We start from the raw sequence: 114961 nt of genomic DNA on the forward strand, positions 1-114961 counted from the left end.
GCGGTGATCGCGAGGACCGCATGACGACGACCTCCCAGCTGACGGCGCGGGCCCCGCGATGAGGCTCGCCCGCTCGGATGCCATGACGCGACTCGTCGCTCACGACCACGGCGTGCTCTGCACCCTCCACGCCACCCGCGGCGTCGACGCCGTGCCGTGTGTCTACGCAGTCGACGAGGACGGCTTCGTCGGGGTGCCGATCGACCGCGTCAAACCCAAGTCGCTGTCCCGGCTCCAGCGCGAGCACAACCTCGAGTCCGACTCGCGCGCAACGCTGCTCGTCGAGCAGTGGGATCGCGACGACTGGTCGCGGCTCTGGTGGGTGCGCGCCTCGCTGGAGTGGGACGCGACGCCGTCGGCCGAACGCACGGACGGTCTCGCGGCGTTGCTCGCCGACCGCTACGCGCAGTACCGGGACCGCCCCTTCGACCGCGTCCTCGTCCTGCGCATCGTCGACGTCACCGGCTGGGCCGCGAGCTGACCCGACCGGCCACCCTGCCGCCACCCGGTTCGAGCCACTCCCTCCGCCGGTGCACGAGCCACAGGAGAGCTGACCGCCCCGACCACCGCGTGTCGGCGGGGCTGGCTAGGGTCTCCGGCATGGTGGTCCACCAGCTCACGAGCGAGCAGGCCCGTCGCATCGCGGTGCACGCGCAGCTGCTCGACCTGCCGCGCCCGACCGACCTCGTGCAGACGGTCGAGCGGCTGACGTTCCTCCAGATCGACCCGACCGCAGCCATCGCTCCGAGCGCCGACCTCGTCCTGTGGAGCCGGCTCGGCAGGACCTACGACCCCGCCGACCTCACGAAGGCCATCGAGCACGACCGCACCCTCGTCGAGACCGTCGCCTACGTCCGCAGCCCGCACGACGTGCCGGCCGTGATCGCCGAGGTCCGCGACGCCGAGCCCTACCCGTTCATGGCCGACTGGCTCGCCGCCAACGACTCGTTCCGCCGCGACATCATCACCACGCTGGAAGCCGACGGACCCCTCCTCTCACGCGACATCCCCGACACGAGCGTCGTCCCGTGGCCCTCGACCGGCTGGACCAACAACCGCAACATCACCAAGATGCTCGAGGCCATGGCCCTGAGAGGCGAAGTCGCGATCGCCGGGCGCAAGGGCCGCCAGCGCTACTTCGACGTCCCCGAGCGTGTCTATCCGCCCGACCTCGCGTCGCTCAGCCTCGACGAGGCGATCGCACACCGCAACGAGCGTCGCCTGGCCTCCCTCGGCATCGCCCGGGCCAGCGGCACCGTCATGCCGGGCGAGGGCAACTACGTCGGCGACGCCGGCGAGCCCGCCGAGGTCGAGGGCGTGCCAGGGACGTGGCGCGTCCACCCGGCATACCTCGACGTCGCCGACAGCTTCAGGGGACGCACCGCCCTCCTCAGCCCGTTCGACCGGCTCGTCCACGACCGCGTGCGCGCCGAGCAGCTCTGGGGTTTCGAGTACATCCTCGAGATGTACAAGCCGAAAGGCCAACGCCGGTGGGGCTACTTTGCGCTGCCGATCCTCCACCACGACCGGCTCGTCGGGAAGCTCGACGCCCAAGCCGACCGCAAGGCCGGCACGCTCGTCGTCAATGCGATCCACGAGGACGTCCGCTTCACCAAGGCCATCACGACCGCCGTCCACCGCGAGATCACCGACCTCGCCGTCTGGCTCAACCTCACCCCCAGCGGCCCCGCAGCCCCGTAGCCCCACCACCAGGAGACCGCCGTGCGCCGGATCGTGCTCTACACCATCACCTCGCTCGACGGCTCCGTCGACGACCCCACGCGCTGCTTCCCGCCCGACGTCGACCCCGACAAGCCCCAGCCGCCGACGTTCGACGACGTCCTCATCGAGCGCGAGACGGCCCTCATCGAGCGGCAGGACGCCGTGCTCCTCGGCCGCCACATGTACGACGAGTGGTCGCGCTACTGGCCGACCTCCGACGAGCAGCCCTTCGCCGACTTCATCAACGGCGTCAAGAAGTACGTCGTCACGTCCAGCCCGCTCACGACGCAGTGGGGTGACGCCGAGGTCGTCCAGGGCCCCCTCGCCGACGTCGTCCGCGACGTGAAAGCCTTGCCCGGCAACGACATCGGCGTCCACGGCAGCATCGAGCTCGCCCGGTCACTGCTCGCCGAGGGCCTCGTCGACGAGCTCCACCTCGCCGTCGCGCCCGTCCTCGACCCCGAGGGTCGCCGCCTCTTCGACTGCCTGGCCGAGCTCCAGCGCCTCACCCTGGTCAGCGCCACCCCGACCCCGACCGGCGCACTCTGGCTCGTCTACCGCCCGGCCGGCTCGACCGCCGAGGACCGTCCCCGACCCGGCGTCCCGTTGACCCGGTAGCCGCGCACCGCCCGCTTCGACTGCGCCGACAGGACCGACCCGTCGCTCTGGTGCGAGAGCACCGACAGTCGCGACATGTTCGACAGCAGCGAGAGCGCGCTCATCGACGACCCGATCGACAGGAACGACGCGAACGAGCCGACACTGCCGATCGAGAGCACCGACCCTGCGCTCCCGATCGAGAGCACCGATCCCGTCGACCCGATCGACAGGAACGAGTCCCGCGACGCGATCGACCACTTCCCCGCGCGTGATGTCGCCATGACCGCAGCCTAGGCACGTCGGCGCGACCGAGGGCGTATGCCGTGCGGCCGGCCGCGGGACAAAGTGCACTCCGCTGCGGTCCCGCCCCACGCATACGCACCGTTCCCACGGACACCCCCACCGCAGCGGCGCCCCTCAGGTATCACCCGTTTCATAACGAATTGTATTGGTACGCAAGAGTTGTGGGCATTTCGGTGATACGGCTGCGGCTCGAAACAGGCCGGGGCAACACTGAAAGGTCGCTCAGTCCAACCAACGGGGAAGGAACGGACATGACAGCGCATCTCATCCCGCGCGTGCTGGCGGTCACTCTGATGGCGGCATCGCTGCCGATGACCTCCGCACTGGCCATCACTTCGAGCCAGGGCACGGTGATGCAGAGCGGCAGAGAACCGGGGCCCTACGTCAGCCAACCCTTCGCGGCCGGGAGGACCACGACGCCGCTCAAGAAGCTGAGCCACCACCCCAGCGCGACGCGCGTCGACCCGGGCGAGGGCCTCGGGCGCGGGCACGCGAGCGCCACCACGAAGACACCGGGCGCCAAGGACCCCGTCCTCCAGACGAGCAAGACCCTCGCCTCCGCGACGACCAAGGCGGCCCCGTCCTTCGACGCCGGCCAGGAGCTCACCGCGCCGCTCGTGTCCTTCGCCGGACAGACGAGCCCGTTCACCCCGCCCGACCCCAACGGTGACGTGGGGCCCAACCACTACGTCCAGATGGTCAACTCCCAGATCCAGATCTGGAACAAGCAGGGCACCTCGCTCGCCGGCCCCACCAACATCAACGTGCTCTGGCAGAACGGCACGACGGCCGGCACCGGCTTCGACCAGTGCCGCAACCAGAACGCCGGCGACCCGATCGTCCTCTACGACCAGGAGGCCGACCGGTTCATGATCAGCCAGTTCACCAACCCGAACTCGGCGACCGGTCCCGGCGGCACGTTCCCGATGTGCATCGCCTACTCGCAGACACCCGACCCGACGCAGAACTGGTTCCTCTACCAGTTCAACCTGCCGCGGTCGCACGACTACATGAAGTACGGCATCTGGCCCGACGGGCTCTACATGTCGACGTACGAGGGTGGCGCGGTCGGCGCGTACGCCTTCGACCGTGGGCAGATGCTCTCCGGCTCGCCCGCGACCTTCCAGTCCTTCAGCGTCGGCGTCGGCGGCGGCGTCGACGGCCGCGAGCGCCGCATCGTCCCGGCCGACTGGGACGGCGCCAACCCGCCGCCCGCAGGTGCGCCGAACCCGTTCGCGATGTCGTTCGACGGCGCCTTCGACGGCGGCAACGACCGCATCGAGATCCGGTCGTTCCACGTCGACTGGGCCACCCCGGCCAACACGACGTTCACGCTGACCGACACGGTCAACACGGCGGCCTTCGACACCGACCTCAGCTGCACACCGACCTTCCGCGACTGCATCCCGCAGCCCGGGACGACGCAGAAGGTCGACGGCATCACCAACCGCCTCATGGCGCGCCTGCAGTACCGCAACTTCGCCGACCACCAGGCCATGGTCATCAACCAGACCGTGGACGCCGACGGCGCCAACCGCGCCGGGGTGCGGTGGTACGAGCTGCGCAACACCGGGGCCGGCTGGTCGATCTTCCAGCAGGGGACGTACGCGCCGGTCGACGGCGTGCACCGCTGGATGGCGGCCGCGGCGATGGACGGCCGGGGCGACATCGCCCTCGGCTACTCGGCATCCGACGGCACGACGACCTTCCCGTCGCTGGCCTACACGGCCCGCAGCGTCAACGACCCGCTCGGGTCCATGCCGCAGGGTGAGCAGACGATGACCGCGGGCACGGCCTTCCAGGCGGGATCGAACCGCTGGGGCGACTACGCCGGCCTCAACGTCGACCCGGTCGACGACTGCACCTACTGGCTCACGGGCATGCACGACAACGGGCTGACGACCATCGGCTCGTTCCGGATGCCGTCGTGCCTCCAGAGCGACCTGCGGATCACGAAGACCGACTCGCCCGACCCGGTCGTCGCCGGTCAGGACCTCACGTACACGCTGACCGCGACCAACGACGGTCCGGCGACGGCGCAGGCCGTCACCGTCACCGACGTGCTGCCGGCCGGTGTGAGCCTCGTCAGCGCACCCGGCTGCACCAACGCCGCCGGCACCCTGACCTGTGCCGTCGGGACCCTCCTGCCGGCCCAGTCGGTCGTCATCGGGATCCAGGTCCACGTGCCGTCGAACTTCCTCGGCACCAACGCGTCCGGGCTGATCACCAACACCGCCTCGGTCGCGGCGGCCAACCAGACCGACCCGACACCCGGCAACAACACGGCGACCGCGACGACGACGGTGCTGGCCAAGGCCGACCTCGCCGTCACGAAGGTCTGCAAGCCGGACACCACGGCACCCGCGGGCACCGAGGCCTTCTGTGACATCCACGTCGACAACCTCGGACCCTCCGACGCCGTCACCGTGACGCTCACCGACGTCCTCACCTCGAGCACGCCGTTCTCGGTCACCGGGGTCACCGTGACCCCGTCCGGCACGTGCGCACCGACGGCCGCCGGCCCGGCTACCGCGATCACGATCACGTGCGACCTCGGCACCGAGCCGGCGGGGGGGCGCACCACGGTGCGCGTCCTCGTCACCGCAGCCGACGTCGCCGAGGTCAACGACGTCGCCACCGTGTCGAGCCCGACGCCCGACCCGGTCACGGCCAACAACCAGGCGACGGGCAAGGTGGTCTTCACCGGCTCCGCCGACCTCCAGGTGACGAAGACCGGGCCGGCCTCGGTCGTCGCCGGCACCCCGATCCAGTACGTCGTCACGGTGACGAACAACGGTCCGTCGCGGGCCGTCGGCACCGTCGTGACCGACCGGCTCCCCACCGGAGTGACCTTCGTGTCGGTGTCGACGACCGTCGGCACGTGCACGTACGGCCAGCCCACCGGGCACGACCTGACGTGCAACCTCGGCAACCTCAATGCCGGGGCGAGCGCCGTCGTCACGGTCAACGGCACCGTCGCACCGGACGTCACGCCCGGCACGATCCTCGTCAACGAGGCCGTCGTGTCGAGCACCACGGCCGACCCGGACAACGCCAACAACCGGGTCAGCGTCCCGACGGGCGTCACGGCCTCGGCCGACCTCCGGGTCACCAAGACCGACTCGCCCGACCCGGTCATCGCCGGCGGCCTCCTGACGTGGACCATCACGGCCACCAACGGCGGTCCGTCGACGGCGACCTCGGTCCTGCTGACCGACACCCTGCCGGCCGGCGTGACGTTCGTGTCCGGCGTCGACAACAACGGCCAGACGGTGTGCACGCTCGTGCAGACCGCGAGCGTCGAGTGCGCCGTCGGCACACTGCAACCGAGCCAGACCGCGACGGTCCAGCTCACGGTGCGCGTCGACCCGTCGCTCGACCCGGGCACGGTGCTGACCAACAGCGTCGTGGTGAGCTCTCCGACACCCGACCCGGTGCCGGGCAACAACACCGCGACGGCGGGCACCACCGTCAACACCCGCGCCGACGTCTGGCTCGACAAGCAGGCGAGCAAGCGGTCCGGCAACCCGTCGCCGACGCTCATCTACACCCTCGTCGTGCACAACGACACCGGGTGCGAGACCGACGCCCAGTCGACGCAGACCCCGACGTGCGGCACCGGCGGCCCGTCCGACGCCCGCGACATCGTGGTCACGGACGCGCTCCCGCTGACGAACAAGAAGCTCGTCGTGCAGTACGTCTCGCCGCAGTGCACCTACACCAAGGCCACCCACACGGTCCGGTGCACCTCCGCCAACGTCCCGGCCGGCGCCTCGGTGACCTTCGTCATCGAGTCGCAGGTGTCCGGCAGCGTCGGCACGATCCTCAACACCGCGTCCGTGACGAGCTCGACGCCCGACCTGACGCTCGGCAACAACACCAACGCGGCGTCGATCGTCATGAAGGGGGGCACGGGCAAGTAGCAGAGCGAACGCGAGTCGTCCCTACTGCATGGACGACTCGTAGACGAGGGTGACCGTCGGCATCGGCTCGGTGCCGACGGTCACCGACGTCGGGCGCGGGGTGATGCGCGGCGGTGGCGCAGGCGCGGCGGTCAGCGTGTAGGTCCCGGGAGCGAGGGCCAGCGACACCCGCCCGTCCGCCGCCGTCGTGCCCCGCGCCACCACCGTCCCGTCCGCGCCGGTCGCGACGACCTCGACGGCGCCCACCGGCTCCTCGGGGCACGCCGGCGCCGTTGATGCCCCGGCAGTCGGCCGCGGCTCGGGCCCGCACACGGGCCGGTAGACGGCGACGACCTCGAGCACTCCGGACGTCGCACCACCGGATGCGCTGCTGCTCGACGACACCGGGGGGCCGGCGCTCCCGCCCGTGGCCGACCCGTCGCCGCCCGAGCAGGCCGCCACCGAGAACGCGCAGACGGCCAAGGCCGCCGCGATGCGGAGCATCCTCGATTATCGCCCCGCCCGGCACGGGCGCACGAGCGCTGGGTACGCGTACCCAGTTTCGAGGGCGTATGCCGTCCCGCGCGCTCCCCGAGGTATCACCCCCTCCGGCCGCTCCTCCTCTCCTGCAACGGCGCCGCACCGCGACTCATGAAGCGGCTCCTCCCGAGCCACACGGCATACGCAGACCCCTCAGGAGCACCCCGTGAGCAGCACGTTCGCCTTCACCGTCCACCCGCGGGCCCGCCTCGGCGAGGACCTCGCCCGCGTCTGGTCGCCGCTCGGCCGGGTGCCGGACCCCGTCTACGACACCGCCCTGCGCCGGCTCCCGCTGCGCCCGATCTCGATGGCGGGCATCCACATCGGCGGCTCGCCGGTCGGCCACGTCGTGCTCGTGCCGTTCGGGGCGCGCCACCTGCTCACCTCCCCCAGCGAAGGCCGGGCCCGCGTTCACCGTGCGGTCGACAAGGCCCGCGCCCTCGGCTGCGACGTCGTGGGGCTCGGCGCCCTGACCGCCACGGTGACCGCGGGTGGGGTCTCGCTCCGCGGCCGCACCGACATCGGCGTGACGAACGGCAACGCCTTCACCGCCGCGATCGTCGACGACCAGGCCCGCCGCCTGCTGCGCGACGCCGTCGACCACGCGGCCGACCCGCACGTCGCGATCGTCGGCGCGACGGGCAGCGTCGGCGCCGCGGTCACCCGGCTGCTCGCCCGCGACCGGGCCGTCGCCCGGCTCACCCTCGTCGCCCGCGGGGCCGGACGGCTCGACGCGCTCGCCGCCGAGGTCGGCTGTCAGGTCCCGACGACGACCGCCACGACGATGGACGCCGTCGCCACGGCCGACCTCGTCATCCTCCTCACCGCCTCGGCCGACGCGCTCCTCGGTGCCCAGCACCTCGCGCCCGGAGCCGTCGTGCTCGACGCGACCCAGCCCCGCAACACCTCTCCCTCGCTCGTCGACGAGCGGCCCGACGTCCTCGTCGTCGACGGCGGCGTCGTCGACATCCCGAGCCTGCGCCTCGTCGGCGGCAACATCGGCCTCCCCGACGGCCGCTCCTACGCGTGCTTCGCCGAGACCGCGCTCCTCGCGCTCACCGGCCACCGCGGCCACTTCTCGATCGGCGTCCCGACGCTCGAGCTCGTCGACCGGACCCGCGGGATGGCCGCCGACCTCGCCCACCTCGGCTTCCGTGCCGCGGAGCCGACGACGTTCGGGCGCCCGGTCGCCGTCGGCCGCCCCGCCACCACCACCGCCGTCTCCACGCTGGCGGTGGCGTCGTGACCACGCTCGTCCGCGGCGGCCACCGCGCCCGCTACCGCGTCGTCCTCCTCGGCGGCGGCTACGTCACCCTCCACGCGTATGCCGGCCTGATGCGTCACGCCGGACGCGCGGTCCGCGCGGGCGACGTCCAGGTCGTCGTCATCAGCACCGACGACGCGCACAGCTTCCACGGCTTCACCGGCGAGGTCCTCGCGGGGCTGCTGCCCTACGACCGGACGCGCACGCCGCTCGTCGACGCGATGCCGCACGCGCACGTCGTCCTCGGCCGGGCGACGGCGATCGACGCCGAGCACCGGGTCGTGCGGTACGTGCTGGCCGACGACGAGTGCGATCCCCGGCCTGGTTCGCCCTCCGACACTGGCCACGAGCGCGTCCTCGACTACGACGGCCTGGTCGTCGGCACCGGGGGCCGTGAGCCCGCGACCACCGTGCCGGGCCTCGCCGAGCACGGCTTCACGCTGCGGGCGCCCGGCGACATCGCCGTCCTGACCGACCGCGTCCGCGAGGCAGCGGCGCACCGGGGTCTCCGCCGTCACACCGTCGTCGTCGCCGGTGGCGGGATGGCCGGCGTGGAGATGGCCGCGGCCGTCGCCGACCTCGGCGGTGCGCGCGTCCGCGTCGAGCTCGTCCACTCCGGCGACGCGATCCTCCCCGAGCTGCGCGACGACCAGCCCCGCCTCGCCCGGCGCGCCGACCAGGAGCTGCGTCGCCTCGGCGTCCGGGTGCGCCTCGGGGTGCGCCTCGCCTCGGTGACCGAGGACCACGCCTACCTCTCCGACGGCACGAGCCTCCCGGCGAGCACCGTCATCGCGACCATCGGCCAACGTCCCGTGCAGGTCCCGGGGCTCGACGCGCACCGCGACCCGCGCGGCCGCCTCGTCACCCGGCCCGACCTCTCCGTCGTCGACGGCGTCTGGGCCGCCGGGGACGCCGCGTGTGTCGTCCACCCGACGAGCGGCGAGCCCGTGCCGGCCAACGCGCTGTGGGCGATCAAGGGCGGCGAGCACGTGGGGCGCAACCTCGCGCGGACGTTCCGCGGCCGCCCGACCAAGCCGTTCGCCTACCGCGGGCTCGGCCAGGCGGCCTCCTTCGGCGTCGGCCGCTCGATCTCCGAGCTCTACGGCATCCCCTTCACCGGCTGGGTCGCGTGGGTGCTGCGCCTGACCTTCTTCCTGCGCTTCATGCCGTCGCGGCGCAAGGCGGGCCAGGTCGTGGCCGACTTCGCCCGCCACGCGGCACACGGCCGCAGCACTCCCGTCCCGGAACCCGCCGAGGTCGCGGTCGCCGGCCTCGCGACCGCCCGGACCGCCTAGGCCACACAGCCGACCCGAACCGGGACGGCCGGCTGGCAGCTCGACAGGGGCCGCGCCTTCCCGACGCGCGGCGGGGGCCCTGCTGCCAGCCGGTCGTCCCTCCCGTGCGGGTGCCACCGGAGTGTCGAGATGCGGGCCGGCCGTTCGACGTGGTGGCATGACGACCACTCCAGGAGGACCCATGAGCACCCAGCCCACCGCCGGCCCGGACACCAGTCCCGCCCCCAAGGGACCGGCGTCCTACTTCCCGTCGATCGAGCGGAACCACGGCCGGCCGATCGAGCACTGGATCGGCCTCGTCCGCGAGCAGCACGCCGCCGGCACGGTCAAGCACGGCGAGCTCGTCACGTGGCTCAAGACCGAGCACGGTTTCGGGCACGGACACGCGACCGCCGTCGTCGCGCACACCCTCGGGCTCATCAAGGCCGAGGCGTGACCGAGCCCGTGCACGTGACCGAGACGCGGGCGGCCTACGACACGGTCGCGGCCGACTACGCGAGCCTGCTCGAGGGCGAGCTCGAGCGGAGCCCGCTCGACCGGGCGCTGCTCGGCCACTTCGCCGAGCTCGTCCGGCTCGAGAGCGGCGGACCGGTCGTCGACGTCGGCTGCGGCCCGGGGCGCCTCACCGGGCACCTCGCCGCCCTCGGCCTCGAGGTCAGCGGCATCGACCTGTCGCCGGGCATGGTGGCGGAGGCGCGTCGGCGGCACCCCGACCTCGACTTCCGCACCGGCACCCTCGCCGCGCTCGACCTCGCCGACGCCTCGGTCACCGGCGTTGTCGCGTGGTACTCGGTCATCCACACGCCGGCGGCGCTCCTGCCCGACGTGTTCGCCGAGCTGCACCGCGTCATCCGCCCGAACGGGCTGCTGATGCTCGCCTTCCAGACCGGTGGCTTCTCGGTGCGGCACGAGCAGGCATACGGCCACGCGGTCACCTTCGAGGCTCACCGACATGACGCCGACCGGGTGACCGCGCAGCTCGCCGACGCGGGCTTCCGCGTCACGGTGCGCACCGAGCGGGCCCCGCAGGACTACGAGAAGACCCCGCAGGCGTTCCTCCTCGCCCGCCGAGACTGAGCGTTGCCCCGGCTGAGGCTGTCCAACGTTCGGAAGGATTCGACCCGCCCCGGAGTTGTCGGTGAGGACGTCCCACCCCGGGACGCGAGCGACAAGGAGCTCAGCGTGCGTGCGATCTGGAACGGCAAGGTCATCGCCGAGAGCGACGACACCGTCGTCGTCGAGGGCAACCACTACTTCCCCCGCGAGTCCGTCGACGACAGCGTGCTCGTCGAGAGCAGCACGCTGACCACGTGCCCGTGGAAGGGCGAGGCCTCGTACTTCTCCCTCACCGTCGACGGCGACACCAACCGCGACGCCGCATGGTTCTACCCGACACCCAAGAGCGCGGCCGCGCAGATCCGGGACCGGGTCGCCTTCTGGCGCGGCGTCACGGTCACCGACTGAGGTCGGCGCTCGTGGTCACCCCGAGTGGCGTGCCGCGAGCGCCCGGGCGACCCGCTCGATGAGGTCGTAGGGCACGGGGTCCTTGTAGAAGAACTGCACCGTGTCCTTCTTCGCCCGGTGCGGCGCCACCTCCGCCTCGAGGTCGGGATCCAGCTCCCCCACCGGGTAGAGCCCGACGTGCTTCTTCCACCCCGCGAAGTGGATGCCGTAGCGGCCGCTGAACATGATCGCCGGCATGCCGTAGCGGATCTTCTCCTCGCCGCCGGGCACCGCCCGGCGGAGCGCCGCGGCCACCTGCTCGAGCACCTGGCGCGGCCCGTCCGGAAAGCCTTGGACGTAGGCGTCCACGGTGGTCGGTGCGCTCGTGGCCTGGTCGGTCGGTGTGGTCTCCGGCTCGCTCATCGGTCCCCCTCGTCGTGCTTCGTGACAGGTCCCCCGTCCCCGCCAGTGTGACCGACTGCCGGCCCCACGACCATGGCCGATTCGCCGGACAGGGCGGTGCCGATCACCTACGGTGAGCCGATCAGCAGGGGACCAGGGAGCAGGATGCGCAGCCGCAGGACCAACGGACTCGTCATCGTCGCCGCCCTCGTGGCGCTCGCCGCGATCGGTGGCACCGCGGCGCGAGGCTCCGACGAGAACGCTCTCGCCGGTGCCGTGGCGGAACCCGTCGTGACGGCCACGCACACGCCAGCTCCCACGACCCCGGTCGCGACGGTCGACGCGGATGCCGCCCGGCGCGCCGACGAGGCCCAGGCCGTCGCCGACCAGGCTGCCGCGGACCAGGCTGCCGCCGCGAAGAAGGCCGCCGACGCCAAGGCTGCTGCTGCCCGAGCCGCCGCGGCCAAGGCTGCCGCCGACAGGGCCGCGCAGGCCACGGCCGCGGCCGCGAAGGCGAAGGCGGCTGCAGCCACCTGGGCCGTGACCACGGTCGTCGACGGCGACACGATCTGGGTCTCCCGGGCCGGGGTGTCACGCAAGATCCGCTTCATCGGCATCGACACCCCCGAGACCGGCCAGTGTGGCTTCACCGAGGCCCGCAACGCGCTGCGCGGCATCATCGGTGGCCAGCGCGTGACCCTCACCGCCGGCGCCCAGGACGACGTCGACCGCTACGGCCGACTGCTCCGCTACGTGGACGTGGGTGGGGTCGACGCCGGCCTGCGCCTCGTCAAGCGGGGGTATGCCGTCGCCCGCTACGACTCGGGGGACGGCTACGGGGCCCACACGCGCGAGACGGCGTACGTCCGCGCGGACGCCGCGAGCCCCACGGCCGCGTGCGTCGACCCGAACGTGGGCGCCACCGGTGGAGCGGGTGGCAGCGGCTTCACCGGCTCGTGGCCACAGGCGGGCGACAAGTACCCGTGCCCGCAGTCGCGCCCGGTCAAGGGCAACGAGGACTCGATGATCGCCCACGAGCCGGGCGACCGGTACTACAACGTGACCAAGCCCGAGCAGTGCTTCGCGACGATGAGCGACGCCGAGTCCGCCGGCTTCCGCCCCGCCAAGGTCTGACGTCCTCGCGCGTTGTCGACTTGAGCCTTGTCGTCCCACTCGGCATGCTCGCCCGATGGGTGGTCACGCGGTCGGCGTCCGGATCGGCTTCGCTCAGGCGCCCGCTCGGATGCGGCAGTGGGTCGAGCGGCGACTGGGCGGCGAGGTGGTCGGCGTCGTCGACTGTGTCGGCGGCATGTCGCCGGGACCTGCCGCGCGGGTGCGCACGGCATCAGGGACCGCCGCCTTCGTCAAGGCCTGCGGCACCGCCCTCGACCCGGCGACACCCGAGCTCCTGCGTGCCGAGGCTCGGGTGCTGGCCGCCCTTCCCGACCACGCGTGCCTGCCGCGGCTGCTCGACGTCCACGACGACGGCGACTGGGTCGTCCTCCTCGTCGAGGACCTGCCGGGGTCACCTCCTCCAGCCCCCTGGAGTGGCGCAGACCTCCGGCGCGTCGGCGATGCGCTCCACGAGCTGCGGCCAGTGCTGGACGCGGTCCACCTCGACGGCCTCCCCGCGGCACGGGACTCGTCCCCGATCTTCCTCACCCGGTGGCGCGGGCTGGCCGACCGCCTCGACCTCGTCGACCCGTGGTGGGCCGAGCACCACGACGCGCTCGCCGTGCAGGCCGACCGCGCGGCGGACCTCATCGACGGGGATGCGCTCGTGCACTGGGACATCCGGGCCGACAACATCGTGCTGACGGCTGACCGGACCGTGCTCGTCGACTGGGGACAGGCCAGGCGTGGCGCGGCCTGGATGGACCACGCGCTGCTGGCGCTCGACTGCTCCATGACCGGCAGCGAGGTGTCGACAGCCCAGCTGGCGCGCACCGACCCGGCCCTGCGCGACCGCGACCCCGCAGACCTCCTCGCCCTCGCGGCCGCGGCGTCGATGTCGTTCGTGTCCCGGTCGACCGAGCCGGCCCGGCCGAGCCTGCCGACCCTCCCGGCGACCTGCGCCCGCTGGGCCGATGCCCTGCGCCCCTACCTCGCGGACGCCCTCGCCGAGGTCGGCTGACCGGGGGGCGCCGGAGACGCGCGGCGACGCGAGCTGGTGCGTCAGTGCTGCACCCAGCGCAGCAGTGACGTAGGGCGCTCCCGGTGATGCTGCTCGTGCCTCAGTCGTCGAGCTCGAGGATGCAGGCCGTGCCGACGTCGACGAAGCCGACCCGGCGGTAGATCTCGCCCGCCGCGTCGGACCCGGCGGAGAGGAAGACGACCTCGACGCCCTGCTCGCGGCACGCGGCGACGAGGGTGCTCGTGATCGCCGTGCCGTGACCGCGGCCCCGGTGGCCGGGTGGCACGGCGATGCCCATGAGCTCGGCGACGTCCCCGCGCGGTGCGGCGGACCCGGCGCCGCAGAGACGGTTGCCCTCGAACGAGGCGACGACGAGGAGGTCGCCGCGCTCCATGAGCTCGGGCCGCCTGCCCGGGTCCTTCGGCTCCACCTCGTCGCGCCCCTCGAAACCTGCCGACACCGCGCCCATCGCCAACGACAGGTGCGGCTCGGCCGGGTGCAGGGTCCGTGCCCGCGGGTCCGGCGACACCGGCACCTCCGGCGGCATGACGAGCAGTGGGTAGCGGTGTGGCTCGTGACCGGCTCCACGCACGGCGGGCAGCAGCGTGGGCGTCACCTCGTCGACCCACTCGAGCGCCCGCGGCACCCCGAGGGCCTGCTGGTGCTCGAGCACACGGCATACGTCCTCGGGGGTGAAGACGCCCCGACCGCCCAACCGGGGCCGCGCGTAGAACTGCCACCCGGTGCCTTCGTCGGCGACGAAGAGCGTGAAGGGGCCCACCTCCTCGACCGCCGCGACAGCGCGCGGGACCCGGTCGTAGTAGGCCTCGATGCGGTCCAGCCGCGCGTCGTGAGCTCGCCCCATGGCGCCACCATGACAGCCGGTGACCCGTGCGAGCGACCGGATTACGGCGTCAGCCGCGCTGCGCCGGATAGACGAGGTGCGTGACCCGCTCGCCCTCGACGACGGTCGTCGGGTTTCCGAGCACGACCTGGCCGGCGGCCTCGGTGAAGTAGGGGCGCCCGACGCCGAGGAAGCACGGCACGAGGTCGATCGCCACCTCGTCGAGCAGCCCCTCGGCCACGCACTGGCTCGCGATCTCACCCGCGGCTACACCGACGTCCGCGTCGCCAGCGATCTCGCGGGCCCGCGCCACCGCATCGTGCACGCCGCCCGTCACGAACTCGACCGTGCCGCCGGGGTAGCCCCAGCCGTCCGGCGGCGCGTGGGTCAGCACGACGACCGGGACACCGAGCGGGTGCGTGCCCTTCCAGCCGTCGGTGATGTCGAAGAGGTGCCGGCCGACGACGAGCGCACCGAGCCGTCCGACCCACGACCGCCAGTAGTCCGCGTCGGTCTGCGTCAGGTGGAAGGTCATGTCACCGCCCGCCGACTCCCACGGCACCTCGCCCGCCTCGTACCAGTCGAAGAGCGGCCCGACCTCGTCGTTCGGTCCCGCGACGAAACCGTCCAGCGACATCGATGCCGACGACACGACCTTGCCCATGCTGCTCTCCTGTCCTTCGTGTCCCGCGACTCAGCGGCGTCCGCGGCGGGTGCGCAGGTAGTCGGCGACGACGTACTCCCCGAGCCGTGCGATGTCGGGCGTGAACACGCGCCCGCCGGCCCGCCGAGCCACCGCGTCGACGAAGCGCGCCAGCCCCGGGTTGTCGCCCAGCATGAAGATGTTGAGCTGCGCCCCCGAGCGGCGCAGCTCGTCGACCTGCGCGACCGTCGCGCGCACCGTCTCCTGGGTCGCCGGCCAGTGGAACGCCGGCCCCCCGTCGATCTCGATGTGCGCCGTCGGCTCGCCGTCCGTGACGACGAGGACCACCGGCTCGGCGTCGGGGTGCCGGCGCAGGTGCCGCGACGCGAGCATGAGCGCGTGCTGGAGGTTGGTCCCCTGGACCCACTCGGGCTCGGCCTCGGTGAGCTCGGTGGGCGTGAGCGTGCGGGCCGCGAGGTTGAAGCCGATGATCTGCAGCGCGTCGTGCCGGAAGCGGGTCTGCACGAGGTGCGAGAGCGCGAGCGCCGTCTGCTTCATCGGCCCCCAGCGCCCCTCCTGCATCATCGAGAACGACATGTCGACGCACAGCGCGACCGCCGCCACCGAGCGCCGCTCCGTCTCGGCCACCTCGAAGTCCTCGACGAGCAGCTCCACCCCACCGCTGGCTGGAGCCGATGCCGTGCTCCGCTGGGCCGCGTTGCGCTGCAAGGCGTTCGAGACGGTGCGCACCGTGTCGATGGGCAGCTCGTCGCCGAACTCCCACTGCCGGGTCAGACCCGTCGGCTCGTCGGCCTGACCGGCGGCGCGGTCGTCGTGGTCGCCACGTCCGGCGGCCTCGACGCGCTCGAAGACCCGCTTGAGCGCGGTCTCGCCGAGGCGACGCACGGCGCGGGGCGTGAGTCGAAGCCCGTCGTCGCCGCGGGAGACGTAGCCCTGGCGCTCGAGCTCGCGCTCCAGCTGGCGCAGCGCCTCCATGTCGCGGGAGGCGTCGGCGCCGAGGTACTGCTCGAGCCGTTCGACGTCGACGTCGTCGAGGGTCGCGCCGAAGTAGCCCTGCCCGAGCTGCTCGCCGAGCTGCTCGAGGTCGGCGAGCTCGGCCACCGCGCCGACGGCGTCGCCGTAGCCCATCGGCTCGCCGCCCTGCCCCTGCTGCACCGGGCTGCGCCGGTCGAGCCCGGGCCGCAGGGCGCGGAGGTTGTCGGAGAGCTGCGCCATCTGCGACGCGAGGTCGGGGTCACCGAGTGCGTCGGACATGAGCTGGCCGAGCTGCTCGCGCTGCTCGGGCGTCAGGGAGGCCATCAGCCGGTCGGCCGCGGCCTGCCTCCGGGCGAGGGCGTCGATGAGCTCGTCGACGTTCTCGGGCTGCTCGGGGAAGAGGTCTCCGTGCTTGTCCATGAAGTCGCGGAACTGGTCCTCGGTGTCCTCCCCCCGGGCGTGGGCGGCGAGGAGCTGGTTGAGGTCGGCGAGCATGTCCTTGACGGCCTGCATCGCCTCGGGGTCGTTGCCCGACAGCGCCTGCTTGAGCCCTTCGAACTGCGCCCCGACGACCTCGCGCTGGAGCATCTGCTGGATCTGCTCGTAGGTCTCGCGTGCCTCCGGCGAGTGCCACGCGTAGTCGCCGAGCGCCCGCACCGCACCGGCGACGTCGTCGGGGATCGTCGCGAGGTCCATCTCGGCGAGCCGGGCGTCGTCACCGTCCTCGCCCGCGAGGGTGTCGCGCTCCTCGGCGAGCGCCTGGTCGAGCATCGCGCGCACCCGGTCGAGCGTGCCGCCGAGGTCACCGCGTCGGCGCGCGGCCTCCCGCAGGCGGCGTACGCGTTCGGCGAGGTCGTCGAGACCGCGGCGACCGTCCATGCCCCGTCGCATCAGCTCACGCAGCGCCTCGCGCAGCGACCCGCCGGACAGGACGTCGTGACCGACCTCGTCGAGGGCCGACCGCACGTCGAAGGGCGGGGCGAGCGGGTCGGGCCCGCCCGACCACGGCGCATAGCGGAACCGTCCGTGCACCTCGTCCCCGTCGCGCGGCGTCATCGGCACGACCTACACCCCGTAGACCGTGCGGCCGGCGACGGAGTCCTTGTCGATGCGGCGCGTCAGGTGAAGCCCCTCGAGCACGAACTCCACTGCGGCAGCAACCTGCCCGGGCGTCGCGTCGTCGCCGTGGCCGAGCCGGTCGAGCACCTTCGACAGGCCCGGCACCGGCCCCACCTGGGCGAGCAGGTCGGCGCCCGGCACGAGCTCGCCGGTCTCGACGACGGCGCCCTCGGCGAAGAGGTTCGTGAACCCGGTGAGGTCGAGCCCGGAGAGCCTGGACCGGTAGGTCTCGGCGACGGCGAGGCGCAGCAGGTGCGCCAGCACGTCGCGCTCGCGCCCCTCCTCCCCCATCTCGAACTCGACCTTGCCGAGGAGGGTGGGCACGACGGTGGGGACGTCGCAGACGCGCGCGACGGCATACGCCTCCCCGGAGCGGGCGGCGCGGCGCAGCGCGGACCCGGCCACCCCCTCGGCCCCGGCGATCGCGAACCGCGCCGACACGCCGGACCGCTGGTCGACGGCGGACGACTCGCGCAGACCACGCGTGAATCGCGCGATGACCTCGAGGAGGTGCTCGGGCACGTCGGCGACGAGCGCGGACTCCTGCGCGATGAGGGCGACCTCGTCGCTGACCTCGGTCGGGTAGTGCGTGCGGATCTCGGCGCCGAAGCGGTCCTTGAGCGGCGTGATGATGCGCCCGCGGTTCGTGTAGTCCTCGGGGTTGGCGGTCGCGACGAGGAGGAGGTCGAGCGGCAGCCGCAGCGAGTAGCCGCGGATCTGGATGTCGCGCTCCTCGAGCACGTTGAAGAGCGCCACCTGGATGCGCTCGGCGAGGTCGGGCAGCTCGTTGAGGCCGAAGATGCCGCGGTTGCTGCGCGGCACGAGGCCGTAGTGCACCGTCTCCGGGTCGCCGAGCGTGCGGCCCTGCGCGACCTTGACCGGGTCCACGTCGCCGACGAGGTCGCCGACGCTGGTGTCGGGCGTCGCGAGCTTCTCGGTGTAGCGCTCGCTCCGGTGCCGCCACGCCACGGGCAGGTCGTCGCCGAGCTCGGCGGCCAGCCGGCGACAGCGCGTGCACGACGGCGCGTGCGGGTCGTCGCCGATCTCGCAGCCCTCGACGACGGGGCTCCACTCGTCGAGCAGCCCGGACAGCGTGCGCATCAGGCGCGTCTTGCCCTGGCCGCGCTCGCCGAGGAGCACGAGGTCGTGGCCCGCGAGCAGCGCCGTCTCGAGCTCGGGCAGGACGGTGTCCTCGAAGCCGACCATCCCCGGGAACGCGTCGTCACCGGCGCGCAGCCGCGCCAGGAGGTTCTCGCGGATCTCGCTCTTGACGCTGCGGTGGACGTGGCCCGAGGCGCGGAGCTCGCCGAGGGTGGTGGGACGACCGGTGTCGGGGTGGGTCATTGCCTCACGCTACGTCCGACTCCCGACGGTGTCGAAGGGTGCGTCGAGGGCTGGGCGCTCACCACGGTCGCGCGGCGATGGGGTTGAGTGGTGCCATGGAGACGGACGCGCAGCGGATCCGCGAGCTCGCCGACGGGCTGGCGTCCGGTCTGGCCGGCGCGACCGACGACGAGGTCGCGGCCGCCCTCGCCGAGAGCGTCACGTCGCTGCGACGGCTCGCCGACGTGGTCGAGCGGCGGTCGGACGCGCTCGCAGCGACCGGGCGGCTCGCACCGGTCGAGGTCGTCGTCCCCGTGCTCGGCGTCGACGGCTGCTCGGCCGGCTGGGTCGGAGCGCTGCTCGAGCCCGGAGCCCCACGTCCGCGCATCGTCGTCGCGCCGACGATCGCCGACCTCGTCGCCATGGTGCGCGAGTCGACGGGCATCCGCGTCGTCGCCATCGACATCCCGATCGGCCTGCCCGACAACACGATCCGTCAGGCCGACGTCCTCGCGCGCCAAGCCCTGCCGGGCAAGGCGTCGTCGATCTTCTCCACCCTGACCCGCTCCGCGTACGCCGCGGCGACGCGCCTCGAGGCCGACTCGGTCAACCGTGGTCTCGTCGGCCAGGGCGTCGGTGCGCAGGCGTTCGCCCTCCGCGACAAGATCGTCGAGGTCGACGCCTGGCTGCGCACCCGGCCCACGGTGACCGTCCTCGAGGTCCACCCCGAGGTGTCGTTCGCCGCGATGACGGGCGCACCGATGACAGCAAGCAAGAAGACCGACGAGGGACGCGACCAGCGGCTCGCAGCGCTCGCCGCCGCAGGCATCCCCCGCCCCTCCGTGCTCCAAGGCCAGGGGTATGCCGTCGACGACGTCCTCGACGCCTGTGCGGTCGCGTGGTCGGCCGCGCGTCACGCGTCGGGTCTCGCGCGCCCGCTGCCGGACCCGCCCGAGGTCTTCTCCGACGGCATCCCGGCCGCCATCTGGGCCTGAACGTCGAGCGCCCCCAAAGGTGCCGGATGACAGGGCGATGCTGATCACGCTCGACGACTGCTGCGCTCCGGCGCGGGCGCTCTACGCCGCGGACGGGTTCACCGGGTGCGGACCCTTCGGCTCCAAGCGACCCGACCCGCACAGCACCTTCATGACCCTCGAGCTCTGAGCCGCCGCGCGACCACACCACGACGCGGAGCGCTCAGTCGAGTGGGGTCGGGCGCTCACTCGAGAGGGGGTGACGAGGTATGCCGTCGCGACCGGGCGCGACGGCATACCTCGTCCGGTCTCGGCCGGGACTCAGGCGGCGGCGGCCGCCTCGGGTGAGCGCCGGATGAAGAGGACGACGACCGCGGCGAGCAGCGCGGCGCCGGCGCACAGGGCGAAGAGCTGGCGGTAGGCCGTCAGGGACGGCACCGCGAAGGCTCCGAGGATGACCGTGTTGGCGGCGAGGATGCTGCCACCGAGAGCCGAGGCCAGCGAGCTGCCGAGGCTGCGAAACAGCGCGTTGAGGCCGTTGGCGGCCGCGATCTCGGAGCGCGGCGAGTGCTCGTTGATGAGCGACGGGATGGCGGCGTAGCCGATGCCCGTGCCGATCCCGACCACGGTCGTGCCGATGATGACCTCGGTGAGGCTCGCGGTCCAGACGATGCGCATGAACCAGCCGAGGGCGACGATCACCGCGCCGAGGGCGAGGGTCTGCGGCGCACCCCACGAGCCGATGAGGCGGGCGGCGATCGGCGAGAAGATGATCATCGCGATGCCGCTCGGGAGCAGGGCCAGACCACCGGTCATCAGGCTCGCGCCGAAGCCGTAGCCGCTCGCCGCCGGGGCCTCGATGAACGACGCCGTGCCGAGGAACGAGGCGAAGAGGGCGAAGCCGAAGAGGACCGAGGCGATGTTGGTCAGCACGATCGGGCGCCTGCGCAGCGCCCTGAGGTCGACGAGCGGCTCGCGGATGCGGGTCTGGCTCCAGCCGAAGACCACGAAGAGCACGGCGGACGCACCGAGCAGCCACCAGACACGGGGGTCCGACCAGCCCCACGCGGCGCTCTGCGTCAGCGGCAGCAGGAGCGTCAGGAGCGCGCTGCCCATGAGCACGGCACCGACGATGTCGACCCGACCACCGCTGCGGCCCGGCGCCTCGGGGACCATCAGGCGGATGCCGACGAGGGCGACGAGGCCCGCGAACGAGGTGATCCAGAAGAGGGCGTGGAAGGAGAAGTGCTCGGCGACGAGGCCGGCCAGGGGCAGTCCGAGCGCGCCACCGACGCCGAGCATCGCGCTGACGAGGGCGACGGACGACGCGACGCGCTCCTTGGGCATCGTCGTCATGAGCAGGCTGATCCCGAGCGGGATCGCGGCGGCGGCCATGCCCTGGATCGCGCGGCCGGCGATGAGCAGGGCGATGTTGTCGGTCACGGCCGTGAGGAGCGAGCCGAGCGTCAGGGCGGCGAGCGAGACGAGGAGCATCCGGCGCTTGCCGAACATGTCGCCGAGGCGGCCCATGATCGGCACCGAGATGGCGGCGACGAGCAGCGTCGAGGTGAGCAGCCACGAGACGTTGCTCGCGGACGTGTGGAGGTCGGCCGGCAGGGTCGACAGGACGGGGACGAGCAGCGACTGCGAGAGCGCGACGACGAGGGCGCCGAGGCCGACGAAGACGAGCTGGACGGTGGCCCGGTTCGAGGTCGTGGTCTCCTCGCCGGCCCGCCGGGTGGCCGGCTCGGTGGTCGCCACGGTCGAGGCTGCCGTCTCGGGCGGCTCGGTGCTGACGGACATGCGGACTCCTACGGGAAGAACTGGGGTGTCCTGACACTGTACGCCCATCGTGACACTCGGTGTCAAACGTGGCAGGCGATGCCAGAGACTGCTAGGATGGCCGCATGCCAGCGACGCCCACGACCCTCCGGGACCGCGCCCGTGGGGCCGTGCGCGACGAGGTGTCGAAGCAGGCGTGGCGCCTCTTCGCGACGCAGGGCTTCGAGCTGACGACCGTCGAACAGATCGCCGCCGCGGCCGGCATGTCGCGGCGCACGTTCTTCCGCTACTTCGAGAGCAAGGAGGACCTCGTCCTCGACCGGCTCCTCGAGTCCGGCGAGTCCGTCGTCGACGCGATGCGTGAGCGACCGGCCGACGAGTCGCCGTGGGCGGCCCTGCGGAGGGCCTTCGAGGCGATCGTCAGCCTTCAGGAGGCCCACGCCGTGAGCTCGCGCCCCCTCCAGCTGATGCTCCACCGCGAGCCCGTGCTGCGCGGGACGGTCACCGAGCTGCACCGCCGCTGGCTCGAGTCGCTCACCCCCCTCGTCGCCGAGCGCATGCCTCGCCGCCGCGCCCACCGCGGGCCCGACGTCCGCGCGGCGGCGATGACGAGCAGCGCCCTGGCCTGCCTCGAGATCGCCCAGACGACGTGGGCCGGCGACCCCTCCGTCCGCCTGGCACCCCTGCTCGACGAGGTCATGGGCGCCGTCTCGCCGCTCACCTGAGCTCGGCGGTCCCCACCACGACGTGACCGAGGTATGCCGTCGCGACCGGACGCGACGGCATACCTCGTCCCAGCGGGGCCGGTGTCCCGAACCCCGTGGAGCTCAGCCGGTGACGGCGACCCGGAGGGCTCCGGCGGTCGCGTCCCAGCCGGCCTGGGTCGGGTGGACGAACTCGGCGACGTCGCGGCCCGGCGTCCCGACGGGGACGAGCCATGCCGCGGAGTTGTCGGCGACGACGTGCGGGTCGAGGCCGTGGACGCGACCGCCCCAGGCGGCCTTGACGGTGTCGACGAAGTGGTACGGCGTCGTCCCGTCCTCGGCGTTGAGCTCGGCGACGCCGCGAGCCTGGAGGTCGTCACCGAGCCGCTGGAGGTCGTTGAGCGCCCGGCCGGCGTCGTAGACCGGCGCGACCTCGGGGATGGCGTAGCTCTCGGTGTCGATGAGGAACGGGTAGCTGAGCAGGTAGACCTGCGCGTGACCGCCCGAGCGCGCGACGACGGCCCGCAGCGCGTCCTTGGTGCGCTGGACCATCTTGGGCGCCTTGGCCGAGGCCGCCTCGAGGGACTGGCGGCAGCTCGACGGGTCACGCAGGGTCAGGCAGTCGACGACGATCGTGGAGAAGCCGATGTCGTTGCCGCCGATGGTGAGGAGGACGAGGTCGGTGTCGGGCGTGACCGCGTCGATCTGCGGACGCGCGACGAGCTGGCACGACACGGTGCCCGTGTAGAGGTCGTTCACGCCGACGCCCGCGACGAACGTGTACGTGTACGAGAAGTCGGGCTGTGCCGGCACCCCGCAGAGCCGCTCGGTCTGCGCCCGGCGCAGCCACTCGGCCTTCTGGTCGGGGTGGCGCGCCGGGTCGACCGAGTACGTCCCCGTCTTCGTGGACGCGTCACCGAGCAGGCGCGGCTCGAGGATGTCGGCGACGACCCCGCCGCTGCAGGCCGCGTCGGTGTAGGTCGCGTCGATCGAGGCCGCGACCTGCCACCCGTAGTTGTCCGGGGAGCGGTAGCAGCTGCGCTCCTCGTAGGTGCCGGTGCCGTTGCCGGCCGAGTAGGAGTCGCCGAGCTGCACGACGTGCGGCGCGTCCGTCGCGACGGCGGAGGGAGCCGCGGCGGCCCCGCCGGTCGCGAGGGCGGCGGCTGCAGCGAGGGCCGCGACGAGCGCTGCGGCAGGCCGGGCACGGCGGGCGGTGCGTGAGGAACGGGGCACGGCGGGACTCCTTCGTCCGGTGTCGGTCTCGGAGGAGAACGAGCCCGCCACCGGCGAGGTCACGCGACGGGCCCGGCGCTGCAGGCGCTGCACCCGTCGGGAGGCGAACGTCGGGTGGCGCGCGGCGGGTCCCACGAAGCGCGTACGCAGGCAGCGCTGCCGCCGTAGCGTTCGGCCATGGAGCGCACAGACTTCGTCGCCTCGGGCACCGACGGCGACCTCGGCGGGTTCGTCACCGGTGCGGGACAGCCGGTGCTGCTGGCCCACGGCGGCCCGGGCCTGGGCTATGACCACCTGAGCACCCTCGTCGAGGAGCTCGCCGCCGGGTTCCGGGTCGCCTACTACCAGCAGCGCGGACTCCCGCCCTCGACGACCACGGGTGCCTTCACTGTCGCGGAGGCGGTCGGCGACGCCGTCGCGGTGCTCGACCACCTCGGCTGGGACCGCGCCTGGTTCGTCGGGCACTCCTGGGGCGGGCACCTCGGCTTCCATGTCGCGGAGGCCATCCCCGACCGGCTGCACGGGGTCCTCGCCGTGGACCCGCTCGGTGGGGTCGGCGACGGGGCCGCGGAGGCGTTCGGTGCGGAGATGTTCGCCCGGGTCCCCGCCGACCGGCGGGCACGCGCCGAGGCGCTCGACGAGAAGGACATGAACGGCACGGCGACGCCCGAGGAGGAGGCGGAGACCTGGGACCTGGTGTGGCCCGGCTACTTCGGCGACCCCTCGCACGTCATGCCGAGGCCCGAGATGACCGTCTCGCCGGAGGCCCACGTGGGCCTGTGGAACGACCTCAAGGCGAGGCTCCCCGACCTCGAGTCGGGGCTGGGCGACATCCGGGTCCCCGTCGGGGTCGTCGTCGGCGAGCGCAGCCCGATGCCGCCCGACCGGGCCGGCGGGGCGACGGCGGACGCGATCCCCGGAGCGTGGGTCGAGGTCGTCGACGGCGCCGGGCACTTCGTGTGGTGGGAGCGTCCGGGCTCGGTGCTGCGGGCCCTTCGCCGCCTCGCGGACGAGAGTGCCTGACCCACGCTCGCGGGTCAGGCACTCCCGGCCGGCTCAGCCCTGGGCGAGCTGGGACACGTCGTCCCACTTCTCCCACGTCTCGATCCGCGAGGCGTAGTCGGCCTTGGCGATCGAGAGCGGGGCCGCGCCGAAGAAGACGCGCAGCGGCGGCTCGTCGGCGTCGACGACCTTGAGCACGGCGGCCGCGGAGGCCTTGGGGTCGCCGGGGCCCGACGTGTTGCGGGCCGCGCGCTCGCGGTGGGTCCGCTCGCGGATGTCGTCGTAGGGCGACGACGGCGCCGAGTGCTTGGCCGACGGGCCGGCCCAGTCGGTCGAGAAGCCGCCGGGCTCGATGAGCGTGACGCGGATGCCGAAGGGCGCGACCTCCTGGGCGAGCGACTGGCTCAGACCCTCGAGCGCCCACTTCGACGCGTGGTAGGCGCCGACGATCGGGAACGCGGAGATGCCGCCGATCGAGCTGACCTGGATGATGCGGCCGGATCCCTGCTCGCGCATGATCGGCAACGCCGCCTGCGTGACCCAGAGGGCGCCGAAGAAGTTCGTCTCCAGCTGGTTGCGGACGTCGGCCTCGCTCAGCTCCTCGACGAAGCCGAAGTGGCCGTAGCCGGCGTTGTTGATGACGACGTCGAGCCGGCCGAAGCGCTGGTGCGCCTGCTGGACGGCTGCGATGTCCGCGTCGCGGTCGGTGACGTCGAGGGCGATCGGCAGCAGCCGGTCGCCGTAGGTCTGGACGAGGTCGTCGAGGGTCGAGGTGTCACGGGCGGTCGCGGCCACGTTGTCGCCCCGCTCGAGTGCGGCGGTCGCCCACTCGCGACCGAACCCGCGGGACGTTCCGGTGATGAACCACGTTTTCGTCATGCGCTCGACGCTATGACTTCGAGTGCACTCCAACGCAAGCCGGGCGACGGCCGGGTCGAGGTGATGCCGGCACCGACCCGGCTCCCGCGATCACCTCGAACGGGCAGAGCGGCGGGCGCTCAGGAGCGGTGGGCGCTCAGGAGCGGCGGGCGGCGCGGGCGAGCCAGGTGAGGGCGTCCTCGGCAGTGCTGAGCACGGAGACGTGACCGTCGAGAGGCTGGAGCCACAGGTCCGCGTCGGGGATCGCGCTCGCGAGCCACTCGCCGTGCGAGACCGGCACGATGCGGTCGGCGCCGCCGTGCACGACGAGCGCCGGCGCCGCGACGTCGCGGGGATCGAAGCCCCAGTCGGAGACGTAGGCGAGGTCGTCGTCGATGAGCGCGGCCGGGCCGGCCGCCAGCGCCGGGCCGACGACCGAGCCGAACCAGCCCCACGGACCCGAGAAGGCCTCCTCGTCCGCCTCCACGAAGCCGAAGTCGACCTCGCCGTCCGGCACCTGGGCCGCAGCGGCCTCATGAGCCTCCTTGGCCTCGCGACCGGCGGCCGAGGCACGCAGCGACGCCTCGCCGCCCGGCGCCATCCCGGCGAAGAAGTCCAGCCCCGGGGCGCCGAACGGTGCCACTCCCGAGACGGTCACGACGCCGAGCACGCGGTCGCCGAGCAGCGCCGCGGGGGCCAGAGCGTGCGTACCTCCGCCCGAGTGGCCCATCACCGCGAACGAGCCCACGCCGAGGTGGTCGACGACGGCCGCGACGTCCCGCGCCGCCGAGGCGACGTCACGACCCGGTCGAGCAGTCGAGCCGCCGTAGCCGGGCCGGTCGTAGGACACCCAGCGGATGCCGAGGCGGGCCGCCGCGGCGAAGAGCGGCTGCGGGGGCGCCCCGATGTTCGGGGTGCCGTGGTGCCACACGACGACGAGCGCCTCGACGTCCGGGGTCCCCGGGCCGCCGGTGTCGTAGACGTGGAGCACGTGACCGTCGCCGAGGTCGACGTCGCTCTCGGTCACGGCGGGCGCGGGGGTGTCGGCGGCGTCGCTCACAGGGCTTCGGCCTTTCGTCGGAGGTGGTCCTGCTCGGGGATGCTCGTCGTGAGACGTGACGCGAGCAGGTAGCTCTCGCGGGCCCTCTCGGTGTCGCCGGACATCTCGAGCAGGTGCGCCCGCACGGCGTGCAGGCGGTGGTGCCGGGCGAGACGCTTGTCCTGCTCGAGGGCGTCCAGCACCGCCAGACCTGCGGCCGGCCCCTCGACCATCGCGAGCGCGACGGCGCGGTTGAGCGTCACGACCGGCCCGGGGGCGAGCTGCTCGAGGAGCCCGTAGAGCGCGAGCACCTGCTCCCAGTCGGTCTCGGCCCCCGAGGGCGCCTCGTCGTGCACCGCGGCGATGGCCGCCTGCACCTGGTAGGGCCCGAGCCGGGTCCGCGTCAGGGAGTCGGTCACGAGGGCGATGCCCTCGTGGACGTATGCCGTGTCCCACCGAGAGCGGTCCTGCTCGGCGAGCGGCACGAGCTCTCCCGCCTCGTTCGTGCGGGCGGGGCGCCGCGCCTCGGTGAGCAGCATGAGGGCGAGGAGGCCGGCCACCTCGCCGTCGTCGGGCAGGAGGGCGTGCGCCTGGCGCGTGAGGCGGATCGCCTCTGCCGTCAGGTCGACCCGGTGCAGCTCGTCACCGGTGCTCGCCGTGTGCCCCTCGGTGAATACGAGGTAGAGGACGTGGAGCACCTCGCGCAGACGGTCCGGCACGTCGTCGGGCGGCGGCATCCGGAACTCCGCGCCCGACTCGCGGATCCGCTGCTTGGCCCGGCTGATCCGCTGGGCCATCGTCGCCTCGGGCACGAGGAAGGAGTGCGCGATCTGCGCGGTGGTGAGGCCGCCGACTGCCCTGAGGGTCAAGGCGATCCGGGACGCCGGGGCGAGCGCGGGGTGGCAGCAGAGGAGGAGAAGCGTCAGGGTGTCGTCGTGGTCACCCGGCCCGACGGCATACGGCGGCGGGGCCACGAGCTCGTCGGCAGGAGCCCGCGTCGCGTCGGCGAGCTCACGACGCTCTCGTGCCTCGTCGCTGCGCAGGCCGTCGATGAGCCGGCGCGAGCCGACCCGGATGAGCCACGCCTTCGGGTCGTCGGGCACGCCCTCCTCGGGCCACTGCGCGGCCGCGGCGAGCAGCGCCTCCTGGGCGGCCTCCTCGGCGCGGTCGAAGTCGCGGTAGCGGCGCACGAGCGCACCGATGACCTGCGGCGTCACGCTGCGCCACAGGTCATCGGTCACGACGGGTCCTCCCACGCCACAGTCCTTCTCAGAGGTCCTCGGCCGAGCCGCCCATGAGCGGGCGCACCTCGACGGCCGCGAACCGGGCGTCGGGGAAGCGTCCCGCGATCTCCTCGGCCCGCTCGGGCGTCGCGCAGTCGACGACGAAGTAGCCGGCCATCTGCTCCTTCGCCTCGACGAACGGCCCGTCGGTGACGAGGCTCTCGCCGTCGCGGACGCGGACGCTGCGGGCCGTGAGCGGGTCCGCGAGCGCCTGGGCGGTGACGAGCTCGCCCGACTCGCTGATCTCGCGCAACAGGTCCTCGAAGTCGCGCAGCAGCCCCGCCCGCTCGTCGTCGGTCAAGGCCGCGGCCTCCGGCGTGCGCAGGAAGATCGGGTGCCCCCAGGTCTGCGGGTTGCTCCAGATCATCAGCAGGTACTTCACGTCCACTCCTTCGTCCTGACGCCGTCCAGGCGCCCTCGTGGCGGCGGGTTCCTCGTCAGGAGACGTCGGAGCCGCGGCCGCGATCTCGACACCGACCGACCCTTCCACAGTCCCGGAGGCGGCGGGGGCCGCGATAGCGTCGCAGCGTGTCCGCCGGTGACGTCCCGACCCGACCTCCGACCGCCCTCGACGAGCGTGCGGCGGAGGCCGAGCGCTCCGTGACGGCACTCTTCGCGGGGCCCCTCGGGCGGGTGCCGCTGACGCACCTCGCGCGGATCCTCCACCCCGTGCGGCCCGGGTCGCGGACGTTCGGCGGGCTCCGCGGGACGTGGCACTACTGGTGGCAGGCGCACTACCTCGATGCGGTCGTCGACGCCGGCGGCCGGGCCCTGCGGACCGGCGACCGGACCGGCGCCGAGGAGCACGCAGCCCGGGGCGACCGGCTGCTCAAGACGATCCGGCTGCGCAACCGGGTGCGCTGGGTCAACGACTTCTACGACGACATGGCCTGGCTCGCCCTGGCCTCGGGCCGGCTCCAGACCCTGCACGACGAGATCGGCCGCACCGCCCGGGGTCGGCGCCTCCGGTCGGCGAGCCGTCACCTCACCGGCCAGCTGCGCGCGGCGCACACGGACGACCTCGGCGGTGGCCTCTTCTGGAGCCGCGACCGCGACTTCAAGAACAGCCCGGCGACCGGCCCGGCGGCCCTGCATCTGGCCCGTCTCGGCGACACCGACGAGGCGCGTCGGCTCGTCGACTGGCTCTACGCGCGCCTGTGGTCACCGGAGAGCGGGCTCGTGCTCGACGGCATACGGCTTCGCGGCGGCGAGGAGGTACTCGTCCCGGACGTCTGGTCCTACAACCAGGGCACCGTGCTCGGCGCGCTCGTGACGCTGGGCGACGAGCAGAGCCTGGCGCGCGCGGCCGCTCTCGTCGGCGCCGTGGGCGAGCGACTCACGACCGAGGTCGACGGGGCGCGCGTGCTGCGGACGCACGGCGGTGGCGACGGCGGCCTCTTCACCGGCATCCTCGTGCGCTACCTCGCCCTCGCGGCGACCACGCCCGGGCTCGACGCCGTGGCGCGGGAGACGGCACGGGGACTCGTCGCCGCGACGGCCGAGGCGCTCTGGCGCGGCCGGGCCAGCCTCGCCCTCGCGGGCCGCCGCGACCCGACGGTCTTCCCCGTGGAGCCCGGCGGGCGCGCGCCCGGTCCGCCGCTCGAGCTGTCGCCGCAGCTGCAGGCATGGACCGTGCTCGAGGCCGCCGCCACCCTCCCCTGACCGGTCGGACGTCCGCCGACGGACGACCGTTGGTATGCCGTGTCGACCGTTCCGGCGTGTCGTGCGGCGTGTCGGGTGGGGCGTCTGCCAACGGTCGTCGGTCGGTGGAGGTCTCGGAACGGGCACGAAGGCTGGGAGCGGGCTGGGAATCCGGGCGGTCCCGGGTGAGACTCGAGAGGTGCGCACCCCCAGAGCCCTCGTGACCGGCCTGGCCGCCGCGCTGCTGCTCGGTGCCTGCTCGACCGCGGGGCCGGCCGCCGGGCCCGCCGACGACCGCGGCGGCACCACCGGGCCCAGCCCCACGGCATACGCCGGCCCGAGCCAGGGCGCGAGCGAGACGGCCACGTCGACGCCCACCGCGTCCACCCCGACACCCGCGCCGAGCCCGACGAAGCCCGCGCCCGACCCGGCCTCGATCGAGGCCCTCATCGCGACCCGCTACGAGGGCGGCAACCTGAGGCTGGGCCGTGAGCGCGGCAGCACCGACGCGTACCGGCAGTACTTCGCGACCTATGAGAGCAACGGGCTGACGATCTCGGGACGCATCAACATCCCGCGGGGCAAGGGCCCGTTCCCCGCCGTGGTCCTGGCCCACGGCTACGTCGACCCGGCCGTCTACACGAACGGCGAGACGATGCTCCGCGAGCGCGACTACCTGGCCCGCCGGGGCTACGTCACGCTCCACATCGACTACCGCAACCACGCGCAGTCCGACCGCGACCCCCGCAACGATGCCAACCTCCGCGCCGGCTACACCGTCGACGCGATCAACGCCGGGCTGGCGCTCAAGAAGGCCCAGGTCGTCGACCCGAGCCGCATCGCGATCATCGGCCGGTCGATGGGCGGCGGGGTCGTCTTGGGCGTCCTCGTCGTACGCCCGGGGCTCTTCCGCGCGGCCGTGGCCTACGCGCCGGTGAGCTCCGACAGCGTCGACAACTTCGACAAGTGGGTGCGGCGCGACGCCTCCCGTTCCGGCGCGGCGCGGGCCGTCATCGGGCGGCTCGGCACGCCCGAGGCGGAGCCGGCCGCGTGGGCGGCGACGAGCCCCCGCACCTACTTCGGCCGCATCACCGAGCCGCTCCTCATCCACCACGGCACCGCCGACGAGGACTGCCCGCTCACCTGGTCCCGCGAGTCCGTCGCCGCCCTGAAGGCCAAGGGCAAGGACGTCGAGCTGCGCGTCTACCCCGGCGGGCGGCACACCCTGACGTCGCCGCAGTGGGACACCTCGATCCGGCGCACCGAGGCCTTCCTCCAGCAGCACCTGGGCTGAGGTCCGGACGGGCTGGAGCGCCTGACCGTCGCCGTGACGTATCCGGAGGGCCCCTCGATCTCTCTGAATCTCCATGGCGATGTCACCGGACACGCCACCATCGAAGGATGTCCTGCGATCTCGCGCAGGACGTTCCGGGGCTCGTCCCGGTTCGGGGGCCGCGGCGACCACGCCAAGGCAAGGGGAAGAGATGATACGCACACAGCGGTGGGGCGCAGCTGCGCTCGCAGCCGTCACGGGAGTCATCATGTCGGCAGGGACGGCGCTGGCCGCCGCACCCGCCAACGACGTCAGCGGCAGCGCACTGGCCATCGGGGCCCTGCCCTACAGCACGACCCTCGACACGAGCGAGGCCACCACCGACGCGGACGACGCCGCGCTCAACGCGTCGTGCGGCGCCCCGGCGACGGACGCGAGCGTCTGGTTCACCTTCACGGCGGCCGCCGACAGCATCGTCGTCGCCGACGTCAGCGGCTCCGACTACAGCGCCGGCGTGATCGTGGCGCAGGGCACGGGCAGCTCGGCCACGGTCATCGCCTGCGGACCCGGAGGCTCCGGGTGGGCGGCGTCCGCAGGGGAGACCTATACGATCCTCGCCTTCGACGACCAGGAGGACGGGGTCGGCAACGGCGGACTGCTCGACATCACCGTCGAGACGGCTCCGGACGTGCCGTCCATCGAGGCCACCATCAACCCGATCGCCCAGTTCGACAAGGCGACCGGCGGCGCGTACGTGTCCGGCACGGCGACGTGCTCGGGCGAGGCCGACTTCGCGTTCGTCGACGTCCAGCTCAGGCAGCGGGTCGGTCGGATCCTGATCCAGGGATTCGGTGAGACCGAGATCGCCTGCACCGGGTCCGTCGAGCCGTGGACGGTCTTCGTCCTCGGCGACAACGGGCTCTTCAAGGGCGGCAAGGGTGCGACGGCCACCGCCGCCGTGGCCTGCAACATCAGCGGCTGTGGCGAGTACTTCGCCGACCAGACGGTCCAGCTCAAGGGCCGGACCCACTGAGGCCGGCGGGTGACCGGTCGGCGTCAGGTCGACGCCGACCGGTCACCCTCGCTCGGGGCTGCTGTCGAGGCCACGTCCAGACCAGCGTCCAGGCCACCGTCCAGGCCACCGTCCAGGCCCAGGAGTCGGGCGCCGTTGTGCCACAACACCGCTCGCATCCAGCCGTCGCCGAGGCCGAGGCGGGCGAGGGCGTCGAGCTGGTGGGCATAGGGGTAGGGGATGCTCGGGAAGTCCGATCCGAGCGCGACCCGGTCGCGCAGGGTCGCGAGGCGCTCGACGTAGCCGTCGGGGAAGGGCGCGAAGCGGTTCGTGAAGTCCGTGCCGCTCATCGTCGTGTCGAGGTGGACACCGGCGAACTCGTCTGCGAGGTCGGCGAACTCGTGGTACTCCGGCATGCCCAGGTGGGCCACGACGAGCACGAGGTCCGGGTGTCGACGGAGCACCTGGCGCACGGCGTCCGGGCCGGTGTGGGTGCCGCAGATCGGTGCCGAGCCGGCGTGGATGACGACCGGGACCCGGGCGCGCTCGAGTCGCGCCCACGCCGGGTCGAGGCGCTCGTCGTCAGGGGTGAAGTCCCCGACCTGGACGTGCATCTTGAACAGGCGCGCCCCGTCGTCGAGGGCCGCCGCGACGACGTCGCCCACGCCGGGCTCGGGGTAGAAGGTCGCGCAGTGGACCGCGTCCGGCACCGTGCGGGCGAAGTCGGCGCACCACGCGTTGAGCCACTGCGCCATGCCGGGCTTGTGCGGGTAGACGAGCGCCGGGATCGCTCGCAGTCCCAGCGACCGCAGTGTCGCGAGGCGCGTCTCCTCGTCGTCGCGGTAGGTGACCGGCCACGGCGTGCCGTAGTGCGTCTCGGCCTCGTCGAAGTAGTCCCACACCTTGCGCTGCATGGGGTCGGGCAGGAAGTGGACATGGACGTCGGCGAGGCCCGGCAGCCCGAGAGAACGGACGTATGCCGGCACGTCGGCGTCCGTCAACGGGCCCGGCGTCGTGTGGTGCGCGTCAGTAGTCGTCATCGTCTCGCACCGACAGCACGGCCTCGACCCACGACTCGTCGTCGAGGCCGTCGAGCGCGGCACCGATGCTGCGCTCCTCGAAGGCGAAATGGGAGTCCATGATCGCGGTCAGCCCGTCGAGCTCACCGACGAGACGAGCGCGGTGGCCGTCGTCGACCGCGCGCGTGGCCGTGTCGACGAGGTGCTCGACACGCGCGAGGATGCCCGCCACGAGGTGATGGTCCTCGACGAGCTTGTCGAGCATCGGGCCGAGGTCGGGTCGCTCGACGCGCAGCGCGGCGAAGAGTCCGTCGTCCTCGCCGGTGTGGTGGGCCTGCAGGGCCCGGCAGAAGCCGAGACAGTGCTCGAGGATGCCGGCGGCCGGGGACTCCGCGTCGACCGTCGTCGTCCCAGGTCGGACGAGACCATCACGGATCAGGCGCACCCGTGCCCGCAGGTCGTCGTGCACGGCGGTCAGCTGGGCGGCCAGCGCCGTCGTGCGGTCGTGGTCGTCATGACGGGGGTCGCGGAAGCTCGGGGGCATGGTGCACCCAGTCCATCAGGCGGCTGGTCGGCGACACCGTCCACCTGACGTACGAGCGCGCCGCCGCCTGACCGGCAGCGACGCGCTCGACGCGGAGCGAGAGCGGACTCAGCCGGCGAGGGCGCCCATCGGGTCCCAGGCGGGCAGGACGATCGGGTCGCGGGTCAGCGCCTCCTGCAGCTCGCCCGGCAGCGCGTCGCGGCGGACGGCCACCTCGAAGACGAACTCGGCGAACCAGCCGTCGTTCATGGTCATGAAGCCCTTGTCGCCCTTCTCGGTGCCCCAGCTGTTCTCGACGCGCCAGCGTCGCGGGAGGTCGTCGAGCAGGTCGACGCCGGTGAAGAGCATCGCGTGCGTCATGAGTGACTCGTGGTGGAGCAGCCGGTCGGCCTTGCCGAGGCTCGGCTCGGTGCCGTAGATCGCGGCCCGGTCGAAGAGGCCGGCGTCCCAGAGGCCGAGGGTGGCGTTGGACATCTGCCCCGTGTCGCAGCCGAACCACACCGGCTCGCCCCCGACGATCGCCTGTGCCGCAAGGGACTTCATGAGGTCGGGCTCGACGTTGAGGTAGGTGACGGGCGGTGCGCCGACGACGTTGCCGAGGTGCTCGACGGTGAAGGTGTGCCCGTAGGGGCTGCTCGCGCGAGGGTCGTTGACGAGGCAGACGTAGTCCTCGAGCGGCACCGTGACGTAGCGCTCGGCGAACTCGAGCGGCGTCATGGTGCCGTCGCGGTGGAAGCCCCCGTCGGTGTCCTTCCACTGCCACACGAACGACTCGGGCGGCGTGCCGAGGTGGATGCAGAGCAGGCGGTGGACCGTCGCGAGCGCCTGCTCCTTGGCGTCCTGCAGGTCCTCGGCGTCGTCGCCGTCGGCTGCCTTGGCCCGCAGGTCGCGCGCGGCCTGGCGCAGGATCGTGCTGAGGTCGCGGTTCATCTGGCCGGTGTTGCTCGAGCTCTTCGTCTCGGGCATCGCGACCTTCGGCACGAGTCCGTGCTTGACCACGAGCGCGACGAACATGTTCCACTGCCCGCCGTCCTCGGCCGGCGTCGCGAGCAGGTGCGCGACCGTGCGGTCGTCGACGTCGCGGTCGGTCGTCGCGATGATCGACTCGAGCCAGTGGTTGGCCTTCTCGAACTTGTCCCAGAAGAGCAGGTGGTTCTGCGAGAACTCGAAGTCCTTGACCTTGAGCTTCTCGCGCGCGCTCGCGCGCAGCAGGTTGGTGCCGGCGAAGAGCCAGCAGCGGCCGCTCTTCTCCTGGGACGTGGCGCTCCAGTCGTCGAGCAGGTTCGAGACGGAGTGGTCGATGCCCGTCACGACCCGGCGGTCCAGCGCGATGTCGTCGACCGACGTCGTCGTGACGGCGTTCTGCAGCATCCGGGCAGTGGGGTCGGCCTCGAACGCCTTCGTGAGGCGCTCGACGAGGTCGGGGGCAAGGTCGCGCGGCATGGGCCACTCCTTCGAGCTTTCTCGGGTCCCAGCATCGTATGCCGCCCAGCCCGCACCCACCCGGCCCCACCCCACCCGAGTGAGCGCCCCGCCACACGGGTCAGGCCAGGTCGGTCACACGCTCTCGGCGACGACCTCGATCGGGACGACGCCGGCATACGCCTGCGCGGCAGCCCGGACCTCGTCGGCGGTGAGTGACCCGGGGACGAGCGCCGGGTCGGGGCGGAAGTGGACGACCGTCCCCGTCGACGCCTGACCGGGCACGGCCTCCGGCACGCCCTGCGGTTGGCCGCGCTCGAGACGCTGGCTCCACCCACCCTCGGTGCGGCGGTTCGTGTGGACGACCCACTCGCTCAGCGCCGCGACGACCGAGATGCCGGCCCGCGGCGACCCGTCGGGCAGCAGGGGCGCGTCGTCACGGCCGTAGAAGCGCAGGTCCCTCGTCGCCATGACCGGCTTGACCTGCACGATGCCGTCGTCGTCGACGCGCGTCTCGGTGCCGCGCCCGTCGTCCGCGACGGACACGGAGCCGTCCGCGTGGAGCACGACGCGGATCCGGGTCGTCGACCCTTCGACGGCCTCGTCGACCGGGTAGGCGAGCACCTCCAGGACGAGTCGCAACGGGCCGGCCGACGCGAACTCGCTTGCGTTGCGCCGGATCTCGTCGAGGTGGTCGGTGTCGACCGGGCTGCTCCAGCTGTGCGTTGCTCCCACAGCCCCACCTTGCCAGACCTCAGCGCGACAGCAACGCCATGATCGCCGCCGAGGCCGCGAGCTGGCCGGCGGCCATCGACGACACGACCGAGGACATCGGCATCGGGTAGGCCGGGAGGTGCGCCATGTCGCCCGCGCAGAAGACGCGCTCGCGGCTCGACCGGCCGAACTCGTCGACGCGGACCGCCCCGGACGGGTTGAGCTCGAGTCCCAGCTGCTCGGCGAACGGTGCCGACTGGTGGAGCTCCGGCTTCACGAAGAGGCCTGCGACCTGCTCGTGCACCTGCTCACCGTCGACGCCTTCGAGCACCACGCGTACGCCCCCGTCGTGCCGTTCGACCGCGACGACCCGCTCGGTGCGCACGATCGCCACCGCCGGAAGGCCGTCCGGCACGTCCGCACCGTCGGCGAGCACGACGAGCTCGGACGCGATGCGCCCGAGCAGCGCCGACAGGTGGGGCGCGTTCGCGGCGCCGAGGATGCCGACGCGCTGACCGCTGAGCTCGTGCCCGTGGCAGAAGGGGCAGTGCGCGACGAGGTCGCCCCAGAGCGGGTCGAGCCCGGGCACCGGCGGCAGCGTGTCACGGACCCCGGTGGCGAGCACGACGGCATACGCCGTCACGGTCGTGCCGTCGGCCGCATGTAGGAGGAAGCTCCCGTCGACCTCCTCGATCGACGCGACGCGCTCCTCTCGCAGGCTCACGGTGTCGTATGCCGTGAGCTGCCTGCGCGCGTCGGCGCGGAAGTCCGCCGGCGGGGTCCCGTCGTGCGCGACGACGTTGTGCATGTGGCTGACGGTGGCGTTGCGGTAGGTCCCGTCGTCGAAGAGGACGGCGTCTCGGTGGATGCGGCCGAGGGTGAGGGCGGCCTGGAGGCCGGCGGGGCCTCCGCCGATGACGGCGACGTCGGTGTGCATGAGTGGCTCCTTGCGGTTGTCCGGCGGTTGTCCGGCAGTTGTCCGGCGGTCGGTCCCGGGCGGCTCTGTGCCTGTTGCGATCCAGCGTGTACCTTCATGTGGACATGAAGGCAAGGCAGCGTGACGAGACGTGGACCGTCGGTGAGCTGGCGGCGCGTTTCGACCTGCCGACGAACGTGCTGCGGCACTGGGAGACGTTCGGGCTGCTGACCCCGGCGCGCGACGGGTCCGGCTACCGGCGCTACGGACGCACCGACCTCGTGCGGGTCGCGGTCATCCTGCGCAACAAGGCGGCCGGGATGACGCTCGAGCAGATCGGCGTGCTGCTCGACGGCGAGGCGGCCGGTCGACACGAGGTGCTCGAGGCCCACCTGCGCGACCTCGACGAGCGGGCGCGGTCCATCGAGCGCTCGCGCGAGATGACCGAGCACGCGCTGCGCTGCCGGGCGCACGACATCGTCGCGTGCCCGCGCTTCTCGCAGCACGTCGCCGACCTCACGGAGGGCCGCACGGCGACGGCCCGCATCGCCGACTGGGAGTAGGGCTGCACCGCACCAGCCGCTGGACGGCCTTACGTCGACAGCGAAGGGGCCTTGGCGTCGCGGCGCGTCCGGGCGAGGATCGTGCCCATGAGACTGCTCGTGCTCGGAGGCACCCACCACGTCGGTCGCGCGTTCGTCGAGGCCGCCCTCGCCCGCGGCGAGGAGGTCACCACGGTGACCCGCGGCGTCAGCGGCACGCCCGTCGAGGGCGCCGAGGCGCGGCACGCCGACCGCCTCGACCCCCGGGCCCTGCGCACCGCGCTGGGCGACGACGAGTGGGACGCCGTGTTCGACACGTGGTCGGCCGAGCCGGTCGCGGTGCAGACGTCGGCCCGGCTGCTGAGCGGACGCGCCCCGCACTACACGTACGTCTCGTCATGCTCCGTCTACACGTGGCCGATCGCGGTGGGTTCCGACGAGGGCGCGCCGGTCGTCGAGGGCGACCCGTCGTCGACCGACGGCTCGGACTACGCCGCGGCCAAGCGCGGGGGCGAGCTCGCCGCGCTCGCGGAGTTCGACGGCGACGTGGCGATCGCCCGCGCCGGGCTCATCCTCGGCCCGTACGAGATGGTCGGCCGGATGCCGTTCTGGCTCAAGCGGATCGCCGCCGGTGGGCGCGTGCCCGCACCGGGTCCGTATGACCGGCCGTTGCAGTACGTCGACTGCCGCGACATCGCGGACTGGGTGCTCGGGTCACGGCCGGTCGGCACCTTCAACATGGTGAGCGAGCCCGGCCACACGACGATCGGCGCCCTGCTCGACGAGGTGCGTGCCGTGACGGCGAGTGATGCCGAGCTCGTCTGGCTCGACCCGGAGACGGTCGAGGCGGCCGGCGTCCAGCCCTGGACCGAGCTGCCGATCTGGGTCCCGCCGACGGGCGAGCTCGCCGGCCTGCACGCGCTCGACACCTCGGCGGCCGCGGCGGCCGGCCTGCGCTGCCGGCCGATGCCCGAGACCGTCGCCGACACGTGGGCGTGGCTCGAGCGCGAGGGGCTGCCCGAACGCCCGACCAACCGTGGCGGAGGTCCCATGGACGCCGCCGCCGAGGCCCGCCTCTGGGCCGCCCACGACGCCGCCACCACCACCACCACCACCGCGACCACGACCACGACCTGAGAGATCCCCTCCCGCCGAGCGGGGCGGGGTTCAGCGGGTGCGGGCGCGGTGGGCGGCGGCCTTGACGCGGCTCTGGCAGCGCGCCGAGCAGAAGCGCCGGGTGCCGTTCTTCGACCCGTCGACGTAGACGCGGTCGCACACCGGCGCCGCACACACCCCCAGGCGGCCGCCGAGGTCACTGCCGACCGCCATGGCCAGGCCCGAGGCGAGACCCGCCTGCCAGCCGCGTACGAAGCCGTCGTCGGGACCGTGGAAGTGCAGCTGGTAGCGGCCCTCGTCGTCGGGGTCGAGCCGCGGACGGGCGCCCGTCGCAGCGAGCAGGTCGTTGACGACCGAGGCCGCAGCCGCGAGGTCGTCGCGCTCCGCCGCCTCGAAGACGTCCCGGACCTGCGGCACGACAGTGAGGAGAGCGCCGGCCTCGGCGGATGTCGGCCGCGAGCGCCGCTCGGGTGACGAGGTCGCGTCGGCCACGCCGCGCACGAGGTCGTCCCCCGTCGGGGGTTCGTATGCCGTCCCGTGGGCCTCGCCGGGGCTCGCGAGGTTGACGAGTGCCACCGTCGCGTCGAGCAGCCGCTCGACATGACTGTCGAAACGCACTTGACCAGTCACCCCCTCCTTCATAGTCTCGTGACTGCCAAAGTCTAGTTCGACAGTCAGGAGATCCGAGTGAGGAGCCACCGCGAGGCGACCGCACTGCCGCCCCAGCTGCGCCTGCTCATCCTCGCCCGGTGCGTCAACCGGCTCGGCGGCTTCTCGATGGCCTTCCTCGGTGTGCTCCTCGTCCGCGACCTCGGATCAGGGGCCGCCGAGACCGCGCTGGTCCTCACCTGCTTCGGCGTCGCGACGATCCCCTCGCGCATCGTCGGCGGTCACCTCACCGACGCCTGGGGCCACCGGTCGACGATGCTCCTCGGCCTCGTCGGCTGCGCGGTCGCCCAGCTCGTCATCGCCATGGCACCGGGCTTCGCCTGGGCCCTCCTCGGCGCCGTGCTCCTCGGGCTGGCGTACGAGGTCGTCGAGCCGCCGACGCAGGCGCTCGTCTCCGATCTCGTGCCCGAGGATGCCCGCGCTTTCGCCTACTCCGCGCTCAACGCCTCCCTCGCGGTCGCGGGCGTCCTCGCCGGGCTGGTCGCGGCCGCCCTCTCGGGCGCCGGCCTGCGGTGGCTGTTCGTCGTCGACGCGGCGACCTGCCTCGCCTGCGCCGCCCTCGTCGCCCGCCGCATCCCCCACGCCACCTTCTCGGTGGAGAACCGCCCGGTCAACGAGGACTCACGTCGAGTGGGCACCTCCCCACGCCCACGCCACCGCATCACGCCCGTCGCCCGCGCTCGGTGGGCCGCAGCGCTCCAGGACCGGCGCCTGCGCCCGGTCGTCGCCTTCGGGACCGTCGCCGCCACCGTGACGATGGTCGTCGTGCTCGGGGTGCCGCTCCTCGTCGAGCAGCGCGGTCTGGCCCCGGCCGTCACGGGCTGGGTCCTCGCCGCCGGCGCCGCAGCCAGCGTCCCCAGCGCGTGGCTCGCCGCTGCACTGCGCCGCCGCACAGACGACGCCGGTGTCCTGCTCGTCGGCGAGGTGGTCGCCTCGGCCGGTCTCGCGACGATCGCACTCGCCGTCCACCCCGCGACGCTCGCCCTCGGCCTCGTCGCCTTCGACGTCGGCGGCCTCCTCGTCATCGCGACGACGATGGCCCGCGCCGGCACCCTGGCACCTGAGGGGTCCCGCGGCACCTACCTCGCCGTGCTGGGACTGACGTGGGGACTCGCCACGTCGGTCGCGCCGGTCGTCCTCACGACGCTCGGGACGGCATACGGCCCGGGAGCGCCGTTCGGTGCCGCAGCACTCGCCCTGCTCGCGACCGCCGTCGTGCGCGGGGGTCAGCGACCGCGGTTGCGACGCCGGACGTCCTTGGGGGGCTTGCCGCCGGCATACGACCGCGAGGGGTCGACGACGTAGCCCTGGCGCAGCGCCTCCCGACCGACGAGCATCCGGAAGCCCATCCGGTCACGCTTGCTCAGCGTCACCTCTGCGGGGACCGTGCGGCCGGCGAGCGCGAGGTCGAGCCGCACGACGAGGCGCTTGGTCACGTGCCCCGACGAGCTGCGCACGCTGCGTCGGTCGTGGACCGGGCACTCGATGGTGTGGGCGTCGTCGGTGGCGTCCTGCCAGGGGTGCACCGTGAAGCGCACCCACGGCTCGCCGTCGCGGTCGAACTCCTCGACGTCCTCGGCGTGCAGCGACGAGGTGCGAGCACCGGTGTCGATCTTGGCCTTGAGCCACGGCAGGCCGATCGCCGGCATGCCGACCCACTCCCTCCACCCGACGGGAGTGCTTGAATAGGCCGGCCCAGACACCCGCCCATCTTGGCAGGACCCTGCATGAAACTCGCGATCCTCTCGCGCGCGCCGCGTGCCTACTCGACGCAGCGCCTCCGCACCGCAGCGCTCGACCGCGGGCACCAGGTGAGGGTGCTCAACACGCTCCGTTTCGCCATCGACCTCTCGGGCCCGGAGCCCGACCTGCAGTTCCGCGGACGCCCGATCTCCGACTACGACGCGGTGCTGCCGCGCATCGGCAACTCGATCACCTACTTCGGCACGGCCGTCGTGCGGCAGTTCGAGCAGATGGACGTCTACACGCCGAACACCGCGAACGGCATCTCCAACGCGCGCGACAAGCTCCGCGCCGCGCAGATCCTGTCGCGCCACAACATCGGCATGCCCGCGACGACGTTCGTGCGCAACCGCGCCGACGTCATGCCGGCCATCGAGCGCGTCGGCGGCGCGCCCGTCGTCATCAAGCTGCTCGAGGGCACGCAGGGCATCGGGGTCATCCTCGCGCCCGACATCAAGATCGCCGAGGCGATCATCGAGACGCTGCACAGCACGAAGCAGAACGTCCTCATCCAGAGCTTCGTCACCGAGAGCCGGGGCCGTGACATCCGCGCGCTCGTCGTCGGTGACCGCGTCGTCGCCGCGATGCGGCGACGGGCCAGCGGCGACGAGTTCCGCTCCAACGTCCACCGCGGCGGCACCGTCGAGGCGGTCGAGCTGACGCCGGAGTACGAGCAGGCGGCCGTGCGTTCGGCGCAGATCATGGGCCTGCGCGTCGCCGGCGTCGACATGCTCGAGGGCAACGACGGCCCCCTCGTCATGGAGGTCAACTCCTCCCCCGGTCTCGAGGGCATCGAGACGGCGACGAAGCTCGATGTCGCCGGCGCGATCATCGACCACATCGCCGGCCAGGTCGCCTTCCCCGAGATCGACGTGCGCCAGCGGCTCACGGTCTCGACGGGCTACGGCGTCGCCGAGCTCGTCGTGCACGCCGGCGCCGACATCATCGGCAAGACGATCGGCGACTCGGGGCTCGAGGAGCGCGACCTGCAGGTGCTCACCCTGCACCGCGGCACGAGCGTCGTCCCCAACCCGCGGCGCCGCGTCGTGCTCGAGGCCGAGGACCGGCTGCTGTGCTTCGGCCGCCTCGAGGAGATGCGCTCGATGATCCCGGAGCGGCGTCGCCGCCGCGCCAAGGTGCGCCGGCTGCCGAACGACCCGATCCACACCGTCGCCTGACGGGCGACCGATGGCGTATGCCGTCAGGCGCGGGGCGTGACGTAGATCTTGCGGAGCGTCTCGGTGACCGTCCACACCGTGCGCGCACCCTCGGGCAACCGCACGACGGAGCCGGGTCCGAGCTCGAGCGTCGCACCGCCCTCGACCGCGAGCGCGGCCCGGCCGGAGAGCACGACGAAGACCTCATCGGCCTCGACGTCCGTGACCGTGCCGGGGCTCATCTCCCAGACGCCGACCTCGGCGCCGGCGACCTCGGCGAGAGTCGTGACGGCGGCGGTCGGCGCTCCGTCGAGCACCTCCACCCCGGCGGGGACCTGCTCGTCCAGGGGCTCGGTGCGCACGTCGCCGACCAGGAGCGCCACGGTCGCGGCCAAGGTCGCGGGCTCGGTCGCGGGCTCGGTGTCGGCCACGGCGTGGGGCTCCGTGTCGGGCTCGGGCTCGGGGAAGGCGGAGGGGTCGCTCGTCACGGTCGCAGACTAGTGCGAGCCGCTCGCGTGCTTCCGGGTCTCGAGCTCGGCACGCAGCCGGGCGACCTCGGCCTCGGCGGCGGCCGCGCGGTCGTCCGCCTCGGAGACGGCGCTCGTGGCGGAGCCGACGTGGTTCTCAGGGACGTCGGCCGAGGTCCGCATCTGGTCGACCTCCGACTTGAAGATGCGCGCCGACCGCCCGAGGCTGCGGGCCATGTCGGGCATGCGCTTCCAGCCGAAGAGGAGCACGACGGCGAGGGCGATGATGCTCAGCTCCGGCCACCCGAGATCTGCCACGGAAACCTCCTGGGTTCGGCGGTCGGCGGGGTCGGCGGTTGCACGCGCCCGCGCACGCATGGTGATGGAGCAGGGTAGGAGCCGTGGGTGGGAAACCGCCGGGAACCGGCTGTGAGGTCGCCGGGCGACCGGGTCAGACGGCGCCGGGTCAGCGGGCGCCGGGTCAGGGGGTGGCCGGGTCAGTGGGTGGCCGGGGCGGGGTCGCCCGCGCCGGCGGCGAGGGCGTCGAGGTCCCGCTCGGCGTAGAGGCGGTGCTGCCACTCCTCGTTGAGGATGGTGCGCAGGATGCGGGTCACGGCATACGACTCGGGCTCGGGGTAGCCGGGCGCGGTGACGGGCTCGGTGGTGCCCGCGAGCGCCTCGTCGGTGAGCCCGTCGACGACCCGGCGCACCGTCGCCGTCCGGTCGGCGCGCAGCGCGAGCACCTCGTCGAGCGAGGGGCGCGCGTCCCGGTCGCGAGGCACGGGCGGACTGTCGGGCATGTCGTCGTGCGGCAGGTCGAGGGCGTCCCACGGCTCGGGCTCACCGAGGAGGGCGCGACACACCCACGCGTCGGTGGCGAAGACGAGGTGCCGCTGGGTCTCGATGAAGGACCACTCGCCGTCGACGCGCTCGTGCAGCTGGTCGGCCGGGAAGGTGCGGGCGCGCGCGACGGTGCCGGCCCAGAGCCGCTCGAGGACGTCCCAGGCCTCGCGGTAGCCGGCGGCGTCGGTCGGTCGCATCTTGGGCCGGTCGGGGTCCCGGCGGTCGAGCTCGGCCTCGATGAGGGGCGCCACGTCGACGCCGTTGATGACGAGGTTCTCGACGTCGCCGGTGATGTCGACGTCCTCGAGCCAGACGTCGCGGGCGCGAAGGCCCCGCAGGTCGACCTGGCGCAGCGACGCACCTCGCAGATCGACGTCGTGGAAGGTGGCGCCGTCGAGGTAGACGTCCTCGAAGGAGGCGCCGGTGAGCGCGGCCCGTTCGAAGCGGGCGCCGGTCTGGTCGTCGTAGGTCACATCGGTCATCGCAGTCCCCTTCTCCCAGAGGCCCGTCCGCCCCTGATGCTGTCCTCGGACCACCACCGGGCCCACCATTGGCAGCGTAGGGCCGTACCCGGACGTTCGGCGTCCGCCGTCAGCGCGTCGTGCTGACGGCCGCGTGGGTCGCCGCGCTGGGAGATGCCAGCCCGTCGGCGACCGCGACGACGACCCCACCGAGCATGAACGCGGCGATCGCCGCCGCCAGGGCCGGCGCGGGCAGGTCGGGGATGAAACGGCGCGCTCCGGTGACCGCAGCGGCCGACCCGTGGTGCTCGTGCGTCAGGGCGTGGCCCTTGCCGCGGGCGAGCAGGTAGCGGTTCACCGGGTAGGCGGCGAGGAACGCCGCGACGAGCGAGATCGACATCCCGACCCAGAAGACGGCGTTGACGAGCCCCGCGTCCATGGCACCCGGGATGACGGCCATGACGAGGTTGTCGACGACCTCCATCGTGAGGATCGAGACGGTGTCGGCGGCCACGACGAGCCCCAGCGCGGCGCCGAGCGTCAGACCACTGCGCAGCAGGGGCAGGCTCGAGAGTGCGTAGCCGAAGAGGAACGCGAGCGCCACGGACAGCGCGATGGTCGCCCCCGTGGCGAGCCCGACCGCCGTGCCGATCATGAGGCCGAGGATCTCTCCGATCGCACAGCCCGTGAGGCAGTGCAGCGTGGCACTGGCCGCCATCGAGGCGAGCCCTCCACCGTGGGCCGCGTGCGCCTCGTGGGCTGCGTGATGGGTGTGCGCTGGGTGGTTCATCGTCTCGTCCTTCCGGTCCCGGGAGCTGCGGGGACCCGCTGGGCCCGCCACCCGGCATACCCCCCATGGGTATGCTCTCCGGTCCGGTCAACGCGGCCGCGCCGCCACCCATTCCCGGGACCACGAAGTTCGGGGTCGCCTGACACGGCTGGGGGCGATGGACAAGGATTGGACCCGTGACAGAGCCCGTCGACGCCGACCACGCCCACCGGATCCTGCTCGATCATGCCGACCGGAAGGTGACCGGTCCGCTGGAGGACCCTGCCGTCCTCGCAGCGGTTGTCGGGGTCGAGCGGCTCGTCGTCGCAGCGGGATCGACCGATGAGGCCGTGCTGCGGTCTGCGCTCACCGGTGACGTCGTGGCGGACGCCGATCCCGACCGGGTCGCCGCCCTGGTCGCCGAGGCGAGGAGCCACGTCATGGCCGGGCTCCTCCGGCGCGCCACCGGGCAGGCCGTGGACGCCGGCATCGTCAACCCGGCCTCCGGTGGCTACGAGATCACGACCGATGCGACCCTCCTGCGCGCCGCCGTTCGGGCCGCCCAGGGGTCGATCGACGCCATGCCCTACTACGGCGCCCGCTACGGTGCGCGCGGTTCACGGTTCGCCACGACGGACTCCGCGTGGCTCGTCTCGCTCGCGACCCTGGCCGAGGACCGCGCGGTGCACCAGGTCGAGTGGCTGTCGCGGGTCCTCGCCGCCCGGGGGATGCCCTCCTGGCTGCTCGAGATCCACCTCGACGCGCTGGTGGCGGAGGTGCGTTCGGTGGCGGACTCCGGCGCGGTGGGATCGCTGCCAGTGGCCGCGGACGCCTTGGGTCGGGCGCGACGGCGCCATGTCGACGACGACCTCCTGCGCTCGGCGGACAGCTGGGCCGACGAGGCGCTCGGCGACGCCCTGCCGGTACCGCGCGCCGGGGCCCTGATGGCCGCCGCGGTCGCCGACGAGCGCGCGGGGGTGACGCGGGACGACCGGGCCCTGGTCGACTGGCTCACCGACTCCGCGCGGTCCGACGAGAGCGCCACGACCCGGCTGCTGGGCGTGCGTCAGCGCATCCTCGATGAGGCGCGCTGACGGGTCACCGACCGGCTGGAATAATCGGTACAGATTGCCGCTTGACCTTGACGCTGCGTCAGGGTTGCACGCTGTACGCATGACCACTCAACCAGCCATCGAGATCGCCGGGCTCACCAAGTCCTACGGTGACCACGCAGTGCTCACGGGCGTCGACCTGAGCGTCCCCGCGGGCACCATCTTCGCCTTGCTCGGCTCCAACGGGGCCGGCAAGACCACTGCGGTGAAGATCCTGTCCACGCTGCTCAAGGCCGACGGCGGGACCGCCTCCGTCAACGGGCACGACGTGTCCACCGAGCCCGAGAAGGTCCGCGAGTCGATCAGCCTCACTGGGCAGTTCGCCGCCGTCGACGAGATCCTCACCGGCCGCGAGAACCTCGTGCTCGTCGCCCGGCTGCGGCGCCTCGACGGCTCGGGAGCGATCGCCGACGCCCTGCTCTCGCGGTTCGGCCTCACCGACGCCGCCGGGCAGCGGGTCGCCACCTACTCGGGTGGCATGCGCCGTCGCCTCGACATCGCGATGAGCCTCATCGGCGACCCGCCGGTGCTCTTCCTCGACGAGCCGACGACGGGGCTCGACCCCCAGTCGCGGATCGAGGTGTGGAAGACGGTGCAGGAGCTGGCCGGCCGCGGCACCACCGTCCTGCTCACCACGCAGTACCTCGACGAGGCCGAGCACCTCGCCGACCGGATCGCGGTGCTCCACGACGGCCGCATCATCGCCGACGGCACGCTCGCCGAGCTCAAGCAGCTCCTCCCGCCGGCCAAGGTCGAGTACGTCGAGAAGCAGCCGTCCCTCGAAGACATCTTCCTCGCGATCGTCGGTCACGACGGCGCCGCCAGCCAAGGAGCCCAGCGATGACCACCTACGTCCTCCACGACACCGACGTCCTGCTCAAGCGGTCCCTGCGCCACATCCTGCGCAGCCCGGACACCATCATCACCACCGCCGTCACCCCGATCGCCATGCTCCTGCTCTTCGTCTACGTCTTCGGCGGGGCGATCGACGTGGGAGGCGCCTCCTACGTCAACTACCTGCTGCCCGGCATCCTGCTCATCACCGTCGCCTCCGGCATCGCCTACACCGCCTTCCGGCTCTTCACCGACGTCTCGGGCGGCATCTTCGAACGGTTCCAGTCGATGCCGATCACGCGCTCGGCGTTCCTGTGGGGGCACGTGCTGACGTCGGTCGTGGCCAACATGACCTCGCTCGTGCTCGTGGTCCTCGTCGCCCTGGCGATGGGCTTCCGCACCGGCGCCGGTGTGCTCGCCTGGCTCGCGGTGCTCGGGATCATGCTGCTCTTCACCCTGGCGCTCACCTGGCTCGCCGTGATCCCGGGGCTGACCGCCAAGACGGTCGACGGCGTGAGCGGCTTCTCCTACCCGCTGATCTTCCTGCCCTTCGTCAGCTCGGCCTTCGTGCCCACGGAGAGCATGCCCGGCCCCGTGCAGTGGTTCGCCGAGCACCAGCCGGTCACCTCGATCGTCAACACCATCCGCAGCCTCTTCGCGCAGCAGCCCGTCGGCAGCGACGGCTGGGTGGCCCTCGCCTGGTGCGTCGGGCTCCTCCTCGTCGCCTACGCGCTGGCGATGCGCACCTACCGCAGCAAGCTCGCCTGACACCGCCGCCGTCCCCACCACCCGCGAAGGAGACACCGTCATGAACAACCTGCTGACCAAGATCATCGGCGACAAGAAGGAGTGGAAGGCCATGGAGGCGCGGGCACGCACCCTGCCCCGCGACTACCGGGTCGTCTACGGCGAGATGAAGTCCTACATGTGGCGCTTCACCTCTGGCGACGGCATGGACGTCGTCGCGGTCCTGAAGGACGTCCTCGAGCTCTTCGAGACCAGTGCCGCCGAGGGCAGGCACGTCCTGGACGTCACCGGGAGTGACGTCGCGGCGTTCTGCGACGAGCGACTGCGCGGCGTGACGACGTACGCCGACACGTGGCGGTCCACGCTGAACCGCGAGGTCGCCGCGCAGGTGTGCGCGAAGGTCGCAGAATAGGGCCATGCTGACCATCAGCCAGCTCGCGTCGTATGCCGGCGTCACCGTCCGCACCGTCCGGCACTACCACGCCAAGGGCCTGCTGCCCGAGCCCGAGCGTGACCACTCGGGCTACCGGCGCTACGACGCGGCCGCGGTCGTCGAGCTGGTCCGGATCCGCACCCTGGCCGACGCGGGGGTGCCCCTGGCTCGGGTGCACGAGCTGCTGGAGGCGGGTGACGAGGAGTTCGCGGCGGCGGTCGAGCAGATCGACCGCCGCCTGCGCGCCGAGATCCGCGAGCTCCAGCGGCACCGGGAGCGCATCGCCAAGCTCGCAGCAGGTGACAGCCTGGCGCTGCCGCCCGAGGCGGTCGCCTACCTCGACCGGATGCGCGAGTTCGGCTTCCCCGAGCGACTCATCGAGGTCGAGCGCGACAGCTGGATCCTCATCGCGGCGCAGATGCCGGACGAGGTCGCGGCCTTCATGGAGATCAAGCAGACCCAGATCGAGCACGAGGTGCTGCGCCGGCTCTACCTCGACGTCGGCGACCTCGTCGACTGCACCCCCACCGACCCGCGTCTGCCCGCCCTCGCCGACCGGGTCGCCGCCTTCATCGAGGCCGCGTCGGCGGAGGCCGAGGGCATCGAGGACGTGCACCCCGTGAGCGACGACCTGGTCGCCCTCCTCGACGCGGCGTTCCTCGAGTCCTTCGCGTGCGCGGGCCGGCTGCTGGAGCTGCTCGAGGAGCGCGGCTGGACCGGCTGGACCGACATCCGGCGCCTGGAGCCCGCGGTGTGAGCGCTGATCCCACCGAGGGCCCGGTCGGCCCTGTCACATCTGCCCCGTCCCGATCGTCAGTAGTGCAGGACAGCACACGAGAGAAGGAGATGACCATGAAGACCATGACCTGCCGAGCACTCGGAGGACCCTGCGACCTCGAGCACCGGGCCGAGACCGCCGACGAGATCATCAAGGCCCAGGACCGCCACCTCAAGGAGGCGGAGAAGGCCGGCGACGGCACCCACCAGGAGGCACGTCAGGCGATGAAGGCCCGGTGGCGGCACCCGAAGAAGTCCATGGCCTGGTACACCGAGACCAAGCAGACGTTCGCCGCTCTGGCGGAGGACTGACCTCGCCCCGTCCCCCGCGACGTGACCGCCCACCCGGACCACCGGCTGGGCGGTCACTCGCGACGGGCGACCGTCGCTCAGTCGAGGCAGAACTCGTTGCCCTCGACGTCCTGCATCACCTGGCACGACTCGTTGAAACCGTCGGCGCGCAGCAGCGTCCCTCGGGTGGCACCGAGCGCGACGAGCCGGGCGCACTCGGACTCGAGGGCCGCCAGGCGCTCGTCACCGACGAGCCCGGTGCCGACCCGGACGTCGAGGTGGACCCGGTTCTTGACGACCTTGCCCTCGGGGACGCGCTGGAAGAACAGGCGCGGGCCCACACCGGTGGGGTCGGAGCACGCGAACGCCGAACCCTGACGCTCCGGCGGCAGTGACTGGTCGAACTCGTCCCACGAGGCAAAACCCTCCGGCGGTGGCGGCACCTCGTAGCCGAGCACCTCGCACCAGAAGCGAGCCACCCGCTCTGGATCTGCGCAGTCGAACGTGACCTGGACCTGTCTCACCGACGCCATGGACCCACCCTAGAGGCGTGGCCTCGGAGGCGACCACGCCATTTCGCCCGTGTGCGAGCGGCCTGTGCTGCCAAGGGATCCGGGTCAGAAGTTGTTGGCCATGTTGGTGAAGCGGCTGAAGTGACCCTGGAAGGCGACGACGATCGTGTCGGTGGGACCGTTTCGGTGCTTGGCCACGATGAGGTCAGCCTCGCCCTCGCGCGGGGAGTCCTTCTCGTAGGCTGCCTCGCGGTGCAGCAAAATCACCATGTCCGCGTCTTGCTCGATCGACCCGCTCTCGCGAAGGTCGCTCATCGCGGGCTTCTTGTCGGTGCGCTGCTCGGGACCACGGTTCAGCTGCGAGATCGCGATGACCGGGACCTCGAGCTCCTTGGCGAGCAGCTTGAGCGCACGCGAGAACTCCGAGACCTCCTGCTGGCGCGACTCCACGCGCTTGCCCGAGCTCATCAGCTGGAGGTAGTCGATGACGACGAGCTTGAGGTTCTCGCGCTGCTTGAGCCGGCGGCACTTGGCACGGATCTCCATGAGCGACATGTTCGGCGAGTCGTCGATGAAGAGCGGTGCGTCGGAGACTCGGCCCATCGTCGAAGCGAGGCGGGTCCAGTCCTCCTCGCGCATCGTGCCCTTGCGCATGTGCTGCAGCTGGATGCCGGCCTCGGCCGAGAGCAGACGCATGGTGATCTCGGTGCGGCTCATCTCGAGCGAGAAGACGACGGCAGCCATCTTGTGCTTGATCGCAGCAGACCGGACGATGTCGAGTCCGATGGTCGATTTTCCCATCGCCGGTCTGGCGGCGATGACGATCATCTGGCCGGGGTGCAGACCGTTGGTCAGGGCGTCGAAGTCGGTGAATCCCGTTGGCACACCGGTCATCTCGCCGGATCGGCCGGATGCGACCTCGATCTCGTCGACCGTGGCCTCGATGATGTCGCCGATGGCGTGGTAGTCCTCGCCGCCGCGCTTGTCGGCGACGGCGTAGACCTCGGCCTGCGCCGCGTTGACGATGTCCTCGACGTCACCACCGCCCTGCGCGTAGCCGAGCTGGACGATGCGGGTGCCGGCCTCGACGAGGCGGCGCAGCACGGCGCGTTCGGCGACGATCTGGGCGTAGTAGCCGGCGTTGGCCGCGGTGGGCACCGAGGCGATGAGCTGGTGGAGGTAGGCCTGACCGCCGACGCGCCCGAGGTCGCCGCGCTTGGTCAGCTCGTCGCTGACGGTGATGGCGTCGGCGGGCTCGCCGCGACCGTAGAGGTCGAGGACGGCGTCGTAGATGAGCTCGTGCGCGGGGCGGTAGAAGTCGGTGCCCTTGAGCTGCTCGACACAGTCGGCGATGGCGTCCTTGGACAGGAGCATGCCGCCGAGGACGGACTGCTCGGCCCCGACGTCCTGGGGCGGGAGGCGGTCGTCCGGAGGTCCCCCGTCACGGGTCGACGACGACGCGAACGCGCTCGTGCTCAGCTCATCGAGCGACACGTGCTCCCCTTCCCCTGAGTGATGAATGACATCAGTGCAACTTGGTCCACACCAGTAGACAACGTCGTGCCGACAGTGCTGGAACGAGGGGGGACGAGTCCTACCCAGCTCGTCCGCTCACCCTCCCGAGGAGCACCCGACCCACCGTAGGTGCGGGGTTCGACCGACAACAACCTCAGGAGCCATCCGCGCCGAACCTGCTGTGGACAACCGGTGGACGGTCATCCCCGACACGCCGTCAACAGGTGTGGACAACGTGTGTGCACAACTGTGGGCATGTGGCGCCGGTCACACGAGTTCGTGCTCGCTGACCTGCATAAACGCCTGTCCACGGGGTGTGGAGAACAAGTTCCTCACCCCTGTGCGCTGTCCACAGCGGTACGCGACACGCCCGAACGTGGGGTATGGCGTCCCGCTGGGTCCCCGCGTCCGTTCACAGCCCGGCGGCCGAGGCGTCGTAGTAGTCCCGGTTGCGCAGGCCCGAGGCCGCGGCCTCGTCGAGCACGGCGGTCGCGTCGGCGTGCCACTGGAGCACCGACGCGGGGCACGACGCCGACAGCGGACCCTCGAGCGCGGCCGCGACGGCCGCCGCCTTGCCCGGCCCGGAGGCGACGAGCACGAGCCGCCGCGCGTCGAGGACGGTGCCGAGTCCTTGGGTGACACAGTGCGTCGGCACGTCGTCGATCCCGTCGAAGAAGCGCGCGTTGTCATGACGCGTCCGGTCCGACAGGCGCTTGACCCTGGTCCGCGACGACAGCGCCGACCCGGGCTCGTTGAAGCCGAGGTGGCCGTTGGCGCCGATACCGAGGATCTGCACGTCGACACCACCCGCGTCACGGATGAGGCGCTCGTACTCGCTTGCGCCGGAAACGAGCTCGTCCTCGTCGTGGCCGGAGCCGTCCGGCACGTGCAGCCGGTCGGGCGCCAGTCCCAGCGGCCCGCAGACCTCGCGCAGCAGCACCTCGCGGTACGACTGGGGATGCCCCGCGGGCAGGCCGACGTACTCGTCGAGCGCGAACCCGCTGGCACCGCGCAGGTCGAGGCGGCCGCTCGCCACGGCCCCCGCCAGCTCGGCGTACAGCCCGAGCGGGGAGGATCCGGTGGCGAGTCCGATGACGGGCTCGGGGCGGCGGGCAGCGGCCAGCCCCTCGATGACGACCGACGCGGCTCGGCGTGCGACGTCGGCGGGCGTGGGCAGCACGAGGACCTCCATCAGCCCACCCTCTCACCGGGCAGGGCGACGTCGGGACTGGCGTCCGGCGACGCGACCGCGGCCCGGCGTGGGACGTCCGGGACACCGAGCCAGGCAGCTCCGAGCGCGGCCACGGGCACGTCGGCAGGCAGCAGCTCGACGCGGTCGGGCAGGCCGAGGGCGTCGATGATCCTCGAGCTGCGTGCCCGCCGCATCAGGTCTGCACGGATCCCGTCGAGCAGGGGCGCGCCCAGCCCGGCGAGGCCGCCGCCCACGACGACACGCTCGGCGCCCGAGGCCAGGGCGAGCACCTGGACCGCCAGACCCACCCCCGTGCACAGGACGTCGACGGCCGCGCCGGCGAGCGGGTCACCGGCAGCTGCCGCAGCGAAGGGGTCCCGGGCTCGACGCCGGGCCGCGGGCCAGAGCCGGGCGAGCGCGGACCCGGAGGCCACGGTCTCGAGGCAGCCGACCTGGCCGCACGTGCACGGCGCGTCCCCGCCCACTGGCAGGTGCCCGATCTCGCCTGCCGCACCGTCGATCCCGCGGACCACGATCCCGTCGCGCACGACGGCCGAGGCCAGGCCCGTCCCGAGGTTGAGGTAGGCCAGCGCCGTCTCGCCTCCACGGTCGTCCGACCCGCGTGCCGGCCCGACGCCCGCCGTGGACCCCGCGGACCCCGCGGACCCCGCGGACCCCGCGGACCCCGCGGACCCCGCGGACCCCGCNAGGACCCGCGCAGGCGCCAGGCGCCGAGGGCGGCGGCCTTGACGTCGTTCTCGACCGCCACGGGGACGCCGAGGCGCGCCGAGAGCTCGCCGGCGAGGTCCAGGGACTCGACCTCGAGGTTGACGGCGTGCCGGGCGAAGCCGCTTACCGGGTCGACGAGCCCGGGCATGCAGGCCCCGACCGGCACCTCGGCGCCACGACCCCGCGCGCGAGGCGCGTGCGCATCGAGGACCTCCCGTGCCAGCCGCACCGCGACGTCGACGACTCCGGACGCACCGCGTCCGGACGGCGCCGAGCGCATCGCCTGCACCGAGCCGTCGGCCACGAGGGCCACAGCCGTCTTCGTCCCGCCGATGTCGATGCCGAGCCGGTGCCCCGCCGTCATCGCGCGGGCACCCCGAGGTAGCGGCCGAGGGCCTGGGCCACGACGACGGAGCCGCCGAAGGTCACGAGGTCGGCTCCGCCGCGCGGCCAGCCGCAGTCGACGACGATCGTCGGATGTCCCTGTGCGCGAAGCCGTTCGGCGACGTCCCACAACGGGTGCCCGGCCGCGAGACCGCGACCGGCCACGGCGACCCTCGCCCCATCCGGCACGTCCGGCTCGGCGGTGGTCAGCCCGGCGGCATCCGGCCCCCAGGCGACGCGTCCGACGGCGAGGTTCGGGTCGGACGCGACCTGCACGATGACGGCGTCACCGGGCGCGTCGAGCCACGCCCGGACCGCACCGCCCACCTCGAAGCCCCCGACGAGAGCGCCATTGGCCCATGCCGGCTCCGCCGCGTCGTCATCCTGCACGAAGTTCGCACCCACGCCACCCATGGCGAAACCCTTGGACAGCAGGGCGACCCGCGCCGCCGCCTCCCCGAGGCGGTCGACCGGCAACCGCCCGGACGCCGCAGCCTCCACGAGCGCCTCGACGACGGCGAGGTAGCAAGCCTCCGTCGTCTCGGACCCGACGCAGAGCAGGTCGCACCCCGCCACGAGGGCGCGCACGGACGCCTCGGGGATGCCGGTCTCCGCCGAGGCCCCGGCCATGTCGAGGGCGTCGGACACGATGACACCCTCGAAGCCGAGACGGCCGCGCAGCACGTCCCCGAGGACGATCGGCGAGAAGGTCGCCGGACGCTCGGCGTCGATGGCGCTGACGACGACGTGGGAGGTCATGATGCACGCGACGCGAGCCTCGATCGCTGCGCGGAACGGCTCGAGCTCGCGCACGTCGAGCACGTGCGCCTCGGCGTGCACCCGGGGCAGCGCGTGGTGCGAGTCGGTGACCGTGTCACCGTGGCCAGGGAAGTGCTTGGCGCACGCCGCGACGCCCACCGACTGCACGCCCTCGACATAGGCGGCGGAGTGCCGGGCCACGTGGGCGGCGTCTGCGCCGAAGCTGCGCACCCCGATGACCGGGTTCTCGTCGGCCGAGTTGACGTCGACGACGGGCGCCAGGTCGAGGTTGATGCCGTATGCCGCGAGCTCGCGTCCGATGGCCGAGGCGGAGCTCCGCGTCAGCCCGGTGTCGTCGAGGCGCCCGAGCAGCGCGTTGCCGGGCTGCGTCGAACCGGTCGGGTAGTGCAGCCGCGTCACGTCACCGCCCTCCTCGTCGACGGCGACGAGCAGGTCGGGCGCGGCCTCCCGCAGCGACGCGCACAGGGTCGCCAGCTGGTCGGGGTCCACCACGTTCGCGCCGTAGAGGCAGACGGAGGCCAGCCCGGCGGCATACTCCCGCTCGATCCACGCGGGGACGGTGGTGCCGACGAAACCGGGCATGAGCGTGCCGACAACGAGGCGCCGCAGCGCCTCTCGTGAGGTGTTCATCTCAGCCCTTCACCGCTCCGCCGACGAGGCCGTTGCTCATGCGTCCCTGGACGACGAGGAAGAAGACGATGACGGGCACCGCGACGACGGTCGACGCGGCCATGACCTGGCCCCAGTCGGTCTCGCGGGTCGCGCTCGCCTGGACGAAGCCGCGCAGCCAGAGCGGCAGCGTGCGGGACTGCTCCTCGGTCATGACGACCAGCGCCACGGTGAACTCGTTCCACGCCTGGAGGAACGCGTAGACGCCCGACGCGACGAGCCCGGGAGCCAACAGGGGGAACGTGATCCGCAGGAAGGCCTTGGTGCGCGAGAGGCCGTCGACCATGGCCGCCTCCTCGAGCTCGACGGGCACGCCGGCGACGAAGCCGCGCAGCATCCACACGGTGAAGGGGACGACGGCCGCCGTGTAGAGCAGGGCGAGGCCGAGGACGTTGTTGAGCAGGCCCACCGAGCTCATCATCTTGTACTGCGCGATGAAGAGTCCCTCCGCGGGCAGCATCTGGATGAGCAGCAGCGCGAGGATGAACGAGCGTCGGCCGCGGAAGCGGAAACGGCTGATCGCGAGGGCCCCGAGGAAGGCGATGACGATGGCCGCGGCGACGGTGACGAGGGTGACGGCGAGCGAGATCCCCAGCGCCCGAACGAAGCCCGCGTCGCCGAAGACCGTGGCGAAGTTGTCGAGGGAGCCGCCGAAGGGCAGGAAGGTCGGGGTGCTCGACTGGAGGGTCACCTTGTCGAGGAAGGCCGAGTTGAGCATCCAGTAGACGGGGAACGCCCAGACGAAGGCGACGAGGACGGCGACGACGGTCAGCACCGAGCGTCGGGTGGACCGACGCGAGCGGGCGGGGCCGAGGATGCGACTCACGACTCCTCCTTCATGAGCGAGCGGACGTAGTACCAGCTGATGGCGACGGTGAGCAGGAGCATGACGATCGAGACGGCACTGGCCATCCCGAAATCGCCTGCGCCCGTGCCGAGCTGGTAGATGAACGTGCCCAGCAGGTGGGTCTCGTTGGCCACGCCACCGGCGTCCTGGAGCAGCTTGATCTGCGTGAAGACCCGGAGGTCCCAGATGAGCTGGAGCAGCAGGACGATCGAGATGACCGGCGCCACGAGCGGGAGGATGATGTGCCGGAGGCGTTTCCAGCCTCCCGCGCCGTCGATCTCGGCTGCCTCGAGCACCTCCGGGGAGAGCTGGGTCAGCCCGGCGTAGATCGAGAGGGCCACGAACGGCACGCTCATCCACACGACGATGACGGCCGCCACGACGAGGAACGAGAGCGGCTCGACGAGCCAGTTGTGCCCCTGCGCGTCGACACCGACGCGCTCGAGCGCCCAGTTGAGCAACCCGTTGCGCCAGTTGACGATCCACGTCCACACCGTCATCGAGGCGACGACCGGCATGGCCCAGGCGAGCAGGAGCGCGACCTGGAGGACGAGACGCCCGGCGCGGGTGACCGCGCCCATGAGCAGGGCGAGACCGAGGCCGATCGCCACCGTCGACAGGGCGCACACGATGCAGAAGGCGATGGAGCGTCCGACGATGACCCAGAGCTCCGGGTCGGTCACCAGGGTCGCGTAGTTCGACAGACCCACCCACTCGGGCGGCTGGCCGAACTGCTGCATCATCCCGAAGTGCTGGAAGCTCGTGACGACCTGCCACCCGACGGGGTAGCCGAGCGCGGCGACGAGCAGGACGAGCGAGGGGAGCACGAGCCACGCGGGCGTGTGCCGTCGGGCGGGGCGGGCGGGAGCCGCGGGCTCCGGTGCCGGGGCGGTCTCGGGGGGAGCGGTCGCCGTGGAGGTCATGGGCGGGCCTTTCGAACCTGGCGTCCGGCGGTCGGGCGGGAGGGGGTCCCGACCGCCGGACGTGGTGTCACGCGACGGTCAGGTCACTTGAGGTTGAGCAGCGGCGTGATCTTCGCGTCGTACTCCTGGGCCAGGGCCGTGAGGTCGGAGGCGTCCCGGATCTTGGAGAAGAACTCCTCCATGATCATCTTCGACTCGACGGTCGCCCAGCCCGGAGCAGCCGGGGTGAGCTTGGAGTTGGTCGCGGAGTCGATGAGGGCCTTGGCGAACTGGTCGTCACCGAGGGAGCTGACGTAGTCGGTGTTGGCCGGGCCGAGGCCGGCGCCGCCGAGCTTCTTCTGGTAGTCCGCGGAGAAGATGATCTTCAGCAGCTCCTTGGAGAGGGCCTGGTTCTGGCTGGCCTTGGAGATGGCGATGTTCGAGCCACCGGCGAAGACCGGGGCGGGCTTGCCGTCGTTGCCCGGCAGGACGAAGGCGCTGAACTTCTTGTCGTTCCACTCGCGGACCTTCTTGCCGTCCTTCTCGACGAGGTCGCCGATCGACCAGTGGGCCCAGCCCGGCGCCATGATCGTCGCGGCGGCGAGGGACGTCTTGCCCGTGACGTTGCCGGACTCGTCGAGGATCTCGTCGGCGTCGTTGACGTAGAGCCAGGGCGTCTGGTCCTTGGCGTCGGCCGGGGCCTTGGACGCGTTCTTGTAGAGGTCCTGCAGCTGGGTCAGGCCCTTGACCGTGTTGGGGTCGGCGAGCGTCGAGACCCACTGGCCGTTCTCCTGCTTCGCGAGCTCGCCGCCGTTGGCGAAGATCCACGAGACGCCGTTGCGCCAGTCCTGGCCGCCGAGGAAGAAGCCGGAGAAGTTCTTGATGCTGCGCGGGTTCTTCGTCGTGATCGTCTTGACCGCGGCGTTGAACTCGTCGAGGGTCTTCGGCGCGGCGACGCCGGCCTCCTGCCAGACGTCCTTGCGCGCGAACATGTAGCGCGAGCCGAAGTAGTAGGGCAGGGCGTACTGCTTGCCGTCGACGCTGCCGACGTCGACGAAGGACTGGAGCAGCTTGCTGCCGCCGAGCTCCTGGTACATGTCCGACACGTCGCTGAAGGCACCGACGTTGGTGAAGGTCGGGCTCTGCGTGTTGCCGATCTCGGTGACGTCGGGCGTGTTCTTCGGGTCGGGCAGCGAGGTCGTCAGCTTGGTGACGAGGTCGCCCCAGCTCTGCTCCTCGATCTTGAGGGTGGCACCGGTCTTGGCCTTGAAGGTGTCCTGCAGGTAGGTGCGCAGCTCCTTCGGGGTGTCGGTGCCGGCGAGCCAGAGGGTGATGGACTTGCCGGCGTTGCCCGACGCACCCGCCGAGGGGTCGGTGGTCGAGCCGGTGGCACCCCCACCGCACGCGGTGAGGACGAGCGCCGCAGTGGTCGTGGCCACGGCCAGACCCAGGGTCTTCTTCATTCCTTGTCTTCCTTTCGAAGGGCCGCGGTGCGGACCGGTTGTTCGCTGGACGCGAGTGGAGGGGTGTCCCTGTGGAGGGGAGTTCGAGGGGGTGGTGCGCTGTCGTGGGCCGAGGGCGTATGCCGTCCGGCCCGGTCAGGGTGGACGGCGGGGTCAGGCGACCCCGAGCTGGTCCCAGAGGACGAGGACGGCGGCGCCGCGCAGGACGATGTCGTCGGAGCGGTGCGCGAGGCGCACCGTGAGGTCGGTCGTGGTGCGGGCGAGGAGGCGGGTCCGGAGGGTCTCCTCGACGGCGTCGCGCAGGACGCCGCCGAGCAGGTGCTCGGGGCCGCTGAGGACGACCTCCGAGAGGTCGAGGGCGGCGACGACGGGGGCGAGGGCGATGCCGAGGCGCTCGCCCGCCTCGCGCAGCGGCTCCTGCGGGTCGTCGGAGGGCGCCGCGGCGAGCGCCTTCTCGAGGTTGGGGGCCGAGATCCACGTCTCGAGGCAGCCGACCTTGCCGCAGCGGCACATGGCGCCGCCGTCGGTGCCGACGGTGACGTGGCCGATCTCGCCCGCGGCGAAGTGCGATCCGCGGACGCGCTGGCCGCCGACGATGAGGCCGCCACCGACACCGCGCCCGATCTTGACGAGGACGAGGTCGTCGCCGCCGTCGCCGAGCGTGTAGTCGGCGTGGACCGCGGCGTCGGCATCGTTGACGACGAAGACGGGCAGGCCGGTCGCGTCGGCGACGATGTCACGCAGCGGCACGTCGTTCCAGCCGAGGTTGGGGGCCGTGTCGACGACGCCGCCCGGGCCGACGATGCCGGGGGTGCCGACACCGATGCCGAGCAGCGGCGCCGTGGCGGCCGCGATGACCTCGTGCACGAGGTCGAGGACGGTGTCGACGACGGCCTGGCCGGAGTCGTCGCCGATCGGGCGCTCGGCGCGGACGAGGATGTTGCCGTCGAGGTCGAGCACGGCGGCGCGCAGCACCTCGTGGGCGGCGAGGTCGACGCCGATGGCCTGCAGGCCCGTGCGGTTGACGTCGACGAGGGTGCCCGGCTTGCCGGGGCGCACGACCTCGGAGGGGCCGAGCTCGACGGCGTGACCGCTGTCCATGAGCTCCGAGACGAGGTCGGAGACGGTCACCTTGCTCATCCCGAGGCGGCGGGCGAGGTCGGCCCGGCTCATCGCACCGACCGAGTAGAGCATCTGGAGCACGAGCGAGAGGTTGTGCCGCCGCCCGTGGGCGGGCAGCACGGCGGTGCGGGGGGAGACGCGGCGGGCTCGCGGCAGTGCGGTGGTCACGAGAGTTAGTAAAGTTTACTAACTCTCAGTTTGGCAACCCCTTCGGCGAGAAATGTTCACCGAAGCGACGTCGGGTCGAGGTGATCTCGACGCCGACGCCGCTCGCGCGATCACCTCGAAGGGTGCGAGCGGCAGGGACCGTGGGTCGGTGCCGCGACATACAGTCGATGTATGTGCCGCAACATCCGACAGCTCCACAACTTCGAGCCGCCAGCGACGAGCGACGAGGTCCGTGCCGCCGCGCTGCAGTACGTCCGCAAGGTCAGCGGGAGCACCAAGCCCAGCCACGCCAACCAGGCCGCCTTCGACGAGGCGGTCGAGGCCGTCGCGCACGCGACGGCCCACCTGCTCCAGCACCTGACGACGACGGCTCCGCCCAAGGACCGCGAGATCGAGCGCCAGAAGGCGCGCGAGCGCAACGCGGTGCGCTTCGGCACCCCGGCCTGACCCGCGCCGGCTGACCTCGTTGTCGTTCTCCGTCGCCGGCCCCGCGGCGCTCCTCGCGCTGCTCGCCGCCCTTGTGCGCCGGGCCCTCGCCCCGCCGGAGATCCCGGTCATCACCCTGCACGGCGGGTGAGCTCCCCTACGCTGGCCGCATGGGCATCTGGGCCACCTAGGTCACGCCGCGGCTCGTGGCGGCCGGGAGCGAGGACGAGAAGGTGCGCGCCCTCCGGGCCCGGGCCTGCGGGGGTCTGCACGGCGAGGTCGTCGAGCTCGGCTTCGGCAGCGGCCACAACGTCGGGCTCTACCCGAGCGCCGTCACCCGCGTCGTCGCCGTCGAGCCGTCCGACCTCGGCTGGGAGCTGGGGGCGCGGCGCCGCGCCGGCAGCCCGATCCCGATCGTCCGGGGCGACCTCGACGGCCAGTGGTTGAGCCTCCCGGACGCGAGCGCCGATGCCGTCCTGTCGACGTTCACGCTGTGCACCATCCCCGACGTCCACCGTGCCCTCGCCGAGGTCCGGCGCGTGCTCCGACCGGGCGGCGCCCTCCATTTCCTCGAGCACGGCATCGCGCCCGAGGAGGGCGTCCAACGGTGGCAGCGCCTCCTCGAGCCGGTGCAGAAGAGGGTCTTCGACGGGTGCCACCTCACCCGCCCGATCGACCGACTGGTCGAGGAGTCCGGCCTCGTCATCGAGGAGATCGACCGGGCGTACGCACTGACGCCCAAGCTCATGCGGCCCTGGGTCTTCGGCTACCTCGGCCGCGCCGTGCGACCGGCCTGACGACGAGCGCGACCCAGCCCTCCGGCATACCCCCTCGTCCGGACAGTGAGAGGACGCATCGGCGACGATCCGCACGGACAGGGGACTGTGCGGCGATGCGAGGCCCACGACCGGGGTGACGGCTGACCGCCCCGGTCGGCGGCGCCGACTACGGTTGGCGCATGACGATCGGCCCGCGCCCCGACCTCGTGTCGGAGGTGCGGGCCGCTCTCCTCGCCGAGGCCGACGCGGAGCGGGCAGCCGGTCAGCAGCGCTACATGAAGTCGGCCATGCCGTACTTCGGTCTGACGTCCCCGCAGCTCAAGGCCGCCCTGACTCCCCTGCTCCGCGACCCCGGGCTCGCCATGGAGTCACGCGAGCAGTGGGAGGCGACCATCCGCGCCCTGTGGGACGGCGCCACCCACCGGGAGCAGTGGTATGCCGCCATCGCCCTCGCGCGACACCGCCCCTACCGCGCGTGGGTCGACAGCGACGCGATGCCGTTGTGGGAGAGCCTGATCCGCAGTGGGGCGTGGTGGGACGTCGTCGACGACATCGCGACGCACCTCGTGCGTGACACGGTGCTCGCCCACCCGACGGTGGAGGGCCTGCGGATGCGCGACTGGGCCGGCTCGGACTCGCTGTGGGTGCGCCGAGCGGCGATCATCTGCCAGGTCGGCGCGCGTGACCGCCTCGACCAGTCGCTCCTCGCCGACGTCATCGAGCCCAACATCGACGACCCGGACTTCTTCAGCCGCAAGGCGATCGGCTGGGCCCTGCGTGACCACGCCCGCATCGACCCGCAGTGGGTGCGCTCGTTCGTCGCCGCCCACCCGGACCTGTCCGGCCTCTCGCGACGCGAGGCGCTCAAGCACCTCGGGCCGCTCACGTGAGCCCCACCTCCCCGCTGCCCACGAGCCACCGGCGCGAGATCGTCCGTCTCGCGGTCCCGGCCTTCCTCGCCCTCATCGCCGAGCCGCTCTTCCTGCTCGCCGACTCGGCGATCATCGGACACCTCGGCACCGCCGAGCTCGCCGGCCTCGGGGTCGCGAGCGCGGCCCTCGTCACGGCGGCCGGCATCTTCGTCTTCCTCGCCTACGGCACGACGAGCATCGTCGCGCGTCACCTCGGCGCCGGCGACGAGCGCTCCGCGGTGAGCGCCGGCATCGACGGGTTCTGGTTGGCCCTGGGCCTCGGCGCCGTCACCGCAGCCGCCGTCGCGGTCTGGGCGGGTCCGATCAGCGCGGTCTTCGGGTCGTCCCCCGCCGCGCACGAGCAGGCGACCACCTACCTGCGCATCTCGGCCCTCGGCATCCCCGCGATGCTCGTCATCCTCGCCGTCACCGGCGTGCTGCGCGGCCTGCAGGACACGACGACTCCGCTGGTCGCCTCGGTCGTCGGCTTCGGCGCCAACATCGTGCTCAACGTCGTCTTCGTCTACGGGTTGCACTGGGGCATCGCCGGATCCGCGTGGGGCACGGTCATCGCCCAGACCGGCATGGGCCTCGCCCTCGTCACCGTGCTGCTCGTCAAGGCCCGGGCCAGGCACGCCCGGCTGCGCCCGCACCCAGCACGTGTCCTCGCAGCCGGACGCACCGGCCTACCCCTGCTCGTGCGCACCCTGGCGCTGCGCGCGACGCTGCTCGTCACGACGTGGGTCGCGGCGTCGCTCGGTGACGTCACGCTCGCGGCCCACCAGGTGGCGATGACGGTCTGGTCGTTCCTCGCCTTCGCGCTCGACGCCCTCGCGATCGCGGCCCAGGCGATCACCGGTCGCGCGCTCGGTGCCGGCGACCGGGGCGGCGTCCGGCTCGCGATGGGCACGATGGTCCGCTGGGGCGTGTGGGGCGGGCTGGCGCTCGGGCTCGTCATCGCCGGGCTGCACTCGGTCGTGCCGGCGCTCTTCACACCCGACCCGGCCGTCCAGGAGGCGCTCGGCGCGGCCCTCGTCGTCGTCGGGCTCGGGCAGGCGGTGGCCGGCTACGTCTTCGTCCTCGACGGCGTGCTCATCGGCGCGGGCGACGGCCGGTGGCTCGCCTGGGGCATGGTCGCGACGTTCGTCGCCTTCCTCCCCCTCATCCTGGCCGTGCGGTCCGCCGGACCGAGCGGCTCCCCGACCCGCGACGTCGTCGTGCTCTGGGCTGCGTTCACCGCCTTCATGGTGATCCGCGGCGTCGGGCTCGGGTGGCGGGCCCGGGGCGACGACTGGATGGTGGTCGGCGCCCGCTGAACCGCCCGCTGAACCGCCCGGTCAGCCGCCCTTGACCGCTCCCGCGACGAGGAGCCCCGCGGACGCCAGCGACAGCGCGGCCCGCACGTGGTTCATCGCGACCCAGCCCGGCGCGTACCCCTGCCAGGCCGTCGCCGCGGCGGTCGAGCCGGCGTCCACCCGACCGAGCGCGTCGTTGCGGGGCACGTGGTAGGCCGCGGTGACCCCGAGGGCCACGACCCCGCTGAGCGCGCCGGCGACGAGCAGTGCGCGGGCACTGCCGCTCGAGCGGGCGAGGGCCCAGCCGCCGACGGCGAGCGACCCGAGCCCCGACACGGCGAGCGGCACGGCGAGCCCGCGCGGGGCGGTGACGTTGATGGCCTGCATGGCACGCACGGCGTCCCCGGCGGCGAGCCGGTCGAGCGCCGGCATGACGAAGGTCGAGAAGCCGACGAAGACACCCCCGAGCACTCCGGTGCCGAGGGCGGTGGCGAGGGTGACGGTGCGCATCAGAGTGGTGTCCATGACTCCATGACACCGCGTCCGCATGAGCAGGTGAATACGCATTCGGCTCATCAACCTCAGCGATCGTCTCACCGGCGTACGGTGGGGCGATGGACACCCTGAGCACGGTCATGGACGGCCACCGCGCCCGTGGCGCCTCCCTGCTGCGCTGCGAGATGGCAGCCCCGTGGGCGCTCCGCATCGAGGACGAGGCCGCCCTCGGGCTCGTCGTCATGGTCTCGGGCAGCGCCCACGTCGTCCCCGCGCACGGCGCCCCGATGCGGCTCGACGAGGGGGACCTCGCGCTCGTCAAGGGCACCCACCCCTGGGTCTTTGCCGACGCCGTCGCGACCCAGCCGAGCGTCGTCATCGGGGCCGGCAACGTCTGCCGGTCGCTGACGGGCGAGCACCTGGCGCTGTCGCTGGGTCTCGGCACACGCACGTGGGGCAATGCGGGCGACCGACCCGGCGACACCACCTTCCTCACCGCGTCGTGGGAGCTCGCGAGCCAGGTGACCGGCCGCCTGCTCGACGCCCTCCCCGACGTGGTGGTCATCCCGGCGGACGAGGCCGACCCCACGCTGGCCGGGCTGCTCGCCCGCGAGGTGCAGCGCGACCTGCCCGGTCAGGACGTCGTGCTCGACCGGCTCGTCGACCTCGTGCTGATCGGCGCCGTACGCCAGTGGTTCTCGCGCGCGGACGGGTCGGCGCCGTCGTGGTGGAGCGCGGGCTCCGACCCGCTCGTCGGCCGCGTGCTCGCGCTGCTGCACGACGAGCCGGGCCACCCCTGGACCCTCGACCTCCTCGCCGCCCACGTCCACGTGTCGCGGGCAACCCTGTCGCGCCGGTTCACCGAGCTCGTCGGCCAGTCGCCGATGGCCTACCTCACCCAGTGGCGGCTGGCGCGGGCCGCCGACCTGCTCCGCGAGGGGGGCCTCGGAGTCGAGCAGGTCGCGCACACGGTCGGCTACGCCAACGCGTTCGCCTTCAGCGCCGCGTTCAAGCGTGCGCACGGGTCGTCGCCGCGCGCGTTCCGCTCGGCGCCGGTCCCACCGGGGGCGTCCACCCCCGTCCCCGGCTGACCTCGCGCACCGAGACGGGCGCGTATGCCGCCACGCCGGGTCGGCGCGGCCCCTTCGGACCGCGCCGCCGGAGTCAGGGCCAACTGCTACCGGTTTCCCAGTCTTCTTTAAGGTCCGGCGTTCATAGTCGATCTCGTGAGTTGCTCCTGTGCGACTCGGTGATCTCCTCCCCCTGTCGGATCACCGGGTCAAAGAGCACCCGCCCCTGCTGGTCGAGTTCGGCGACGTGACCAGCAGGGGCGGGTTTTCTCGTTTTCGGGCCCGGTCGGTGCCCGGCGAACCACCTGCCGGGACTCACATCGCGCCGTCGGCGACCTCGACGTCCGAGAGCAGCGCCTGGACCTCGGCCGTCGTCGGCATCGCCGTCGAGCAGCCGAGCCGCCCGGCGACGAGCGCGCCGGCGACGTTGGCGAAGTGGAGGGTCCGCTCGAGGTCCCACCCCTCGAGGAGGCCGTGCACGAGCGCTCCGCCGAACGCGTCACCCGCGCCGAGACCGTTGACGACGCGAACGGGGAAGGCCCCGACGCTCACCTGCTCGGTCGGCGTCATGGCCAGCACCCCGCGCGGGCCCTGCTTGACGACGGCGAGCTCGACGCCCGCCGCGAGCAGCGCCCGGGCGGCGCGCTCGGCGTCGGCCTCCCCCGTGGCGATCTCGCACTCCTCGAGGTTGCCGACGGCGACGGTGGCGTGACGCAGGCCCTCGCGCACCTGACGGCGAGCCTCGTCGGCGTCGCGCCAGAAGACGGGTCGGTAGTCGAGGTCGAGGACGGTGAGTGGCGCTCGTCCGCGCTCCTCCCACGCGGCCTGGTGCGCCGCTCTGCTGGGCTCCTGGCTGAGGCCTGTCACGGTGGACCAATAGACCTTGGCCTCGCGGATCGCTTGCAGCGGAAGGGATTCCGCCGTGATGAGCAGGTCTGGCGCGATCGGGTAGCGATAGAACCAGATGGGGAAGTGGTCCGGCGGGAAGACCTCGCAGAAGGTGACCGGCGTGGGCGGGCCACCGGTGATGGTCTGGACGTGCGCGTCGTCGACCCCGAGCTGCAGCAGCTCCCGATGCACGAAGCGTCCGAAGGCGTCGTCGGCCGTCGCGCTGACAAGTGACGCGCGCCGGCCGTGGCGGGCCGCGGCGACCGTCACGTTGGCCGGACTGCCGCCGAGGAACTTCTCGAAGGTGCGCACCTCGTCCAGCGTGACGCCGTGCTGGAGGGGGTACAGGTCGACGCCCACGCGACCGATCGCGACGAGGTCGTAGACGGTCATGGGAGCCTCCCACCGGTGCCGGGCCCGCGCCGGCGTCTCGACCTCCACGCTAGCGGCGATCAGGTCACGGAATGGTCACGGCCCTTGACCGATGCCCACCGGCACCCCCATTCTCCTCGTGAGAGCGCTCTCACGACTGGAATCCCAGCACGGAGAGCGCTCTCACACCCACATTGGGGATGAGACCAAAGGAGCTCTCCATGACATCCCGTTCCACCCGGATCGGCGCGCCCTCCGTGCGCTCTCGCCACGCCGTACTCGCCACCCTCACCGTCGGCATGCTGGCCCTCTCGGCCTGCGGCTCGGCCTCGGGTGGCGACAGCCCCTCCACCCAGGCCGGCAGCACGGGAGGTGGCGGACCGGTCACCCTGACGCTCGCCACCTTCAACCAGTTCGGCTACGAGGAGCTCATCCCCGAGTTCGAGAAGTCGCACCCGAACATCAAGGTCACCCACAAGAAGGCCGCGACCTCCAACGAGGCCCGCGACAACTTCTTCACCCGCCTCTCGGCCGGCAGCGGCATGGCCGACGTCGAAGCCGTCGAGGTCGACTGGCTCCCGGAGATGCTCCAGTACTCCGACAAGTTCAACGACCTCAACTCTGCCGACGTCCAGGGCCGCTGGCTCGACTGGAAGGCCAAGGCCGCCACCGACGCCGACGGTCACCTCATCGGCTACGGCACCGACTCCGGCCCCGAGGCCATCTGCTACCGCAGCGACCTCTTCAAGGCCGCCGGTCTGCCCAGCGACCGCGACTCGGTCGCGAAGCTGTTCGGCACCACGTGGGAGAGCTACTTCGCCGCCGGCAAGCAGTTCAAGGCCAAGTCGAAGGTCCCCTTCTTCGACAGCATCGGCGCCACCTACCAGGGCATGGTCAACCAGCTCGAGGCCGCCTACGAGAGCCCGAGCGACGACGCGATCACGGCGACCGACAACGCCGAGGTCAAGAAGATCTACGACCAGGTCATCCAGGCCGGCATCACCGACGGCCTCTCCGCCAAGCTCCAGCAGTGGGGCGACGACTGGACCGCGAGCTACCAGAAGAACGGCTTCGCGACCATGCTCTGCCCCGGCTGGATGGTCGGTGTCATCGAGGGCAACGCCAAGGGCGTCAAGGGCTGGGACGTCGCCAACACCTTCCCCGGCGGCGGCGGCAACTGGGGCGGCAGCTACCTGACCGTGCCGAAGCAGAGCGCCCACCCGAAGGAGGCCCAGGAGCTCGCCGCGTGGCTGACCGCGCCCGAGCAGCAGATCAAGGCCTTCAAGAAGGTCGGTGCCTTCCCCAGCCAGAAGCAGGCGCTCGAGAGCCAGGACCTGCTCTCCTTCACCGTGGCCTCCTTCAACAACGCGCCGACCGGCCAGATCTTCGCCGACCGCGCCAAGGCCGTCACCATCACGCCGTACAAGGGCACCCACTACTTCGCGATCAACGACGCGATGCAGCAGGCCCTGACCCGTGTCGAGCAGGGCACCTCCCCGCAGGAGTCCTGGGACAAGTGGGTCGGCGACGTCAAGGCCCTCGGCTGACCTGACCCCCAGCCGGCCGTGGACGGCCCGGCGCACCTCCACCGCACCGGGCCGTCCACCCGACGATCGGAAGAGCATGTCCGTCCAGACCCCTGCCCGCACGACCGGGCCCCTCCCCGGCGACGCACCCGGTTTCGTGAGCCGTTCGCCGATGACCCCCCGCTCCGGGTGGCGCCGCCGCCTGACCCGGCTGGACGAGAAGGGCGCCCCCTACGCGTACGTCTCTCCGTTCTTCATCCTCTTCGGCGTCGTCGGGCTCTTCCCGCTGCTCTACACGGCGTGGGTCTCGCTCCACAAGTGGAGCCTCATCGGAGGCCAGGGCGACTTCGTCGGCCTCAAGAACTACGCGGACGTCCTCTCGCAGCCCTACTTCTGGAACGCGCTGAAGAACACCGTCAGCATCTTCCTGCTCTCGAGCGTGCCGCAGGTCATCGCGGCGCTGCTCATCGCCGCCGCCCTCGACAGCGGCCTGCGGGCCCGCACCTTCTGGCGGATGGGCGTCCTGCTGCCCTATGTCGTGGCACCCGTGGCCGTCGCCCTGATCTTCAGCGACCTCTTCGGCGACAAGTTCGGCCTCGTCAACCACCTGCTCGGCCTCGTCGGCATCGACCCGGTCCAGTGGCACAAGGAGGTCCTGCCGAGCCACGTCGCCATCGCGACGATGGTCAACTTCCGGTGGACCGGCTACAACGCCCTGATCTTCCTGGCGGCCATGCAGGCCATCCCGCGCGACTACTACGAGGCGGCCATGATCGACGGCGCTGGACGCATCCGCACCTTCTTCTCGATCACGATCCCGCAGCTGCGAGCGACCATCATCTTCGTCGTCATCACCTCGACGATCGGCGGCCTGCAGATCTTCGACGAGCCGCGGATGTACGACCAGTACGGCCTCGGCGGCGCCGACCGGCAGTGGCAGACGCTGACCCTGTACCTCTACCAGCTCGGCTGGACGCAGAAGAACTTCGGCCGCGCCGCCGCCGTCGCCTGGATGCTCTTCCTCATCGTCATCGTCTTCGCGGTCGTCAACTTCCTCGTCACCCGCCGGATCGCCTCGAAGGGACAGCGATGACCACCTCGACCCTCCCGAAGACCCGACGTGGCTCCCGGCTGATGCGCCGCACCCAGGCCAGCCCCACGGCATACGTCGTCCTGGCGATCGTCCTCGTCGGCTCGGCCTTCCCGCTCTGGTGGTCCTACGTCATCGGCAGCAAGGACTCGGCCGCCATCGTGCAGGACCCGTTCTCGCTCGTCCCGGGCGGGCACTTCCTCCAGAACGCGAGCACCGTCGTCACGACGGTCCCGTTCTGGAAGGCCCTCGGCAACAGCATCTTCGTCAGCACCACGGTGGCCGTGCTCGTCGTGCTCTTCTCGGCGATGGCCGGCTTCGCGTTCGCCAAGCTGCGCTTCCGCGGACGCAACGGGCTGCTCGTCTTCGTCATCGCGACGATGGCCGTACCGACACAGCTCGGGATCGTGCCGCTCTTCATCGTCATGAGCAAGCTCGGCTGGATCGGCAGCCTCTGGGCCGTCATCCTGCCCAGCGCCGTCAGCGCCTTCGGCGTCTTCTGGATGACGCAGTACCTCCAGGAGGCCCTGCCCGACGAGCTCATCGAGGCTGCGCGCGTCGACGGCGCCTCGACCCTGCGGACCTTCTGGTCCATCGCGCTGCCCGCCGCCCGCCCCGGCGCTGCGATGCTCGGCCTGTTCACCTTCATCGCGACGTGGACCAACTTCTTCTGGCCGTTCATCATCCTCGACCCGGGCAACCCGACCCTGCCCGTAGCCCTGCAACAGCTGCAGGCCGCATACTTCGTCGACTACTCCCTCGTGCTCAACGGCGTCGTGCTCATGGCACTTCCGCTCATCGTCCTGTTCGTCTTCGCCGGGAGGCAGCTCGTCTCCGGCATCATGCAAGGAGCAGTCAAGGGATGACCGACCAGCCGCACACCCACCAGCCCCTCACGGCCTCGGCCACGGGTCGTCCTGTGGCAGAGTCCCGCCCGGTGCCGCAGGACTTCGTCCTCGGCGTCGCGACCGCCGCCTTCCAGATCGAGGGGGCTCGCCACGAGGACGGGCGCACCGACTCCATCTGGGACACCTTCTCGCACACCCCGGGTGCCGTCGTGAACGGGGACACCGGTGACGTCGCCTGCGAGCACTACCACCGGTATGCCGGCGACGTCGCCCTCATGAAGTCGCTGGGGATGCAGTCCTACCGCTTCTCGACGTCATGGGCGCGCGTCTGCCCCGACGGCGGACCGGTCAACGCCAAGGGCCTCGACTTCTACGAGCGTCTCGTCGACTCCCTCATCGAGTCGGGCATCGCGCCGTGGCTGACGCTCTACCACTGGGACCTGCCGCAGGCCCTCGAGGACCGTGGCGGGTGGACCTCCCGCGAGACGGTCGACCGCTTCGTCGACTACGCCCTGGCGGTGCACGACCGGCTCGGCGACCGCGTGAGCACCTGGACGACCCTCAACGAGCCGTTCTGCTCGGCCTTCCTCGGCTACACGGCCGGCATGCACGCGCCGGGACGCACCTCACCCGCCGACGGCCTCACCGCCGCGCACCACCTCATGCTCGGTCACGGCCGGGTCGTGCAGGAGCTGCGGGCCCGCGACGCCGCGCTCGAGCTCGGCCTGACGCTCAACTTCACGGTGGCCGACCCGGTCGACCCGTCCGACCCGCGCGACGTCGATGCCGCCCGCCGCGTCGACGCCCAGATGAACCGGGTCTTCCTCGACCCGATCTTCCGCGGCGAGTACCCCGCCGACCTCCTCGAGGACGTCCGCCATCTGGGCCTCGAGGACCACATCATGGACGGCGACCTCGACGTCATCTCGACGCCCATCGACGTCCTCGGCGTCAACTACTACAACGGCGAGGCCATCGGGCACGAGCCACCGAGCGCCGCACTCGACGACAGCGTCAACGGTGGCCGGGTCACCCGCTCGCCCTTCCCCGCGGCCGACGACGCGCACCGCCACCCCCGCGGCCTGCCCGTCACCGCGATGGACTGGGAGATCCAGCCCGAGGGCCTGACCCGCCTGCTCGCCCGGCTCCAGCAGGACTACGCCGGCCCGGCCGGCGTGGCCCTGCACGTGACGGAGAACGGCGCCGCCTTCGACGACGTCCCCGACGAGGACGGCTTCGTCGACGACCGCGGCCGCACGGCATACGTCCGCGCACACCTGGGCGCGGTCCTCGACGCCGTCGACGCGGGCGTGCCCGTGCGCGGCTACTTCTACTGGTCCCTGCTCGACAACTTCGAATGGGCCTGGGGCTACGCCAAGCGCTTCGGTATCGTCCGAGTCGACTACGACACCCAGGTGCGCACCCCCAAGGCGAGCGCCCTCGACTACGCCCGCATCATCGCCACGCGCCGGCTGCCCACCCCGTGGGACGGTTCGGCTGGGAGCGGCGACGGCGACGAACCCGCAGGAGAATCGACAGCATGAGCGAAGGGACGCCCGCCACTCCCGTCGGGCGACCCACCCTCGAGGAGGTCGCCCGGGTGGCCGGCGTTTCCCGGGCCACGGTCTCGCGCGTCATCAACGGCTCGCCCCGGGTCAGCCCCGACGTGCTCGCCGTCGTCGAGAAGGCGATCGCCGAGCTCGACTACGTGCCCAACCGGGCCGCGCGGTCACTCGTCGCGCGCGCGACGATGTCGATCGCCCTCGTCGTGCCCGAGGACACCCACCGCTTCTTCGGCGACCCCTACTTCGCCGACGTCGTCCAGGGCATCAGCGACCGGCTCGACGACAGCGACTACGTGCTCAACCTCCAGCTGACCAGCCCGAGCTCGCCTTCGGACAAGACGAAGCGCTACCTGCTCGGCGGCAACGTCGACGGGGCCATCGTCGTCTCGCACCACTCCGGCGACCACTTCCTCACCTCGCTCAGCCGCTCCCTGCCCGTCGTCTTCGGTGGCCGGCCGATCGGTGAGGCGGCCGTCGACGGCGACTACTACATCGACGTCGACAACCGTCTCGGCGGCGTCCGGGGCACCCAGCACCTCATCGACCGCGGGCGCACGGCGATCGCGACGATCACGGGCCCGGCCGACATGCCGGCCTCGGTCGACCGCGAGCAAGGCTGGCGCGACGCCCTCGCGGGGGCCGGGCTGCCCGACCACCGCCTGGCGCGTGGCGACTTCACCGAGGCCGGTGGCATCCGCGCCGCGCTGGCCCTCATCGACGAGTACCCCGACATCGACGCGCTCTTCGTCGCGAGCGACCTCATGGCGAGCGGAGCGCTGCTCGCGCTCGAGGAGCGGGGGCTGCGGGTCCCCGACGACGTCGCCGTCGTCGGTTTCGACAACAGCAAGTACGCCACCCGCGGCAAGGTCGGCCTGACCACCGTGGCCCAGCCCGCCCGGGAGATGGGCGTCGTCATGGCCGACACCCTGCTACGACTGCTCGCGGGAGAGTCCCCGCCGCGCGTGACGACCCTCGACACCGAGCTCGTCGTCCGCGACTCCACCTGACCCGTCGCTGGAGATGGGGTGCCGGCGGACTCGTCGGCGCGCCAGCGGCACACTCTCGGGTCAGCGGGACACGGAGCACGGCGTGCAGCCGGCCCGAGGGTGTGCGCGTCGCCCGCAGGCGCCCCGGCGTGACCGGCATCGGCTGCGTGACGGGCCCTCGCACGGCGAAGGGCCGGGCTCCGCGTGATGCGGAGCCCGGCCCTTCGGCGTGCTTCAGACCTCGAGGGTCAGGCGGGGACGACCTCGAACTTGAGGGTCGCCGCGACCTCGGGGTGCAGACGGACGGTCGCCTCGTAGGAGCCGAGCGTCTTGATGGCCTGCTTGACCTCGATCTTGCGCTTGTCGAGCTCCGGGCCACCGGCAGCCTTGACGGCGGCAGCGATGTCGCCGTTGCTGACGGCGCCGAAGAGGCGACCGGACTGGCCGGACTTGGCCGGGACCTTGACCGACGTGGCCTCGAGCTGGCCCTTGACACCCTTGGCGGTGTCGAGGTCCTTGATCTCGCGGACCGCACGGCCCTTGGTCAGGGCGTCGACCTGCTTCTGGCCGCCCTTGGTCCACGGGGTCGCGAGACCGCGCGGCATGAGGAAGTTACGGCCGTAGCCGTCCTTGACCTCGACGATGTCACCAGCAGCACCGAGGCCGGTGACCTCGTGCGTGAGAATGAGCTTCATGGTGTTCTCCTCGTTCCCGAACGGGCTCAGCGAGCCGAGCTCGAGTAGGGCAGCAGGGCCATCTCACGGGCGTTCTTGACGGCCGTGGCGATGAGACGCTGCTCCTGGACGGACACACCGGTCACGCGACGCGCGCGGATCTTGCCGCGGTCGGAGATGAACTTGCGCAGGAGCGCAGTGTCCTTGTAGTCGATGTTCTCGACCTTCGCCGCCTTCAGCGGGTTGGCCTTCTTCTTGGGCTTGCGCACAACGGGCTTTGCCATCGTGGTGCTCTCCTTCTTGATGAGAGCCCGGGGGAGGTGCCCCGGGATGGGTTAAGAACTACGGGGTATGCCGTCCGGCTCGGTCACCGGACGACGGTGCTGACCTGCTCGATCAGAAGGGGGGCTCGTCGTAGCTGGGGGCTGCGCCCCACCCACCACCCTGCTGGCCACCTGCCGCGGGCTGGCCACCGCCGGAGGGCTGGTTCCAGCCGCCCTGGCCGCCGCCTGCAGCCGGGGCCGCCTGGCCACCGGCGGAACCGCCGGTCGCCCACGGGTCCTCGGCCTGGCCGCCGCCGGAGCCACCGCTCCAGCCGCCGCCCTGGTTGCCCTGGCCGCCGCCGAAGCCGCCACCACCGCCACCACCGCGCTGGGTCTTGTTGACCTTTGCGGTGGCACTGCGCAGGGACGGGCCGATCTCGTCGACGTCCATCTCCACGACGGTGCGCTTCTCGCCTTCCTTCGTCTCGTAGGAACGAGACTTCAGCCGGCCGGACACGATCACGCGCATGCCCCGCTGGCACGACTCGGCGACGTTCTCCGCCGCGTCGCGCCACACCGAGCAGCGCATGAACAGCGTCTCGCCGTCCTTCCACTCATTGCTCTGGCGGTCGAACTGCCGCGGCGTCGAGGCCACGGTGAAGTTCGCGACCGCGGCTCCGGACGGCGTGAAACGCAGCTCGGGGTCGGCGGTCAGGTTGCCGATGATCGTGATGACGGTGTCGCCTGCCATGGACCAGTCCTTCGTCGGTTGATCGAGCGGATCAGTATCTTCGCTGAATCAGGCGCCGGGGCGCAGCAGCTTGGTGCGCATGACCGACTCGCTGAGGTTCAGCTGGCGGTCGAGCTCCTGGGCGGTGGCCGGCTCGGTCGTCATGTTGACGACGACGTAGATGCCCTCGGACTTCTTCTTGATGTCGTAGGCGAGACGGCGGCGGCCCCAGATGTCGACGTTCTCGACGGTGCCCCCGTCGTTCTTCACGACGGTGAGGAACTTGTCCATCGTCTTGTCGACGGTGCGCTCTTCGGTCTCCGGGTCGAGGATGACCATGAGTTCGTACTGACGCATGCTTCTAACCCACCTCCTCTGGTCTTGGCGGTCACGAGTCTCTCTCGTGACAGGAGGGTTGCATTCGTCCCGCCGCGAGCCTGGGGCCCGGCCTGATCTTCCAGCCGGGTTCAGCCTCGCAGACCTCACCGACATCGGTCGGGTCGATCCACAGGCCACCGGGCACACGGCGAACTGGGCAAGACTACCGGGCCGGACGGCATACGCCGAATCCGCAGCGCCGCCGCGCCGTCATCGCTCAGGAGAAGCGGACGATCAGCCGGTCCTCGGCGCCGCTCATCGGCCCGGCGAGGTCGTCGGGCTCGGCGCTCGACCGGCTCCACCGGTCGCGCGCCCGCAGCCACACGACCGCCACCAGCCACAGCACGGCCACGACGCGCAGCATCGAGAAGAAGGCGTACCACGCCGGCGGCAGGCCGCGGTCGGGCACGGTCGTCGCGGCGATCGTCAGCCACACGGCGACGAAGTTGAGGGCCTCGGCGCCTGCCCACATGAGGTGGTCGCGCCACTGGAGGGCGCACCACGCGACGAGGGGCACGAGCCACAGCGAGCTCTGCACGGTGAACGACTTGCCGGTGACGAGGACGAGGCCGACCATGACGAGCGACACCTCGGCGATCGTCGGGCGCCGGGCCGACGACAGGGCGAGCACGGCCCCCACCACCAGGGCGACGAGCCAGCCGACGACGGCGAGCGCCGTCACGGCACCCGCGGGCAGTGCGTGCCCGGCGAGCTGCGGCAGCAGCCACGGCGAGCCGTAGCCGGCTCCCGCCGACGCCCACTGCTGGTAGGGCGACGCGGCCGCCCCCGGGTTGAGCAGCCAGAGGCCCGAGAGCAGGGCGCCGAAGGTCAGCAGGGCGTAGCCGACGACCCTCCCCATCTCGCGCAGCCGCCCGGACCGCACGCAGAGCAGCGCGATCGCCACGAGGATGAGCACGGGATACGACCGGGCGCCCATGGCGAGCCCGAGCAGCACCCCGGCGAGCGTCGGGTTGCGCCGCGACCACGCCCACATGCCGGCGCTGGCGAGAGCCACCCCGAGCATGTCGGCGGAGATGAAGCCGGCGAGCACCACGACCGGCGACAGCGCGACGTGCGCGGCCGAGAAGGGTCGGGCCGCCGACGAGGCGACGAGCCACACGACCGTGAGCAGCAGGAGGGTGAGCAGCACCGACCACAGCGCGAAGTACCAGGCGGCGCGCGTCTTGAGCGAGCCGTCGTCGGGCCCGAGGCTCGCGACGGCGGTGAGCACCAGCCCGGTCAGGGGTGGCTGTCCCGTGACCGGAGCACCGTCGCCGCCCTGGAGGTATGCCGCGAGGCCGGCCTTGAGGTTCGAGTCGCGGTAGGCGGTAGGCAGGTCGGCGTAGCAGGCGCTCCAGAACTGCGTATCGCCCGTGAAGCCGGTGCGCAGGCAGGGCACGCGGATGAGGATCGCGAGCCCGGCGGTGACGGCCGTCAGCGCGGACAGCAGCGCGGCCGTGAGCACCCACGGGAGCTCACGGGCCGCGGCATACCGTCCGCGGGGGCCTCCGATGACCTCGGAGGCCGCCCGCACGACGGGGTCGTCGACCGTCCCGGTCACCGAGCGGTCACCTCGTCACCCCACCACTCGCGGCCGCGTCATGGGCCGTTGCCGGGTTTGGTCGACGTGGGCGACGGCCCGGGCAACGGGATGGTGATCGTCGGCTCCGCGGTCGTCGTCGTCGGCTGGGGCTTGCCCGTGCCGTTCGTCTTCGTCGGCTGCGTCGTCGTCGGGGCCGTGGTCGTCGGCTCCTGCGTCGTCGTCGGCGGCGCCTGGGTCGTCGTCTCCGGCGGCGGAGTGAACGTCGTCGTCGGGGTCGGGATCTTGTCGTCGCCGACACCCGCACGCTCCGGGAACTCCTGGACCTCCATGTTCTCCGTCACGACCTTCATGAAGTCGTAGAAGACGTCGGCCGGGATCGTGCCACCCGTGAGGTTGGTGTCCTCGGCGTCGGTGAGGGTCAGCGGGTTGCCGTTGTCGTCCGGCTTGTACATCCCGATCGACACAGCGAGCTGCGGCACGAACCCGGAGAACCAGATCGACTTCGCCTCCGAGGAGGTGCCGGTCTTGCCGGCCACAGGGCGGCCCAGCCGCTGGAGCTTCGTCGCGGTGCCGCCGTCCTTGACGGTGTAGGTCATGGCGTCCGTGACGTCGGCGGTCACGTCCTTGTCGAAGGCGCGCTTGGTCTGCGGCTTGGCCACGTAGCTGAAGTCACCCGTCGTCGAGGTGACCTTCTTGACGAAGTACGGCTTGGACCGCACGCCCTGCGACGCGATGGTCGAGTAGGCGGAGGCCATGTCGATGACGTGCGGCGAGGCGGTGCCGAGGACGTTCGTGAGGTCGGTGCCGAGGCCGCGGGTCTTCTCCGGCATGCCGGCGTCGATGGCGGCCTGGCGCGTCAGCTCAGGCGTGATCTCGTTGTTGAGGTTGACGAAGGCCGTGTTGATCGAGCGACCGATCATTCGGCGCATGTCGACCATGCCGTAGGACCGCTCGCCGAAGTTGGTGATCTTCGTGCCGTCGATCTCCTGGGGCTGGTCGCCGTCGAACTTCGTCTTCGTCGAGATGCCGTCGCGGACAGCCGCGAGCACGGCGAACGGCTTGAAGTTGGAGGCGCCCTGCATCGTCGCCTGGGTCGCGGAGTTGTACTGCGTCTTCGCGTAGTCGGCGCCGCCGTACATCGCCACGACCGCGCCGTCACCGGGCTTCATCGCGATGAGGCCGCCCTGGACCTTCTTCGGCAGGTTGTCCTTCATCGCCGCGATCGCAGCCGTCTGGGCCTTCTTGTCGATCGTCGTGACGATGCGCAGGCCGCCGTTGTCGATGTCCTGCTCCGAGAGGCCCGTCGAGACGAGCTCGCGCTTGACCTGGGCGGTGATGTAGCCGTTGGGGCCCGACGAGAACTTGTTGCCCTTGTAGGCCTGGATCTTCGGCAGCTCAGTGTACTTGGCCCGCTCGGCCGCGCTGAGCCAGCCCTCCTGCACCATGCCGTCGAGGACGTACGCGTAGCGCTTGGTGAGGTTGGCCTCGGCCGTGTCGCCGTTGGCGGGGTCGTAGAGCGACGGGGCGTTGATGACCGACGCGAGGACGGCGGCCTCGCCGACGTTGAGCTTGGAGACGTCCTTGTTGAAGTACGCCTTGGACGCGCTCTGGATGCCGTAGGCGCCGCGGCCGTAGTAGATGGTGTTGAGGTACTTCTCGAGGATCTCGGACTTGGAGAGCTGGCCGTCGATCTTGACGGCGATGAGGATCTCCTTGGCCTTGCGGGAGATCGTCCGGTCCTGCGTCAGGAAGTAGTTCTTGACGTACTGCTGGGTGATCGTGGAGCCACCGACCTGGGTCTCACCGGTGACGCTCGTCTTGACGGCGCGCAGGATGCCGCCGACCGAGATGCCGTTGTTCTGGTAGAAGGTGCGGTCCTCGGCGGCGATGTGCGCGTCCTGGACGAACTTCGGCACCTGCGCCAGCTTGACGGACTCGCGGTTGCCGTCCTGGACGGCGATGCGGTCGAGCTCGGTCTTGCCGTCGCTGTAGTAGACGATCGAGACCTGCTTGTTGGCGAGCTGGTTCGGCTGCGGGATGGCGGTCTGGTTGTAGGCGATGATGACCCCGACGACGCCGAGCACGAGCAGCACCGCTGCCGCGATCGAGCCCCACTTGAGCGTGCCGATGGCCCACTTCTTCCAGCCGGTGCGGCCCTCGCCCTCACCGTCGGAGAAGCCGGCGGTCCCTGCGGACCGGCCGTTGCCGTTGCCATTCCCTGCGCGCTGGGGCCGGCCCTTGTCGGCCGCCAGCTGGGCAGCGCGGATGTCGCGCCTGCTCTGCGTCACAACCTGCTCCATTCACTGATCAGGCCCGAGAAACCGTCCCGGGCCGCCACTCAGTATGACCTGACCGGCCCCGTGACGACGAAACGAAGGAGGCGGCTCACACGACTGACACAAGCGGCCCACAGACTCCGTTCACATACCCGGGGGTGCCGTGCAACCTTTCTCCGGGGTCAGCCGGTCCTGCAGGATGTGACGACATCGACGGGCACCGACGCCGGGGCGAGATGCCTCTCGACCGGGCCGCTGACAGGGGGACGAGCCGTGGACCGGGGGTCCTTCGACGACTTCGTGGCGACGCGCTCCACCCGTCTGCTGCGAACGGCATACCTGCTGACCCACGACCGCGCGCTCGCCGAGGACCTCGTGCAGACCTCGCTCGCGAAGGCGTGGTTCGCGTGGGGTCGCATCGACGGCCGACCCGACGCGTACGTCCGTCGGGTCATGGTCAACACGTACTCCAGCTGGTGGCGGCGGCGCTGGAACGGCGAGGAGGCGACGGCCGAGCTCCCCGAGCGCGGCGCGGGCGCCACGGGACGCACCGAGGACGGACGCGTCGACGACCGCACCGACCTGTGGCGGGCGCTCGCTCGCCTGCCGAAGCGGCAGCGCGCCGTCGTCGTGCTCCGCTTCTACGAGGACCTGTCCGAGATCGAGACCGCCGAGATCCTGCAGTGCTCGGTCGGCACCGTGAAGAGCCAGGCCAGCCGCGCCCTCGCCAAGCTGCGCATCGACCCCACCCTGAGCCCGACTTCCGACGAGGAGCGTGTCCGATGAACCTCACCGACCTGCGCGACGAGCTGACCACGCACGCCGACGGCCTCGGCACCGCACCCGACCTCGCGGCAGGGGTCGCCGGCCGGGTGCGGACGACGAAGCGCCGCCGCGCCGTGGCCGCCGGCTCCGTCGCGACGCTCGCGGTCGTCGCCCTCACCGTCGGGGTCGTGACCTCGCTCGGCCGCCCCGCGCCGTCGGTACCGGCCGGCTCGCCGTCGAGTGCCGCCCCGATGATCGGCGCCGACGGCATGCCGTTCCGTGCCGTTCCCGACGCGCCCGGAGACGTCGTGAAGGACGGTCTGCACTACCGGGCCCGGGTCGCCGACGACCGGCTCGCGGCCGGATTCGTCGGTGACCGCGGCCAGGGGCAGTTCACGCTGGCCTGGGAGCCCACGACGACCCACGTCTCCGTCGGCGCAGAGTGCTACCTGCCGGGGCTGACCGCCGACGAAGCCTCGGCATACATGGTCACCGTCAGCCTCGGGGGGACCACGGGCTTCTTCGGCAGCTCGTGCACGGGTGGCCGGCCGCAGCAGCGCGACCTGCCGGCCGGGGGACCCGTCCCCGGCGAGCCGGGCCAGGGCTGGACGGAGCTGACCATGGGCCGCGCCGCGTCTGTCCGCGTCCAGCTGGTCGACGCGAAGACGAGCAAGCCGGTCTCGGTCGACGGTGCGCTGCTGGCCGGCGCCGTCTACGAGCAGGGCGCTCAGACCACGGTGAACGACTTCTCGGGCGCGCCGGTCGCGGCACTCCCCGAGGTCGTCGAGCACCAGGGCTACCGCTACCGCCTGGACGGTCGGGTCTCGATCGCCGACGCGACGTCGCGCGACGAGCTCGTGGTCCCGACGCCTGGTGGCCGCCCCTTCCTCGTCACCTACGGGTTCGCCGGCACCGGGACCGAGGGGACGGAGCGCCTCGACGGCCTCGCCGACCAGAGCACCGCGATCTCGGGGGGCCTGACGACGGCCGAGCAGCCGGCCCGGCCCGAGGGCACGGTCACGCTCAGGCACGAGGGTCCGCTGTCACCCTCCGGAGTGCGCCTCGTGGCGGTCTACACCGTCGACCCGGCCACGTCGCCGAGCACGTCCGGCCGCTGACTCACCCCGGCGTCGGCCTCCGAGCGGGGTCCCGGAGTCGATCGGCCGGAACGAACCACCGAAACGGACGCCAGGCGCCGAAACCGGGCTTCGCACCGGCCGATCGGCCCGGGGGCGCGACGACGGACGCGGTCCCTGACGCGCGATGCGTCGGCGTGATGTATCGCAGCGATATATCTGGGTGTACCGTGGTCACGTGCCGAAGTCCGAACGCCCCCAGAGCCGCCGCGCCGCGCTGCTCGAGTTCGCGGTCCTCGGCCTGCTCCACGACGGCCCCCTGCACGGCTACGAGCTGCGCAAGCGCCTGACCACCGCGCTCGGCATCTTCCGGGCGCTTTCGTACGGCTCGCTCTACCCGGCGCTGCGCCACCTCGTCGACTCCGGCTGGATCCACGAGACCACCGAGGCCGCCTCGGCCAGCAGCAAGCGCCCCCGCATCACCTACGAGCTGACCGCCGACGGCAAGGAGCACTTCCAGGACCTCGTCGCGGCCAGCGGCCCCGACGCCTGGGACGACGACGACTTCGACGTCCGCTTCGCCTTCTTCTCCCGCACCGAGGCGCAGGTGCGCCTGCGCATCCTCGAGGGCCGGCGCTCGCGCCTCGAGGAGCGTCTCGCCAACATCCGCGACGCCTCCCAGGCCCGCCGCGAGCGGATGGACGGCTACACCCTCGCCCTCCAGCAGCACGGCGAGGAGCGCGCCGAGCGCGAGGTCCGCTGGCTCGAGGAGCTCATCGTCGCCGAGCGCCGCGCGGCGCTCGACCCGGGCCCGGCGGCATACGACGAGCCCACCACAGACATCTCCACCCCCCAGAGCACGACCACCAACAACAAGGAGTGATCCATGGGATCCGTACGCGTCGCCATCGTCGGCGTCGGCAACTGCGCGAGCTCGCTCGTGCAGGGCGTCGAGTACTACAAGGACGCCGACCCCACCACCGGCGTCCCCGGCCTCATGCACGTCAAGTTCGGCGAGTACCACGTCTCTGACGTGGAGTTCGTCGCCGCGTTCGACGTCGACGACAAGAAGGTCGGCAAGGACCTGTCCGAGGCCATCAACGCCTCGGAGAACAACACCATCAAGATCGCCGACGTCCCCACCACGGGCGTCGAGGTCCAGCGCGGCCACACGCTCGACGGTCTCGGCAAGTACTACCGGCTGACGATCGACGAGTCGGGCGCCGAGCCGGTCGACGTCGTGCAGGTCCTCAAGGACCGCAAGGTCGACGTCCTCGTCTCCTACCTCCCGGTGGGCTCCGAGCAGGCCGACAAGTTCTACGCCCAGTGCGCCATCGACGCGAAGGTCGCCTTCGTCAACGCGCTCCCGGTCTTCATCGCCTCCGACCCCGAGTGGGCCGCGAAGTTCGAGGCCGCCGGCGTGCCGATCATCGGTGACGACATCAAGAGCCAGGTCGGCGCGACCATCACGCACCGCGTCATGGCCAAGCTCTTCGAGGACCGCGGCGTCGTGCTCGACCGCACGTACCAGCTCAACGTCGGCGGCAACATGGACTTCAAGAACATGCTCGAGCGCGAGCGCCTCGAGTCCAAGAAGGTCTCCAAGACGCAGGCCGTCACGAGCAACCTGACCGGTCCGCTCGCGGGTCTCGTCGACAGCAAGAACGTCCACATCGGCCCGTCCGACTACGTCGCGTGGCTCGACGACCGCAAGTGGGCCTACGTCCGCCTCGAGGGTCGCGCCTTCGGTGACGTGCCGCTGAACCTCGAGTACAAGCTCGAGGTCTGGGACTCCCCCAACTCGGCCGGCATCATCATCGACGCCATCCGTGCGGCGAAGATCGCCAAGGACCGCGGCATCGGCGGCGCCCTGCTGTCCGCCTCGTCCTACCTCATGAAGTCCCCGCCGGAGCAGCGCCCCGACGACCTCGGTCGCGCCAAGCTCGAGGCCTTCATCGCGGGCACCGAGGAGCGCTGACCTCCCGGTCACCGTGAATGCCGTGAGGCCCCCTTCCGTCCGGAAGGGGGCCTCACGGCTACCCCGTGGTGACACGGCGTGACTACTTGAGGGCCGTGCCGGTCGTCGTGCCCTTCGGGGCGTCGACGACGCAGATGATCTCGCGGCTGCCCCGCCACGAGAACGCGTCCTGCGGGTAGATGAAGGACGGGCTGAGGTCGTCGTAGGCCCGCTGGGTGATGAGGGGGTCGGCCTTCTCGGTGCATCCCTTCTCGGCGGCCGCTACGACCTTGTCCTCGCCGGGCCACGGGCCTGCGGGCATCGCGAAGATCGTCACGACCTGGCTCTCGTGGGCCGACGTGCACGGGAGGATCGTGACGCTGTCGACCTCGTCGCGACCCGCGCCCGAGAAGCAGTCGCCGGCCTTGAGGTCTTCCACGTAGGCGTCGGACGTCTGGGTCACGGCTCCTGACGCGTTGCGTGCGGGCTCGTCGGTGACGACGGCGGCGACGACGAGCACGGTCCAGCCGAGCAGCCAGAGCACGCCGAGCACGATGCCCGCGACGGCCATGCCCCGGCCCCGTTGGATCCGATACTTCCGCTGGTTCAGGGCAACCACGCCGAGCACGATCGCGACGACGGCAGCGACGGGGAAGAGCCCGGCGATGCCGCAGCAGAGGGCGGCGATCGCCAGCCCGTTGCTGCCCGGCACCGGAGCCGGCTGGTACGTCGCATCGCCCACCAGTGGCAGCGTCGGGTACGTCGGGCTCATCGGGTCCGTCGGGGCGGTCGAGGTCCCGAAGGGCGGCATCATCGGCGGCGGCGCCACCGGTACGGGGGGCGAGGTGGGCCCAGACGGCTCGGGCGCAGGCGCAACGGGCACGGAGTCGTCGGCAGGCGATGCGGGCGGCGCATCGACGTCCGGGTTCGGCTGCGGGGGTCCGCTCGGCGGCGGCAGTTCGGCGGTCACGACCGGGAGCATGTCAGGTCGATGCCCCCCTCGGGACGAAACGGGACGCTTGCGACCCGATCGTGACGACCACACCCGGACGGCTGCGCGGACCCTCGGACGAGCGCGAGCGAACGTTGCCCGCTCAGCCCGCTGACGGCATACGCGAGGGGTGCTCCCCAGCCTCCACGACGGCGTCCTCGGCACCCTCGGCAGCCTCCGCACGGCGGCGGCGCACCTGCCACACGACGAGCGACACGACGACGGCCACCGCGACGAGGATCGCGGCACCGCGTCCGAGCCACGTCTCGACCCGCGCGTAGGAGCGGCCCGCGAGGTAGCCAGCGGTGACGACGACACTGCCCCAGGCGATCCCGCCCGCGGCGTTCCACACGAGGAAGGTCGGGTAGTGCATCTTCGACATCCCGGCGAGCGCCGGCATGACGGCGCGCAGGAACGCGGTCCAGCGGCCGAGGAAGACGGCGGCGCCACCGCGACGGCCGAGGAAGTCCTGCGCCTGGGCGATGCGTTCGCGGTGCCGGTCGAAGGCACGCAGCGCCACGACCCTGCCGCCCAGATGGCGGCCGACCTCGAAGCCGACGGTGTCCCCGACGATCGCCGCCACCACGACGACGACGAGGACGGCAGCGAGCGGCACGTGGCCGAGGGACGCGGCGACCCCGCCGAGGATCGCGACCGTCTCACCGGGCACGACGAAGCCGACGAAGAGCGCGTCCTCCACGAAGACGACCGCCCCCACGACGAGGAGCACCAGCCACACGGGTGCGTGGAGGACCTGGTTCGTGATGGTGTCGAGCAGGGCGCTCACGTCGGGCTCCTCGGGACGGCGACAGGTTTCCACGCGAAGTGTCGGTGAGCCGGCTGTGCGCCCGCTGGATGCGCGTCACAACATTTGGACACCCATAACGCGATGCATGGTCCTGTGGCGACAATGAGTCGCAGACCGGGGCGCGCCGTGCGCCCGACCGCGAGAGGACGAGCCAATGGCAACACCGCGACTGGGCGAGATCGCCCCCGACTTCGAGGCCACGACCACCGAGGGCCCGATCCGCTTCCACGACTGGAAGGACGCCAGCTGGGCCGTCCTCTTCAGCCACCCGGCCGACTTCACGCCGGTCTGCACCACCGAGCTCGGCCGCGTCGCCGCCCTCGACGACGAGTGGACCAAGCGCGGCGTCAAGGTGCTCGCCGTGTCGGTCGACCCGATCGAGCAGCACGAGGAGTGGAAGGGCGACATCGAGGAGGTCAGCGGCGCGACCGTCGGCTACCCGATCATCGCCGACGACTCCCGACAGGTCTCCGAGCTCTACGACATGATCCACCCGGGTGAGGGCGACACCTCGGGCGTGCGCTCGGTCTTCATCATCGACCCGAACCACAAGGTGCGCCTGTCGCTGACCTACCCCAAGAGCGTCGGCCGCAACTTCGACGAGATCCTCCGCGCCGTCGACGCGCTCCAGCTCACCGACAGCGGTCCCTTCTCGACGCCGGCCGACTGGCGCGAGGGCCAGAAGGTCATCGTCGCCCCGACGGTGTCGACGGCCGACGCCCGCGAGCGCTTCGGCGACGACGCCGTCGACGAGGTCAAGCCCTACCTGCGCTTCACCACGGCCCCCGCCTGAACCGCGGCGGCGCGGCGCCGGTGGTCACGTCCGTGCCGACCGGACCACCGGCGTCACCCGCGTTCTCGAAAGCCGTCAACCTCTCCACACGCGCGGAGGATTCACGCCCCGGTCTGCGTCGCCAGGTCGCAACACTCTCATCCCCCTGCGCACTCTTGCGTTGGCGAGCAGCTGCTCCCACGCCTCGCGTGGCGGCTCGCCACTCCAGGACATCCGAGCCGCCACGAGTCCGGCGACGAGGGGGGTCGAGAAGGACGTTCCGCTCCACCGCGCCAAGCCGTGGGTGAAGTACGCGGTAGAACCGATGAGACCCTCGTCCTCGGTGTAGGTGTACGACCCGTCGGGGTACGCGTTGACCATGTCCGAGCCGCGCGCGTACACATCGACCCACGGACCCCTGTTGCTGTAGTCCGCGCGCCTACCTTGAGCATCCAGCGCGCCGACGGCCACAGCCCAACACGTGCTCGCGGGTGCGAACGGCCCTCTGTTGCCGTCGTTCCCGGCCGCGCAGACCAACAGCGTCGCAGAGCACTTGAGGTGCTCCTCGTAGAACGCCTCGAGGGATATGAGCGCGTCCGAGAGGTCGTCGACCTGCGCCGTGCTGTTGAGGTCCGCCAGCCCCTCAGGTGACAGGTCGATCCCAGCGGACATGCTGATGATGTCCGGGCTCGTCGCCAGCGCGTGGACGAGAAGTGGAGCCAGGTCGCTCTCGATCACGCCGCCGCTCGTGAAGAAGAAGGGGTGGACGTAGACCTCTGCGGACGGTGCCATGGTGCGCAGGACCCCGGCAACGAACTCTCCATGACCGACGTAGTGGCCGGCAATAGAGGCTGGTTCAAGCCCCCCATCCACACCCTCGAGCCAGTGCTCGGGTGCCAACGCCCTTGTCGAGGCGTGTAGACCTGTGTCGATGACGGCGACCTTGACACCGCGCCCGAGCTTCCGGTGCCGAGAGATGCCCGGCACCGGTACCCCGGAGGCGGGAATGGGTTCAGTGGCGGGGCACGCGCTGGAAGACGTGAGGTGCAGGACTCGATCCAGGGTGGCGACCCCACGACCCAGAACCGCGTTGACAGCTTGGACGGCGGATACGGCGGTCTCCCCCTTGGGAACCGTGAGCACGGTCAGTCCTCGGATCTGCGCGGGCAGGCGAGGGTCCGGACGGCGGCCAGGCCGCCGAGGGGCAGCGATGCCGAGGATTCGGCGCACCTCCGCCGCGGTGGAGTCCCTGGTGAGGATGGTGTCCTCGCGGTGGAGGAAACGGGTGTCGGCGAGGTCCTTGCTCTCCGGGTAGGGAATGACCCGGACCTTGCGCGAGCTGTTGAACGTCTCATTGTTCACGTCCCGGAGCATCTGCTCGATCTGGGCGCGGTAGCGCTCGCGATCCCAGTCCTTTCCGGCAGCCGGGCGCGGGCGCCGGCGTCTGCTGGTGGTGCGTTTCGACTCGTTGTCCGTGGCCATGTGAGCCTCCGTGAGGTCGAGGGGGTCGGGGTCACCGAGCCAGACGCGGCAGCGCGTGGGTCTGATACCCCTCCCCCGAGACCTGTCGAAGACCCTGTGTTGCCCTGTTCGACGTCCCGTCAGGTGGGCGTCAGCCCACCGTCGTCCATGGTCTCGCGCCGATACGGCACATGTCCGCGGTTTCGGACATGTGCCGCAGAGGCGCCGGGTCAAGGAATCGTCGGCAGCCCACCTGCACCAGCCTGCTGGTCCGCGGCGAGCTTGATCGCCGCCCACGCCACCGCTGCCGTCTCGTTGTGGACCGCCATGCGGTTGGCGATGGCACCGGCCACGATCGGGGTCGCGAAAGACGTCCCGGTCCACGAAGCGAGCCAGTTGTTCACGACGAGTGCGGGTCCGCCGGCGCGCGGCGGCTCCTCGTAGACGTAGGCCCCGTTCTTGAACGCGTTGACGACGTCGGTCCCCCGCGCATAGACGTCGACCCACGGGCCCCGGTTGCTGTACCCCGCCAGCGAGCCGTCGGCGTTCAGGGCGCCGACGGCCACGGGCCACCCGAGGCTGGCTGGTTCGAACGGGCCGGGACCTGCGTCGTTGCCCGCTGCGCAGACGAGCAGCGTTCCCTGCTGCGCCAGGTGCTGCCCCAGCGCGTCGAAGCCGAGCAGGGGATCCGTGTCGACGCCGATCGCGGGACCGTGCAACGACGTGCCGGCCGACATGCTGATGATGTCGGGCCTCGGGTTCTCCGACGCTGCCTTGGCGATGAGACCGACGAGGTCGCTCTCGAGCTGTCCCCCGTTCGTGAAGATGAACGGGTGCACCTTGATGGTTGCCGCTCGTGCGACCGCCGCCAGCACACCGGCCACGAAGAGACCGTGACCCTTGTAGTGGCCCGCGTGGCTGGAGTCTTCCGGGCCGCCGGTGACGTTCTGCATCCAGGGCCACTGGTCGAGCGACATCGTCCCGCCGCCGGCACGGGGCGGGAGGCCGGTGTCGATGATCGCCACGTGCACCGCCCGCAACGGCACGGGCTTGCCGTTGGAAGGTGGCACGGGCGACCGGCTGGCCGTTGCCTCCGGCTCGGTGGCGGGGCACGCGCTCGCGGACGCGATGTGCACGACGCGGTCGAAGACGGCCAGCCTCGTCCCGGCTGCCGTCTCGACCCGCTGAATCGCCTGCGGTGCAGTGGTTCCCGCATCGAGTCGGACGCGGGCCAGTCCCGCGACGGGTCGGTCGACACTCGCCGGGGTCAGGTTCAGGGCACCGAGCACCTGCGGAAGGTTCCCGTCGTCGCGAGCCAATACGTGCTGCGTGCTGTGCAGGAAGACGGCGTCCGCGAGGTCCGCGACCTGCGGGAAGGGAGCCACCCGGCCGTTGAAGCGGGTGATCATCTTGTCGATCTGCGCCCGGTACCGGTCTCGTTGGGGCGGGTTCGGAACTGCAGTGGTCCACCACGATGCGGCCATGTCGGCCTCCTTTGGGGTCGAGGATGTTGGCATGAGCCCAGATGCGGCACGGCGACGGTCTGATACTCCTCCCGTGGCCTCTCGGCGGGCGGGTTCCGCGTCGGAGCTGTCCGCTGCCACGCGGACGCTCGCCGAGAGTCTGCTGGCCCTGGCCATCTCGGACCCTCGTGCGGCCACGCAGAGCGCGACCGTCGTCATCGGGTCCTCGGCACAGTCCGGCGACCTCTCCGTCGCCCACCAGGCTCTGGCCATCGTCAACCGTGACAGCGGACACATGGACGACGCGGTCAGGCACGGCTTCCTGGCCCTCCGGCACGCTCGCCGGGTGACGCTGGATCGACAGGCGGACGTGCTCGCGACGCTGGGAGTCGTCCTGGCGTATGCCGGGCGGACCGACGAGGCGCTCCGTCGCCTGGAGGAGGCCGTCCCGATCACGCCGCCGCGCGAGCTTCCCCGGCTGTATCTGCGTCGGGCGCACGTGCTCACCATGCTGGCGCGCTACCGAGAGGCCGTCGACGACGCCAGCCGAGCCATCGGCGGCCTGCACTGGAACCACGACACGCTCTGGGAGGCCCGCGCCTACAACAACCGCTTCGACGCCCTCCTGGCACTCGGCGAGACCGAGGCCGCGGACGCCGATGCGCGCAGGGCCGAGGAGCTCTTCCGCACCATCGGGCAGGACTGGGAGGAGGCCCAGTCGATGCACAACCGCGCGCTCGCAGCGCATGACCGTGGCGACCTGCCCGAGGCGCTGACGCTGCTGGACCGGGCCGCGGACCGGTATGTTGAACTGGGCAACATCCGTCACGACCTCACCATCGACAAGGTCCACACGTTGCTCACGGCGGGCCTCACGGAGGAGGCGTTGGCCCTGTCCGCGCGGACGCTGGCCGAGCCGGACCTGGCCCCGGTTCGTCGGGCCGAGATGCTGCTCGTCGCAGCCCGCGCCGCGCTGGGGACGGGAGACGTCGTCGCCGCCGAGGGCATGGCCGACAAGGCGGCAAGGCTCTTCGCCTCCCAGCGGCGTCCGGCCTGGCAGGACCGGGCGCTGCTGCTGCGACTGCGTGCCCGTTACGTCGCCGACCACCCCGAGTCAGGACCGTGGATGATCGACGAGGCGCAGAGACCCCTGCGCAGCCCGACAGCGCGTGCGCGGCGCAAGGAGATGCTCCTGCGCGAGTCGTCGGCCCTGGTCGACTCGATGCGCTCGTCGGACGCCGGCGAGCTTCCCGTGGCACTGGTGCTGCACGGACGCATCTGCGGGGACGCAGGACGCGGCGACGAGGCGACCGCTGCTCTGGAGGAAGCGGCTGCCACACGTCGGGTCGGGGCGCCCCTGTCACGCGCGGCCGGCTGGCTCGCCGCCGCCCTGCTCGCCGTCCACCGCCGTGATCGGCGCGGCATCTACCTCGCCTGCCGCCGAGGACTGGACGCCGTGGACGAGCACCGCGACGGGCTGGGCGACATCGAGCTGCGGGCGCTCGCGAGCGGGCACGGGATCGAGTTCTCGCGGCTCGCGGTCGACGAAGCCGTGCGCTCGCACCGTCCGCGCGAGCTGCTGTGGTGGGCCGAGCGGTGGCGTGCTGCCGCTTTCGACGGCGCCACGCGGGCTGACGACCCGGGGCTCCGCCGTGACCTGGCGGCGCTGCGCGACGTCACCCGCCGACTCAGCTCGCTCGACGCCGGCGCCGTCACGGCCGCCGGCCTGGTGCGCGAACGTGCTCGGCTCGAGAACGGTCTACGACGTGCGTACCGCCACCAGAGAGCGTCGGGCAGCCACCGGGTCGTCGGCTCACCCGGCCGGCAGGCAGGTTCACGCGTGGACCTGGAGGAGGTCTTCGCCGCCCTCGAGGACGACGGTGTCCTCGTTGACATCGTCGACGAGCGAGGAACACTGCACGTCCTCACCGTGTCCCGAGGTCGGGTCCGGCACACCGTCGCCGGTCCCACGGCGGGCGCCGAGCGCGAGGCCGACTTCGCGCGCCTCACCCTGCGTCGGGCGGCACACGGGCGACCGGTCGACCTCGACACCGCGGCGCGGCTGCTTCGGGACGCCCTGCTCGGCCCGACACGAGTCCTCCCAGGACAGCCCTCGCGCGTCGTCGTCGTTCCCCCGGCCCACCTCCTGACCGCTCCGTGGGGGCTGCTTCCCGATTTTCGTGACGTCGTGCTCACCGTGAGCCCGTCGGTGAGCCAGTGGTTGCGGGCCCGTCGCCGGGCCGTTGGGCAAGGCGGCCAAGGCGGCCAAGGCGGCCAAGGCGGCGAAGGCGGCCAAGGTGGCGAGGTGGCGCTCGTGACGGGTCCGAACCTGACGAGCCGTGAGGCGGAGGTGACCGGCCTCAGCGCGATCCACCGGCAGGCACGGGTCCTGCACGCCGAAGAGGCCACCGTCGCCGCGGCCATCGAGGCCATCGACGGGTCATCCCTCGCACACATCGCGGCCCACGGGGTCTTCCGCGCCGACGCGCCCCTGTTCTCGTCGCTGCAGATGGCGGACGGGCCGCTCACCGTGCACGACCTGCGTGAGCTGCGCGAGCCTCCTCGCTCGTTCGTGCTTTCTGCCTGCGACTCGGGTGGCGCGGCCTCGATCGGCCCCTACGAGGCGCTCGGACTCGTCGCCAACCTGCTCGGCATGGGCACCTCCGTCGTACTGGCCAGTGTCGTGCCCGTCAACGACCAGGGCTGCTTGCGGATCATGGAGGACGTCCACCGCGTGGCCGAGCGCACGGGCTCGGTCGCGGAGGGCTGGCTCGAGGCCCGCACCGAGGCTGTCGGCGATCCGCTCCGCGCCGCGACGGCGGCGTCGTTCACGGCGTGGGGTGCCTGAGCGCGGTGCTCAGCCGACGTCGAACCACGGTGTGACCATGAGACGCTCGCCGGATCGCTCCAGCACGATACGGGCCAGCCTCAGCGGCACGCGCTCGACCGTGAAACGGCCCCCTTCGAGGTCCACAGTCATCGACGACGACGTCGTCTCGACGGAGACGTGGGCTCCCGACAGGTCGGCGCCCGACGAGTCGTCGACGATGCCGACAGCCCGGGCGAACTCGCCGCGAGCGGTCACCTCGACCTCGATCGAGACGCCGTCGTGCTCGAAGACGTGCAGGCGACTCGAGCCCTGGTCGCCGGCGGCGCGGAGGTCGGCACCGGAGAGCGCCTCGGCCGCCATGGTCATGAGGATGGCGTCGGTGTGCCGCAGCTCGAACGCGGCCCGGCCGAGCTCGACGACGTCTTCGGGGACGGGGTCGACCGTGTCGGCGATCCGCCGCAGGCGCGCGAGGAGCTCCGCGTCGTCGACGTGCAGGTCGTGGTCAGTCATCACGCCCCCCTTTCCGTGTCGAGGTCGGATCCGGACTTCCGGACGATCTCCCTGAGCTTGTCGAGGCAGCGCATCCGCGTCGGCCCGATCGAGCCGACCGCCATCCCGAGCGCCTCCGAGATGACCTTGTAGTTCGGGCGATCACTCGCCATGAGCGCCCGGAGGAGCACCTGACAGGGTTCCGACAGGTGGCCGAAGCACGTCCAGAGCTCGCCGTCGCGCTCGTCGTCGAGCAGCGCCGCGTCCAGGGCGAGCGCCTGTTCGTCGGGCACGTTCGTCGCGAGGTCGTCGTCGCGCACGAGGTGCTCGCGCTTGCCCTTGCGCAGGACCGCCAGGGCCTCGTGCTGGGCCGTCGTCGACAGCCATCCGGCCAACGCCTCGGGCTGCTTGATCGAGTCGAGGTGGTCGAGGAGCTTGAGCCACGTGTTCTGCACGACGTCGGCGGCGTCCTCCTGGCGGAGCCGGTAGCCGCGGGCGACGCCCCAGAGCAACGGCGCGAAGCGGTCGACGATGGCGTTCCACGCCGCGGCTTCTCCGTGGGAGGCGCGGGCGACCAGCTCGGTGAGTTCACCAGGTCCGCCCATGCGTCGCCCCTCCTCTGGGTGCTCAGTCTAGGTCTCACACCGGGCAGACGCGGCTGTCAAGCGAATTGATACGTCCTGTGGCCCGGATATGCGAAAGGGTGGCCGCTCCTCCCCTGTTCGGGAGCGACCACCCTTCGCGACGGGTGCTGCGGAGCCGTGCTCACGCGGCAGCCGGGCTCACTTCGACGACGTCTGCTTCTGCGACTCGGCGTTGGTCTTGCACTTCTTGCCCATGGCGTCGAGCTTGTCGCCGGCGGCCGAGACGACCTGGCGCTGGCCGTGCCAGTCGCTCTGGAAGCGGTCGGCGTCCGTGCCGCCCCAGTTGCTCTTGATCGTGGAGACGGCGCCGTTGACGGCCTCGACGATGCCGTCGAGCTCGCCCTTGTAGCCGACGAGCTTGTCACCGGACGCGGACACCGCGTCGGCGTTCATACCCTTCTTGTAAACAGCCATGTCAGTTCCCCTTCAGAAGTCTGCGTGTGTTGGTCGTGAGCGAGATGAGGTGGGTCAGTACTGCGACGAGGTGCTGCGCTGCTGCTGGACCTCGTGGTCGATCGTCGACTTCATCTCGGTGAGCAGCTTCTGGGCCTTCTGGAGCTCGGGGCGGTGCGTGCCGGTCCACTCCTGCTCGAACTGCTTGGAGTCGTCACCCTGCCAGTTCTGCTTCAGGGACTCGACCTCCTGGTCGACCTTGGTGATGAGCTTCTGGATGGCCTCCGCCTGCTGCTGCAGGACGTTGCCCTGGGCGTTGACCTCATCGTCGTTCATACCGAGCCAAGCCATGACATTCTCCTTCGCCTGTGTTCCCCCGACTGATTCGGGAAGTTCTCTTCCGGACCAACCGTGCAGGCCCGCGCTGTGCCAACTCCTCGACGTCCGTGCCCCGGGCGGTTCGTCCCGCTGGGCGGCTTTCGTCGACATGCAGAAACCTATGTCAGCCCTCAGGGGGTGTCGATGGGGAGCACTCCCCATGATCCGAGGGCCTTGTGCGGCACCGATGGCGTATGCCGTGTGCCTCCCCGAATCCCTGGTGCCCCAACGCTTCTGGTCCCGTCACGACCCCACGCCCGACTCCGCAACACACCGAGTAGGTCGCAACTCACCGGCATCCGATCCCGGTGTGTGGTGACCTTCTGGGTGTGTTGCGAGGGGGGTGTCATGGGAGGGCCACCTGGACCAGCTCGAAACGGCCCTTCTCGATGATGAACCCGCGGCCCGGGGGGAGCTCTGCCCGGTTGAGGGCGGGGAGGTTGGCCTTGAAGACCGAGAGCCCCTCGTTGCCGTCGGGGTGAAGGGCGAGGCCCGAGCGCGACGTCTTGAGCAGGGCCTGGAGCCCGAAGTTGCTGCTGAAGAAGGCCGCCTCGCCCTCGGCGACGACGAGCTGGTCGTCGTCGACGCAGGCCTTGGTCAGGGTGGTCAGGGCGTTCTCGGCGCCCGACGGCGCGAGATCGTCGATGCGCTCGACGAAGACCGCGATGGGCCGCGTGACGCGTCCCTCCTCGATCTCGGCCGCGAGCCGGGCTGCGAGTGCAGCGGTGGCCTCTCCGCCGACGGCCGTCTCGGCCCAGATCCCGAGGTCGAGCAGCTCCGACGTTCGGCGCGGCGTCATGAGGTAGAGCGCCGAGCCGGAGCTGAACCGGAAGAGGCCGGCCGCGGTCGTCGCGACCGCCGTCGTGCGTCCCGAGCCGGAGGGACCGGTGACGATGAACGTGCCCTTCGGGTCGAAGCCGATCGGCTCGAGCGTCGAGGAGGCGACACCCACGACGGGACGACCGCCGAGCTCCGACGGGAGGTCGCCGACCGGGATGACCTCTGCGAGGCTCTCGATCGGCGGCGCCTGGCTGACGCCGGCCTTGCGCGTCGCGTCGGCGAAGGCCTGGATCGCGGCGGCCTGCACCGTGACGTCGGACGAGCCGCCGAGCACCGCGACCTGCACCTCGGAGCCGGACATGAGGCCACGGCCGGAGGGCGAGGCCATCGTCAGCACGTCACCGGGCACGCCGAAGACGGAGTAGTCGTCGACGTTGCTCATGCGCAGGATGATCCGGCCCTGCACGGCGGCCGCGAGGTTGGTCGGCAGGCCGGTGCGCTGGTCGGAGGCGATGATGAAGTGGACGCCGACGGGGCGCCCGTCGGCGGCGAGCCCGGCCAGCATGTCGAGCCACTGGAAGCGACCGCCGACCTCGTAGGCCTGACGAAAGGCGGTCATGTTGTCGATGAGGACGATGACGCGCGGCTCGTCGGGGCGGCCGGCGAGGCGCCGGTAGTCGGTGATCGTCGCGGCGCTGACGGCCGAGTAGCGCGAGGCCCGCTCGTCGATCGTCGCGCGCAGCGTCCGGAGGAGTCGGATGACGCGCTCGTGGTCACCGCCGGGGATGATCGAGCCGACGTGCGGCAGCGACTCGAGCATCGCGAGGCCACGGTTGCCGAAGTCGAGGCCGTAGACGTGGCAGGGCCCGCCGCGCACGGTGTAGCCGGCCGCGACCGCCATCGAGCGGAGGAAGACCGACTTGCCGGAGCCCGACGTGCCGTAGATCGCGATGTTGCCCTCCTTGTCCGGGCGGAACGCGATCTCGGGCTGGGCCTGGTTGTCGGGATCGTCGGCGACACCGAAGACGAGCTCGTCGTCGCGGCGCTGCGTCGGCAGGGTCGCGAGGTCGTAGACCGAGCGCATGTCAGGCAGCCACGGCTTGCGCGGCTTGGGCAGCTCGGCGACCCGGGCGGCGCGGCCGAGCGTGACGACGAGCCGCTGGATGTCGGTGGGCCCGAGGTCGGCGGCCTCGTCGGCGCCCTCGGCGCGCGGCGGCTCCCACTCGGTGCCGCGGCCGAAGGTCAGCGTCTCGACCTTCATGTCGGGCGGCGGCGGGACGTCGGAGGTCCACCCACCGGCATACCCCGTCTGGAAGGGGACGAGCCGGCCAGGGCCGGTCTTGGACACGGCACGGCCGGGCAGCGCGGGGTCGAAGAAGGCGGCCTCCTTGGACCCGAGCACGTCGTCGGAGTCGTTCTCGTCGGCCATGCGCAGCGCCATGCGGAGGTTGGTGTTGGCGCGCAGGTTGTCCTTGATGACGCCGGCGGGCCGCTGCGTCGCGAGGATGAGGTGCAGCCCGAGCGAGCGGCCGCGCTGGGCGACGTTGACGACGCCGTCGACGAACTCCGGCACCTCCTGGACGAGCGCCGCGAACTCGTCGACGACGATGATCAGCGACGGCGGGGCATCGACCTCGCCGCGGCGCTCGAGCTCGACGAGGTCCTTGGCCTTGTGCCGGGCGAGCAGGTGCTCGCGGTAGTGCAGCTCGGCCGCGAGCGACGCGAGCGCCCGGCGTACGAGGTGCGGCGACAGGTCGGTGACGAGGCCGACCGTGTGCGGCAGCTTGACGCAGTCGCGGAAGGCCGAGCCGCCCTTGTAGTCGACGAGCAGGAAGGTGACGCGCTGCGGGGAGTGCGCTGCGGCCATGCCGAGGATCCACGCCTGGAGCAGCTCGGACTTGCCGGCGCCGGTCGTGCCGCCGACGAGGGCGTGGGGGCCGTCGGAGCGGATGTCGACCGAGAAGGTGCCCTGGCTCGACTGGCCCACGATGGCGCGCAGGTTGGCGGGCCTGCGAGGCAGGACGGCGGGGGCGTACGGGCCGGTGAGAATCGAGCGCGACTCGCCCCACTTCTCGATGACGGCCTCCTCGGAGCTCGCGAGGTCGGTGCCGGCGAGGGTGAGGAGCGAGACGGCCCGCGGCAGGTCGCTCGCGTCGTCGACGGGCACGCCGGCGTCGACGACGGGCGCGAGCTGACGTGCGCAGGCCATCGCCTCGTCGTAGCCGATGCGGTCGACGGCGACGGGCTGCACCTCCTCGCCGGCGTGGACGTAGCCGGCAAGGGAGCTCTGGTCGTCGCTGACGACGAGGAAGGTGTGGCACGCGGCCGGGAGCAGCTGCTGGGTCTCGGCGACCCAGACGACGACGACACCCTGGCGGTGGCCGCGCTCGGCGATGGCGACGAGGCGGCTGCGGTCGATGGGGGCGTCGCTCTCGACGAGCACGAGGACGGTCGGGCGCTCGGCGCCGGCCTGCTCCTGCTCCTGGGCGGTGCCCTTAGCGGTGCCCTTGGCCTCGATGATGTCCTCGAGGGCGTCGGCGAGCGCCGAGCAGGCCGGGGCACTGGCCGCGAGGTGGTCGGTGCCGATGGGGCTGTGCGGCGAGGTCGTGTGCGGGAGCCACTTGAGGAAGTCCCAGTCGCGGGCCGAGCTGCCGGAGGCGAAGGAGCAGACGGCGAGCTCGGCAGGCGAGTGCAGCGCCGCGGTCTGGAGCACGACCGAACGGGCCGCACCGAGGGCGTTGGCGCGCTGGCCCGCCACTCCGATGGCTCCGTCGGTCAGCGGCGACGCGACGATCGGCACGTCGTGCACGACCTCGAGGCCGTGCAGCTGCTCCGACACCTCGAGCCATGCCTCGGCCTTGGAGCGGCCGACGGCGGGCATCTTGATGGCGGAGCGGGAGGGGCGGGTGCCGAGCCCGAGCCGCAGCTCGGCGTGGCCGTTGCCGTCGCGCCGGCGGGTCCAGAGCAGCGCGCTGCGGTCGCGCACGGCGGTCAGGCAGTCGACGCCGCTGGGGTGCTCCCCACGTCGGGTGTGGCCCTCGACCTCCAGGGACCCGCGGATGCGCTGCGAGAGCAGGGCGAGGTCCTCCGTGAAGTCCTCCATCGCCTGCGCGAAGTCCTTCTTCTGCTGACGGCGGGCCTCGTAGTAGGTGCCCGCCATCATCATCGGCATCATCAGCATGAAGATGATCGAGAAGGCGCTGCGGGTGATGAGGTACATGACGATGCCCATGAGCAGCGGCACGAGCATCGCGACGAGCGGCATCGGGTTGGGCTTGCCCCGCTCGGGCAGGTCGGGCACCTGGAACTCCTGCCCGGCGAAGAGCGGGGCCACGCGCGGCGAGCGCGAGAACGCCACGGTGCCGGCGTCGCCCGAGAGCACACCGCTGCCGGGACGGCTCACGACGCCGTCGCCCTGCAGGTGCACCTCGAGCTCGGTGTCGCCGACCCGCACGACGTCGCCGCTCTTGAGGTGGGCGCGGGTGACCTGCTGCCCGCCGGCGGTGATGCCGTTGGCCGAGCCGAGGTCGACGACCTCGACGACCTCCTGGATGACGAGCTTGGCGTGCTTGCGCGAGACCGACTCGTCGGAGAGCTGCACCTCGCAGCCGCGGCCACGACCGATGTATGCCGTCCCGCGGGCGAGCGGGAACTCGCGCCCTGCGTCGGGGCCCGAGCGGATGTAGGCGACGGCGGCGGGTCGGCCACGGTCGACGAAGCCCTCGCCGGCGCGGGTCGTCGAGACCCGCATGCCGGACTGGAGGCCGCTCTCGGCGACGGTCGCGCGCGGGTCGAGGCCACGCATGTCCTGGTCGACGAGGGCCAGTGTCATCGACGTGTCGACCCCGAGCACGCTCGACCGGTGCGGGTCCGCGGCGGCGAGGTAGGCCGCGAGGTCCCCGACCGTGGTGGCGGAGTCCGTCGTCGCGACGAGGTCGGTCTCACGGTCTCCCGACCGGAGGACGAACTTCAGCTTCACGCGTCACCCTTCTTGCCGGCACCGCTGCCGGTGCTCGTGCGTCCGCCAGCGCCGCCGCGGCGGCTCGATCGGGTCTCGGTGGGAGCGGTCGTGCCGATCCCGGCCTTGGTGGCGGCCTTGCCGCGTCGGCTCGGCTGCTGGGGCCCGCCCTGGCGGCGCGAGGTCCGTGCGAGGGCCGGACCGAGGCCGGCCCCAGTGGGCAGGTGGTCGCGGAAGGTCCGCAGCGACAGGTCACCGCGCAGCCTCTGCCAGAAGCCCTGCTCGCTGCGGATCCGCTGGCGCGCCGTCTCGACGTCGGCCCAGAAGGCGTCGACCTCCTCGGGCGTCGGCTCGGCGACGTCGAAGACGTGCCCGTTGGCCGCGGCCGCGAGCGGCACGAGCGCCAACCCTTGTCGGCCGGGCGCGTCGCCCGCCGCGGTGGGCAGCGGCTCCGTGTCGACGGCCGGGGCGACGTGACCCCCCGACGGGGCAGGGGCGCCGATGAGCGCACCGTCGACGACGGGGCTGGGCTTCTCGGGTGGAGGTCCGAAGACGTGCTCCTCGAGGGCATGGGCCTGCTCGAGACGGGTTCCCTTGACCGGCAAGGGCATCTGCATGTCGCGGGCCGTGTCGACGACCTCGCGCCAGCCGCCGCTGACGCGGGTCGCGGTCGCTCCGGTCGTGCGCCGACGGCGACGCCGCAGCCACTTGGCGACCCGGATCGCGGTGTAGACGAGGAGCAGCACGATCAACGGGACCACGACGAAGAAGATGAGCCAGCGCAGCCAGTCCGGCCAGTTGTCGGGGTCGAGCGGGTTCTTGTCGTCCTTCGGCGGCGTCTTGAGCTGGGTCGCGTTCTGCGCCTGGTCGGGCCCCTGGAGGACGCTCGGCGGGTTGTTGGCCGCGGGCGGCGGCACCTGCGCGCCGGTCTTCTTCTCCTCGGACTTCTGGATCAGCTGCTGCGGCTTCTTGTTGCGGTCGGGGATGAACTGCTTCCAGTAGATCGGCTGCCACGAGCCGTCCGACCTCGCGACCTCGACCCAGGCGTGGACGTCCTTGCCCTTGACGGCGCCGGTGGCGTCGGGCTCGGCACCGAGCACGACGCGGGCCGGCAGGCCGAGGCGGTTCGCCGCGAGCGCCAGCGCGGAGGCGTACTGCTCGTCGTTGCCGGCCAGCTGCGTGGCCTTCATGAACTGCGTCATGCGCCGGAGGCTGTGGCCGGGGAGGAAGACGTTCTGGTAGTCGCCAGGGGCGCCGCCGTCGGTGTAGGCACCGTCCTGCATCGCCTTGGCCACGGCGACGACCTTCTGCCACTGGCCGTCGACGCGTTCGGTCCACGGCGAGATCTTGTCGTCGATGAAGGTGAGGTTCTGGCTGTCGACGACGGTGCCGTCGGCGACGTCGACGTCCTTGGGCAGCTCGGCGTCGACCTTCTGGGCCAAGGCGCTGACGGTGTAGGTGTCGCCGGCCTGGAGCTTCTCGGGCAGGACGCCGGTGTTGGTGTCGACGTTGAAGCGCAGGTCATCGGACTGCTGGTCGCCGCGCGACCCGCCGAACTCGAGGCCGGTGACGGTGCCGAAGGTCGGCAGCCAGACGTCGCTGTAGCCCCCGGCCGGCACGCCCACGGTCGCGGTGACCGGGGTGCCGGCGCCCTCGGTGGCGATGTGGCTGCCGACCTTGCGGAAGCTCGTGCCCTCGGGATCGTCACCCGAGCCGAGGTTCGCAACGTTGCCGGCGCCCCACACGAAGTCGTCGTAGGAGTCGAGCGCCGCGATGCGCACGGGCACCCCCTGCGGGAGGCCCTTGACCGTGAGCAGCGTCTTGTCGAAGAGCTCGGAGCCGTTGGGCTCGGTGTACTGCCGGAAGCCGGCGAGCGGCGAGGCGTACTGCGTCACGTCGAAGGGCGGCACGAGCGAGGCCCGGAAGACGGTGCGGCCCGCGTCGTCCGCGCCGGGCAGCATCGGGCCGACGAAGAAGCCGCCCACCGTGGCGACGGCGAGCAGGGCGGCGGTCGTGACCGCCCGCGTCGTGCGTCCGGCGCCGTTCTGCAGCGCGGGGCGGTTGCGGTTGCTGCGCAGGGCCGTCCACCCGATGGCGACGAGGGCGAACACGGCACCCTGGAGCAGCACGGCCGCGGGCGTCAGCGTGCCGAGCACGATCGACGCGACGAGCAGGAGCACCGGGGCGACGAGAGCCGTGACGGCGCCCGTCCAGCGGCGGGCGACGCCGTAAGTGAGCGCCGCCCCCACGAGCGTGAAGAGGAACGGCAGGGCCAGGTAGGGGCCCTCAGAGTCGACCGGCGGGAGCGCGGTGAGCAGCTCCTTCCAGCCGGGCACCGCCATGTGCACGAGCGTCGCGAACGTCTGACCGGACGGGATGAACCCCGCGATGAGATCCTCGCGGATCGCGACGGGTCCGCCGAGGAGGAGGTATGCCGTCGCGACCGCGAGCAGCGTGACGATCCCGGGTGCCCGGAAGGTCGCCGTCACGTGGGCGACGAGGAGGCCGATGACGAGGCCGGCGAGGCCGACCCAGAGCCAGCCGAGGCCGAAGAAGGTCGTGCGGAAGCCGACGAGGGCGAGCCCGACGAGCACGACCGTGAAGCCGGCGTCGACGAGGTGGGCGGTGGTGGGGCGCAGTCGGGCCAGCTGGGCGCGGACGCGCTCGCCCGCGGTCGGCGGCGTCACCAGTGCGGAGGGCGGCGGGGCCGGGATCGATTCCCGGGACGTCGGAGAGCTCATCGGGCCACCCCTGAGACGAGAAGCGTGCGGAGGTCCTCGAGCGTGGCGAGGGTGAGGATGACGAGGCCGCCGCCACGACGGATGCCGTGGTCGGCCTCCGGGTCGATGACGACGATGACGCGGCTGACCTCGGGCGGGAACTGCCCGGCCGCGCGCTGCAGCTCGATGAACGGCCGGTGCGGACCGGTCACGATGAAGCACGTGCTCGTGTCGGGCGCCAGCTCGGCGGCGTCGAGAGAGGTCGTGAAGAGGTCGACGGGACCGGGCTCGACCCGGGACATCGCGTCGAGGCCGACCTGCGGGACCGACTTCGTCACCTTCTGCGGACCGCAGACGATGGTGCAGTCCTGTTCGTCGAGCATGACGCGGACCATGATCGAGCTGCCGACCGAGATGGCCGTCTCGACGTCGGCCTGGATCGCCGTGTGGGCGTTCGCGGCCATGACGTCGCGCTCGACGTCGCGGTCGGCCTGCCCGGTCTTGCCGTGACCCGAGCGGTACTGCTCCGGGTCGGGGTCGACGATCACCGTCACGTGCGACCGGCGGGTGTCGAGGAACTGGCGCACGAGGAGCTTGCCGGCCTTGGCCGAGCTGCGCCAGTGGATGTAGCGGCGGTCGTCGCCCGGCTGGTACTCGCGCAGCGCGTGGAAGGCGAGGTCGCTCATCGAGACGTCCTCGGTCGTGCTGCCCTCGAGGTCGCGCAGCAGGCCGGCGCCGAGCGACTCGAGCGCGACGGTGCGCGGGTGGACGAAGAGCTCGGTGCGCTCGGTCCACGTCAGCGTGCGGCGCATCAGGCCGAGCGGGTCGCCCTGGACCGTCGTCGCGGGTCCGACCTGGATGACGCCGCGCCGCGAGGTCGGCACGACGAAGAGCTCCTCGTGGGCGTTGCCCGGGGTCAGGGCCGGCAGCACGAAGCGCGCGGCCGACAGGCCCACGGGCAGCTCGACGAGGATCGGCAGCATCGGGGTGCGGGCCTCGTTGGTGACGAGGATGCGGCCCGTCGCGGGGTCACCGACGACGACCCGACGCGGGTCGACCTCGGCGAGGATGCGGACCTTCGTGCGACCGAGGGCGAGCACGAAGCAGATCGCGAAGAGCAGCAGGGCTGCCGCGGCGACCATGAGCAGCTCGGTCCAGCCCCAGCGGGCCCCGACGAACCAGCACACGAGACCGAGCGCGAGGATCGTCCACCCGAGCGGCGAGATCCAGCGAAGGATCCCGGCGACGGGGCGCCACACGCCCTCGGTCTGACCGGCGACCTGCTCGATCGACCGCGTGATCGGCGCGGTGACCTGGCGGATGCCGCGGCTCGTCGAGCCGACGGCTCGCGCCCGACCACCGGTCGACGCGGACGCCGCCACGGGCGCGCCGGCACCGGCCGGCGCTCCCGTGCGTGACGGCATACGGAAGCGGCCGCCGCGACGCGACGACGTGGCCCCCTGGTCCTGCTGGGTCATACGGTCCCCTTGCTTGCTTCTGCGGTCGCGGTCAGGCCGAGGCGCGCTCGGCCGGCGGCGCGATGTCGCCGAGGATCTGGTCGACGCACTGCTCGACGGTCGTTCCGGCGAACTGCGCCTCGGCGCCCAGCAGCAGGCGGTGGCTGAGGATCGGCTCGGCGAGCAGCTTGATGTCGTCGGGCACGACGTAGGTGCGGCCCTGGCTCGCGGCCCACGTCTTGGCGCAGCGGACGTAGGCGAGGCAGCCACGGACCGACAGGCCGAGCTTGAGCGACGGGTGACGGCGCGACTCCTCGGCGATGCGGCTGACGTAGCCGAGGATCGCCGGGTCGACGTGCACCTCGTCGGCGAGCTTGGACATCTCGACGATGACGTTGCTCGCGATCAGCGGGCTCAGCGTCTTGGCGCGGTCGCGCGTCTTGGCGTCGGCGAGCACGGCGATCGTCGCCTCGTGGTCGGGGTAGCCGACGCTCGCCTTCATGAGGAAGCGGTCGAGCTGCGCCTCGGGGAGACGGTAGGTGCCGGCCTGCTCGATGGGGTTCTGGGTCGCGATGACCATGAAGGGCTCCCCGACGGAGTGTGGCTTGCCGTCGATGGTGACCCGGCCCTCCTCCATGACCTCGAGCAGCGCCGACTGCGTCTTGGGCGAGGCGCGGTTGATCTCGTCGGCGAGCACGATGGTCGCGAAGATCGGGCCCGGGTGGAACTCGAAGCTCTGCTTCGTCGGCTCGTAGATCGTGACGCCGGTGACGTCGCTCGGGAGCAGGTCGGGCGTGAACTGGATGCGGCTGTGGGTGCCCTGCACGGTCGCCGAGAGGGCGCGGGCGAGCTGGGTCTTGCCGGTGCCGGGGAAGTCCTCGAGGAGCATGTGGCCCTCGGACAGCAGGCAGGTCAGTGCGAGCCGCGTGACGTGCTGCTTGCCGAGCACGGCCTTCTCGATGTTGCCGACCAGCTGGTCGAACGTGTGCGCGAACCAGGTGACCTGCTCCTGCGTGATGCGACCTGTGGTGGGGGTGGCTGTCATGGGTGTCGTTCTCCTGTCAGGTGTTCCGTCGATCGTGGGTTATGCCGTATGGCTGGGGCGGGGCGCGCCCTGCTCCATCGCGGGAGCGGGCCGTCACCCCCAGGGATTGCGTTCCGCGGAGTCGGACCCGTTCGACGACGAGCAGGTCACGCGGACCCAGCCGTTGGGGAACCCGAAGAACTTGTTGGAGTCGTTGCCGCCGTTGCTCGGGCGGTGCGACCCGCCGGAGCCGTTGTCGGGGTTGGACCAGCCGCCGTCGGAGCTGTCGACGGTGCAGCTGATGGCGCCGTTGTAGTTCGACAGGTTGTAGCCGACGTGGTTGCAGTTGGAGCCGCACTGGGTGCCGTCGGGCTTGGTGCACCCGCTCGTGGCGCCGCACTGGCTCCCCTTGTAGACCGAGTTCACCTTCGGCTTGGGGGCGGCATTCGTCGTGCCGGTGATCGAGGTGTACGGACCCCAGCCCGAGTCGGTCGCGTAGGCCCGGACCCGGATGGTCCGGGTGTCGCTGTAGCCGAGGCCACCGATCGTCGTCGACTCGCGGCTCGCCCCGAACGTCTCGTTCTTGTCGCCGGTCACCTGGTACTGCGTGATCGGGCGGCCGTTGCTGGTCGGGGCGTTCCACGTGAAGGTGATGCTGTTGTTGTCGTGGCTCTCGCCCGGGTTGCGGATCGCCCGCGTCGGACCGAACGGGTGGTAGGTGACGCTGTTGGACCACGGTGAGCACCGACCGGCGACGTTGCAGGCCTGGACCTCCATGGACTGCTGGTTGTTGCCGAGGTTGGACGCGGTGCCGCCCGAGCAGCCGCTGCCACAGCTCCACGAGCCGGTGCGGCCCTCGTTGGTGCGCCAGTTGACCTTGTCGTAGCCGCGCGAGCGCGAGTCACCGAGGCTGAACGCCGCGTTCGCCGAGTAGTTCTCGCTCGGCGTCGACACCGACGAGAGGTTGGGCGTCTCGGGGATGCCGTCGGCGGTGTAGCCGCTGTAGTTGGCCTTGTCGGAGGTCGCCGGTCCGCCGTTCGTCGCGGTCACGACGTACTGCACCGTCTGGCCCTGGTAGGGGATCGTGTCGCTCGCGACACGGGAGTCGCCGCCGGAGCGGGTCGCGATGAGGTTCCATGCGCCCCCACCGGTGCGACGGAACACGTCGTACTTCGTGATGGGCGGTCCGTTCGGGTCGGTCGCCGCCCACGCGATGGACACCTGGGCGTTCGCCTCGCCCGGCACGGGCTCGCGCGGGCTCAGCGTCGGGGCCGGCACAGCGGCCGGCTTGCCGAACGACTGGGCCTTGACCTGGGGACCGAAAGGACCCCAGCCCGCCTCGTTGTTGGCCTGGACGCGGACGTTGTAGGCGTCGTTGTTGATGAGGCCGCTGATGACCTTGGTCAGACCCGGGGCCGCGACCTCCGCCTGTCCCGTGGCGCCGGCGCTGCCGCCGATGTTGACCCACTGGACGCGGTACTTGAGCACCTTGCTGCCCTCGTTCGGCGGCTCGCTCCACCGCACCGCCAGCTTGCGGTCTCCCGGCGTGATGTCGGTGATCGCCGTCGCCTTCGGCTTGGTGTCGGGGCGCACCGTGTTGCTGGGCGGGCTCTGGTCGGACCAGCCGACCGGGTTGCGGCTGCGGACCGTGAACGAGTAGTCCTGACCGTTGGTCAGCCCCGTGATCGTGCACGGGGAGGACGAGCAGGGCTTGGTGCCACCGCCGGGTCCGATCGCCGTGACCTCGTAGCCCTGGATCGGCAGGCCGCCGTCGTAGGCCGGCGGCCGGAAGTCGACCCGCGCGCTGCTGCCGAGGATGCGGTCCGCGACCGCGGTCGGGGCGGCCATGGGGTCGGGCTTGCTGCGGACGCTGACGGAGACCTGGCCGAGCGCGGCAGGGCGCCCGGGTGCGTCGACGGCCTGCACCGTGATGCGGGCGTCGCCGCGGCCCTTGTCGGACGCCGACACCGTGATCTGGCAGCCGCTCTGGGTGACGCTGACTCCCGTGCCGGACACGACCTTGGCCGACTGCACCTGGCATCTGGGGGCGGTCAGCGGGCTGTCGAGGTACTGCGACAGGTTGACCGTGCGGCTCGTGCCGGCGATGAGGCCCTCGACCCGCACCGGACGCAGGGTCGCGGCCGGTGGGGCGCTGACGACCCGCACCGTGATCTTGTAGGACTCGGCGCCGCCCTTGGCCTTGACGGTGACCGCGCCCGTGGAGCCCTCCTGGGCGGCCGGCTGGGCCTTAAGGACGACCTGGCGCCCGCCCGCACCGGCCTGGTTCAGGTCGACGCGGTCGATGGCGGGGTCCCACGTGGCTTCGTACTGCGCGTTGTTCGCGTCCATCCCGGTGGGCAGCCACGCGTGACAGAGCCGAGGGATGTCGAAGCTGCGGGCAGGGCCGTCGGCGACGAGCCGGACCTCGTGGTCAGGGCAGCGCAGCACCGGGACGTCGGGCCCGATCTGCACCGGGATCGTGACGTAGACCTTCTGGGCCGCCTTGTCGGCCGGACCCGTCGAGTTGGTCACCTCGAGCATCAGGGCGGCCGGGCCGACGTAGCCGTTGGTCGACGTCAGCTTGAGGTCGATGCCGGAAGAGATGGCGGACTGGAGGTTCTCCTCCGGGGACGTCGACACGGTGTCGGGCGAGGTGAGGGACACCTTGCCGCCCCGAGGGTCGCTGACGTAGTCGCCGAGGTTGACGTCGACCGTCGAGTCGGCGCCCATCTTGATGGTCTTGCCGTCGACGACGTAGGGCGCACCGTTGCTGCCGGCCGGCACGTAGATGAGGGCCATGGCCGAGGCGCCGTCGGCATCCTCGATGACGTAGGGGACGACACGGGCCTGGGGCCGCAGCTGGATGCGCAGCTTGCGGCCCTCGCGGACGACGCCGTCCCCGATGAACTTCGTGATCTTGAGGCTCGCCTGGTCACCGTCGAGGTCGCGGTCGTTGGCCAGCGCGTCGACGAGGATCGAGGTCTCGCCCTGCTTGGCCAGGCCCGTGTCGTCGACGGCGATCGGCGGGTTGTTGAAGTCCTTCTGGCCGCGCACGGTCAGCGTCGACTTCGAGGCGTCGAAGAGCCCGTCGGTGATGCCGTAGGTCAGCACCTTGGCCGGGCCGTCCTCGGGGGCGACGACCTTGAAGGTGTCGTCCTTCTGCTTCTGGAAGTCCTTGAGCACGTCGGCGTCGTTGAGCGTCGACAGGTCGACGAACGACACCGAGTCCCCGGCGGCGATGAGGTCGTTGGACAGGACGTCGGCGTGGACCGTGCGACCGGGAGCGGCGACGACGTCGTCCTCGACGGCCACCGGCGGCTGCGGGTCGCCCGGCTGGACGACACCGACGCGGACGAAGCCCTCGCTCGTCAGGCCGAAGCGGTCGCGCAGCTGGTAGCGGATGACCTCGGTGCCGGCGCTGCGCGGGTAGGCCTCGTAGCGGATCGTCGCCGCGCCGAAGCCGAGGACTCGACCCAGCTTGAGGTCGACGGCCTTGCCGTCCTCGCCGACGATGCCGCTGACGAAGGTGAGGTCACCGTCCGGGTCGACGCCGCTCGTCGGCACCGTGATGGCCAACGTGTCACCGGCGGTCACGCTCGCCGAGAAGCTGCGCGCCGAGGGCGGCTGGTTCGGGTACTTCACCGCGTCGGGCAGCGGGTTGATCGTCACGTCGATGCGACCGGTCACCGCCCGGGCCCGGAGGCCCTCGGGGTAGGTGGCGTACTCGAGGATGGCCGCCTTCGGCCCCTTGAGGGTCTCCTGGTCGGGGACGTAGCGCACGACCGTGCCGGACGCGAAGGCCTGGCCACCGCCGGAGAGCACCTTGATGCTGGCCGGGTCGAGCTTGAGCGGGATGCCCTCGCTCATCGAGTCGTTGTCCAGGGCCGGGATCGTCACCGCGTCGCCGACGCGGACCGTGGCGACGTCGTCGACGACCGTCGGCAGCACCTTGTCCTTGGGCTCCGGCTTCTGCACGACCGACAGCTGGCCGACGGCGGTCTTCGTGCCGTCGCTGATCGTGTAGCTGACGGTGCCGCGTCGCGGGGTTTCGCCGTCGAGCGGGGCCGTGGCCTCGGCCCGGATCCACCGGCCCTGGACGACCGAGACGCGCAGCCACGCGTCGCCGGTGACGACGCGCTGGACCACGAGGACGTCGCTGCGCGGGCTGTAGTCGTTGGAGAGCACGTCGGCGATGACCGGCGTCTGCCCCCGGAGCACGGCGGCGTCCGGGGTCGCGACGGGCGGCAGGTCGACCGACGGGTTCGGCATGATGTCGACGCGGATGCGGCCGACGCTGACACCGGAGCCCACCTGGGCGGCATACGTCACCGTCGAGGTGCCAGGGGTCTGGCCCGTCACCGTGAGGACGTTGGTGTCGAGGTTGGTGTCGAGCCTCAGCTGGCCCGGACCCTTGACGGACTGCGCGAGGCGCATCCGGGCCTGCGGGTCGGTCGGGTCGGCGCCGGCGATGTCGTTGCCGAGCGGCTGGAGCTGCACCGGCTTGCCGACGACGGCGCGCAGCACGTCGGGCTGGGTCTTGGGCGGGATGGCCTTGCTGTCCTGCTCGCTCAGCACGTCGAGCGTGACCGACGCCTTCTGCGTGCCGCCACGGCCGTCGTCGACCTGGTAGTCGACGACCTGGTCGCCCTTGTCGCCCTGCGCCTTGACGGTCAGCGCCCCTGAGCCGTCCACGCCGGTCGTCGTCGGGTCGAGCGCCGAGACCTGGATCGGGTCGTTCTCGGCGTCGCGCCAGTCGGCGATGACACCGACGCGCACCGAGCCCCTCGCGACGACGGGGTACGTGGCCTGGGCCAGCTTCGCCTGACCCGTCCGCAGCTTGGGAGCGGTGTTGACGTCGGCCCCGACGATGCGGACCGTGACCTTGGCGGTCGCGCGGCCGTTCTTGGCCGTCGTGCCGTTGTTGACGGTGTAGTCGAAGGAGAACGTGCCGCTGGCCTCCTCGGGCACGGTGACCTGGACGGTCTGGCCGTCGGCCGAGGCGCTCGTCGAGACGCCGGTGACCCCCGGCTGGCTGACGTCACCGGGCGAGATCGCGAGGATCGAGCCCTGCGAGTCGGAGTCGTTGTCGAGGACGTGCAAGGTCGAGGTGCGCCCCGGGCGGACCTGCAGGTTGTCCGGCTGCGCCTTGGGCGGCGTGCGGCTCACCTCGTCATCGACGAGGTTCTCGTCCTTCTTCTTGTTCTTGTCGTCGGTCTGCGGCGGCGGGATGACGGAGTTCCAGTTGTCGATCTTGACGCGGTTGCGGTCGATGTCCCAGACGTCACCGGAGTCGAGGTCGTTGAGGACGATGAGGCCGCGGTTGACGCGCAGCTTGACGCCGTCGGTGCGCACGCCCTTCTTCATCGCGCCGAGGTCGACGGTGTCGGCGTCGGTGGGGGCGCCGCAGTTGCGGCCGTAGTAGACGTTGGACGCGCCGGCCCACGCCGCGTGGACGCAGCTCGCCAGACGCACGGGTGCCGAGAGGAAGAGCCGCTGACCGGGTGCGCCCTGGCTCAGCTTCACCCCACCGGTCGTGGGGCTGTCGCCGGTCAGCGACACCTGGGTCAGCTGCGCCTCGTCCTGGATGAGGACGGACGCCGCGTCGGGCCCGGGCTGCTGGAGCGCCGCGAAGGCAGGGTTGCCGGGCTCGGCGTTGCCGACCGACAGCTGCTGGGGCTCGGTGAGCGCGTCGGAGTAGAGCGTGCCCGTCGCGGAGTCCCAGACGACCCAGTGGCCGCCGACCGCGGTCACCTGGGCCGACTTCGACGTGAAGCCGAGCTTCGTCGTGACCGGCTTGGCGAACGCGTTGCCCTCGGGCCTCAGCACGGTGACCGTGCCCAGCTCGGCGGACACGGCATACACCGTGCCGTCGACGCCCACGGCGACGGCGGAGTTGCCACCCACCTTGGCGAGCGGCTTGGCCTGGGTCTGCAGGGCGTCGAGACCGGTGATCCCGCTGCGGTCGTCGACCCGCTGCGCACGCAGCTCGCCCTTCGCCGGGTCGATCATCGCGATGCTCCCGCCGCGCACGTCGACGAGGGGGGCGGTGAAGACGCGGTTGCCGGTGGCCGTGCTCGGCTTCGGCACGACGATCGCCTGCTCCGGCGCGAGGGTGCCCTCGGCCGGGTTGATCGGGACGATCTGGTTGCTCGCCCTGGAGTAGCCGACGATGGCCGCGCCGTCCTGGAAGACGTCAAGGCCCGAGCCGGTGGAGCCGTCGGACAGGACACCGGCGTCGAGCTGCCCGGCGGGCTTGTTGATGCGGCCGTAGCGCGCCTGCTCGGAGTTCGTGACCCAGACACCGCCGTCGTTGAGGTCGGCCTTGCGCACGATCTCGCCCTCGCTGCGGGTGGCGAGCCACACGAGCAGGCTGGCGACGAGGGCGACGACGACGGTGGAGATGACTCCGACCCGTCGCTTGGTGGCGGCGGTGCTCATGCGTTCCCCTGTTCGGCGACGGCCATGCGGCCGTCTGCCCGGTTCTCTTCATCTGGCGTGGTGTCGGTGGAGACCGGCTCGTCGATGAGGGCGAGATCGTCCTCGGTGACGAGCTTGGTCGAGAGCGCGTGCTCGACGAGGCGTGCCTTGCGGTTGGTCGCGAGCTTGCCGACGCCGCCGTGCAGGCCGCGCGTGCCGGCGTCCGCGAGCTTCTGGCAGACGTTGTCGAGCTTGCGGTTGAAACGGGTGAGGGTCCAGCCGAGCCGGTCGGCGGCGGCAGCCGAGGAGGGTATCTGGCTCGTACCCGCCTCCCGGCGGCGCAGGAACGGCTCGCAGAGCGCGACGACGAGCAGCTTCTGGTCGGGGGTGAACGACACCCGGCCGACCGTCGCCGCGCCGACCTCGTCGTCGTCGGACTCGGACGGAGGGTCGGCCGTCACCGACGTGAAGGCGGGGCTCGCCACGTGGATCTCGAAGTCGTAGGTCGTCGGGCCGGCCGTGAACCAGACGATGAGCTGCTTCATCGCGAGCGGGATCTTCGCGCCCGGGTTGAGCCACGCCTGGAAGAGACCCTGCTCGTCGGCGACCGTCGCCGTCAGCGTCGACCCGGTGTTGCTCAGCCACCAGAAGCCGTTCTCGAACGACACGACGAGGAAGGTGCGGTGCAGGTAGGGGTTGTCATCCACCTCGACGTCACCGGTGCGACCGATGGTCAGACCGGTGTCGGGCGACACGGAGTACTCCTCGCCGCAGAACACGACGGTCACCTTGCTGTGGATCACGATCAGGTCCCCTGATTCCTGTCGACGCGCTGTCGCGCTGGCGCTCGCGGCTAACGATGTGCGGCTGCACCGCGTTACGGACGTCTGTGGTGGTTTGCGGGTGTCTGGGTCGAGGTTGCCGTTCCGACCCTTTCGTGTCCACCCGCCGGCGTACTCAGGCAGCGGGTCGCCGCCGCCTTCACTGGGCGGTCTCGCACTGCACGTCGGCCCCCGGGGAGGCCTGGCCGGAGCGGGCCACGACGACCGTGGCGCACACCTTCGTGCCCTGGGGCGCCTTGACCGTGTAGGTCCTGGCCGTGACCGAGACGAGCGTGGCGCGCCCCGGGTTCCCGGCGTCGGACGGCGTCGGACCGTAGGACACGCGGAAGGTGTCCTTCGTGGACGGCTGCGGGTAGCTCCACGTGAAGCTGACGCGGCCCTGTCCCGATCGCGCCGAGATGGTCGGCTTGTCGAAGACACCGTCGCCGATGGCGCTGTCGTCACCCGGCATCGAGACGGTGGCGCTCGGCGTGGGTGTCGCGGGGGTGTCGTCGTCCGAGCCGGGTCGGGCGACGAGGAAGACGACGAGACCGACGAGGACGACCACGCCGGCCACGAGGCCCCAGAGGATCGCGGGCTTCGCGAGCGGAGACGTCGCCGCCGGAGCCGGGACGGCCGGCGTCGCAGACACGCTCGTGGCGCGTCGGACCGTGGCCTCCTCGGCGGCGTCCGACCCGAGCGGCGCAGTCCGGCTCGCCACCGGGTCGGTGACGGCGGCCGGGCGGACCGGCGCGGCCGACGCCCCGTGGCTGGGGCTCGGCATCGGGGCCGGCGACCAGCGTTGCGCACCGGCCTCCGATCGGCGACGCGTCTCGTCGTCGAGCATCGTCGGCGAGGGACCGGCGGGCTGCGCGACGACGGTCTGCGGTGCCTTGATCCGGGTACGGTCCTCGTCGTCCCCGGCGCGGCCGGTCGGTGACCCCTGGGTCTGGCTGACGAGGGTGGTGTGACCCTGCTCGTCGAGCACGACGATGGGGGTGCGGCCCAGGCGTTGCTGCTGCTCGACGGCCTGGAGCGCACGGGCGAGCTCGAGCGCCGACGCCGGTCGGTGCGCGGGGTCCTTGGCCATGGCCTGTGCCAGCAGTCGCTCGAGGCCGGCCGGCACGTCCTGACGGCCCGTCGCGGGCGGTGCGGTGCTGCGGATCCGGGGCATCAACGCGTACGCCGAGTTGTCGCCGCCCGGGACCTCGAACGGCGAGCGCCCGACGAGCAGCTGCCAGAGGGTGGCGGCGAGCGAGTAGACGTCGGATCGCTCGTCGCCGTTGCTCTGGCCGTAGAGCACCTCCGGGGGTGCCCACGGCACCGAGACGCCGACGTCGTCGGTGGTCTCGGCCTCGACGTCACCCTCGCGGGCGCCGCGACCGGCGATGCCGAAGTCGGTCAGGCCGGGAGCGCCGTACGCGCTGATGAGGACGTTGGCCGGCTTGATGTCGCGGTGCGTGATGTGGGCGCGGTGCGCCGTCTCGACGGCACTCGCGAGCTGGATGCCGGTGCGCAGCACGTCCTCGACGGAGAAGCGCTCGGCCCGGGCCCGCATCGCCAGGTTGGGCGGCGGGTAGTACTTCATGACGAGGTAGGGACGACCGTCGTCGGAGGCACCGGAACGGAAGACCTGCACGATGTACGGGTGGTCGCCGAGGGCGGCCATCGTGTCGGCCTCCTCGACGAACTGCTGGCGCAGGGCGTCGGTCAGGCCCTCGGACTTGAGCACCTTGACCGCGACCGGCATGCGGGGGCTCTGCTGCTCGTAGAGGAACACGTCGGCGTAGCCGCCCGACCCGAGCGGCTGGACGAAGACGAGCCCCGGGATCTTCGGGGGCGCACCCTTCTTCACGAGGCACCTCCGTCAGCAGCCGGCAGGTGGTCGGGCGTGCGGGTCACGACGCCGCCTCGAACGTGAAGGAGACCTCGTCGGCCATCGACACGAGCGACCCCGGCTCGAGGACCTGCTGGTCGTTGGCACGCAGGCGGACCGGGCTCTCGCCCGGCAGCATCACGGTCGTGCCGTTCGTCGTGCCGAGGTCGCGGATGAGCACGTGCCAGCCCTCGAGGATGACCTCGACGTGGTTGCGCGAGACGTCGCGCTCCGGGCTCGGCACCTTGACCACGTGCGGCCGGTCGTGGACGGCGAGACCGTCGCCGAGCTTGGGCGCGCGGCCGAGCAGCACGCTGCGGTCGAGGGTCACGACGTCACCCGTCGACAGCCGCAGCACGCCCAGCGGCGGTCGCGGCATCGTGAAGGGCTCCTGCGGCGGGATGCTCGAGCCGCAGACGCGACAACGGTCGCCGTGCGGCGGGGTCGGGTGGCCGGCGGAGCACAGGACGGCCAGGACGCTCGGGCCGGAGAAGGACTGGTTCTGCGCGGCGTGGCGCGCCTCGAGCAGAGCGCTCCGGTCCACGGTCAGCTCGGTCTCGTCGTCGTCCGTGTCTGCGTCGAGGGTGGGAGCGGGCGGGACCGGTTCCGGCGTCGTGCGAGCGACGGGGGCGACCGGGGCGACGGGGGCGACCGGCGGCACGGCGGAGGGCACCGCGATGGGCACGTCGAAGGTGGGCTCCGCCGGTGGCTGGGCCCCTTCGCCGTATGCCGTCGCCGCAGGAGGCGTCGGGGGTGCCGTCGGCGTCGAGGCCGGGGTGGGTACCGGGTCGACAGTCACGGGCGGCGGCCCGGTCGAGATGAGCGGCGTCGCCTCGGGTGCGCGGACGCCTGGCGGCGGGGTGTTCATCGGGGGCAGCAGGCTCGGGGCAGGCGGTGGCGTGTGCCGACCCGAGAAGGTCGGGACCTCGGGCTCCACCTCGGGCTCAGGCACCTCCGTCTCCGGAGCGGAGCGAGCCCACGGCACCGAGGAGATGAGACCGCCTTCGGGCACGACCGGCGCGGACGGGATGGGTCGCGCCGGCACCACGGGCGCCGGCGCGGCGTTGGTGACCGGTGCGTCGGACGCGTCGGCGGCGGCCGGGAGGGTGGGGCCCGGCAGCGGGTCGTCCTCGTCGGGCCCCGCCTCGTCGTCGGGCTGGGTCAACGAGGCGAGCACCCTGCGGTGCTCGTCGGCGGCCGTCGTGTGCCCGAAGAGGTAGTCGTAGCTCGGCGGGGCCGCCGGCACGTCGTCGGGTTCGTCGAGCCCGGACGCGACGGGCGAGGCGGGGCCCGGGCCGGCCGACGGAGCCGACGGAGCGGACGGAGCCGACGGCCCGGGGTCGAGCACGGGGCGGGCCGACCAGGTCGAGTGCACGTCACGCGGCGCGGCCACGGGCAGGTCTCCGGCCACCGGAGCCGAGGGCACCGACGACGCGCCCGAGGCAGCGTGCTCGGCGACGACGTCGTTCGTCGTCGGAGTGGCGCGAACAGGAACGGCAGGGGCCACGGACGTCCACGATCGCAGCGCGGGCGCGGGACTCGCGGGCTCGTCTGGTGCGACAGGCTCGACCCGATGGTCACCCCGCACCTCGTCGGATACAGCATCCGAGTCCTGTTGCGCCACAGCGTGACTGGAATCGCTGTCCTCGGATTCACCTGCGGCCGAAAGGGATTCGTCCCTCTCGGCTGGGGCGTCGGACGAGGAAGGTGACGTGCCGCCCTCGGCCCAGCTGCGGTTCCAGGGCGAACGGCTCGACGTGGCGGACGTGTCCGCGCGTTCCACCGCCTCGACGTCCCGGTTCACCGGTGCCGCCGAGCCGAACGTCGGGATACCGCCGGACGGCGTCCCGGCCTCCTGCTGACGCGCGGGCCCGGGCCCGGGCTCGACCTCGAGTACGGCAGAGACGCCGCCGGTGGCGACCGCCACCGGCCCGCGGGTCCCACCGTCGGTCGTGGAGGGCGCGGCCGAGGCGTCGACCGGCGCGTCAGGCGCCACGGGCGTCGCCGCGTCGCCGCTGTCCACGGAGGTGGATCCGCCACTCGGAGGTGGTGGTCCGGCCACGAGGCCCTGCGAGGGCACCGGATGCGAGCGCTCCGACTCCTCGAGCACGCGCAGCACGACCCGCTCGGGATGGTCGGGCAGCTCGAGGTCGGTCCAGACCTTGCTGCTCGTCGCGCGCACGTCGTGCTCGGTGCCGTCGGCGAGCGTCACGACCGCCGACACCGGGCCGAACGCCACGATGCGCGTGCGGGGCTGCCAGTGCACGCCGACGAAGTGGTGCGCCTTGCGCATGCCCCGGGCGGTCAGCACCTCGACGACGTCGTCGAGATCGCCACCGTCGGCGGCATCGCTCGCCGCGATGGTGCGCTCGTCGTCCTCGTCGAGACCGATGAGCAGGTGCATGCCGGGGCCCCCGATGTGCGTCCAGCCTTCGGGGGCCCGGTCAACCACAACGGACGGGCCACTCACGTCTACGACCTGCTCTCCCCTGATGAGCCGTTCACGTTCTCGCGCGGGGTCGTGTCCTCGTCGACGTCGGAGTCGACGTCCTGGCCCTGCACCGCGACGACGATAGCAGTGACGTTGTCGCGACCACCGGCCTCGACACCGCGTCGCACCAGCTCGGTCGCGGCCTCGTTGGCGTCGGGGTGGTCGGCGAGGACGGCCTCGATCTCCTCGCGGGTGAGCTCGTTGGACAGGCCGTCGGAGCAGATGACGAACACCTCGCCCGGGTAGGGCGGGAAGACCCACGTGTCGACGACGCCCATCGGGTCGCGTCCCAGCGACCGCGTGACGACGTTGCGCCCCGGGTGCCGCTGCGCCTGCTCGGGGGTGATGAGGCCACGCTCCACGAGCTCCCAGACCTCCGAGTGGTCGACGGTCACCTGCGCGAGCCGGCCGTCGAGGCACCGGTAGACCCGGGAGTCACCGATGTTGAAGACGGCCCAGTGGCGCGAACCACCGACGGAGACGAGGGCGAGGCCGGCGACGGTGGTGCCCATGCCGGTCTGCTCGGGGTGGCGTGCGGCCGAGGCGAGGATGCGGCGGTTGGCCTCGCCGACCTGCGCGACGACGTCGCGCACCTGCAGCACGGGACGCTCGGCGAGCTCGGCGACGGTCTCGGCGGCGATCCGGCTCGCGACCTCCCCGGCGGCGTGACCTCCCATGCCGTCGGCGACCACGTAGACCGTGCCTCGGGTGCACGCGGAGTCCTCGTTGTGCTGGCGCACGCGACCCACGTCGGTCGCGAGGCCGGAGGCGATGACCGGGAGCGTCGTGCTCATGCGTCCGCTTCCGCGTCGTCGGCAGCGCCCTCGTCGGCAGCGCCCTCGTCGGCGGCGGGCCCCGCGTCCCCCCACGGCGTGACGCGCGCCGTGGTCAGGACCTCGCGGACGAGCTCGTAGTCCGCCACGGCGTCCGCACCACCGACCGCACCGGTCAGCTGCACGAGGTGCGCGCCCGCGCCGGGCCCCCCGGCCGTCACGAGGTGGAAGAGGTTGGCCTGCAGGACGGTGTCGACGTCAGCGTCGGGCCAGGTCGCGTCGCACCCGACGAACTGTGCGCCGCCGAGGTCGGCGGCATACGGCTCGGAGACGGCGCCGCCGCGCGACGTGGCCATCGAGGCGATCTGCTCGAGGGAGTCCTCGATCCGGTAGGCCGGTCCGCACTGCTCGATGGTGACGACGACGTTGGGTGCGAAGGACCCCTCGCGCGGGAGCCGGGCCGCCATCGTCGTGCCCGGTGCATGCGCCGGCTCCCAGCCGTCCGGCACCTCGAGGGCCACCGACGGCTGGCCCGGGAAGGCGGCGCTCGGGTAGGCGAGGGTGCTCATGGCTCGTTCCTTTCGGTCGTTCCCGCGGGGGTCGGGGACGGCGCGGTCAGTCAATCATTCACGAGTTGGCGTGTCAGATCGGCCGGGGCACCTCCCGGGCGGGCGCTGGCGGCGCAGGAACGAGGTCCGCCGAGCGTACGACCGCGTCCCCGGACGTCGCGATGGGGAGAACTCCCCGGCGACACCTCTCAGGCGGAGGACTCGCGCGCGGCCCACCAGGCGAGCAGCTTCTCGCGGGCGGCGTCCTTGCCGATGGGTCCGTCGTCGAGCCGGACCGACAGGAGGAAGTCGTAGGCCTCCCCCAGCACGGGCCCGGGCCGGATCGCCAGTGCCTCGGCGATCTCGTTGCCGTTGAGCTCGGGTCGGACGCTGGCCAGCTCCTCCTCGGCCGCCAGGCGCTCGATGCGCTTCTCGAGGTCGTCGTAGGCGCGGGAGAGGCGCTGCGCCTTGCGGGCGTTGCGCGTCGTGCAGTCCGACCGCGTCAGCCGGTGCAGGCGCGTGAGCAGCGGTCCGGCGTCGTTGACGTAGCGCCGGACGGCGGAGTCGGTCCACTGTCCGTCGCCGTAGCCGTGGAAGCGCAGGTGCAGCTCGACGAGCCGGGCGACCTGCTTCGTCGTGTCCTTGTCGAAGCGCATCGCCTTCATCCGCCGGCTGGCGAGCTTGGCGCCGACGAGCTCGTGGTGGTGGAAGGAGACCCCGCCGCCGTCCTCGAAGCGACGGGTGGCTGGCTTGCCGATGTCGTGGAGCAGGGCCGCGAGGCGCAGCACGAGGTCGGGCCCGGGCACCGACTCGAGCGCCCCACCAGCGGGACCCTCGAGGTCCATGGCCTGCTCGAGGACGATGAGGGAGTGGTCGTAGACGTCCTTGTGCCGGTGGTGCTCGTCGAGCTCGAGACGCAGTGCGGGCAGCTCGGGCAGGAAGACGTCGGCGAGCCCCGTGTCGACGAGGAGCGTCAGGCCCAGTCGCGGCCTCGGTGACAGGAGCAGCTTGACGAACTCGTCGCGGACCCGTTCTGCCGAGATGATCGAGAGGGTGTCGGCACGCTCGGTCATGGCGGCCCGCACCTCCGGCGCGACCTCGAAGCCGAGCTGGGAGGCGAAGCGCGCCGCCCGCATCATCCGCAGCGGGTCGTCGGCGAAGGACTCCTCGGGTGCGGCGGGCGTCATGAGCCGCTGCCGGACGAGGTCGGACAGCCCACCGTGGACGTCGACGAACTCGAGGCTCGGCAGCCGGATCGCCATGGCGTTGACCGTGAAGTCGCGCCGGACGAGGTCGCCCTCGAGGCTCTCGCCGAACATGACCTCGGGCTTGCGCGACGTGCGGTCGTAGGTGTCGGCGCGGTAGGTCGTGATCTCGATGACGTGCGGCCCCTTGCGCAGTCCGATGGTGCCGAACTCGCGGCCGATGTCCCAGTGGGCGTCGGCCCAGCCGGTGACGAGCGCGAGGATCGCGTGCGGCCGGGCGTCGGAGGTGAGGTCGAGGTCGGGCGAGACGCGTCCGAGGAAGGCGTCGCGCACCGGACCCCCGACGAGGGCCAGCTCGTGCCCGGCGGCGGCGAACCGCTCCCCGAGCTCGGTCAGCATCGGCAGGACCGGGGCGAGCCGGGCGACGGCCGCCCGCAGGAGCGGGAGTCCGGCGTCGGCCGGCTCGTGGCTGTCGGCGGAGGGCGTGTCGGGTCGGTCAGGCACGCGCCCAGCCTAGTGAGCGTTCGCTGGGCCCCCGACCGCGCGCGTACGCGGTGGG

Annotated in this window: 104 protein-coding genes and 1 pseudogene; 45 read left to right on the forward strand and 60 right to left on the reverse strand. The window is 71.9% G+C overall.

Translation table 11 applies throughout. The annotated features are described in order from the left end of the window. Positions 1–82 precede the first annotated feature (82 nt). From ASG96_RS18580 to ASG96_RS18600, 5 genes are all read left to right on the forward strand, one after another. Positions 83–481 (forward strand): hypothetical protein, encoded by a 399-nt coding sequence (locus ASG96_RS18580; protein ID WP_235509226.1) that lies wholly within the window; start codon positions 83–85, stop codon positions 479–481. Positions 482–600: 119 nt separating this feature from the next. Then, positions 601–1701, forward strand: a complete 1101-nt coding sequence (locus ASG96_RS18585) for a DNA glycosylase AlkZ-like family protein (RefSeq protein WP_057588922.1) — start codon at positions 601–603, stop codon at positions 1699–1701. Between the two features lie 21 nt (positions 1702–1722). Further along, the gene (locus ASG96_RS18590) at positions 1723–2340 is read left to right on the forward strand and encodes a dihydrofolate reductase family protein (RefSeq protein WP_057588923.1); all 618 of its coding nucleotides are present in this window, start codon (positions 1723–1725) and stop codon (positions 2338–2340) included. Positions 2341–2415: 75 nt separating this feature from the next. Further along, on the forward strand, positions 2416–2616 hold the full coding sequence (locus ASG96_RS23385; protein WP_056750451.1) for a hypothetical protein: 201 nt from the start codon (positions 2416–2418) through the stop codon (positions 2614–2616). Positions 2617–2876: 260 nt separating this feature from the next. Then, positions 2877–6548 carry a DUF11 domain-containing protein gene (locus ASG96_RS18600; RefSeq protein WP_057588924.1) on the forward strand — a complete coding sequence of 1224 codons (3672 nt, stop codon included), beginning with the start codon at positions 2877–2879 and terminating at the stop codon, positions 6546–6548. A 21-nt stretch (positions 6549–6569) separates the two neighbouring features. Here the strand turns inward: ASG96_RS18600 and ASG96_RS18605 are convergent, their stop codons facing one another. Further along, a complete protein-coding gene (locus ASG96_RS18605; RefSeq protein WP_057588925.1) occupies positions 6570–7031 on the reverse strand; it encodes a hypothetical protein in 462 nt (153 codons plus the stop codon). Positions 7032–7233: 202 nt separating this feature from the next. On the opposite strand from ASG96_RS18605, the gene ASG96_RS18610 reads away from it, so the two are divergent. The 5 genes from ASG96_RS18610 (at position 7234) to ASG96_RS18630 (ending at position 11090) form a co-directional block, all read left to right on the forward strand. Beyond that, complete coding sequence (locus ASG96_RS18610) at positions 7234–8313, forward strand: NAD(P)-binding domain-containing protein (protein WP_057588926.1); 1080 nt, start codon at positions 7234–7236, stop codon at positions 8311–8313. Then, positions 8310–9626 (forward strand): NAD(P)/FAD-dependent oxidoreductase, encoded by a 1317-nt coding sequence (locus ASG96_RS18615; RefSeq protein ID WP_057588927.1) that lies wholly within the window; start codon positions 8310–8312, stop codon positions 9624–9626. Before ASG96_RS18610 ends, ASG96_RS18615 begins: the two co-directional genes overlap by 4 nt. Positions 9627–9807: 181 nt before the next feature. Then, positions 9808–10062: a DUF4287 domain-containing protein gene (locus ASG96_RS18620; RefSeq protein WP_056750436.1), complete on the forward strand. Its 255-nt coding sequence runs from the start codon at positions 9808–9810 to the stop codon at positions 10060–10062. After that, complete coding sequence (locus ASG96_RS18625; protein ID WP_057588928.1) at positions 10059–10703, forward strand: class I SAM-dependent methyltransferase; 645 nt, start codon at positions 10059–10061, stop codon at positions 10701–10703. Before ASG96_RS18620 ends, ASG96_RS18625 begins: the two co-directional genes overlap by 4 nt. Positions 10704–10808: 105 nt before the next feature. After that, positions 10809–11090 carry a DUF427 domain-containing protein gene (locus tag ASG96_RS18630; RefSeq protein WP_057588929.1) on the forward strand — a complete coding sequence of 94 codons (282 nt, stop codon included), beginning with the start codon at positions 10809–10811 and terminating at the stop codon, positions 11088–11090. 15 nt (positions 11091–11105) lie between these two features. Here ASG96_RS18630 and ASG96_RS18635 read toward each other — a convergent pair whose 3' ends face one another. Next, a complete protein-coding gene (locus ASG96_RS18635; RefSeq protein ID WP_057588930.1) occupies positions 11106–11492 on the reverse strand; it encodes an iron chaperone in 387 nt (128 codons plus the stop codon). A gap of 144 nt (positions 11493–11636) precedes the next feature. Here ASG96_RS18635 and ASG96_RS18640 point away from each other — a divergent pair, with 144 nt between their 5' ends. Together ASG96_RS18640 and ASG96_RS18645 are read left to right on the forward strand one after the other, a co-directional pair. Then, the gene (locus tag ASG96_RS18640; RefSeq protein ID WP_057588931.1) at positions 11637–12605 is read left to right on the forward strand and encodes a thermonuclease family protein; all 969 of its coding nucleotides are present in this window, start codon (positions 11637–11639) and stop codon (positions 12603–12605) included. Positions 12606–12660: 55 nt separating this feature from the next. Next, positions 12661–13605, forward strand: coding sequence for a phosphotransferase family protein (locus tag ASG96_RS18645; RefSeq protein ID WP_057588932.1), 945 nt, complete (start codon positions 12661–12663; stop codon positions 13603–13605). A 100-nt stretch (positions 13606–13705) separates the two neighbouring features. On the opposite strand, the gene ASG96_RS18650 is transcribed toward ASG96_RS18645, so the two are convergent. From ASG96_RS18650 to ASG96_RS18665, 4 genes are read right to left on the reverse strand one after another with little or no spacing between them, the layout of a single operon-like run. Beyond that, complete coding sequence (locus tag ASG96_RS18650) at positions 13706–14470, reverse strand: GNAT family N-acetyltransferase (protein WP_057588933.1); 765 nt, start codon at positions 14468–14470, stop codon at positions 13706–13708. Between the two features lie 49 nt (positions 14471–14519). Further along, the gene (locus tag ASG96_RS18655) at positions 14520–15113 is read right to left on the reverse strand and encodes a dihydrofolate reductase family protein (RefSeq protein ID WP_056750419.1); all 594 of its coding nucleotides are present in this window, start codon (positions 15111–15113) and stop codon (positions 14520–14522) included. 30 nt (positions 15114–15143) lie between these two features. Further along, on the reverse strand, positions 15144–17144 hold the full coding sequence (locus ASG96_RS18660) for a VWA domain-containing protein (protein WP_157611088.1): 2001 nt from the start codon (positions 17142–17144) through the stop codon (positions 15144–15146). Positions 17145–17153: 9 nt separating this feature from the next. Continuing rightward, positions 17154–18551 (reverse strand): sigma 54-interacting transcriptional regulator, encoded by a 1398-nt coding sequence (locus ASG96_RS18665; RefSeq protein ID WP_056750416.1) that lies wholly within the window; start codon positions 18549–18551, stop codon positions 17154–17156. 95 nt (positions 18552–18646) lie between these two features. Between ASG96_RS18665 and ASG96_RS18670 the strand changes: the two genes are divergently transcribed. Together ASG96_RS18670 and ASG96_RS22820 are read left to right on the forward strand one after the other, a co-directional pair. After that, positions 18647–19525, forward strand: coding sequence for a DUF429 domain-containing protein (locus tag ASG96_RS18670; RefSeq protein WP_057588934.1), 879 nt, complete (start codon positions 18647–18649; stop codon positions 19523–19525). A 37-nt stretch (positions 19526–19562) separates the two neighbouring features. Further along, positions 19563–19694 (forward strand): hypothetical protein, encoded by a 132-nt coding sequence (locus ASG96_RS22820; RefSeq protein ID WP_369813629.1) that lies wholly within the window; start codon positions 19563–19565, stop codon positions 19692–19694. A 131-nt stretch (positions 19695–19825) separates the two neighbouring features. Here ASG96_RS22820 and ASG96_RS18675 read toward each other — a convergent pair whose 3' ends face one another. Then, a complete protein-coding gene (locus ASG96_RS18675) occupies positions 19826–21307 on the reverse strand; it encodes an MFS transporter (protein WP_057588935.1) in 1482 nt (493 codons plus the stop codon). 104 nt (positions 21308–21411) lie between these two features. Between ASG96_RS18675 and ASG96_RS18680 the strand changes: the two genes are divergently transcribed. Then, positions 21412–22011 (forward strand): TetR family transcriptional regulator, encoded by a 600-nt coding sequence (locus ASG96_RS18680; protein WP_057588936.1) that lies wholly within the window; start codon positions 21412–21414, stop codon positions 22009–22011. Between the two features lie 102 nt (positions 22012–22113). Here ASG96_RS18680 and ASG96_RS18685 read toward each other — a convergent pair whose 3' ends face one another. Next, the gene (locus ASG96_RS18685) at positions 22114–23223 is read right to left on the reverse strand and encodes an SGNH/GDSL hydrolase family protein (RefSeq protein ID WP_057588937.1); all 1110 of its coding nucleotides are present in this window, start codon (positions 23221–23223) and stop codon (positions 22114–22116) included. Positions 23224–23400: 177 nt separating this feature from the next. Between ASG96_RS18685 and ASG96_RS18690 the strand changes: the two genes are divergently transcribed. Continuing rightward, positions 23401–24246: an alpha/beta fold hydrolase gene (locus ASG96_RS18690; RefSeq protein ID WP_057588938.1), complete on the forward strand. Its 846-nt coding sequence runs from the start codon at positions 23401–23403 to the stop codon at positions 24244–24246. 33 nt (positions 24247–24279) lie between these two features. On the opposite strand, the gene ASG96_RS18695 is transcribed toward ASG96_RS18690, so the two are convergent. From ASG96_RS18695 to ASG96_RS18710, 4 genes are all read right to left on the reverse strand, one after another. Then, entirely contained in the window at positions 24280–25104 is an 825-nt protein-coding gene (locus ASG96_RS18695; protein ID WP_057588939.1) for an SDR family oxidoreductase, read from the reverse strand. Positions 25105–25240: 136 nt separating this feature from the next. Next, positions 25241–26143, reverse strand: a complete 903-nt coding sequence (locus tag ASG96_RS18700) for an alpha/beta fold hydrolase (RefSeq protein ID WP_082591890.1) — start codon at positions 26141–26143, stop codon at positions 25241–25243. Beyond that, the gene (locus ASG96_RS18705; protein WP_235509227.1) at positions 26140–27363 is read right to left on the reverse strand and encodes an RNA polymerase sigma factor; all 1224 of its coding nucleotides are present in this window, start codon (positions 27361–27363) and stop codon (positions 26140–26142) included. The genes ASG96_RS18700 and ASG96_RS18705 overlap by 4 nt, the downstream gene beginning before the upstream one ends. Before the next feature lie 28 nt (positions 27364–27391). Beyond that, entirely contained in the window at positions 27392–27787 is a 396-nt protein-coding gene (locus tag ASG96_RS18710; RefSeq protein ID WP_057589212.1) for a YciI family protein, read from the reverse strand. A gap of 146 nt (positions 27788–27933) precedes the next feature. Here ASG96_RS18710 and ASG96_RS18715 point away from each other — a divergent pair, with 146 nt between their 5' ends. From ASG96_RS18715 to ASG96_RS18725, 3 genes are all read left to right on the forward strand, one after another. Further along, positions 27934–29067, forward strand: coding sequence for a glycoside hydrolase family 76 protein (locus tag ASG96_RS18715; protein ID WP_057588941.1), 1134 nt, complete (start codon positions 27934–27936; stop codon positions 29065–29067). Positions 29068–29245: 178 nt separating this feature from the next. Further along, positions 29246–30340 (forward strand): S9 family peptidase, encoded by a 1095-nt coding sequence (locus tag ASG96_RS18720; protein ID WP_057588942.1) that lies wholly within the window; start codon positions 29246–29248, stop codon positions 30338–30340. Between the two features lie 190 nt (positions 30341–30530). Next, positions 30531–31352 (forward strand): hypothetical protein, encoded by an 822-nt coding sequence (locus ASG96_RS18725; RefSeq protein WP_157622914.1) that lies wholly within the window; start codon positions 30531–30533, stop codon positions 31350–31352. A gap of 23 nt (positions 31353–31375) precedes the next feature. Here ASG96_RS18725 and ASG96_RS18730 read toward each other — a convergent pair whose 3' ends face one another. The 5 genes from ASG96_RS18730 to ASG96_RS18750 form a co-directional block, all read right to left on the reverse strand. Further along, positions 31376–32371, reverse strand: a complete 996-nt coding sequence (locus ASG96_RS18730) for an amidohydrolase family protein (RefSeq protein WP_057588943.1) — start codon at positions 32369–32371, stop codon at positions 31376–31378. Beyond that, the gene (locus tag ASG96_RS18735) at positions 32358–32894 is read right to left on the reverse strand and encodes a hemerythrin domain-containing protein (RefSeq protein ID WP_057588944.1); all 537 of its coding nucleotides are present in this window, start codon (positions 32892–32894) and stop codon (positions 32358–32360) included. Before ASG96_RS18735 ends, ASG96_RS18730 begins: the two co-directional genes overlap by 14 nt. Before the next feature lie 108 nt (positions 32895–33002). Next, positions 33003–34337 (reverse strand): aminopeptidase C, encoded by a 1335-nt coding sequence (locus tag ASG96_RS18740; protein ID WP_057588945.1) that lies wholly within the window; start codon positions 34335–34337, stop codon positions 33003–33005. A gap of 114 nt (positions 34338–34451) precedes the next feature. Beyond that, positions 34452–35051, reverse strand: coding sequence for a hypothetical protein (locus tag ASG96_RS18745; protein ID WP_057588946.1), 600 nt, complete (start codon positions 35049–35051; stop codon positions 34452–34454). Between the two features lie 19 nt (positions 35052–35070). Beyond that, on the reverse strand, positions 35071–35967 hold the full coding sequence (locus tag ASG96_RS18750; protein WP_057588947.1) for an NAD(P)/FAD-dependent oxidoreductase: 897 nt from the start codon (positions 35965–35967) through the stop codon (positions 35071–35073). Positions 35968–36071: 104 nt separating this feature from the next. Between ASG96_RS18750 and ASG96_RS18755 the strand changes: the two genes are divergently transcribed. Beyond that, positions 36072–36509 carry a MerR family transcriptional regulator gene (locus ASG96_RS18755; RefSeq protein WP_057588948.1) on the forward strand — a complete coding sequence of 146 codons (438 nt, stop codon included), beginning with the start codon at positions 36072–36074 and terminating at the stop codon, positions 36507–36509. Between the two features lie 87 nt (positions 36510–36596). After that, complete coding sequence (locus ASG96_RS18760) at positions 36597–37625, forward strand: NAD-dependent epimerase/dehydratase family protein (protein WP_057588949.1); 1029 nt, start codon at positions 36597–36599, stop codon at positions 37623–37625. A 30-nt stretch (positions 37626–37655) separates the two neighbouring features. On the opposite strand, the gene ASG96_RS18765 is transcribed toward ASG96_RS18760, so the two are convergent. Then, entirely contained in the window at positions 37656–38222 is a 567-nt protein-coding gene (locus tag ASG96_RS18765; protein ID WP_082588394.1) for a CGNR zinc finger domain-containing protein, read from the reverse strand. Between the two features lie 69 nt (positions 38223–38291). Between ASG96_RS18765 and ASG96_RS18770 the strand changes: the two genes are divergently transcribed. After that, a complete protein-coding gene (locus ASG96_RS18770) occupies positions 38292–39578 on the forward strand; it encodes an MFS transporter (protein ID WP_057588951.1) in 1287 nt (428 codons plus the stop codon). On the opposite strand, the gene ASG96_RS18775 is transcribed toward ASG96_RS18770, so the two are convergent. Beyond that, entirely contained in the window at positions 39500–39922 is a 423-nt protein-coding gene (locus tag ASG96_RS18775; RefSeq protein ID WP_057588952.1) for a RimK/LysX family protein, read from the reverse strand. The two genes, ASG96_RS18770 and ASG96_RS18775, sit on opposite strands and share 79 nt — an antisense overlap. 78 nt (positions 39923–40000) lie before the next feature. Between ASG96_RS18775 and ASG96_RS18780 the strand changes: the two genes are divergently transcribed. Beyond that, a complete protein-coding gene (locus ASG96_RS18780) occupies positions 40001–41194 on the forward strand; it encodes a RimK family alpha-L-glutamate ligase (protein WP_056750361.1) in 1194 nt (397 codons plus the stop codon). A 23-nt stretch (positions 41195–41217) separates the two neighbouring features. On the opposite strand, the gene ASG96_RS18785 is transcribed toward ASG96_RS18780, so the two are convergent. The 4 genes from ASG96_RS18785 to ASG96_RS18800 all read right to left on the reverse strand — a co-directional run bounded on the left by ASG96_RS18785 (position 41218) and on the right by ASG96_RS18800 (position 43734). Continuing rightward, a complete protein-coding gene (locus tag ASG96_RS18785) occupies positions 41218–41661 on the reverse strand; it encodes a cupin domain-containing protein (protein ID WP_235509228.1) in 444 nt (147 codons plus the stop codon). A gap of 9 nt (positions 41662–41670) precedes the next feature. Further along, entirely contained in the window at positions 41671–41958 is a 288-nt protein-coding gene (locus ASG96_RS18790) for a Sec-independent protein translocase subunit TatA (RefSeq protein ID WP_057588953.1), read from the reverse strand. A gap of 179 nt (positions 41959–42137) precedes the next feature. Beyond that, positions 42138–42965 carry a DinB family protein gene (locus ASG96_RS18795; protein WP_057588954.1) on the reverse strand — a complete coding sequence of 276 codons (828 nt, stop codon included), beginning with the start codon at positions 42963–42965 and terminating at the stop codon, positions 42138–42140. 109 nt (positions 42966–43074) lie between these two features. Continuing rightward, positions 43075–43734: a DUF4396 domain-containing protein gene (locus tag ASG96_RS18800; protein WP_235509229.1), complete on the reverse strand. Its 660-nt coding sequence runs from the start codon at positions 43732–43734 to the stop codon at positions 43075–43077. Between the two features lie 176 nt (positions 43735–43910). On the opposite strand from ASG96_RS18800, the gene ASG96_RS18805 reads away from it, so the two are divergent. The 6 genes from ASG96_RS18805 (at position 43911) to ASG96_RS18830 (ending at position 47928) form a co-directional block, all read left to right on the forward strand. Beyond that, positions 43911–44807, forward strand: a complete 897-nt coding sequence (locus tag ASG96_RS18805) for a hypothetical protein (RefSeq protein WP_057588955.1) — start codon at positions 43911–43913, stop codon at positions 44805–44807. A gap of 79 nt (positions 44808–44886) precedes the next feature. Beyond that, positions 44887–45669, forward strand: a complete 783-nt coding sequence (locus ASG96_RS18810) for an ABC transporter ATP-binding protein (RefSeq protein WP_057588956.1) — start codon at positions 44887–44889, stop codon at positions 45667–45669. Beyond that, positions 45666–46427 carry an ABC transporter permease gene (locus ASG96_RS18815; RefSeq protein WP_056750349.1) on the forward strand — a complete coding sequence of 254 codons (762 nt, stop codon included), beginning with the start codon at positions 45666–45668 and terminating at the stop codon, positions 46425–46427. The genes ASG96_RS18810 and ASG96_RS18815 overlap by 4 nt, the downstream gene beginning before the upstream one ends. A gap of 40 nt (positions 46428–46467) precedes the next feature. Further along, positions 46468–46818, forward strand: a complete 351-nt coding sequence (locus ASG96_RS18820) for a DUF1048 domain-containing protein (protein WP_056750345.1) — start codon at positions 46468–46470, stop codon at positions 46816–46818. A gap of 4 nt (positions 46819–46822) precedes the next feature. Next, a complete protein-coding gene (locus ASG96_RS18825) occupies positions 46823–47596 on the forward strand; it encodes a MerR family transcriptional regulator (protein ID WP_057588957.1) in 774 nt (257 codons plus the stop codon). Between the two features lie 95 nt (positions 47597–47691). Then, positions 47692–47928 (forward strand): DUF1059 domain-containing protein, encoded by a 237-nt coding sequence (locus ASG96_RS18830; protein WP_057589216.1) that lies wholly within the window; start codon positions 47692–47694, stop codon positions 47926–47928. Positions 47929–48005: 77 nt separating this feature from the next. Here ASG96_RS18830 and ASG96_RS18835 read toward each other — a convergent pair whose 3' ends face one another. From ASG96_RS18835 to ASG96_RS18880, 10 genes and pseudogenes are all read right to left on the reverse strand, one after another. Next, on the reverse strand, positions 48006–48440 hold the full coding sequence (locus ASG96_RS18835; protein WP_057588958.1) for a VOC family protein: 435 nt from the start codon (positions 48438–48440) through the stop codon (positions 48006–48008). 84 nt (positions 48441–48524) lie between these two features. Next, positions 48525–49913, reverse strand: coding sequence for a replicative DNA helicase (dnaB, locus tag ASG96_RS18840; protein WP_056750334.1), 1389 nt, complete (start codon positions 49911–49913; stop codon positions 48525–48527). 433 nt (positions 49914–50346) lie between these two features. Continuing rightward, on the reverse strand, positions 50347–51126 hold the full coding sequence (locus ASG96_RS18845) for a glucosamine-6-phosphate deaminase (protein WP_057588959.1): 780 nt from the start codon (positions 51124–51126) through the stop codon (positions 50347–50349). Next, the coding region (locus tag ASG96_RS24320; protein WP_162262063.1) for an ROK family protein at positions 51126–51833 on the reverse strand (708 nt) is incomplete at its 5' end. The genes ASG96_RS18845 and ASG96_RS24320, both read right to left, overlap by 1 nt. 1 nt (position 51834) lies before the next feature. Continuing rightward, positions 51835–52219: pseudogene (locus ASG96_RS24725) on the reverse strand (ROK family protein); the annotation flags it as partial. Next, positions 52216–53649: a beta-N-acetylhexosaminidase gene (gene nagZ, locus ASG96_RS18860; RefSeq protein ID WP_056750328.1), complete on the reverse strand. Its 1434-nt coding sequence runs from the start codon at positions 53647–53649 to the stop codon at positions 52216–52218. The pseudogene ASG96_RS24725 and the gene nagZ, both read right to left, overlap by 4 nt. A 1-nt stretch (position 53650) precedes the next feature. Further along, positions 53651–54514, reverse strand: a complete 864-nt coding sequence (locus ASG96_RS18865) for a carbohydrate ABC transporter permease (RefSeq protein ID WP_057588962.1) — start codon at positions 54512–54514, stop codon at positions 53651–53653. After that, complete coding sequence (locus ASG96_RS18870) at positions 54511–55458, reverse strand: carbohydrate ABC transporter permease (protein WP_057588963.1); 948 nt, start codon at positions 55456–55458, stop codon at positions 54511–54513. The genes ASG96_RS18865 and ASG96_RS18870 overlap by 4 nt, the downstream gene beginning before the upstream one ends. A gap of 83 nt (positions 55459–55541) precedes the next feature. After that, a complete protein-coding gene (locus tag ASG96_RS18875; protein WP_057588964.1) occupies positions 55542–56900 on the reverse strand; it encodes an extracellular solute-binding protein in 1359 nt (452 codons plus the stop codon). A 153-nt stretch (positions 56901–57053) separates the two neighbouring features. Beyond that, positions 57054–58190, reverse strand: a complete 1137-nt coding sequence (locus ASG96_RS18880) for an ROK family transcriptional regulator (RefSeq protein ID WP_200962721.1) — start codon at positions 58188–58190, stop codon at positions 57054–57056. A gap of 171 nt (positions 58191–58361) precedes the next feature. On the opposite strand from ASG96_RS18880, the gene ASG96_RS18885 reads away from it, so the two are divergent. The 4 genes from ASG96_RS18885 to ASG96_RS18900 all read left to right on the forward strand — a co-directional run bounded on the left by ASG96_RS18885 (position 58362) and on the right by ASG96_RS18900 (position 61622). Further along, positions 58362–58637, forward strand: a complete 276-nt coding sequence (locus ASG96_RS18885; protein ID WP_057588965.1) for a DUF2277 domain-containing protein — start codon at positions 58362–58364, stop codon at positions 58635–58637. A 185-nt stretch (positions 58638–58822) separates the two neighbouring features. Continuing rightward, positions 58823–59413 (forward strand): class I SAM-dependent methyltransferase, encoded by a 591-nt coding sequence (locus ASG96_RS18890; RefSeq protein WP_235509230.1) that lies wholly within the window; start codon positions 58823–58825, stop codon positions 59411–59413. A 161-nt stretch (positions 59414–59574) separates the two neighbouring features. After that, positions 59575–60285: a DNA alkylation repair protein gene (locus tag ASG96_RS18895; RefSeq protein ID WP_057588966.1), complete on the forward strand. Its 711-nt coding sequence runs from the start codon at positions 59575–59577 to the stop codon at positions 60283–60285. Further along, positions 60282–61622 carry an MATE family efflux transporter gene (locus ASG96_RS18900; protein ID WP_057588967.1) on the forward strand — a complete coding sequence of 447 codons (1341 nt, stop codon included), beginning with the start codon at positions 60282–60284 and terminating at the stop codon, positions 61620–61622. Before ASG96_RS18895 ends, ASG96_RS18900 begins: the two co-directional genes overlap by 4 nt. Before the next feature lie 21 nt (positions 61623–61643). Here the strand turns inward: ASG96_RS18900 and ASG96_RS18905 are convergent, their stop codons facing one another. Then, positions 61644–62126 (reverse strand): DUF1772 domain-containing protein, encoded by a 483-nt coding sequence (locus ASG96_RS18905; protein ID WP_057588968.1) that lies wholly within the window; start codon positions 62124–62126, stop codon positions 61644–61646. Positions 62127–62215: 89 nt separating this feature from the next. Here ASG96_RS18905 and ASG96_RS18910 point away from each other — a divergent pair, with 89 nt between their 5' ends. Further along, on the forward strand, positions 62216–63187 hold the full coding sequence (locus ASG96_RS18910; RefSeq protein WP_057588969.1) for an AraC family transcriptional regulator: 972 nt from the start codon (positions 62216–62218) through the stop codon (positions 63185–63187). A gap of 294 nt (positions 63188–63481) precedes the next feature. On the opposite strand, the gene iolC is transcribed toward ASG96_RS18910, so the two are convergent. Beyond that, complete coding sequence (gene iolC / locus ASG96_RS18915) at positions 63482–64447, reverse strand: 5-dehydro-2-deoxygluconokinase (RefSeq protein ID WP_056754153.1); 966 nt, start codon at positions 64445–64447, stop codon at positions 63482–63484. Positions 64448–64647: 200 nt separating this feature from the next. On the opposite strand from iolC, the gene ASG96_RS18920 reads away from it, so the two are divergent. From ASG96_RS18920 to ASG96_RS18940, 5 genes are all read left to right on the forward strand, one after another. Continuing rightward, a complete protein-coding gene (locus ASG96_RS18920; protein WP_056750304.1) occupies positions 64648–65973 on the forward strand; it encodes an extracellular solute-binding protein in 1326 nt (441 codons plus the stop codon). Between the two features lie 76 nt (positions 65974–66049). Continuing rightward, positions 66050–67045, forward strand: a complete 996-nt coding sequence (locus tag ASG96_RS18925) for a carbohydrate ABC transporter permease (protein WP_157611024.1) — start codon at positions 66050–66052, stop codon at positions 67043–67045. Positions 67046–67086: 41 nt separating this feature from the next. After that, on the forward strand, positions 67087–67908 hold the full coding sequence (locus tag ASG96_RS18930) for a carbohydrate ABC transporter permease (RefSeq protein ID WP_235506454.1): 822 nt from the start codon (positions 67087–67089) through the stop codon (positions 67906–67908). After that, the gene (locus ASG96_RS18935) at positions 67905–69434 is read left to right on the forward strand and encodes a GH1 family beta-glucosidase (RefSeq protein ID WP_057588970.1); all 1530 of its coding nucleotides are present in this window, start codon (positions 67905–67907) and stop codon (positions 69432–69434) included. Before ASG96_RS18930 ends, ASG96_RS18935 begins: the two co-directional genes overlap by 4 nt. Further along, positions 69431–70462: a LacI family DNA-binding transcriptional regulator gene (locus ASG96_RS18940; protein ID WP_056750295.1), complete on the forward strand. Its 1032-nt coding sequence runs from the start codon at positions 69431–69433 to the stop codon at positions 70460–70462. The genes ASG96_RS18935 and ASG96_RS18940 overlap by 4 nt, the downstream gene beginning before the upstream one ends. Before the next feature lie 227 nt (positions 70463–70689). On the opposite strand, the gene rplI is transcribed toward ASG96_RS18940, so the two are convergent. From rplI to ASG96_RS18970, 6 genes are all read right to left on the reverse strand, one after another. Continuing rightward, entirely contained in the window at positions 70690–71136 is a 447-nt protein-coding gene (gene rplI, locus ASG96_RS18945) for a 50S ribosomal protein L9 (protein ID WP_056750292.1), read from the reverse strand. 26 nt (positions 71137–71162) lie between these two features. Further along, entirely contained in the window at positions 71163–71399 is a 237-nt protein-coding gene (gene rpsR, locus ASG96_RS18950) for a 30S ribosomal protein S18 (protein ID WP_013494395.1), read from the reverse strand. A gap of 112 nt (positions 71400–71511) precedes the next feature. Next, a complete protein-coding gene (locus ASG96_RS18955; RefSeq protein ID WP_057588971.1) occupies positions 71512–72129 on the reverse strand; it encodes a single-stranded DNA-binding protein in 618 nt (205 codons plus the stop codon). A gap of 48 nt (positions 72130–72177) precedes the next feature. Beyond that, positions 72178–72465, reverse strand: a complete 288-nt coding sequence (gene rpsF, locus ASG96_RS18960) for a 30S ribosomal protein S6 (RefSeq protein WP_028785248.1) — start codon at positions 72463–72465, stop codon at positions 72178–72180. A 238-nt stretch (positions 72466–72703) separates the two neighbouring features. Next, complete coding sequence (locus tag ASG96_RS18965; RefSeq protein ID WP_056750284.1) at positions 72704–74047, reverse strand: glycosyltransferase 87 family protein; 1344 nt, start codon at positions 74045–74047, stop codon at positions 72704–72706. Positions 74048–74085: 38 nt separating this feature from the next. After that, positions 74086–76317: a transglycosylase domain-containing protein gene (locus ASG96_RS18970; RefSeq protein ID WP_057588972.1), complete on the reverse strand. Its 2232-nt coding sequence runs from the start codon at positions 76315–76317 to the stop codon at positions 74086–74088. A gap of 261 nt (positions 76318–76578) precedes the next feature. Between ASG96_RS18970 and ASG96_RS18975 the strand changes: the two genes are divergently transcribed. The 4 genes from ASG96_RS18975 to ASG96_RS18990 all read left to right on the forward strand — a co-directional run bounded on the left by ASG96_RS18975 (position 76579) and on the right by ASG96_RS18990 (position 80124). After that, a complete protein-coding gene (locus tag ASG96_RS18975; protein WP_057588973.1) occupies positions 76579–77091 on the forward strand; it encodes a SigE family RNA polymerase sigma factor in 513 nt (170 codons plus the stop codon). Then, positions 77088–78188 carry a hypothetical protein gene (locus ASG96_RS18980; protein WP_057588974.1) on the forward strand — a complete coding sequence of 367 codons (1101 nt, stop codon included), beginning with the start codon at positions 77088–77090 and terminating at the stop codon, positions 78186–78188. Before ASG96_RS18975 ends, ASG96_RS18980 begins: the two co-directional genes overlap by 4 nt. Positions 78189–78384: 196 nt before the next feature. Then, positions 78385–79029, forward strand: coding sequence for a PadR family transcriptional regulator (locus tag ASG96_RS18985; protein ID WP_056754149.1), 645 nt, complete (start codon positions 78385–78387; stop codon positions 79027–79029). A 3-nt stretch (positions 79030–79032) separates the two neighbouring features. Then, complete coding sequence (locus tag ASG96_RS18990) at positions 79033–80124, forward strand: inositol-3-phosphate synthase (protein ID WP_056750268.1); 1092 nt, start codon at positions 79033–79035, stop codon at positions 80122–80124. An 82-nt stretch (positions 80125–80206) separates the two neighbouring features. On the opposite strand, the gene ASG96_RS18995 is transcribed toward ASG96_RS18990, so the two are convergent. Next, complete coding sequence (locus tag ASG96_RS18995; RefSeq protein ID WP_162262057.1) at positions 80207–80845, reverse strand: DUF4190 domain-containing protein; 639 nt, start codon at positions 80843–80845, stop codon at positions 80207–80209. Positions 80846–81197: 352 nt separating this feature from the next. After that, positions 81198–81881, reverse strand: coding sequence for a DedA family protein (locus tag ASG96_RS19000; protein WP_200958511.1), 684 nt, complete (start codon positions 81879–81881; stop codon positions 81198–81200). Positions 81882–82056: 175 nt separating this feature from the next. Between ASG96_RS19000 and ASG96_RS19005 the strand changes: the two genes are divergently transcribed. Further along, positions 82057–82695 (forward strand): peroxiredoxin, encoded by a 639-nt coding sequence (locus ASG96_RS19005; RefSeq protein ID WP_056750262.1) that lies wholly within the window; start codon positions 82057–82059, stop codon positions 82693–82695. A gap of 75 nt (positions 82696–82770) precedes the next feature. Here the strand turns inward: ASG96_RS19005 and ASG96_RS19010 are convergent, their stop codons facing one another. After that, the gene (locus ASG96_RS19010; RefSeq protein ID WP_057588976.1) at positions 82771–84156 is read right to left on the reverse strand and encodes a S8/S53 family peptidase; all 1386 of its coding nucleotides are present in this window, start codon (positions 84154–84156) and stop codon (positions 82771–82773) included. Positions 84157–84365: 209 nt separating this feature from the next. Continuing rightward, positions 84366–85619: a S8/S53 family peptidase gene (locus tag ASG96_RS19015; RefSeq protein ID WP_162260158.1), complete on the reverse strand. Its 1254-nt coding sequence runs from the start codon at positions 85617–85619 to the stop codon at positions 84366–84368. A gap of 73 nt (positions 85620–85692) precedes the next feature. On the opposite strand from ASG96_RS19015, the gene ASG96_RS19020 reads away from it, so the two are divergent. Then, on the forward strand, positions 85693–88446 hold the full coding sequence (locus tag ASG96_RS19020) for a CHAT domain-containing protein (protein ID WP_235506334.1): 2754 nt from the start codon (positions 85693–85695) through the stop codon (positions 88444–88446). 9 nt (positions 88447–88455) lie between these two features. Here ASG96_RS19020 and ASG96_RS19025 read toward each other — a convergent pair whose 3' ends face one another. The 15 genes from ASG96_RS19025 to ASG96_RS19095 all read right to left on the reverse strand — a co-directional run bounded on the left by ASG96_RS19025 (position 88456) and on the right by ASG96_RS19095 (position 114906). Further along, positions 88456–88938 (reverse strand): hypothetical protein, encoded by a 483-nt coding sequence (locus ASG96_RS19025; protein ID WP_056750255.1) that lies wholly within the window; start codon positions 88936–88938, stop codon positions 88456–88458. Then, a complete protein-coding gene (locus ASG96_RS19030) occupies positions 88938–89522 on the reverse strand; it encodes an RNA polymerase sigma factor (RefSeq protein WP_056750252.1) in 585 nt (194 codons plus the stop codon). The genes ASG96_RS19025 and ASG96_RS19030 overlap by 1 nt, the downstream gene beginning before the upstream one ends. 177 nt (positions 89523–89699) lie before the next feature. Beyond that, complete coding sequence (locus ASG96_RS19035) at positions 89700–89975, reverse strand: WXG100 family type VII secretion target (RefSeq protein WP_157611030.1); 276 nt, start codon at positions 89973–89975, stop codon at positions 89700–89702. A 54-nt stretch (positions 89976–90029) separates the two neighbouring features. Further along, on the reverse strand, positions 90030–90305 hold the full coding sequence (locus ASG96_RS23665; RefSeq protein ID WP_081633740.1) for a WXG100 family type VII secretion target: 276 nt from the start codon (positions 90303–90305) through the stop codon (positions 90030–90032). 373 nt (positions 90306–90678) lie between these two features. Beyond that, positions 90679–95091, reverse strand: coding sequence for an FtsK/SpoIIIE domain-containing protein (locus ASG96_RS19045; protein WP_056750246.1), 4413 nt, complete (start codon positions 95089–95091; stop codon positions 90679–90681). Beyond that, positions 95088–97811 (reverse strand): transglutaminase domain-containing protein, encoded by a 2724-nt coding sequence (locus ASG96_RS19050; protein WP_082588386.1) that lies wholly within the window; start codon positions 97809–97811, stop codon positions 95088–95090. Before ASG96_RS19050 ends, ASG96_RS19045 begins: the two co-directional genes overlap by 4 nt. After that, positions 97808–99268 carry a DUF58 domain-containing protein gene (locus tag ASG96_RS19055; RefSeq protein WP_057588977.1) on the reverse strand — a complete coding sequence of 487 codons (1461 nt, stop codon included), beginning with the start codon at positions 99266–99268 and terminating at the stop codon, positions 97808–97810. Before ASG96_RS19055 ends, ASG96_RS19050 begins: the two co-directional genes overlap by 4 nt. 31 nt (positions 99269–99299) lie before the next feature. Then, positions 99300–100292: a MoxR family ATPase gene (locus tag ASG96_RS19060; protein WP_056750238.1), complete on the reverse strand. Its 993-nt coding sequence runs from the start codon at positions 100290–100292 to the stop codon at positions 99300–99302. Positions 100293–100385: 93 nt separating this feature from the next. Beyond that, the gene (locus ASG96_RS19065; RefSeq protein WP_057588978.1) at positions 100386–106709 is read right to left on the reverse strand and encodes an Ig-like domain-containing protein; all 6324 of its coding nucleotides are present in this window, start codon (positions 106707–106709) and stop codon (positions 100386–100388) included. Then, a complete protein-coding gene (locus ASG96_RS19070) occupies positions 106706–107491 on the reverse strand; it encodes a hypothetical protein (protein ID WP_056750232.1) in 786 nt (261 codons plus the stop codon). The genes ASG96_RS19065 and ASG96_RS19070 overlap by 4 nt, the downstream gene beginning before the upstream one ends. A gap of 178 nt (positions 107492–107669) precedes the next feature. Then, complete coding sequence (locus ASG96_RS19075) at positions 107670–109364, reverse strand: serine/threonine-protein kinase (protein WP_057588979.1); 1695 nt, start codon at positions 109362–109364, stop codon at positions 107670–107672. 43 nt (positions 109365–109407) lie between these two features. Next, on the reverse strand, positions 109408–111789 hold the full coding sequence (locus tag ASG96_RS19080; protein WP_057588980.1) for an FHA domain-containing protein: 2382 nt from the start codon (positions 111787–111789) through the stop codon (positions 109408–109410). A gap of 68 nt (positions 111790–111857) precedes the next feature. After that, a complete protein-coding gene (locus ASG96_RS19085; protein ID WP_057588981.1) occupies positions 111858–112670 on the reverse strand; it encodes a PP2C family serine/threonine-protein phosphatase in 813 nt (270 codons plus the stop codon). Next, positions 112667–113218 carry a hypothetical protein gene (locus tag ASG96_RS19090; RefSeq protein ID WP_057588982.1) on the reverse strand — a complete coding sequence of 184 codons (552 nt, stop codon included), beginning with the start codon at positions 113216–113218 and terminating at the stop codon, positions 112667–112669. The genes ASG96_RS19085 and ASG96_RS19090 overlap by 4 nt, the downstream gene beginning before the upstream one ends. Before the next feature lie 188 nt (positions 113219–113406). Further along, a complete protein-coding gene (locus ASG96_RS19095; RefSeq protein WP_057588983.1) occupies positions 113407–114906 on the reverse strand; it encodes a CCA tRNA nucleotidyltransferase in 1500 nt (499 codons plus the stop codon). Positions 114907–114961 lie beyond the last annotated feature (55 nt).

This window comes from Terrabacter sp. Soil810, from assembly GCF_001429645.1.
Taxonomy (GTDB): domain Bacteria; phylum Actinomycetota; class Actinomycetes; order Actinomycetales; family Dermatophilaceae; genus Terrabacter.

Coding starts and splice junctions, on each gene's coding strand:
- ASG96_RS18580 (WP_235509226.1), top strand. CDS start 83: ATGACGCGACTCGTCGCTCACGACCACGGCGTGCTCTGCACCCTCCAC.
- ASG96_RS18585 (WP_057588922.1), top strand. CDS start 601: ATGGTGGTCCACCAGCTCACGAGCGAGCAGGCCCGTCGCATCGCGGTG.
- ASG96_RS23385 (WP_056750451.1), top strand. CDS start 2,416: ATGTTCGACAGCAGCGAGAGCGCGCTCATCGACGACCCGATCGACAGG.
- ASG96_RS18600 (WP_057588924.1), top strand. CDS start 2,877: ATGACAGCGCATCTCATCCCGCGCGTGCTGGCGGTCACTCTGATGGCG.
- ASG96_RS18605 (WP_057588925.1), bottom strand. CDS start 7,031: ATGCTCCGCATCGCGGCGGCCTTGGCCGTCTGCGCGTTCTCGGTGGCG.
- ASG96_RS18620 (WP_056750436.1), top strand. CDS start 9,808: ATGAGCACCCAGCCCACCGCCGGCCCGGACACCAGTCCCGCCCCCAAG.
- ASG96_RS18635 (WP_057588930.1), bottom strand. CDS start 11,492: ATGAGCGAGCCGGAGACCACACCGACCGACCAGGCCACGAGCGCACCG.
- ASG96_RS18640 (WP_057588931.1), top strand. CDS start 11,637: ATGCGCAGCCGCAGGACCAACGGACTCGTCATCGTCGCCGCCCTCGTG.
- ASG96_RS18645 (WP_057588932.1), top strand. CDS start 12,661: ATGGGTGGTCACGCGGTCGGCGTCCGGATCGGCTTCGCTCAGGCGCCC.
- ASG96_RS18650 (WP_057588933.1), bottom strand. CDS start 14,470: ATGGGGCGAGCTCACGACGCGCGGCTGGACCGCATCGAGGCCTACTAC.
- ASG96_RS18655 (WP_056750419.1), bottom strand. CDS start 15,113: ATGGGCAAGGTCGTGTCGTCGGCATCGATGTCGCTGGACGGTTTCGTC.
- ASG96_RS18660 (WP_157611088.1), bottom strand. CDS start 17,144: ATGACGCCGCGCGACGGGGACGAGGTGCACGGACGGTTCCGCTATGCG.
- ASG96_RS18665 (WP_056750416.1), bottom strand. CDS start 18,551: ATGACCCACCCCGACACCGGTCGTCCCACCACCCTCGGCGAGCTCCGC.
- ASG96_RS18670 (WP_057588934.1), top strand. CDS start 18,647: ATGGAGACGGACGCGCAGCGGATCCGCGAGCTCGCCGACGGGCTGGCG.
- ASG96_RS22820 (WP_369813629.1), top strand. CDS start 19,563: ATGCTGATCACGCTCGACGACTGCTGCGCTCCGGCGCGGGCGCTCTAC.
- ASG96_RS18675 (WP_057588935.1), bottom strand. CDS start 21,307: ATGTCCGTCAGCACCGAGCCGCCCGAGACGGCAGCCTCGACCGTGGCG.
- ASG96_RS18680 (WP_057588936.1), top strand. CDS start 21,412: ATGCCAGCGACGCCCACGACCCTCCGGGACCGCGCCCGTGGGGCCGTG.
- ASG96_RS18690 (WP_057588938.1), top strand. CDS start 23,401: ATGGAGCGCACAGACTTCGTCGCCTCGGGCACCGACGGCGACCTCGGC.
- ASG96_RS18695 (WP_057588939.1), bottom strand. CDS start 25,104: ATGACGAAAACGTGGTTCATCACCGGAACGTCCCGCGGGTTCGGTCGC.
- ASG96_RS18725 (WP_157622914.1), top strand. CDS start 30,531: ATGATACGCACACAGCGGTGGGGCGCAGCTGCGCTCGCAGCCGTCACG.
- ASG96_RS18730 (WP_057588943.1), bottom strand. CDS start 32,371: ATGACGACTACTGACGCGCACCACACGACGCCGGGCCCGTTGACGGAC.
- ASG96_RS18735 (WP_057588944.1), bottom strand. CDS start 32,894: ATGCCCCCGAGCTTCCGCGACCCCCGTCATGACGACCACGACCGCACG.
- ASG96_RS18740 (WP_057588945.1), bottom strand. CDS start 34,337: ATGCCGCGCGACCTTGCCCCCGACCTCGTCGAGCGCCTCACGAAGGCG.
- ASG96_RS18750 (WP_057588947.1), bottom strand. CDS start 35,967: ATGCACACCGACGTCGCCGTCATCGGCGGAGGCCCCGCCGGCCTCCAG.
- ASG96_RS18755 (WP_057588948.1), top strand. CDS start 36,072: ATGAAGGCAAGGCAGCGTGACGAGACGTGGACCGTCGGTGAGCTGGCG.
- ASG96_RS18760 (WP_057588949.1), top strand. CDS start 36,597: ATGAGACTGCTCGTGCTCGGAGGCACCCACCACGTCGGTCGCGCGTTC.
- ASG96_RS18775 (WP_057588952.1), bottom strand. CDS start 39,922: ATGCCGGCGATCGGCCTGCCGTGGCTCAAGGCCAAGATCGACACCGGT.
- ASG96_RS18780 (WP_056750361.1), top strand. CDS start 40,001: ATGAAACTCGCGATCCTCTCGCGCGCGCCGCGTGCCTACTCGACGCAG.
- ASG96_RS18795 (WP_057588954.1), bottom strand. CDS start 42,965: ATGACCGATGTGACCTACGACGACCAGACCGGCGCCCGCTTCGAACGG.
- ASG96_RS18800 (WP_235509229.1), bottom strand. CDS start 43,734: ATGAACCACCCAGCGCACACCCATCACGCAGCCCACGAGGCGCACGCG.
- ASG96_RS18810 (WP_057588956.1), top strand. CDS start 44,887: ATGACCACTCAACCAGCCATCGAGATCGCCGGGCTCACCAAGTCCTAC.
- ASG96_RS18815 (WP_056750349.1), top strand. CDS start 45,666: ATGACCACCTACGTCCTCCACGACACCGACGTCCTGCTCAAGCGGTCC.
- ASG96_RS18820 (WP_056750345.1), top strand. CDS start 46,468: ATGAACAACCTGCTGACCAAGATCATCGGCGACAAGAAGGAGTGGAAG.
- ASG96_RS18825 (WP_057588957.1), top strand. CDS start 46,823: ATGCTGACCATCAGCCAGCTCGCGTCGTATGCCGGCGTCACCGTCCGC.
- ASG96_RS18830 (WP_057589216.1), top strand. CDS start 47,692: ATGAAGACCATGACCTGCCGAGCACTCGGAGGACCCTGCGACCTCGAG.
- ASG96_RS18835 (WP_057588958.1), bottom strand. CDS start 48,440: ATGGCGTCGGTGAGACAGGTCCAGGTCACGTTCGACTGCGCAGATCCA.
- ASG96_RS18845 (WP_057588959.1), bottom strand. CDS start 51,126: ATGGAGGTCCTCGTGCTGCCCACGCCCGCCGACGTCGCACGCCGAGCC.
- nagZ (WP_056750328.1), bottom strand. CDS start 53,649: ATGAACACCTCACGAGAGGCGCTGCGGCGCCTCGTTGTCGGCACGCTC.
- ASG96_RS18870 (WP_057588963.1), bottom strand. CDS start 55,458: ATGACCTCCACGGCGACCGCTCCCCCCGAGACCGCCCCGGCACCGGAG.
- ASG96_RS18875 (WP_057588964.1), bottom strand. CDS start 56,900: ATGAAGAAGACCCTGGGTCTGGCCGTGGCCACGACCACTGCGGCGCTC.
- ASG96_RS18885 (WP_057588965.1), top strand. CDS start 58,362: ATGTGCCGCAACATCCGACAGCTCCACAACTTCGAGCCGCCAGCGACG.
- ASG96_RS18895 (WP_057588966.1), top strand. CDS start 59,575: ATGACGATCGGCCCGCGCCCCGACCTCGTGTCGGAGGTGCGGGCCGCT.
- ASG96_RS18905 (WP_057588968.1), bottom strand. CDS start 62,126: ATGGACACCACTCTGATGCGCACCGTCACCCTCGCCACCGCCCTCGGC.
- ASG96_RS18910 (WP_057588969.1), top strand. CDS start 62,216: ATGGACACCCTGAGCACGGTCATGGACGGCCACCGCGCCCGTGGCGCC.
- iolC (WP_056754153.1), bottom strand. CDS start 64,447: ATGACCGTCTACGACCTCGTCGCGATCGGTCGCGTGGGCGTCGACCTG.
- ASG96_RS18920 (WP_056750304.1), top strand. CDS start 64,648: ATGACATCCCGTTCCACCCGGATCGGCGCGCCCTCCGTGCGCTCTCGC.
- ASG96_RS18925 (WP_157611024.1), top strand. CDS start 66,050: ATGTCCGTCCAGACCCCTGCCCGCACGACCGGGCCCCTCCCCGGCGAC.
- ASG96_RS18930 (WP_235506454.1), top strand. CDS start 67,087: ATGCGCCGCACCCAGGCCAGCCCCACGGCATACGTCGTCCTGGCGATC.
- ASG96_RS18935 (WP_057588970.1), top strand. CDS start 67,905: ATGACCGACCAGCCGCACACCCACCAGCCCCTCACGGCCTCGGCCACG.
- ASG96_RS18940 (WP_056750295.1), top strand. CDS start 69,431: ATGAGCGAAGGGACGCCCGCCACTCCCGTCGGGCGACCCACCCTCGAG.
- rplI (WP_056750292.1), bottom strand. CDS start 71,136: ATGAAGCTCATTCTCACGCACGAGGTCACCGGCCTCGGTGCTGCTGGT.
- rpsR (WP_013494395.1), bottom strand. CDS start 71,399: ATGGCAAAGCCCGTTGTGCGCAAGCCCAAGAAGAAGGCCAACCCGCTG.
- ASG96_RS18955 (WP_057588971.1), bottom strand. CDS start 72,129: ATGGCAGGCGACACCGTCATCACGATCATCGGCAACCTGACCGCCGAC.
- rpsF (WP_028785248.1), bottom strand. CDS start 72,465: ATGCGTCAGTACGAACTCATGGTCATCCTCGACCCGGAGACCGAAGAG.
- ASG96_RS18980 (WP_057588974.1), top strand. CDS start 77,088: ATGAACCTCACCGACCTGCGCGACGAGCTGACCACGCACGCCGACGGC.
- ASG96_RS18990 (WP_056750268.1), top strand. CDS start 79,033: ATGGGATCCGTACGCGTCGCCATCGTCGGCGTCGGCAACTGCGCGAGC.
- ASG96_RS19005 (WP_056750262.1), top strand. CDS start 82,057: ATGGCAACACCGCGACTGGGCGAGATCGCCCCCGACTTCGAGGCCACG.
- ASG96_RS19010 (WP_057588976.1), bottom strand. CDS start 84,156: ATGGCCACGGACAACGAGTCGAAACGCACCACCAGCAGACGCCGGCGC.
- ASG96_RS19015 (WP_162260158.1), bottom strand. CDS start 85,619: ATGGCCGCATCGTGGTGGACCACTGCAGTTCCGAACCCGCCCCAACGA.
- ASG96_RS19025 (WP_056750255.1), bottom strand. CDS start 88,938: ATGACTGACCACGACCTGCACGTCGACGACGCGGAGCTCCTCGCGCGC.
- ASG96_RS19030 (WP_056750252.1), bottom strand. CDS start 89,522: ATGGGCGGACCTGGTGAACTCACCGAGCTGGTCGCCCGCGCCTCCCAC.
- ASG96_RS19035 (WP_157611030.1), bottom strand. CDS start 89,975: ATGGCTGTTTACAAGAAGGGTATGAACGCCGACGCGGTGTCCGCGTCC.
- ASG96_RS23665 (WP_081633740.1), bottom strand. CDS start 90,305: ATGGCTTGGCTCGGTATGAACGACGATGAGGTCAACGCCCAGGGCAAC.
- ASG96_RS19050 (WP_082588386.1), bottom strand. CDS start 97,811: ATGAGCTCTCCGACGTCCCGGGAATCGATCCCGGCCCCGCCGCCCTCC.
- ASG96_RS19055 (WP_057588977.1), bottom strand. CDS start 99,268: ATGACCCAGCAGGACCAGGGGGCCACGTCGTCGCGTCGCGGCGGCCGC.
- ASG96_RS19060 (WP_056750238.1), bottom strand. CDS start 100,292: ATGACAGCCACCCCCACCACAGGTCGCATCACGCAGGAGCAGGTCACC.
- ASG96_RS19065 (WP_057588978.1), bottom strand. CDS start 106,709: ATGAGCACCGCCGCCACCAAGCGACGGGTCGGAGTCATCTCCACCGTC.
- ASG96_RS19080 (WP_057588980.1), bottom strand. CDS start 111,789: ATGCACCTGCTCATCGGTCTCGACGAGGACGACGAGCGCACCATCGCG.
- ASG96_RS19085 (WP_057588981.1), bottom strand. CDS start 112,670: ATGAGCACGACGCTCCCGGTCATCGCCTCCGGCCTCGCGACCGACGTG.
- ASG96_RS19090 (WP_057588982.1), bottom strand. CDS start 113,218: ATGAGCACCCTCGCCTACCCGAGCGCCGCCTTCCCGGGCCAGCCGTCG.